This window comes from Pseudidiomarina woesei, assembly GCF_001418345.1.
Lineage (GTDB): Bacteria > Pseudomonadota > Gammaproteobacteria > Enterobacterales > Alteromonadaceae > Pseudidiomarina > Pseudidiomarina woesei.
The window spans coordinates 284,429-399,771 of sequence record NZ_LIPW01000001.1 but is presented as its reverse complement, the minus strand read 5'-3'; the positions used below and the strand labels follow the sequence as shown (position 1 = coordinate 399,771).

Here is a 115,343-nt window from a genome sequence, read left to right as displayed (position 1 = left end):
TTGTTGTTGTGGCGTCCGGTCACTGGTTTTTAGCAGCGCCCCCGTAAGTTCACTGGCATATAGTAAGCGTACTAAACTACCGCGAATATTTGCTTCTAAACTTGAAGCATCGGCTTGAATGCGCTCTTGCATGCGGCGGTGATCGTAGCTTTCTAGCAATAAGGAGGCGAGGGCGGTTAAACCCAAGCCAACTATCGCGGTAAATACAATCGAGCGCCAAAACTTCATGGCTAAGCTAACTCCGGTCGGTTACGGAAATATTCAAGAGCCTCAGGGTTAGCCAGCGCGTCTGTATTTTTAACGGTTTCACCGTGAACGACTTGGCGTACCGCTAACTCAACAATTTTGCCGCTTATCGTTCGTGGAATATCACTCACTTGCGCAATAATTGCCGGAACATGCCGAGGTGTTGCGTTGGCACGAATGACTTGGCGTATTTGCTGTTGCAGCTCGTCGGTTAATTGGACGCCTTCGCGCAAGCGTACAAACAACACAACTCGTTCGTCATCTTGCCAGCGCTGGCCAATGGCAATGCTTTCTAATACCGCATCTATTTTTTCAACTTGGCGATAAATTTCTGCGGTACCAATGCGTACCCCACCTGGGTTGAGGACAGCGTCAGAGCGGCCATAAATAATAACGCCGTTGTGCGCTGTTATTTCTGCATAGTCGCCATGGGCCCAGGTGTTTTCAAAACGGGCGAAGTACGCATTGAAGTAACGCTCGCCAGAGTCGTCATTCCAAAAGCCAATGGGCATACAAGGGAAACTGTTGCGGCATACTAGCTCGCCTTTTTGCTGCGTGACAGTTTGGCCTTCGTCATTAAACACTTGCACATCTAAGCCTAGCCCACGGCATTGCAGTTCGCCGCGATATACCGGAAGCGCTGGGTTACCCAGCGCAAAGCATGAGACGATGTCGGTGCCACCGGAAATAGACGACAAACAGAGGTTTGCCTTGATATCTCGGTAGACATAATCAAAGCTCTCAGGTGCAAGCACTGAGCCGGTGGTTAAAATACTGCGTAGCATTGGCAACTGATTCGACTCAGCTGGTTTGTAGTCAGCTTTTTCCAGTGCGGATAAATATTTGGCACTAGTGCCAAATACGCTGATTTTTTCTTGCTCGGCGATATCCCATAGTGCCTCAGGGCCGGGATAAAATGGCGAGCCGTCAAACAGCAACAAGGTTGCGCCTTGGGCTAAGCCGGAAACAAGCCAGTTCCACATCATCCAGCCGCAGGTAGTGAAATAGAAAAGAACGTCGTCACGGTCTATGTCGGTGTGCAAGCCATGTTCTTTTAAGTGCTGTAATAAGGTTCCGCCAATACCATGCACAATACATTTTGGCACCCCAGTAGTACCCGAACTGAACATGATATATAGCGGTGCGTTGAACGGCATCCGGGTAAAGGTTAATTCGGTCGAGCTGCGGTCTAAATACTCATTCCAGTGCGCCCAACCTGCACTTAATTGCGGTTTAAAACCTGCAAAATCAACCACAAGCGTACGCTCAACGGTTGTTAGCTGCTGGCGAATAGCGGCAGTTTTTTCACTGATATCAAGCTGTTTGCCGTTGTAATAATAGCCGTCAACGGTAATGAACAGCTTAGGTTCAATTTGGCCAAAGCGGTCAACCACGCCTTGCACACCGAAGTCAGGGGAACATGACGACCAAATTGCTCCTAAGCTGGTGGTTGCGAGCATACCGATAATAGTCTCAATGCAGTTTGGCATCATGGCGGCTACGCGGTCACCAGGCTCGATACCATCGGCCTTCATGGCGGCAGCGAGTGCGGCAACTTCATGGCGTAATTCGGCGTAAGTGAGTTGCTGGCGCGTGCCATTTTCACCACGAAATACGAGAGCCATGTGGTCGTCGTTAAAACGCAGCAAATTCTCAGCAAAATTTAACGTTGCGTCAGGAAACCACTGCGCGCCTGGCAACTTATTTGCATCGACAACCGTGCGCTCACCGCGCTCGCCGATAACGTCAAAGTAACGCCAAATTTGCGACCAAAACTGGTCACTGTGCGCGACCGACCACTGGTGTAAATCGTCGTACGTGGTTAATTGCTGATTCGCCTGAGCATTAACCGTGTTCATAAAGTCGGTCATACGCGTTGCAGCGACTTGGTTTGCATCAGGCTGCCACATTATTTTTTGCGTCATTATTCTAGCGTTCCTGTTGTGCGTTTGTGTCTTACGTTTGTGTCTTACGTTAAGGTTCAGGTGACTATTGGGCCAGCATGGCGTGTGCGACGTTTGAGCGCGGGCCATGGGCAAGGTGGCGACATATATCTGCGCCAGCCTGAACAAGGTTATTCAAGTTGATACCGGTTTCAATACCCATGCCGTGCAACATGTACACCACGTCTTCGGTGGCCACATTGCCACTGGCACCTTTCGCGTAAGGGCAGCCGCCCAAACCAGCCACAGCACTGTCAATGGTTGCCACGCCCATCGGCAAACAGCTGGCAATATTCGCAAGCGCTTGGCCGTAGGTATTATGAAAGTGCAAAGCAAGGTGCTGCATCGGTACGCGCTCGGCAACGGCACCTAACATGCGTTGTGCGTGCAGCGGGGTGCCAACACCGATGGTGTCACCAAGCGATACTTCATAGCAGCCCATAGTCCACAGCGTTTCAGCGACATAAGCCACGTCGCTTAGGCTGACGTCACCTTGATAAGGGCAACCAAGCACACAGCTGACATAACCGCGAACTTTAATATTTTGTGCTTTTGCGGCTTCAATTACGGGTGCGAAGCGTTCAAGGCTTTCGGCAATACTGCAATTAATGTTTTTTTGGCTGAAGGCTTCAGAGGCCGCGCCAAAAATAGCCACTTCGGTGGCCTGTGCTTGCATTGCTGCTTCGAAGCCTTTTAGGTTAGGCGTTAGGGCCGCATAGGTAATACCCGCTTGGCGGTCAATGCCGGCAAACACTTCAGCGCTATCGGCCATTTGTGGCACCCATTTGGGACTAACAAAGGCGCCGGTTTCAATGTAGCTTAAGCCTGCCTTGGCTAATGCATTAACCAAGGCAATTTTAGCTTCTACCGGCACAGCGGTTTCGTTTTGCAACCCGTCACGAGGGCCGACTTCTACAATTTTTACCTGTTGCGGTAAGGTCATAGCAAATTAGCCTATTCGTCTTTGAGGCTGATTAGCTCAGCACCATCACTAACTAGATCACCAGCTTGGTAATACACCTGTGCAATTTCACCGTCACGCGGTGCGCGAATAGTGTATTCCATTTTCATGGCTTCCATAATTACCAAAGCTTGGTCGGCTTTTACCGTGTCATTGGCGCTAACCAACACTTGCACCACGGTACCATTCATTGGCGCCGTTAAGCTACCAGCGGCGGTTTCTTGTTCCAGGGTGTCAGCCACATTGTGGCGCGTGAAACGTAAGCTCGCTTGTTCAGTCATGACGATAATGTCGTGTTCAGTACGCAAAATATGCGCGTTAAAACGACGGCCGTTTTGGGTAAATGTGAATTGCTCGCCGTGCTTATCAACTTGCCACAAGGCTTTTTCACCCGCTTGCTGCCAACCGTTGTCGGTTGCCGTTAACTGAATATCAAGTAACTGTTCGCCAAACTGTAAGTTTAGGCTAAATTGACGTGGTTGATTTACGCGAAAGCTGTGCTGGGTATGCCAAGGGTTTTGTGACGCGTTATGTTTCTCGTCAAAACGCTCAGCAAGCGTTGCCATTACCGCATAATCGTTGGCCAATACGCTGGTGTCGGTAAACAAGTCGTCGTGGTATTTTTCAATAAAACGAGTCGTCAGCTCTGCTTGACCAAATTTTTTATGCCCAGCAATACGACGTAAAAAGTCGATATTGGTTCTTACTCCCGCCACGCGATAGTCGTTCAATGCTTGAATTAAGCGGCGCAGAGCAATGGTGCGATTTTCGCCCCAAACCACTAACTTAGCGATCATTGGGTCGTAGTATGAACTTACCTCATCGCCTTCAACAACGCCGCTGTCAATACGAACATGCTCAGAGCTAGCCGGCGGACGCAACACGTGCAAGGTGCCGGTGCTTGGCAAGAATTCATGTTCAGGGTCTTCTGCGTAAATGCGTGCTTCAAATGAATGCCCGTTCACTTCAATTTGGTCTTGCGCAAGTGGCAGAGGCTCGCCACTAGCGACCAGTAACTGCCAAGCAACTAAGTCTTGGCCGGTGACCATTTCGGTCACTGGGTGTTCGACTTGCAGGCGGGTGTTCATTTCCATGAAGTAGAATTTGTTGTCGGTATCGAGCAAGAACTCAACGGTACCGGCACCGACATAATCAATCGCTTGGGCCGCACGCACAGCAGCTTCGCCCATAGCCACACGAGTGGAGGTGCTAATAGACGGTGCAGGGGCTTCTTCAATGACTTTTTGGTGACGGCGTTGCACGGAACAGTCGCGCTCAGCAAGGTATACTGCGTTGCCGTGTTCGTCACAAAACACCTGAATTTCGACGTGCCGTGGGTTGCCGATGTATTTTTCCACTAGCATTTTGTCGTTACCAAATGAAGCTTGCGCCTCACGCTTGGCCGAGTTGAATGCTTCTTCAAATTGCTTGGCACTTTCTACAATACGCATGCCTTTGCCACCGCCGCCATAGGCTGCTTTTAGCAACACCGGGAAGCCGATTTTTTCGGCTTCATCGCGCAAGGTATCAAGGCTTTGATCGCTACCATGGTAGCCCGGCACTAATGGCACGCCGGCCTCACTCATAATGGCTTTAGCTGCACTTTTTGAACCCATAGCCGCAATCGCGCTAGTGGGTGGGCCAACAAAAATAATGTTGTTGCTGGCGCAGGCATCGGCGAAGTCTTCGTTTTCTGACAAAAAGCCATAGCCCGGGTGAATGGCGTCAGCGCCAGTTTGTTTGGCTGCAGCAATAATCTTATTAATCACCAAGTAGCTTTCGGCACTGGGTGCTGGGCCTAAATGAATGCTTTCGTCAGCCATTTGTACATGTTGTGCGTTGGCGTCAGCATCGGAATAGACGGCGACCGTGCGAATACCAAGATCGCGAGCGGTGCGGATAATGCGGCAAGCAATTTCGCCGCGGTTAGCAATTAGCAGTTTGCGCAACATTGCTGGTCCTTATTCGTTGGTGGTTTTCCAGTTCGGTGCACGTTTTTCTAAAAACGCGCTAAGGCCTTCTTGGCCTTCTGCCGAAACCCGAATTTCTGCGATACGTTCAATGGTTAACTGCCGCGTGTTGGCATTTAGTGGCTGCTGATCAACCGCCATGGCCAAACTTTTCGCCGCGGTAACTGCCGCAGGGCTATTATTAATTAGAGCCTCAATAAGCGGCTGTGCGGCTTGTTGTAAGTCTTCCGCGATATCATGAACCAAGCCAATACGCAGCGCTTCTTCGGCGCTGAAACGCTCGGCGGTGAGCATGTAACGGCGCGCTTGTCGAGTGCCCATGGCGCGCATTACATACGGGCTGATCACAGCCGGAATTAAACCGATTTTTACTTCGCTTAAGCAAAAGCTTGAGGCTGGTGTTGCCAACGCAATATCGCAGCACGCGGCTAAACCAACAGCACCACCAAATGCAGCGCCCTGTACTAAAGCGATGGTCGGTTGTGGTAGCTCATCAAGTTCTTGCATTAAGCGCGATAACTCTGCGGCATCGGCAATATTTTCGTCATAGTCTTTTGCAGCCATGGAGCGCATCCAACCTAAGTCGGCGCCGGCGGAAAAGTTTTTGCCTTCTGAACGCAACACCAGCACACGTACTTGATTGTTGTTGCGAACCGCTGCAAGCGCATCAAGCAGCTCAGCGATCATGCGATCGTCAAATGCGTTATGCACTTCAGGGCGGTTCAGGGTTAACCAAGCAACGTGGTCGGCAACTGACAAAGTTATAGTGTGGTAATTCATGTCTGCCCCTTACATGCGGAATACGCCGAACTTGGTGTCGGCAATCGGTGCATTGTTTGCAGCGGCAAGGCTCAAGCCTAATACGGTGCGCGTTTGTGCTGGATCAATAATACCGTCGTCCCACAAGCGCGCCGAAGCGTAGTAGGGGTGCCCCTGTTTTTCGTAGGTTTCAATAATTGGCTGCTTTAATTTTTGCTCAGCGTCGGCACTCATGCTTTCGCCTTTGCGCGCTAGATTGTCTTTGGTGACTTGCGCCATAACACCTGCGGCTTGTTCGCCACCCATCACGGAAATACGTGCATTGGGCCACATGAACATCAACGTTGGGTCATAAGCACGACCACACATGCCATAGTTACCTGCGCCGTAGCTGCCACCAATAAGTACCGTAAACTTAGGTACTTGCGCGCAACTTACCGCGGTCACCATTTTAGCGCCGTGCTTGGCAATGCCTTCCGCTTCGTATTTTTTACCTACCATAAAGCCGGTAATGTTCTGCAAAAACACCAATGGAATTTTGCGCTGAGCACACAGCTCAATAAAGTGTGCGCCTTTTTGCGCAGATTCGGAGAATAAAATACCGTTATTGGCGACAATACCTACCGGGTAGCCGTGAATACGAGCAAAACCTGTCACCAGTGTATTACCGTAGTTTTGTTTGAACTCGTCAAAGTCTGAGTCATCGACAACCCGGGCAATCACTTCACGCACGTCATAAGGCTTGCGCAAATCGGTGCCGACAATGCCGTATATTTCTTTGGCGTCGAAGCGTGGCTCTTTCACCTCGTGTTGTGGCACCGGCTTAGCGCCTTGATAATTTAGTCGTGCGACCGAGCGGCGAGCAAGGGCAAGCGCGTGCTCATCGTTCATGGCAAAGTGGTCAGCCACACCGGAAATACGAGTGTGCACATCGGCGCCACCAAGCTCTTCAGCGCTCACTTCTTCGCCTGTTGCCGCCTTAACCAACGGCGGGCCCGCTAAGAAAATAGTGCCTTGTTCTTTCACAATAATGCTTTCGTCGGCCATGGCCGGCACATAAGCACCACCGGCGGTACACAAACCCATCACCACGGCAATTTGCGGAATACCTTGGGCTGACATGTTGGCTTGATTAAAGAAAATACGGCCAAAATGATCGCGGTCGGGGAACACTTCGTCTTGGCGTGGCAAGTTTGCACCGCCAGAGTCAACCAAATAAATGCATGGCAAATGGCAACGTGCGGCAATTTCTTGAGCGCGCAAATGTTTTTTTACCGTCAGTGGGTAATAGGTACCGCCTTTTACTGTGGCGTCATTGGCCACAATCATGCATTGCACGCCTTCAACCATGCCAATACCGGCCACAACACCGGCAGCAGGTACATAATCTTCGTAACAATCCCACGCCGCAAATTGGCCGATTTCCAAAAATGGCGAGCCACTGTCGAGTAGCTTTTCAATGCGCTGACGCGCCAGTAATTTGCCGCGCGCTAAATGGCGTTCTTGATACTTCGGGCCACCGCCTTGCTTAATCTGCTCAGCTTTAGCGTACAAATCGTTGAGTACTTCTTGCATGGCTTGTTGATTGGCCACAAAAGTTTCGTCTTTTGGGTTCACTGTGCTGGTTAATACCGTCACGGTTATAACTCCTAATGCGTTAGCAAGTTAAGCAGATTCACTGAACAGCTCGCGGCCGATCAGCATGCGACGAATTTCTGAAGTCCCGGCGCCAATTTCATACAGCTTGGCGTCGCGCAGTAGGCGTCCAGTAGGGTACTCGTTAATATAGCCGTTACCGCCTAACAACTGAATAGCGTCGAGTGCTAATTGCGTGGCTAACTCTGCGGCATACAAAATAGCGCCGGCGGCATCTTTGCGGGTGGTTTCGCCACGGTCACATGACTGCGCTACCGCGTAAACATAGGCGCGAGCGGCGTTTGTACGGGTATACATGTCGGCAACTTTGCCTTGTACCAATTGAAATTCGCCGATGGCTTTACCGAATTGCTTGCGGTCATGCACGTACGGAATAACCACGTCTAAACAAGCTTGCATAATGCCGCAAGGGCCCGCTGCTAATACGGCGCGCTCGTAATCTAAGCCGCTCATGAGTACTTCAACACCGCGGTCAAGCTCGCCAAGAATATTTTCAGCCGGAACTTGGCAGTCTTCAAACACCAGTTCACAAGTGTTTGAACCACGCATGCCGAGTTTGTCGAGTTTCTGCGCAGTACGAAAACCAGGGAAGTCTTTCTCAATAATAAATGCGGTAATGCCTCGCGAGTTCTTGTCTGGGCTAGTTTTTGCGTACACTACAAGCACATCAGCATCGGGACCATTGGTGATCCACATTTTGTTGCCGTTTAATACGTAGTGGTCGCCTTTTAATTCAGCCTTCAGCTTCATGCTTACCACATCTGAGCCGGCATTGGGCTCACTCATTGCCAACGCACCCACGTGTTCACCGCTACAGAGCTTTGGCAAGTATTTTTCTTTTTGCGCTTGAGTACCATTGCGAGCAATTTGATTCACACACAAATTTGAATGCGCGCCATAGCTCAACCCGACAGACGCAGAAGCACGGCTAATTTCTTCCATGGCGACAACGTGCTCAAGGTAACCTAAGCCAGACCCACCGAATTCCTCAGGAACCGTCATGCCAAGCAAGCCTAGGTCGCCCATTTTGCGCCATAAGTCCGCTGGAAACTCATTTTTTTCGTCAATTTCCGCAGCGCGAGGCGCAATTTCATCACGCGCAAACGCATTCACGGTTTCGCGGATCATCTCGGCCGTTTCGCCAAGGCCAAAATTAAAGGTGGTGTACTGACTAATCATAATGTCTCCTGGTTTGGTGCTGCAGAGTTTATAGATGCCTTGCTGTTTTCTATTTCCGCAAGTTCATCGCGACAACGCTCTTCAAGGTTGCCAAGCTCTACCAATAGTACTTTGATATCTTCAAGCTGCTGTTTTAATGACATTTTTTTGTCATCAATCAGCGCTAAAACGGTGTGTAGCTGACGCGCGCTACTGTTTTCCATGTCGTACAAATCGAACAGGTTTTTCGTTTCGGATAACGAAAACCCTAAACGTTTGCCACGCAAAATAAGTTTCAAGCGCACGCGATCTTTATTGGTGTATAGCCGAGTTTGCCCTTGTCGCTGGGGCGCCAACAGGCCTTGGTCTTCGTAAAAACGAATACTGCGCGTGGTGATGTCGAACTCTTTCGCAAGTTCGCCGATGCTGTATATGGTTGGTCGGTTCATTTGTGCTTGCTTGTCTTTATTGAGAGGGTTAAGCTTAATGCAAGTTGACGTTAACGTAAAGGTAAGAAAAGGCGAAAACGATACTAGCTATTGGATATTAGATATTAGATCTGATGTTTCGGGTTTTTTCTAATATCTAATATCCAATAGCTGGTATCGCCTTTGCTCTTGAGGAGAGATTATGTCTGATGCAGTAGTTATTGTTGCCGCGAAACGCACACCAATGGGTGGTTTTCAAGGTAGTTTGAGTGATGTAAGCGCGCCTAACCTTGGCGCCATCGCGATAAAAGCAGCGCTAGTTGAAAGCGGTCTGCAAGGCAACGATGTGCAGGAAGTAATTATGGGTAACGTGTTGCCTGCGGGCCTAGGCCAAGCGCCGGCACGCCAAGCGACGTTGTTTGCTGAGTTGCCACGCAGCGCTGGCGCTACCACCATTAATAAAGTGTGTGGCTCTGGTTTGAAAGCGGTGATGTTTGCTCATGATCTGATTCATGCGGGTTCGGCCGATGTGGTTGTTGCCGGCGGTATGGAAAGTATGTCAAACGCGCCGTATTTATTGAAAAAAGCGCGTGCGGGTTTCCGTATGGGGCACGATGCAATTTATGATCACATGATGCTTGACGGCCTTGAAGATGCATACGAAGGCAAAGCGATGGGCTGCTATGCGCAAAGCACCGCTGATGAATATGGTTTGGGCCGCGAAGCCATGGACAACTTTGCCTTGGCATCGCTTAGCCGCGCGCAAACAGCCATTAAAGAAGGCTGGTTTGTGAATGAAATTACCCCGGTAACTTACAGCACGCGCAAAGGTGACGTGACGGTAGACATTGACGAACAGCCAGGCAAAGCCATGCCAGAGAAAATTCCTGGGTTGCGCCCTGCGTTTGCTAAAGACGGCACCATTACGGCGGCGAACTCGAGTTCAATTTCTGACGGTGCGGCGGCGTTAATTTTAATGCGCGAAAGCGAGGCGAAAGCTCGTGGCTTGAAACCTTTGGCGCGCGTAGTGGGGCATGCGACGCATTCGCAAGCGCCGGCGGAATTTACCGTGGCGCCTATTGGTGCCATGAACAAATTGCTCGACAAAGTACAGTGGAGCAAAGACGACGTTGATTTGTGGGAAATTAACGAAGCCTTTGCCATGGTGACCATGTTGGCGATGCAACAAATGAACTTAGACCATGACAAAGTGAACGTGAATGGCGGCGCTTGTGCGCTAGGTCACCCTATTGGTGCAAGCGGAGCACGGCTGTTGGTTACCTTGCTGCATGCCTTGAAAAACCGTGGCAAGCAGCGCGGTGTTACCTCGTTGTGTATCGGCGGTGGTGAAGCCGTTGCCGTTGCTGTTGAAATGCTTTAACGGCGGCGCGACGCAAGCCATACTGAAGCCAGTAATATGCCACCGCCAAGGGCAAGCCGAAGCCAGTCAACGGCTTGCCCCCAAAAGGCAAAGTTAATAAGTAAGCCAGCCGGTATTAGCATGTTATTCATGGTCGCCAGTTGAGCCACATTGACGCGCTTGGCGCCGAGGTTCCAAGCGAGGTAGCCAAGCCCCGAAGCGCCAAGGCCAAGCCAAACCAAGATACCCCACTGCAAAGTGGTGCTGGGCCATTTTTCGAAATTGGCAAAGGCTGCCATGGCTAGGCTTGAAACGATGGTGGCACCTAGAAAGAACAACGCGAACACATGCACTTGATTGCGTTCGGAACCAAGCTCTAAGCGTTTATAAAAAACTTGGCCGGCAGCAAAACAAATATTGGCTGCTTGAATAAGCAAAAAACCGATAACGAAGTCATCGCTAAGCGTATTGAACCGAATAACAGCAGCGCCGACAACAGCTAGCGCTGCGGCCAACCACCACTGTGCTGGAAGGTGCTTGCGCTCGAATAGCACGTCGTCGATTAAGGTGACATAAAGTGGTGTGAAAATGGTGAATAGCAGCACTTCAGGCACTGTTAAATACAAAAATGCGTGATACAAAAACAAGTACATCACGCCAATTTGCAGGGCACCAATGGCTGCAAGCCGCCATTGTTGGGCAAAAGCGAGACGCTTGGGCCGCCATAGCGGTAAAAATAGCAATAACGCCAGCAGCATTCGAATGTAGACTGCAATATAACCGTCTACTTGGCCGGCAAGAAATTCGCCGATTAACGAAAAGCTCGCCGCCCATAATGCGGTTACGGCCCATAAAATCCACATATTAACCTCGTTGGTTGGTAATGGTTTGACGATAAAACTGGGGCGACATGCCCATGGTTTTTTTAAATAAACGTGAAAAGTAATAGGGGTCTTCAAAGCCAAGTTGCTGACTTATTTGACGAATGCTGTCAGCGCTATTATCGAGCAACTGACAAGCTATTTTAACGCGAATTTGGTTGAAATAACGCATGGGGCTTGTGCCTGTAAATTGTTTGAATTTTTTGCTGAAGTAATAGCGTGATAATCCGGCAAACTCCGCAAAATCATCTAGGCTTAAGTCGCGATGCGAGTTGTCGTACATAAACCGTTCAAGCGCCGCTAAGTCAAACTCTGTCGGCACTTGCAGGGTTGATGTTAGCCGCGGTAGCTCGGCGATTATTCGTTGCAGTAGGCTGGCGGCTACCACGGCTGCAGTAAATTGATGCCGTTGGGTTTGTAAATTAAGCAAGTCGGTCACCACAGGAATAAGCTGCCGCCAACGGGTTAGAGTGAGAACAGGTTGTGCGGGCGATAGATCAAGAAAGTCCATGCATGCAGCCGCTGAGGTGCCTTGAAAATGCGCCCAGTAAATGCTCCACGGCTGTGTTGTAGAGGCGGCATAGGTATGCGCCTCGTTGCTAGGAAGCAACAACAATTGCCCGGCCTTTAGTTCGCCCTCGGCATGCGCGGTGCGAAAGTATCCGCGGCCGCGGTGGCAGAAAATAAGCAAGTGATCGGTGTGTTTCTTGCGTTCAACATGGTGGCCAACGGCATCGACATAATGGCCGTAGGCCAGCGGATACAGGTGTTTTGTGAGGGCGTGGCGAGCTAATTGGCGGGTTAATTGCAGTGGCAATACAACGCGCGAGCTGCCACTGGGTAGCGGCCATGACGATGGTTGGCTCATGTGAGGTTCTCGGTGAAAGCAATTTTGTCCATTATAGGGGCAATATCGTCGATGTTAAAGCACCACAAAAACAACGACAATGATTAAGAGCAAGAGCGATATTAGCTAAGAAAAACAAGAGCGATATTAGCTAATAGATATTAGATATTAGTCAAAAGCTCGGCATGTCAGTTTTAATATCGGATATCTGATAGCTAATATCGCATTTGAATTTAAAACGAGGTAGTGAGATGAAAAAGGTTCCTTTATATATTGATGGCGAATTTATTCAGTCGCAAAGCGACAAATGGATTGATGTCACCAACCCAGCAACACAAGAAGTGATTGCTCAAGTTCCTTGTGCGACTCAAGACGAAATGAAGCAAGCGGTTGAAAGTGCGCAGAAAGCATTTTTAACTTGGAAAGAAGTGGCGGTTTCTGAGCGCGCGCGCGTGATGATGCGCTATCAAGCATTGTTGAAAGAGCATCATGATGAAATTGCAGAAATTTTAGCGAGCGAAACTGGTAAAACCTTTGAAGACGCGAAAGGCGACGTGTGGCGCGGTATTGAAGTGGTTGAACACGCTGCAAATATTCCGTCGTTATTAATGGGCGAAACGGTTGAAAACGTGGCGCGTGGTATTGATACCTACAGCTTTACCCAGCCGTTGGGTGTGTGTGCGGGCATTACCCCATTTAACTTCCCGGCCATGATTCCATTGTGGATGTTCCCATTGGCGATTGCTTGCGGTAACACCTTTATTCTGAAGCCATCTGAGCAAGACCCATTAACGCCAACGCGTTTGGTGGAATTGTTTGAGCAAGCGGGCGCGCCAAAAGGTGTGTTGCAGGTTATTCATGGTGCTAAAGATCAAGTGGACTTCATTCTTGATGAGCCTGCAGTTAAAGCGATTTCATTCGTAGGTTCTGTCGCGGTAGGTCAATACATTTACCGTCGTGGTACGGAAAACATGAAGCGCGTACAAGCATTCGCAGGCGCGAAAAACCATTGTGTGATCATGCCTGACGCGAACAAGTCACAAGTTATCAGCAACTTGGTGGGGGCTTCTGTTGGTGCAGCTGGCCAACGTTGTATGGCGATTTCGGTTGCTGTATTTGTTGGTGCAGCGAAAGAGTGGATTCCAGAAATTGCTGCAGAACTAGCGAAAGTGAAGCCGGGTGGCTGGAACAATAAAGACGCCGCTTATGGCCCATTAATAAGCCCACAAGCAAAACAGCGCGTTGAAAACTTTATTACTCAAGGCGTGAAAGAAGGCGCTGAATTATTAGTTGATGGCCGCAACTGTCAAGTTGATGGCTTCCCGAACGGCAACTGGGTTGGCCCAACCATGTTTAGCAAAGTGACCACCGACATGGAAATCTACAAGAACGAGATTTTCGGGCCAGTGCTGTGCGCGACCGAAGTCGACAGCCTAGACGAAGCATTGGCGATGGTTAATGCCAACCCGTACGGTAATGGTACCTCCATTTTCACGGCAAGTGGCGCTGCGGCACGTAAATACCAGCACAACGTTGAAGTAGGTCAAGTGGGTATTAACATTCCAATTCCAGTACCACTTCCGTTCTTCTCTTTCACGGGTTGGAAAGGCTCGTTCTTTGGTGACTTGCATGCTTATGGTAAGCAGGGCGTGCGTTTCTATAGCGAAACCAAAACCATTACGGCGCGTTGGTTTGAAAGCGATATCGCCGATGTAACCGGCCCGAATATGACGATTAACTTACGATAATAGGACGTTGTCATGAATTTTAATTTATCTGACGACCAACAAGCGTTTGTCGATACGGCAAAAGCTTTTGCAGACAAAGAATTAGCACCGTTTGCGGCGCAGTGGGACGAAGAGTCTCATTTCCCTATTGAAGTGTTCCGTAAAGCTGGCGAAATGGGCTTTATGGGCATGTACACGCCAGAAGACGCTGGTGGTTTTGGCATGAGCCGCTTAGACGCGGCGCTGATTTTTGAGCAACTGGCTATGGGTTGTACTGCCACCACTGCCATGATGACCATCCATAACATGGTGTCGTGGATGATCGGCTCGTTTGCCAAACCTGAAGTGATTGAGCAGTGGGTTCCTGAGCTGGTTACCGGCGAAAAACTTGGTTCATATTGCTTAACTGAACCAGGCGCTGGCTCTGACGCAGCAAGCTTGCGCACTACCGCCAAAAAAGACGGCGACGAGTACGTGCTAAATGGCTCAAAAATGTTTATTTCAGGCGCAGGTAGCACCGATGTATTGGTGGTTATGGCGCGCACTGGCGAAGCTGGCCCGAAAGGTATTTCAGCATTTGTGGTACCTGCTGACGCAGCCGGTATTAGCTATGGCAAAAAAGAAGCGAAAATGGGCTGGAACGCGCAGCCAACGCGCTTGGTAACCTTTGAAGATGTGCGTATTCCGGCTGCCAACTTGTTGGGGCAAGAAGGCGAAGGCTTTAAGTTTGCCATGATGGGCCTTGATGGCGGGCGTATCAACATTGCCGTGTGTTCAGTAGGTACGGCACAGGCGGCATTAAACACTGCACGCAATTACATGCACGAACGCAGCCAATTTGGCAAAGAGCTTGCTCACTTCCAAGCCTTACAGTTTAAATTAGCTGATATGGCCACCGAGTTGGTTGCTGCACGCCAAATGGTGCGCTTAGCTGCGTTTAAAGTGGACAGCAACGATGCTGACAAAACCACTTATTGCGCCATGGCCAAACGCTTTGCGACGGACATTGGCTTTAACGTGTGTAACGAAGCGCTGCAAATTCATGGTGGTTACGGCTACATCAAAGAATACCCATTAGAGCGCCATGTGCGCGACGTGCGTGTGCACCAAATTCTTGAGGGTACCAACGAAATTATGCGGGTAATTATTGCCCGCCGATTGTTGGCCGATATGGACCAAGCCATCCTTTAAGGGTGGCTTTTCTGTCTTACAGGAGTCGAAGATGGACGCAGCAGTATTGTTTGAAGAACTGGAATGCGCGCATGGCAAAAAGCTTGGCGTGGCCACGTTAAACTCAGAAAAATCATTAAACGCGCTGAGTTTACCCATGATTCAATTGCTACAACCGCAGTTGACCGCGTGGGCAGCAGACGATGACATTGCGTGTGTGTGGCTGCAAGGCGCTGGAGACAAAGCCTTTTGTGCCGGCGGCGATATTGTTGCCATGTACAAAGCGATGCAAGCCAAGCCCGGTGTTCTCGTTGATGAAGTTGCTGACTTTTTTAGCCAAGAATATCGATTAGATTACGCTATTCACACCTTCCCGAAACCCATTGTACTTTGGGGCCACGGTATTGTTATGGGTGGCGGCATGGGCCTAATGAACGGTGCTAGCCACCGCGTGGTTACCGAGCGCTCATTGTTAGCGATGCCTGAAGTAACTATTGGTTTATACCCAGACGTAGGCGCGACGCATTTTCTCAACCAAATGCCAGACGGCTGTGGCCTGTTTCTTGGCCTAACTGGCGCGCATATGAATGCCGCTGATGCCTTGTATTTGAAATTGGCCGACCATTTTGCCGCAAGCACCAGCAAAGACGACATTGTCGCGGGTTTACGCGAAGTGAAGTGGGGTGATACTGCGGCATTAAATCATCAGAAAGTAACTGATGTGCTAAATGGTATTGGCTTACGCGACAGTAGCTTACGCCCCGCCGGCCAAGTGGAAGCGCACCAACAGCTGATTAAAAAGCTAACCAAAGGTGACGATATTAGCGTGGTGGTCAAAAATATTACCGAGCACGCAAGCGATGACAAGTGGTTGAGTCGCGCCGCACAGACACTAGCTGCAGGGTGCCCGATGACGGCGCACATTGTTTGGAACCAGTTGCAACACGGTGCTGATTTAAGCTTGGCAGACTGTTTTCGTTTAGAGCTGACTTTGTCGGTACAATGCGCCATGCGAGGCGATTTTGCCGAAGGTATTCGCGCCTTGTTGATTGATAAAGACAAACAGCCCAAATGGCAACACGCGTCAGTAGCTGATGTCCCCGCAGACGACGTTGATAGCTTTTTCAATTCACCATGGCCAGCGGCAGATCACCCGTTAGCCACATTAGGTAAATAAAAAAAACCGTTGTTCGTGCGCTTCGCGGTTCGTGCGTTCACTACGTTCTCTGTTCGTCCGTGCTACGCACTGTTCGAATAGCGATGCTTACGAATAACGAACAGCGCAGCGGACGAATAACGAACAACGAATTTGAGGTTTTTATGGCAAACGTAGGATTTATCGGGCTAGGCAATATGGGTGGCCCAATGGCGGCTAACCTTGTTAAAGGCGGCCATAGCGTTCAAGTTTTTGATTTGTCTGAAGCGGCGTTAAGCGCGGCTAAAGAAGCAGGTTGCCGCACTGCAAGTTCAGCGACTGAAGCGGCGACTAACGTCGATTTTATTATCACCATGTTGCCCGCCGATAAGCATGTAAAAAGTGTTTATTTGGCGGACGATGGGCTAATAAGTGTACTTAACAAAGACACGTTAGCTATCGATTGCAGTACGATTAGTGCCGAAACCGCGCGTTTTGTTGGCGCAGCGCTTAAAGAGCACGGCATTGATTTTATTGATGCGCCGGTTTCGGGCGGCGTCGGCGGTGCCAAAGCCGGTACATTAACATTTATTTGTGGTGGCGAGGCCGGAGCCGTAGCGCGCGCTCGTGACGTGTTGCAGCACATGGGTAAGAACATTTTTCATGCCGGTGACAGCGGTGCAGGGCAAGTCGCAAAAATCTGCAACAACATGTTGTTGTCAGTGCTCATGGTTGGCACGTCTGAGGCACTGCAATTGGGCATTGCTCATGGATTAGACCCTAAAGTACTGTCACAGATTATGGCAGCAAGTTCCGGTAGTAACTGGACTTTAGATGTATATAATCCGTGCCCTGGTGTGATGGATAATGTGCCATCAAGCAATGGCTACCAAGGTGGCTTTTTGGTTGACTTAATGAGCAAAGACTTAGGCCTAGCGCAACAAGCAGCATTAGCTAGTGGGGCAGCGACGCCAATGGGCGCATTAACGCACAATCTGTACCGTAGTTGGTCGCAGTTAGGCCACGGACGTGAAGATTTCTCAAGTATCTTCAATTACGTAAAACCAATTTTGAAGTAACGGGTAACTTATGAATATTGCACAAAGCACAATTGTTATTACCGGTGGTGCGCAAGGGTTAGGCCGCGCTATGGCTGAGCACTTTGCTGCCGATGGCGCGCAATTAGCGTTGCTTGATATGAATGCCGACACCCTAGCCGAAGCCGAAAAAATTTGTACTGAGAAAGGCGCGAAAAAAGTTAAAGGCTACGTGGTGAACGTGGTTGACGAAGCTGCTGTTGAAGCAGTGTTTAATGATATTGTCGCTGACTTTGGTGGCATTAATGTGCTGATCAATAACGCAGGTATTCTGCGTGATGGCCTAATGATTAAATGCAAAGACGGTGAAATTACCCACAAAATGCCATTGCAGCAGTTTCAGTCAGTATTGGATGTTAACTTAACCGGTACCTTCTTATGCGGTCGCGAAGCGTCTGCACACATGGCCAAAGCAGGTAACGGCGGGGTTATTATTAATATTTCTAGCGTTGCGCGTGCTGGCAACATGGGCCAAACCAACTATGCGGCAACCAAAGCCGGCGTGGTGGCCATGACAGTAACGTGGGCGCGTGAGCTGGGGCGCTTTGGTATTCGTTGTGGGGCAATTGCACCTGGGTTTATTGAAACCCCAATGACCGCACAAATGAAACCTGAAGCCATTGAACGTGCCTTAAGCATGGTGCCGCTACGCCGTTGGGGGCAGCCAGAAGAAATTGCGCACAGCGCACGTTATATCATAGAGAATGACTTCTTTAGCGGTCGTGTGGTAGAAATAGACGGTGGTGTACGACTTTAACGAGATCTAATGCGCAAATTACCCCCATTAAACGCTTTAAAAGCCTTTGAAGCTGCGGCACGGCACCTGAGTTTCACCCGTGCCGCAGATGAACTTTACGTTACTCAAGCAGCGGTAAGCCATCAAGTGAAAGGGCTGGAGGAGTTTTTGGGGGTACAGCTATTTTTGCGCCGCAACCGCTCACTGCTGCTTACCCCCGAAGGGCAAACCTACTACCTTGAATTAAAAGAAATATTTGACCACATCATGCAAGCAACCGATCGCGTGAAGTTTGCAAGCCAGCGTGGTTCATTAACTATTTCGTTGCCGCCAAGTTTTGCAATTTTATGGTTTGTGCCACGGTTGAGCCGTTTCCGTGAAGCTTACCCAGACATTGATGTGCGCATACGAGCCGTTGACGAAGTAGATGGCTCGCTAACAGACGACGTTGATGTAGCAATTTATTACGGTGCAGGCAAATGGCCGGGCCTTAAAGCTTACAAATTGCACAATGAATATTTGATCCCAGTATGCTCGCCATTACTTTTGAGTGGCACCAAGCCGCTACGTGAACCTCGAGACTTGCTGAATCAGACGTTATTGCATGACGAAACACGCAACGCATGGAAAGACTGGTTTAAGTTAGTGGGCATTGATAAAGATAAAGGCGACAACGGCCCCATATTTAGTCACTCTAATCTTGCCTTAAAAGCCGCGGTACACGGTCAAGGCATTGCGTTAGCTAACAACGTGTTGGTAAAACCTGAAATTGATGCAGGGCATTTAATTCAGATTTTCCCTGAAGCGTTACCACGGCAAAAATCTTTTTATTTAGTTTGTCGTGACTCTCAGTCAGAAGTCGGTAAAATCGCGACCTTCCGAAATTGGCTGCTACAAGTCGTTGAAGAAGAAGAGGACAGCTATGAGTAATTTGCAACGTGTTGCCATAAAGCAAGACAATGCCGATGGTGCGGTGCGAATTATTTTTGCCCACGGTGCAGGCGCCGGTTTGCAAAGCGACTTTATGCAGTATTTTGCTTTAGGCTTGGCGTTGAAAGGGTTTGATGTAGTGCGGTTTAATTTTCCGTATTGGCAAAAATTTATGGATACCGGTGTGCGCCGCCCACCAAACCCGATGGCCGAGCTGGAACATTGTATGCGTACCGTGGCGCAGCAATTCGACGACAACAAGCCACTGTATTTAATGGGAAAGTCAATGGGGGCGCGGGTGGCCTTTCGGCTTGCTGACGCGCTAAATGCGAAAGCCGCAATTGCGCTGGGGTTTCCGTTTCACCCAGTGGGTAAACCCGAAAAGTTACGGCTAAATGATTTACACAATGCTTGCCGACAAAACTTAATTCTACAGGGCACGCGCGATAGTTTTGGCCGCCCCGAAGAAGTGGAAGGTTACCCGTTGCCTGCGAATGTACGGGTCAATTGGATTGAGCATGGTGATCACAGCTTTGAGCCAACCAAGCGCAGTGGCTTGGCACGCGAGCAACTTTGGCAATTGGCCATTGAACACATAACGCATTTGGAGTTTTGAGAATGACAGGTATTGTGGCCTATTGTCGGCCCGGATTTGAAAGTGATTGTGCCGCTGAGTTACAGGATAAAACCGCAGCGCTTGGGGTGTTTGGCTATTGCCAAACCAAAGCGCAACAAGGCTATGTGGTTTACCGTTGCCAAAGCGAAGAAGCCGATCACTTAGCCAAAAAGCTTGAATTAAAAGAACTTATTTTTACCCGCCAGTTTTTTGCGTTGTTAGCGCATGTAACGGATTTACCACAATCAGACCGGGTGAGTGCGGTGCAAGTGGCGCTGTTAGATGAATCTGTACAAGAAGCCTTTACCGGTATTAAGCCCTGCGGTGACTTACGGGTTGAAACGCCAGACACTAATGACGGCAAAGAATTGTCTAAGTTCTGCCGTAAATTCACGGTGCCGTTACGCCAAGGCTTGCGCCAAATTGACTGGCTAACCGCAAAAGAAAGCGATAGACGGCCAACGTTGCATGCATTTTTCTTGAGCAATCAAGAAGTGATGATCGGTTTTTCCTACTCATTTAATCAATCACCATGGCTTATGGGTATTCCACGGCTACGCTCTCCAAGTGAGGCACCAAGCCGTTCAACCCTTAAGCTTGATGAAGCGTTTCAGGTATTTGTGCCTGAGCACGAACGTGAAGCGCGTATTTCATCAGGCATGAACGCTGTTGACTTAGGGGCTGCTCCAGGTGGTTGGACATACCAGTTAGTGCGCCGTGGCATGATGGTGCAGGCCGTTGATAATGGTCCAATGGCGGAAAGCCTTATGGAAACGGGGCAAGTTAAACATATTCGTGAAGACGGTTTTAAATACCGGCCGAAGAAAAAGAACGTGACTTGGTTGGTGTGTGACATGGTAGAGAAGCCCGCACGAGTTGGCGAATTGATGACCAGTTGGTTAATTGATGGCGACTGCCAAGAAGCCATTTTCAACCTGAAGTTACCCATGAAGCGCCGCTATGCAGCAGTGGCTGAATACCTTGAACATATAAAACAAAACTTAATTGAGCATGGGCGTGGGCGGTTTGAACTACAAGCTAAACAGCTGTATCACGACCGCGAAGAGATAACGGTTCATATTCGTTGGATGTAACTTTGAACTCCGGCCTTTGTGCTGGGTTTTTTGTTTTTAGTGCTACGATGCCAAGGGACGCTGTACCACAAACAGTATCGTCATTGTTTGCCAGTGGTAGTTACTTGAAGACCAAAAAATTCAGTAAATTACAGATTTATTTGTAGATTCTTTGTTGCGCTGGTTGTAACCTGATTGTGACTCAAGGAATAACAACACATTAGGGATATCTAATGCGCATAATTAGTATTTTAGTATTTTTACTAGTGCTCACCGGCTGTGTGGCGGCGGTTGATACCATTAAAACAGATGGCGTACAAGCAACAGCGGCTGACCGTGGTTTTGTTTTGATTGGTATTGATTCAAATCAACAACTAAATGAAGTTCACATTCGCGGCCCAAAAAACATTAAGCTAACGCAAGCTGATATGCCAGAAGGGGGTAACTACCTATTGTTTGAGTTACCTGCTGGTAGTTATCAAATTTCCTATATATCTCTTGGCTATGCTTATGGTTGGGTGCTTGATGATGACGAACTATGGGCCGTTAATATTAAGCCCAAAGCGATTAATTATATTGGCGACTTGTCGGTAAAACAGCAGTCGCAGTTTAGTCCATATGCTGATATTCAATTACGAAATCGGGCGTCAATAGCCTATAGCTACATGCGCGCACGCTTCCCTGTTACGTTAGAAAATAACTCACTGCACTACAGCGGTCCGGGCGAAGACTTTTTCTTGTCACATATTCAGCAAGGAGCAAGCGAATGAAAATTATCGCGTTAATTTTTTCGTTTTGTCTGCTGATAAGTAGCCTTGCGAATGCTCAGGAACAAGAGAGGACTGAAACGGGTCAAATTATTCCTGTCGAATCACTCTATATGAATGCGGACTCGAGCCTATTTAAAATTTCACCTAATGGTCAGTTGATTGGTTTCTCAGCAAAAATCGAAGGCGGGTTTCGTAATTTGCAGGTAATTGATGTTGAATCAAACAAAGTTGTTCGCAATATCGGATTAAAAAACTCTGGTTATATGCGTGATTTCGACTGGGTTAGTAATGATCGCGTGTTAATTACCTTAACGGATAAGAAAAGTGGCAAAGAAGTTCGTCTATTGGTTGATTTCTCCGGTGATAAATTAGTTTCACAACGATTACCTACTGATGTAACGATTCATTCGGTTCGCCATGAACAGCAAGACGGTATAGTACTTATTTCACGCTCATCTGTTTATCAAGGTAACGAGCATGCACAACTATTAACCATTAACATTGATGAGTTTGCGAAAAATCAATTTATGACAGCGAACGTGCTTGCTGGAACGGAACTTGGTGCTGATGCGTTCATTTACGATACGCTGTTTAAAAAGATAATTTCACTTACCGTAGATCGTGAAAGTAAAACCCTAGAGCTACGTTATGCAGACGTTGGTCAAGATAATTGGCAACGGGCTATTTTGTACGATTTAGAGGATGAGACAGATCCTATTATTCCTGTTGGCTTTGCTGGCGAACACAAGTTCTCTGTTATTTCCGATCGTGATACCGACACCAAAGCATTGCGTATTTACGATATTAAAACCGGCCAATTATTAGATGACATAGCCTATGAGAATCCTGACTATGATTTAATTGATGCGCAGTTTACGACCGCGGGTGAGTTACATTCTGTAACGTACATTCAAGACGGCCTGCATTACACTGAATATTTTTCAGAACAAGCGCGTGAACGTTACGCACGAATCCGCGAGGCTTTTGCTCATTCAACAGTTAGTGTGGTTTCGAGCTCAGACGACAATAGGTTCCAAATTTTATATACAAACGGCTCGACCGATTCGGGATTCTATTATTTGTTTGATTCGCATGAACAAATAATTCGGCCATTAGAAGCGCGCTTTGATGACTTACAAAACTATATACTGAGTGCGTCTGAGTTGCTTCGGGTAAAAACAGCTGATGGTACCGAGATTGAAGCTTATTTGAATCGTCCACAAGGCAGTATTGATCACAACACGTTAATCGTGATGCCACACGGAGGCCCTATAGGCGTGCGTGATTACGATTACTTTAATCCAGATGTACAATTTCTAACAAGTCGTGGTTTTTCGGTGTTGCGGGTTAACTTTCGAGGTTCATCCGGCTTTGGTAAGTCGTTCACGACGCAAGGCGTAGGGCAGTTTGGACAGCTTATTGAAGATGATATTACGGCCGCGGTTGATCAAGTATTAGCGCGTAAACAGTTTAAAAATATCTGCGCTGCTGGTAATAGCTACGGCGCTTACTCGGCAACTATGTTGGCAATGCGTCAGCCGCAACGTTATGGCTGCGTAATAGCAGGATTTGGCATCTTCGATCTGCCATTAATTTTTAACGCAAGTAATTATCGCAGCACTGATGATTATAGGAGTGCGGTCAGTGACGTAGTGGGTGAATACCACAAGTCACTGACAACTATTTCGCCGGCTTATCGCGCAAATGAACTAAAAGCACCCATTCTAATTTATGCTGGTTACTTGGATGAAATAGCTGATTATGAGCACTCGTGGCGAATGAAATTGGCTGTTGAGGCGTATGGAAATAATGTTGTCGAGTTTATTAACTATACAACAGCAAGCCACGGTCACAAAACGTGGTGGGGGGATAGACATGAAGCGGTCGCGAAGTACGATTTTCTAGTTCGTCAATTGCACTTAAGCCCATTTAGGATGCAATTGATAGAAGCTGATAAATCAACTCTGCAGAATGAGTATGAATTATTAGCCGATGGATTTGTCAACTCGCCACGCGTGCAACGAAATTTAGCACGAGGCAAAGCCACATACGATTATCTAAGCAAGCATTCGAAAAACGCCACAAATAGTTATCATTTGGGCCAGTTAACCCTAAAAGATATAACGGATGATCGTGACATTTCGCGAGGACTTGCGTTGCTTGAGGAAAGTGCGAAACAGGGCAACCAAAACGCAATTAAAGGTCTGTCCAAAATATACATTAGTCAATCTTACGGGACGAGCTCAATCGACAAAGCAAAAGCGCTGGTTAGCAAATTAACCTATGAAGGGCGAGCGAAATATGACATTGATTTGGCCAATGCGTATATCGACTGTTACCAGGCGTTTGCAAACTCAGTTTGTGTACAGCCATTAGTCGACAAATTGATTGGTGTTTTTGCGCTATATGATGACGGTGAATGGCGTAATGATTTGCTTTCACGAATAATGCTATTACCCACTATGCCAGAAGATGACTACCAGCCTTTGCGTGCTAAATTTGAAGACAAATTTGAATTGACGATGACTGCGACAAAGATCATTTCGCCGAAAGCGGGCATGTATGAGCAGCGTGATGAGGCCGATGATCAAACAGCAATGCGTATAATGAAAGCGGGCAATACGTTTAATCTGAAATCGTTTAATGATACCGCCGAACTCTTAGGAATAATGAGCTCTGCAATCGCAATTGAATTCAATGTAAATTTCGATGGTTACATTACCAAGAATGAACGTGCAAGTGTGTTCTACCAATGGGAATCGTTTGACTTGGCAACCGGTGAGGCGCTGAAAAATGACTACGGTATTTTGATTGGTTATGGCAATAGCACTTGGCGTGTTAAACGTACAGATTTAGAACCAAACACACGTTGGAAATTGACCCTTTACAACATTGCACGACAAGAAATTTATAGCGAAGAATTCACGTTATTGCCTTAGTCGGGCAATAACGTGATTAATTAACTTATAAGGACTTTACAGGCGATCAATGACTGCTTGGGTAAAATCGGTGGTGCCACCGCTGCCACCGAGGTCACGGGTGGTGCGGTCGCCAGTAGCAATAACTTCTGTAACTGCGGCTAAAATGCGTTTGGCTTGATCTTGCATACCTAAGTATTCAAGCATTTGAATGGCCGCTAGAATTACCGAAGTCGGGTTGGCAAGGTTTTGGCCGGCTATGTCTGGAGCAGAGCCGTGAACGGCTTCAAATATAGCTGATTTCTCACCAATGTTTGCACCCGGTGCCATACCTAAACCGCCAACTAAACCTGCGCAAAGATCGGACAAGATATCACCGAACAGATTCGTGGTAACAATCACGTCAAATTGCTCAGGGTTCATAACCAACTTCATGCATACTGCGTCAACAATCATTTCGTCTGACTGAATATCTGGATACTCGGCAGCTACCTCACGAGCAACTTTTAAGAACAAGCCTGAGGTTGATTTTAAGATATTTGCTTTGTGTACTGCGGTGACTTTTTTACGGCCTTCTCGGCGCGCTAGTTCGTATGCAAAGCGCACAATACGTTCAGCACCAGCGCGGGTAATTTTACTCATTGCCTGCGCTTCTGAACCATCTTCTGATACTACTTGGCCAAGGCCTGAGTACATGCCTTCGGTGTTTTCACGTACGGTAACAATGTCGATGTCTTCGTAACGTGCTTTGGTGCCTTTAAATGATTTTACTGGGCGTACGTTTGCATACAAATTAAATTGCTTGCGTAAGCTGACATTAATTGAGGTGAAACCCTCGCCAACAGGGGTGGTTAATGGGCCTTTTAACGTCGCTTTATTGCGCGCGATGGCGTCAAGTGTTGCCTGCGGCAACAATTCACCTGTTTTTTCAAGCGCTGCTAGGCCGGCATCTGCAAATTCATAGTTAAAATCGCAACCCGCCTTGTCCAAAATTTTCAGCGTTGCGTCAATAATATCTGGGCCGATACCGTCGCCAGGAATTACGGTAATTGTGGTGCTCATTTGATGTACCTTCTTACTTCTAGGTCAATTAATTGGAACAATTTGATGGTAATATTTGGTGATATTTAATGGCGCGAACTATAGCAGAAAACCACGCCTACATGCGTGTTGTGGGTCATTAAAACGATTGATATTCGCTATAAGCGTCAGCGCCCCAAGCGATTAGCTTGTCGTCTTTAAACAGCAGCGGAGTGCATTCATCACGGGTGGTAATACCGTCAGATTTCACATGGTGAGTACGGTAAAACAAAATAAGCACTTCGCCGTTATCGGTCGCTTTCGCTTCACTAATATCGGGCGAGCCAAGTAGACGAATCACGTCGCCTTTGTCTGCACCTAGGTCAAGGCGACCGATTTGTTTGAGGTTAAAGGTTTCGCGTTCTTGCCAACTCATGTTTTCCGGGTCGGCCTGATAAAAATGCAATACAAGCGCAGCGGCCGCAACGTATACGGCAAAGCCAATAATGATAACTTTTAGCATTTTTGACATGCGCTGCGCTCCTTGTCGAAGTTACTTGTCTAAATTAATCGGTAATCACACGGTAACAAGGATGATACACCGAACCTGGTAGTTTCATGCGGCTTTGCTCGACGAATGCCTGTAACAACACGTCGAGTTTCTTCATCATGTTTTTTTCACCATGAATTTCAAATACGCCATGTTTACGAATTGCACGAATGCCGTCGTCTTTTACGTTACCCGCCACAATAGCCGAGAATGCACGACGTAAGTCTGCTGCTAGGGCTTGCGGGGCTTGATTACGATGTAAGTTCAAGTTTTTCACGTTATCGTGATTTGGCACGAATGGGCGTTGAAACGCTTCTTCAATATGCAGCGTCCAGTTGAAGCAATAGGAGTCACCGGTTTCACGACGGTATTCTTTCACCGCTTGGGCGCCTTGCGTCATAGCTTTTGCCACTTCTGCAGGGTCAGCCACAATAATTTGATACAGCTTACGCGCTTCTTCACCTAAGGTGTCTGCAACAAAGGCGTCAATGGCTTCAAAATAACCACGACTGCTTTCTGGGCCAGTTAGAATAATTGGCAATACCTGACGTTGGTTTTCTGGGTGCATTAAAATACCCAAAATATATAACAGCTCTTCTGCGGTACCAGCACCACCTGGGAAAATCACAATGCCGTGGGCACAGCGTACAAAAGCTTCTAGGCGCTTTTCAATGTCTGGCAAAATAACCAGTTCGTTAACGATAGGGTTTGGCGGCTCGGCCGCAATAATGCCTGGCTCTGTGAAACCTAAGTAACGGCCATCGACAATACGTTGTTTGGCATGACCGATGGTTGCGCCTTTCATTGGGCCCTTCATAGCACCCGGACCACAACCAGTGCAGATGTTTAAGCTGCGTAAGCCTAACTGGTAACCCACTTCTTTGGTGTATTTGTATTCCACTTCATTAATAGAATGGCCACCCCAGCAAACAATGACGTTCGGATCGAGGTTTGGCTGCACAACTTGCGCGTTGCGCAAAATATCGAATACCACGTGGGTAAGGGTGTGCGTGTCCGCTGAGTCTAGCGTTTGCGCATTGTAGCGTTCGCCCGTGAACAGAATGTCACGTAGCACAGCTTCTACGAGCTCTTGCATACCGGCAATAAGCTTGCCGTCAACAAAGGCTTCTGCTGGCGGGTTTACCAGTTCTAATTGAACACCGCGTTCACATTTAATGACGTTCACGTCAAAATCTTTATATTTATCGAAAATCTCTTCACTGCTGTCGGTGTTACTACCGGCGTTTAATACCGCTAAACAACAATTACGGAATAATTTATAAAGTTGCTCGTCGCTGCTTTGTTGTAAGCGATTAATTTCTAGTTGCGACAGTAAGCTCATGCTGCCGCGAGGTGATATTTTAAAACGCATTTAGTTTCCTTATTTTTTGTTATTGGCGACTTAACCGAACAGATTCGGGTGTGGGCTCGAAGTCGGAACGAAATGGATTGATATCCAAGCCCCCGCGGCGCGTATAGCGCGCGTACACCGTTAATTGTTCAGGTTGAAGACGCTCTTTAATATCCATATAAAGCCGTTCTACGCACTGTTCATGGAACTCGTTATGGTGCCTAAATGACACGATATAACGCAGAAGGGCTGCATGGTCAACGGCTGGTCCTCGGTAGCGAATAAGTACCGAACCCCAGTCTGGTTGATTGGTGATTAAACAGTTCGACTTTAACAAATGACTGTGGAGTGTTTCTTCCACGATATCATGGCTGCTTAGTTTCAGTAATTCAGGACTGTACTCGTAGCTTGTTATTTCAATAGGCTGGTCGTCAATGCAGTGACCTGGCAAGTCGCCAAACGCTTTACGTTGGGCTTGTTGCACGGTACTTAGTTGTACCCCAACAGGGGCACCGGCGCATTGGCTTAAATCGATACTAAGCTGTTCAGACACAGCATGCCATGACGGCCAACGGCTATCATTGAAGCTATTGAGGTACAGCTTAAACGACTTTGACTCAATTAAGTTTGTTGACGTTGCAGGTACCCGAAACTCGGCAACGGCCACTTGCGGTAGCCCATTACTATTTAGCCAAGATAATTCATAGCCATGCCAAATATCGTCACCATGAAATGGCAACGGTTGGCCTTCGGCTAAACCAATTGGGGTACGATTTAACTGGCGCGGTACGCCTTGCAATAAACTGGCGTCGTACTGTGTTGGATACGCTGTGGGTTGTCCCAAGTTCAAATGGGCTAACGACTCATTCATCAAATTCAATTACCTGTTACACTACTGTTTTTTATGCAGTCGGCCATTGTAGCGCCGCTGCGCGATAGTTGCTAGTTAATTTAGGATGCTAAATATGTCAGTAGAAAGCGCACTTGACCAACTTATTGAACGTTACCAGCAGGCTTATCAGCAAGCGGGTGTGACACTTGTCACCGAAGCACACGACGAGTGGCAAGCCCCGATATACGGCGAACGCGTTGATGACGACATGGTTGAGTGGCTACCTGTGCGTCAGTCTAGCGCATTGCAGTTTACTGATTTAGCGAACGCCTTAGAGCAGCCTTTTCATACTAGCCTTGAAGCTTTGTACGGCCGTTGGTTCGCGGCAGATCTCAATGTCAGCTTTGCTAATCATCCCTTAGTTTTGTTACAGCTTCATGGCCCTGAAGATGGTGAGCGTTTGCAGGCGAATTTGGCTGGACACGTATTGATGAAACGGCGTTTACGTCAACCCATCACGTTGTTTATTGGGTTAGCGGAAGAGTCTGATGACTTGTTGATTACCTTGAACAATGAAACGGGCCAAGTGGGCCTAGAGTTTGTGGGGCGTGAGCAACATGAAATTTTGGCCGAAACATTAGAAGAGTTTTTGCAACAATTGCAGCCTCGTGTGGTGGCATAATTGATTCAGATCAAGTAATTTGGTTGGGTAAATATTCAACAATAGGTGGGACAATGACAACAATAAACCCAGCGCAGTTACAAGAAGGCCAGCTGACTTACTTGGTGGCAGAAGATTTAAAAATGGCAGCATCATTGCTGTTTCAAGCGTACCAAGATGATGCCTTACTGAAAGATATTTTTCAGGCTGACAAAGCGGATTACGAGCAACGTTTACGTGCCGCTATACGCGAAGAGTTGGCGGCATTTTGGGAAGCCAAGCAGCCTATGTTGGGCGTGTTCGACGGTGAGTCTCTGATAGGCCTGGTTTGTCTAACCCAACCCGGGAAAAGCTTTGGGCCGGGCAAATACTGGCACTGGCGCCTAAAAATGCTGCTCACGGCTGGTTATGTGAGCACCATGCAGTTGCTTGAAAAAGAACGTTTAATTCAAGAGGCCGTGCACGGTGATGACTACCATATGTTGGCTTTTATTGCGGTAAGCCCGCGCTATCAGCAACAAGGGTGGGGTGACTTATTGGTTCGAGCAGCGCATGCGGCGTTAGATGAAGAGCCACAGTCTCGTGGAATTGCAGTGTATGTAACCCAACCCGAGCATTTGAAGTTATTTGAACAGCACGGGTACCAGCATGTTCAAACATTAAAAGTAGGCCAAGTTAGCGGTGAGCTATTATTTCAACCACGCCAAAAATTGGTTGAGGTGAGCCATGCAGTTTAAGTCGTTTCGTGAATTTTACCCTTATTATTTAGCTGAGCACGCCGATGCGCGTTGTCGTGCCATGCACTATGTGGGCAGTACGTTGGTGCTGCTGGTATTGGCATATGCCATTTTTTCTCAGCAGTGGTTGTGGCTTATTGCCATACCTTTTATCGGCTACGGTTTTGCTTGGTTGGGGCATTTTGGCTTTGAAAAAAACAAGCCGGCCACGTTTAAGTATCCGGCGTATTCCCTGTTAGGTGACTGGGTTATGTACGGCGAGTTTTTATTGTCGCTGGTGGGTATTAAACCGAAGCGACCACCGAGCGCGCCACAGTAGGTTACGCTTTTTAATGTTAGTCTTGCGGTATTCGATACGGCGGCGTGGTGATGTCAACCAGCCGCATATTTAACAACGTTGCGCACCCAGTGTAACGGCTTTCTCCGTCACTACTAAAGTCAAAATCATAGCGGCTCAGCCAGCCGATATGGCGTTTGATTTTGGTAATTTTTCCGCTTTTCCACGCCATGTCGATAAATTGCAATTGTTGCTGCTGACAATAGCGTTCAACGTAATTGCGTGCTTGTTCGGCCTGGCGACGGCCTTGCCAAAACAGCATAAATGCGAAGCCAATACCAATGAGTAGTAACGCGTCGGCGAGTATCATGCAGTTTTACCCATAAATTGTTGCCACGCTTGGTACAAGGCCACGGGTAGGTCATTGCGCTGTACCAAACCAAGTGCATGAATTCGGGTGTCGGGAACGCGCAAAATATCGCGTACCACACCGGCAAAAAGCGCTGGGTTATCTAGCTCTGCAACGCGCAGCAAATACGGCAACATTAACTGCCCCTGCAATGCCGGCCATAAGCGAGCCGTTATGATCACTAACTCGTCCATGTTGGCGCTTGGCAGTAACTGGTGTAGCTGTTGTTCAACGGTAGGCGCAGCACTATGGTCTGAGGCAAAGCCAGCCAGTGCTCGCAATGCATTTACGCGAGTAGCTGCATGCTCACTGGTTAATGCACTAAGCAGCGGTTGCATGAGTTCGCTTGGTGGTGTGGTATGTTCGAGCGCTTCCGCCAACGCATTCTGTAGGCTTTCGGGGTAGCTGGTGAAGTGCTGCGCGATTGCTTGTGTTGTTTTTGGGTTAGCGGCTAAACGCACGGCAACATCGTGAATGCCTTGGATGCCGAGTTGCTGCCAGCCATCGTTGGTTGGCGAGTGCAGTTCCTGTTGTGCTGCGGCGAAATAACGTGAAGGTGCTTTCTGCCACCGTTGAGTCAGCTGTGCATGCAATGCCGCTCGCTTGGCCTCTGAAGGGGTAAACAAATATGCCGATTGTTGCAGTTGCTGTTCTTGCTCTGCATTCAATGCGCCGGTAATTTGCTGCCCGAGTAGCGCAATCACGTGCGTCATAAAGTCTTGCTGGGTGGCCTGGTTTAGCAAACCACGCTCGTCTAATGGTATTTTTAAAAACCACAAAAAGGGCTCAGGTTGTTCAGCTTTTAACTGCGGCCAAAACACCACGGCAAACCAGGCGTGATCCTGAAGTGGGTAAGGGTAGGGCCGTTGTTGCGCGCAAATTGCCTTAAACGTATCGGCCTGAATAGCCTGTACACGGCGGCCTAAATCATAAATAACGTAGTCACTATGGCTTTCGCTGAGTAGCTCAGCTAGGTTTGTTATGGTCATGAAACTTGCATCATTGTCATTTTTGCTTAAAGATGTCGCCCATTATAACTAAAATAAGTCGTGGAGGTAGTCATGGACCAACGACAACGAGCTGCTCGTTTACTTGAACGAATAGAAGCCGAACTAAATTGTTTGGGCTTATGGCAAAGTCATTATCCGTCATCGCAGGCTTTAGCTAGCACCGAGCCATTTGCGATGGATACTCTTGATTTTCATCAATGGCTGCAATTTATTATGTTGCCGCGCATGTGGGCAATGCTCGATGGTGAGCATCCGTTACCGCAAAACATTGCGGTTAGCCCTATGGCAACCCATGTGTATCGTGAAGAACTTGAGCATCATGAAGGCTTAATCGCTTCGCTACGTGAATTTGATATTTTACTCAGTGGGGCAGACCCCTTGGCTGACGATGTCTGATTTGCCCGACGCGCTTTCGGTTTTATACCATGATGATGTGTTAGTGGCGGTGGATAAGCCCAGTGGCTTATTGGTTCATCGTAGCTGGATAGCGCGCGAGGCGACCGAGTTCGCCCTTCAGCGAGTGCGCGACCAAATTGGTCAGCGCGTGTATCCAGTACACCGACTTGATCGGCCAACCTCTGGTATTTTGTTGTTTGCTAAAGACCCAGACACCGCGCGCCTGATGACTGAGCAGTTTGCCGAACGCCAGGTGCACAAGATTTATCATGCGGTGGTGCGTGGTTATTTAACCGATGGGGTACTTGATTATCCACTGAAAGAAGAGCTGGATAAAATTGTTGACAAGCTAGCCGATCAAAATAAAGAGGCGCAGTCTGCTGTCACTGCGTACCGTTGCCTACAGCAAATTGAGTTACCTTTCGCAGTCAGCAAAAAGCACGCAACGTCGCGTTATTCGTTAATGGAATTAACCCCAAAAACTGGGCGCAAACATCAATTGCGCCGGCATATGTCACACTTGCGTCACCCAATAATTGGTGACAGTAACCATGGTGATGGCCGCCACAACCGGTTTTTCAAAGAGCATTTTGGCCTTCAACGGCTTATGCTAGCGGCAACCACATTAGCGTTTGAGCACCCGCACACAAAAAAGGCAGTTCGTATAGAACTGCCTATTCCCAATGAGTTATTAAAGCCGTTTGCCGAATAGTTTATTCGGCTGCGCGTAAAAGCTCATTAATACCGACTTTGGCGCGTGTTTTGGCGTCAACTTTTTTCACAATAATTGCAGCATATAAGCTGTGTGAACCGTCTTTAGCTGGCAGGGAGCCTGGTACCACCACGGCGCCTGCCGGTACGCGGCCATAATGAATCTCACCGGTTTCACGGTCATAAATTCGTGTACTTTGGCCAATGTAAACGCCCATCGAAATAACCGCGCCTTCTTCCACAATTACGCCTTCGACAATTTCTGAGCGGGCGCCAATAAAGCAGTTATCTTCAATAATGGTCGGTGCGGCTTGCAACGGTTCAAGTACACCGCCAATACCAACACCACCTGACAAATGCACGTTTTTACCAATTTGCGCACATGAGCCAACGGTTGCCCAGGTATCAACCATGGTGCCTTCGCCCACATAGGCGCCGATATTCACGTAAGACGGCATTAACACCACGTTGCGACCAATAAATGCGCCTTTGCGCACCATGGCTGGCGGTACCACACGCATGCCTTCAGCACGGAAGCGGGCGTCGTCATAACCAATGAATTTGCTATCGACCTTGTCAAAAAAACGGGTTTCGCCGCCGTTCATCACGTGGTTGTCTTGCGTGCGAAACGACAGTAATACTGCTTTTTTAAGCCACTCGTTAACCACCCATTGGCCGTCTATTTTTTCGGCGACGCGATATTCGCCTTGGTCAATTTTTTGAATCACTTCGGTTAAGTCGCGTTGTAATTCAGCCGGTACACGGCTTGGAGAAATGTCCGCGCGCTGTTCAAATGCGGCTTCAATGCGTGCTTGTATACTGCTCATAGCGGTTCCTATTTTCTTGATGATTTGTCACCGTATTAGCGGTTTAACGCGGCAACGATTTGTTTCTTTAACTGTTGCTTTTGTTCATCGCTAAGTGCCTCGTTACGGCGAGTGGTAACAATGAATAAATCTTCGGCTTGCTCGCCAACCGTGGTGATTTTAGCGGTTAGTATATTTAAATCCAATTGTTGTAGCACTTTTGCTACCCGTGCCACTAACCCAGGGCGATCTAACGCGGTTAATTCAAAAGCGGTTCGTCGTGGGTTGCGTTCACTCACAAACTCCACTTTGGTGGGCACGGTAAAGTTACGTAATTGCCGGGGCAGTCGGCGATGTGCGCTAGGAGCGGGTTGGCGTTGGCGCAACACGTCATGCAACTGCTGCTTCAGCGACTCAATGCGGCGCACGTCGGTCAGGGGGTCACCGTCGTCTTGCAGCACCACAAAGGTATCCATAACGTAGCCGTCACGCGTGGCAAGAATTTGCGCATCGTGAATACTTAAGGCTTGGCTGTCGAGTACAGCCGCAACCGCCGCAAAAAGGTTTTCATGTTCCAAATGGTACACAAATAGCTCGGTGGTGCCTTGGTTTGACTCATCACCAACCAGTATGAGTGGCAGTTGGTCGTCGTCTTGCAGCGGCAAAATATATTGCGAGTGCCAAGCGATTTGCTCAGGCTGATGCCGCAAAAAATAATCGGCGGTAAAGCGGCTCCATAATTCGTTAACGGCTTGTGCACTAAAGCCCAAGCTTAACAATAATCCCATGGCATGGGCTTGATGCTGGTGTACCCGTTGGCGCATCTCATTGGCGGCAGAGGTTTTGCTAGTGGCTAAAAATTGCGTGGTTGCTTGGTATAAATTTTCCAGCAAAGTGGCTTTCCAGTTATTCCACAAGCTGCTGTTGGTGGCACGAATATCGGCCACGGTTAAGCAATATAAATAATCTAATCGACGTTGAGTTTGTACCGTGTCGGCAAATTGGCGCACCACTTCTGGGTCGTGAATATCACGTTTTTGTGCGGTGACAGACATGATTAAGTGATGACGAACCAACCAAGCAATCAGCTCGCCATCCGCGTCGGGCAACTCATGTTGGCGCGCGAAATTTAAAGCATCTACTTCGCCAAGCTCGGAGTGATCACCGCCACGGCCTTTCGCAATATCATGAAAAATGCCAGCCAGAAATAGCAGTTCAGGTTTGTCCATGCGCCTAACAATAGCCGCGCAAAGCGGAAACTCTTGCTCAGCGTCTTCACTTTGGTAGCGGTATAAATTGCGCACTAACCGAAAGGTGTGTTCATCAACGGTGTAAGCGTGGAATAAGTCAAACTGCATTTGCCCGACAATTTGTTGCCACTGGGGCAAGTAATTCGCCAGCAACTGGTGTTTATGCATGAGCCTAAAGGCCGCACCACAGCCTTGTGGGTGCCGCAACAACTGCATGAAAAGTTGGCGACATTGCGGATCGGAATTAAGTGGCTGACGCAGTTGCCGCCGCGCTTCACGCAGTAATCGAATGGTGTGCGCTTGCAAATGTTTAATTTGCGGGTTTTGAGCCACCAACACCATGCAATGCAGCAGGTTTTGTTGGTTTTCAAACACGCCATCGTGGCGAGCCGCAATTAAACTGCCAATAGCTTCAAAATGCTCATCAAGCAGCTGCGGGTTCGGTTCGGTGCTACGGCCTAAAATGGTTTGCTCAAAAAACTGCAACAACATGTCGTTTAGTTCGGTAACGCCGACAACCGCATTGAAATAGTCTTTCATCATGGCTTCAACCGCCCGTTTGCCGGGCTGGCCATAACCTAACCGAGCAGCGACACCCGGTTGATAGTCAAATAATAAGCGATCTTCTTTTTTGTTCGCTTCTAAGTGCAGCGCAAAGCGAATACGGCCCAGCAATTGCTGGTATTCACGCAGCTCAAGGAGCTCTTCGGCGCTGATATAGCCATGTTGCACAAGGCTTTCGTCGCTTTGCGTATGAAAATGGCGCTTGGCTATCCAACCAATGGTTTGAATGTCGCGTAGCCCACCAGGGTTGCTTTTTACGTTCGGCTCAAGATTATACGAGGTACCGTGATAACGTTGATGCCGCTGTTGTTGTTCTTCGTATTTTGCTTGGTAGAAAGCGCGGCTTGTCCATGGAAACTCACGTTGCATTTGCCATAAAAAACGCTCGGCAAGGACATTGTCGCCGCATATGTAGCGTTGCTCTAACAGGCTCGTGGCAACTGTAACGTCAGTTGCTGCCTGCTCCAAACATTGACTTGGGGTGCGTACACTGTGGCCAACGTCTAGGCGCAAGTCCCAAAGCATTTGCACCAACTGGCTTATTATTTGTTCTTGTTCGACCGAGAGCGGCTGCTGATGTAAAAATAGCAAATCAATGTCGGACTGCGGATGCAAGGTGCCGCGTCCATAACCGCCCACGGCGATGAGACTTATGCCCGAATCAGGCAGTTCAGACTGCAGCCACAGCTGTGTTAACAACTGATCAATAAATTTGCTGCGGTGGGCCAGAAGATAATCGATATCAGCTGCGATAAAGGCTTCGGCGGACCAAGCTTGATAAGCTTCAAGGCATTCGCGCCCCGTGGCTAATGTGACCGTTGTTGGCCAGTTAGGTGGAGCGCTATGTGACATGGGCTTAGTTGGTGTGACGAATAATACGCGGCAGGTCTTCGTCGCTGCGTAAAGTTAATACTTCAACACCATCTTCGGTAACCAGTAAGGTGTGCTCCCATTGAGCGCTTAAACTACGGTCTTTGGTTAACACCGTCCAACCGTCGCGCATGAGTTTTGTATGGCGTTTGCCGGCATTGACCATAGGTTCAATGGTAAAACACATGCCCGGTTTTAATAAGTCGCCTGTACCCGCGGTACCGTAGTGCAAAATTTGTGGCTCTTCATGAAACACTGCACCAATGCCGTGACCGCAATATTCACGCACAATAGAATACCCATGTTGTTCGGCATGCTTTTGAATAACGGCTGCGAAATCGCCCGTTCGCATACCCGGCTTAACCATTTTTATGGCCATGTACAGTGACTCTTGGGTAACCCGAATAAGGCGTTCTGCTAAAATACTTGGTTTACCCACCACAAACATTTTTGAGGTGTCGCCATGATAACCGTCTAGCTTCACGGTCACATCAAGGTTCAAAATGTCGCCTTCTTTAAGCGGCTTTTCGTTCGGTATTCCATGACACACCACATGATTTAACGACGTACAAACCGACTTTGGAAACCCGTGGTAGTTTAGTGGCGCAGGAATAGCACCGTGGTCGACGATATAATCGTGACAAATTTGATTAATTTCGTCGGTCGTGACACCGGCTTTTATATATGGACCAATCATTTCTAAAACGTCGGCTGCTAATTTACCTGCAGCACGCATTTTTTCGATTTCTTCAGGCGTTTTTATGGTAATGCTCATGAGGTGTTAATAATCCCTACGCAGTTTCGGTGCTTCAATGTGAAGCTAAGCCGTAAAATATTGCGTTAGTTTACCAATAAAGAGAGTGGTCGTGAAGCGCTGAAAAACTTGATTTATTGGCTTTGTTTATGGTATAAAGCGCCCGCAATTTTTAATTGCAAAAACTAACTTAAACACACACATACATCGACACATAGGTCGGGGTGCCCAAAATCTAGCGGCTATCATGGTTGCAGAGCATGGGTCGAACTATGGGATGTATGGAGGCATAACCCCTTAAAAAGGAAAAAGATCATGGCAAACGTGTCAATGCGTGACATGCTGAAAGCTGGTGTACATTTTGGTCACCAAACCCGTTTCTGGAACCCAAAAATGAAGCCGTTCATTTTTGGCGCGCGTAACAAGATTCATATCATCAACCTTGAAAAAACTGTGCCGATGTTCAACGACGCGTTGAATTTCTTGCAACACGTTGCTTCAAACAAAGGTAAAATTTTGTTTGTTGGTACTAAGCGTGCGGCGTCTCAGCCAGTTCAAGAAGCTGCAGTGAGCTGTAACCAGTTCTTTGTTAATCATCGTTGGTTAGGTGGTATGTTGACTAACTGGAAAACAGTTCGTCAGTCAATCAAGCGCTTAAAAGAACTTGAAACCATGAGCCAAGACGGTACGTTCGAAAAGCTGACCAAGAAAGAAGCGTTGGTTAACACCCGCGAAATGGAAAAGCTAGAGAAGAGCCTTGGCGGTATTAAAGATATGGCTGGCTTGCCAGACGTATTGTTTGTAATTGATGCTGATCACGAGCACATTGCAATTAAAGAAGCGAATAACTTGGGTATTCCAGTTATCTCGGTTGTTGATACCAACTCAAACCCTGATGGCGTTGATTACGTAATTCCTGGCAACGACGATGCGATTCGTGCGGTACAGTTGTACCTGAACGCTGCAGCTGCTGCTATCAACGACGCGCGTGGCGCGGTTGTTGAAGGCAAAGCTGACGATTTCGTTGAAGCTGAAGAAACTGAATAAAGTCATCTGATTAGAGGACAAATACATGGCTATTACAGCAGCTCTGGTTAAAGAACTGCGCGAGCGCACTGGCGCTGGCATGATGGATTGCAAAAAAGCATTGGAAGAGACCGGCGGCGATATCGACGCGGCGATCGAAAACATGCGTAAAAGTGGTCAAGCGAAAGCAGCTAAGAAAGCTGGTCGCGTAGCTGCTGAAGGTGTAATCCTGACTAAAACCGAAGGTAACGTAGGTACTTTGGTTGAATTGAACTGTGAAACTGACTTCGTTGCACGTGACGAAAGCTTCTTAGCTTTCGGTGACAAAGTCATTAACGCTGCATTTAGCAACAAGCACTCTGATGTTGAAGCGCTTAAAGCGACCAACATTGGCGACGGTACTGTTGAAGAAGTTCGTGAAGCTTTGGTTGCGAAAATCGGTGAGAACATGAACGTTCGCCGCGTTATCACTCTTGAGGGTGGTGACCTGGTTGAAGCTTATGTTCACGGCGGTCGTATTGGCGTGTTGGTTGCTATTACTGGCGGCGACGCTGACTTAGCAAAAGACATCGCAATGCACGTAGCTGCAAGTGCTCCACAGTTTGTGAAGCCAGAAGACGTATCAGCAGAAGTTGTTGAAAAAGAGCGTGCAATTCAACTTGATATCGCAATGCAAAGTGGCAAGCCACAAGACATCGCTGAGAAAATGGTTGAAGGTCGTATGCGTAAATTCACTGGCGAGATCAGCTTAACTGGTCAAGCATTTGTGAAAGACCCTTCAATGACTGTTGCTGACTTACTGAAGCAAAAAGGCGCTGACGTTCTTACTTTTGTTCGCTTTGAAGTGGGTGAAGGTATTGAGAAAAAGTCAGAAGACTTTGCTGCTGAAGTTCAAGCACAAATGGCTGCAGCGAAAAAGGCTTAATGCCAATGACGCTAGCCACGACGAGCTACAGTCGATAATAGAAACCGCATCTTGCTCGGCAGGATGCGGTTTTTTTTAGGGTAAAACCCAATAAAAACCTGAACATGGAGCGAACTGATGACACCAACCAAACCTGCATACCGTCGCGTGTTACTGAAATTAAGTGGCGAAGCGTTAATGGGCGATGAGCCTTTTGGCATTGATGCAAAAGTTCTGGACCGAATGGCTCAGGAAATTAAAGAACTTGTTGAACTAGGCGTGCAAGTAGGCCTAGTTATTGGTGGCGGTAACTTGTTCCGCGGTGAAGGCTTAGCGAAAGCGGGTATGAACCGTGTTGTTGGTGACCACATGGGGATGCTAGCGACAGTGATGAACGGCTTGGCCATGCGTGACGCATTGCACCGTGCATTTGTAAACGCACGCTTAATGTCAGCCATTGAGCTCAACGGTGTGTGTGACAGTTATAATTGGGCCGACGCGATTAGCTTGTTAAAGTCAGGGCGAGTTGTCATTTTTTCTGCGGGCACCGGCAATCCGTTCTTTACCACAGACTCAGCTGCATGCTTGCGCGGTATTGAAATTGAAGCCGATTTAGTTCTGAAAGGCACCAAAGTTGATGGCGTTTATTCAGCCGATCCAGTGAAAGATCCAAATGCGCAACTTTACCGCCAAATCAGTTATACTGATGTACTGCAAAAACAGTTAAAAGTAATGGATTTAGCCGCGTTTACCTTAGCGCGCGACCATAATCTGCCTATTCGGGTATTTAACATGAATAAGCCCGGCGCCTTGCGTGCAGTGATTATGGGTGAAGAAGAAGGTACACTCATTGCAAACGAAAGCGTGATTGAGCAAGCATAAAGGAAATAAAACGTGATTAACGAGATTAAGCAAGACGCTAAACAGCGTATGGAAAAGAGCGTAGAAGCGCTGCGTTCACAAATTTCTAAGGTGCGCACGGGGCGTGCTCACCCAAGTATTTTAGATGGCGTTATGGTGCCATATTATGGGGTTGATACTCCGTTGAAGCAGTTGGCTAATATTACCGTTGAAGATTCGCGCACGTTAGCTTTAACGGTTTTTGATAAATCATCAGCTGGTGCGGTTGAAAAAGCCATTATGACTTCTGACTTGGGGCTAAACCCAGCTTCAGCTGGCACCGTTATTCGCGTGCCGTTACCGCCGTTAACCGAAGAGCGTCGCCGCGACCTGGTAAAAGTTGTGCGCAATGAAGCCGAACAAGGGCGTGTAGCGGTGCGTAATATTCGTCGTGATGCGAACAGTGACTTAAAAGAGTTATTAAAAGAGAAAGAGATTACTGAAGACGAAGAACGTAAAGGTACTGAAGAAATTCAAAAGCTTACAGATACTTACATTGCGAAAATTGACGAGCTTCTGGCAGAAAAAGAAAAAGATTTGATGGAAGTTTAAGCAGTTGCTCTGAAACCACGTTGGTGGATAGCGCCGTGTCAGGTATACTCGCACGGCGTTTTTTCTTGTATGGCATGACTATGACAGCAGCGGAAGTCTCAACAATTAAAATGCCGCGACATGTGGCAATTATCATGGATGGTAACGGGCGCTGGGCCAAATTGCGCGGCAAACGCCGAACCTTCGGCCACAAAGCCGGAGCGGAGGCGGTGCGTGCGGCCGTGCAGTTTGCCCGTAAAAAAGGGATTGAGTCACTCACGTTATTTGCGTTCAGCAGTGAGAACTGGAAGCGCCCCGAGCAAGAAGTTTCTGTGCTAATGGAGCTTTTTATGACGGTGCTGAAACGTGAAGTTAAGAAGCTACACAAACATAACGTGCGGTTACGAATTGTCGGTGATAAGTCTGCATTTAGTGCTCGGCTACAAAAGCAAATGCACGAGGCTGAAACTTTAACGGCGGGAAATACCGCGTTAAATTTAAATATAGCGGCAAATTATGGTGGGCGTTGGGATATCGTTCAAGCAACCCAAAAGCTAGCAACCGAGGTGAAAGCAGGGCAGTTAGAGCCAAGTGCAATTACTGAGACCATGTTAGCTGAGCAGCTTGAACTAGCTGATCAACCCATTCCTGATTTGTTAATAAGAACAGGTGGCGAACACCGAATTAGTAATTTTCTGTTATGGCAACTGGCCTATGCAGAGTTCTATTTTAGTAAGGTACTATGGCCAGACTTTGATGACCGCGAGTTTGCCGCGGCCATTGCTGACTTTAGCTGTCGCGAACGCCGTTTTGGGCTAACCAGCGAGCAGTTACAACAAGCCATTTTAGATACCGATGTGACAACCGGGGAATAATTTGCTGAAACAACGTTTAATAACTGCGCTTATTTTAATTCCGCTAGCCCTTTATGCGGTTTTTGCTTTGCCGTTGTTTTGGTTTGCAGCGGCAGTGCTGCTGCTAATGACAGCTGGCGCGTGGGAATGGGCACCGCTGATGAACGTAACGCGTCGTAGTGGGCGCATTGCTTATACGGTATTTATTGCTGCGGTTTTAGCATTGCTAATGTGGGTGGTGCCATTACATAAAGTTTGGCAGGATGGGGAATTAGCCCCTGTTATTCATTGGCTTATTGTTGCAGGCTGTGTTTGGTGGCTAGTCGCTATCTTGTTAGTTATTAATTACCCCCGAAGCCGTCGAGTATGGTCGCGCACTCGGTCTATTGTTGGTGTGTTTGGTGTTTTAACGCTAGTACCGGCATGGGCCGGATTAATTGCTGTGCGCTCGTTAAACTATGCCGAGCAGCCTTTGTTTGGCGGCTTTGCTGTGCTTTTTGTATTACTGCTAGTATGGGCGGCCGATGTTGGTGCATATTTCGCTGGCGTTAAGTATGGCCGCAATAAACTAATGCCAGCGGTAAGTCCAGGCAAAACCATGGAAGGCCTCTGCGGCGGTGTTACCCTAGCTTTTGTGGTAATGATGGTGCTTGCACATTGGTTAAAAATTCCTGCTGAGCAGTTTTCTGGTTATTACATCACAGGTTTAGTCACTGTGATTGCCTCGGTGTTTGGCGACTTGAATGAAAGTATGTTTAAACGTTGTGCAGGAGTTAAGGACAGTGGTTCATTACTTCCGGGGCATGGCGGCATACTTGATCGCATTGACAGCTTAACCGCAGCACTACCTATTTTTACCTTGTCTTATTTGTGGTTTTTAGCCTGATATGAAGCAACGCATTACCTTACTCGGCGCAACCGGCTCTATTGGTCAGAATACACTGGCGGTAATGGCTAACACGCCTGAGCGATTTGAACTGTTTGCCGCAACTGCGAATGGTAATGTTGACGCTATGGTGGCTATATGCGAACAGCATCAGCCACAGTTTGCGGTCATGGCTGATGAAGCCGCCGCTAGTCAACTGCGTGAGCGAATTTCTTCGTTACCTAGAAAAACAGAAGTGCTTAGCGGCTCTCAAGCATTGGCTGACGTGGCAAGCGCTGCCGAAGTTGACAGCGTGATGGCTGCGATAGTTGGGGCCGCGGGCTTGCTACCGACCATGGCCGCGGTTCAAGCTGGAAAGCGCGTGTTACTCGCCAACAAAGAAGCATTGGTGATGTCAGGCCAGCTATTCATGGACGCGGTTGCCCATTATGGGGCCGAGTTATTGCCTATCGACAGTGAGCATAACGCCATTTATCAATGTTTGCCCTCTGAAGTGCAGCAGCCACTTGGGCATGCTGATTTAGCGAGCGCAGGCATTCACCAAATATTACTCACCGGTTCGGGCGGGCCATTTCGTCAATTACCGATTGCTGAGCTTGCTTTGCAGACTCCAGCAGCGGCCTGTAATCATCCTAATTGGTCCATGGGCCAGAAAATTTCCGTTGACTCGGCAACGATGCTTAATAAGGGCTTAGAGTACATTGAAGCACGCTGGTTATTCAATTGTCGGCCTGACCAGTTGCAAGTTGTGGTGCATCCGCAGAGTGTCATTCATTCTATGGTTAGTTACATTGACGGCTCTGTACTCGCGCAACTGGGGCAACCTGATATGCGTACCCCAATTGCTTATGGCTTAGGTTACCCTGAACGCATTCACAGTGGCGTGCAGCCGCTTGACTTTATGCAAATAGCTGAGTTGACATTTCTGCCCGCAGAGCCACAACGATATCCTTGTTTGCAACTGGCTATTGATGCTTGTTGGGAAGGGCAGTGGGCGACCACCACATTAAACGCCGCCAATGAAATTGCCGTGGCTGCTTTTTTAGCGGAACGCATTCCGTTCACCGCTATTGCTCAGGTTTGTGATAGGGTGTTACAACAAATAACTGCTGGGCAGCTAAGCTCCATTGAGGCATTGATAGACCTTGATCAGCAAGCGCGTCAATTGGCCCAGCAACACGTAGAGCGAATGCAGTAATGGGTAGTATTATTTGGTCATTAGGGGCCTTTGTGGTCACACTCGGTATTTTAGTGACCTTTCATGAATTTGGTCACTTTTGGGTGGCGCGGCGCTGTGGCGTCAAAGTTCTGACATTTTCGGTAGGTTTTGGTAAACCTATTTGGCAGCGCCAAGGTCAAGATGGCACCGTGTATCAAGTGGGTATTGTTCCGCTAGGCGGTTACGTACGAATGCTCGATGAGCGCGTCGATAACGTTAGTGAAAACGAACGTCAGGTTACATTTAATTCAAAAACCGTATGGCAACGAGCTGCGATTATTGCTGCCGGGCCTATTGCTAATTTTGTATTAGCTATTGCGGTGTTATGGTTAATGTTTGTTATTGGTGTGCCTTCTGTAAAACCAATTATCGGCACTGTTCAAGAGAATTCAATTGCAGCGCAAGCGGGGATTCAATCGCCCGCCGAAATTATAGCCATAGACGGCGTTGAAACAGCAGATTGGCAGCAGGTGAATTTGCGCTTTGCGGCAGCCCTCGGTAATGATTTAGTTGAAGTAAAAACCCGCGATGAAGGTAACCGTGAGCGTACTTATCAGCTGCAAATTAGCGCGTGGCGTTTAGAAGATAATAAGCAACCAACTTATACCGCGTTGGGGTTGCAACCTTTTCGACCTGAAGTGTCATTAGTGTTAAGTTATATCGCACCAGACTCGCCCGCTGCGGCGGCAAATTTGCAGGTTGGCGATAAAATAATTGCGTTTGATGGAACTCCTTTAGTTGATTGGCCTCAAACGAGAGACTTGATTTTGCAAGCTGCCGGCCAAGACGTAACAATAACGCTTGAACGCAGCGGGCAAACAATGACGCAACAGGTGCAATTAGGAAGCCGTGAAGCAAACGGTCAACGCTATGGGTTTCTTGGGGTTGAGCCAACAGTGGCAGCCTACCCAGAGCAGTACCGATTTACTCAACAATACGGTATTGTCGATGGGTTGATTCATGGCGCAGAGCGCACCTGGGAGTTGATGACGCTCAGTGTAAACATGCTTGGTAAATTATTGGTTGGCACGGTGTCTGTCAGTAATTTAAGTGGGCCGGTTGCAATAGCCGAAGGGGCAGGCGCGACGGCCAGTTACGGTTTAGTTTATTTTTTAGGGTTTCTGGCTCTTATTAGTGTCAACTTAGGGATAATTAATCTGGTACCCTTGCCGGTATTAGACGGTGGTCACCTTGCTTTTTTAGCCATTGAAGGTGTGCGAGGTAAACCGGTATCAGAGCGAGTCCAAGAAGTTTGTTACCGCATTGGCGGGATACTAATTTTTGCATTAATGGCAATTGCAATAAGTAACGATATCTTGCGATTGTCGCAATGAAACAACATGTACAACATAACAATTAAGTAGCACAGAATGACGTTGAAAAAGCTGTTTTTAAGCGCCCTAGTAGCGGCGGCTTCGCTTCCTATGCAAAGTTTTGCTGGGGGCGCCGAAGAAGAATCACAAGTATTACAAGAATCATTCGTGGTTGAAGATGTACGTGTACGCGGTTTGCAACGCGTAGCGCTGGGTGCCGCACTTACTTACATTCCCATTCGGGTTGGTGATGAAGTAGATGCGAGCACTATTCGAAACAGTATTCGCAGCCTGCACTCATCAGCAAACTTTGAAAATATCGTGGTTAAACGCGATGGTGGAACACTCATTTTTGAAGTTACTGAGCGTCCAACAATTACCGGTATCGACTTTGAAGGTAATAAAGACATTGAGACAGCCCAGCTTGAAGACAGCTTGAAAGACAGTGGAATTGTGGTTGGTGAGCAACTTGATCGCACGGTTATTTCAGGAATTGAAACTGCTTTAAAAGACTTCTTTCATGGGGTTGGTAAATACAACGCAAAGGTTAACGTAAACGTTATTGAATTGCCGCGTAATCGGGTTCGTCTGAAACTAGTGTTTCAAGAGGGTGAGTCGGCTGAAATACAGCAAATTAATGTGGTTGGCAACGCCAGTTTCAGCGATGAAGAATTAACTCGTGATTTTGAGCTAAAAGATAAACTTCCGTGGTGGAATTTTATTGGTGAAAAGCGTTATCAAAAGCAGCAGTTAAGCGGCGATTTAGAAAAGCTAGAGAGCTTTTATCGCAATCGCGGCTACTTGAATATGCAAATTGAGTCAATTCAAGTGAGTATGACTCCTGATCGTAAAGGCGTGTACATTACAATTAATGTGAACGAAGGTGAAATTTACAACATTCGTAATGTGAACGTTATTGGTGATTTAAAAGGTCGCGAAGAGCTCATTAATAAAATAGTTAATATTGAGCCGGGCACCCGTTATAACGCCGCTGAAATGACCTTTTTAGAAGAAACAATTGCAATGACCTATGGTCGTTTCGGGTACGCTTATCCAGAGGTTCGTGCAATTCCTGATATTGAAGAAGACAGTAACGAAGTCGATATCACGTTTTCTATTAACCCAGGTAAACGTATCTATGTAAACCGCATTAATTTTGTCGGTAATACTACTACCGCAGATGAGGTTCTACGACGTGAAATGCGCCAATTAGAAGGCGCGCCTTTGAATGAAGATCAAATTGAGCAAAGTAAAGTTCGACTTGAACGTTTGGGCTTTTTTGAAACGGTTGAAACCGAAACCAAACCAGCCGATGGCTATGACGACCGTGTCGATGTCGATATTTCGGTAAAAGAACAGCCTTCAGGTAGCTTCAACTTTACTATTGGTTATGGTGATTACTCAGGCTTTCAACTTGGCGCGGGTGTGTCACAAGAAAACTTTTTAGGTACTGGTAACCGAGCTGCAATTAATATTAATACCAACCGTTTTAGCCGCAGTGCTTCTGTTTCCTACACCGATCGTTATTTCACCAAAGATGGTGTGAATTTATCGGGTCAAATGTACATGAGCGAGTTTGAAGCAGGTAATCTTGATAACTTTATTCGCTATAACAAAAAACAATATGGTGTGGGTGGTTCGTTAAGTTTCCCAGTAAACGAGGTTACTAGCCTTAACTTGGGCATGACTTATCGTAATGAAGAAATTAATGACGTAGAAGGCTATGATCAGGTTACTCGTTTTTATCGCCCATACGTTAACCAGCAAGATCCCAATTCAGGTGTCGCATTTGATATTTTTGAATTGTCGACGGGTATTAGTCGCGTCACCTTAAACCGTGGGGTTTATCCAACGGCAGGTACGCAAAACTCGTTGCAACTTGAGGCTTCAACACCGAATAGCGATATAAATTATTTCCGCGTGAATTATCAATTCCGTCAATATATACCTATTACTGATAATCACGATTGGGTATTTATGACGCGTTTCAAATTTGGCTATGGTAATGGTTATGGTCAAGATGAAAACAACAACGATTACTTGTTCCCGTTCTATGAAAACTTCCGGATTGGTGGGCAGGATAATTTACGTGGTTTCGAAGCTAATACCGTGGGGCCAAGAGCGGTCTACCGTTATCCGACAGTAGTTCCTGGGCCGGGCGGATATTTCGGGGTGCCGAGCGAATTCCCAGCCGGTGCAGGTTCTGATATGTTGTCAGTAAGCCAGTACTCGGTGGGTGGTAATGCCATGTTTGTTGCTGGCTTGGAACTTATTGTGCCAACGCCGTTTATTTCCGAAGAAAACAGAAACACAATACGTACCAGTGTTTACGTTGATGTCGGTAACGTATGGGATACCGAGTTTAACTATGATGAATATAGCCAGTTGCAACTAACACCACAGTCGTATGCACTGGATGATTACAGCGATCCATCACGCTATCGAGTTTCTGCGGGCATTTCGATACAGTGGTTATCGCCGATGGGGCCATTAACAGTATCGTTGGGTCGACCGCTAAAAACAGAAGAGGGCGATCGCACGCAAACGTTCTCATTTAATATTGGAACAACATTCTAAAATAATAGTTCGAGGAGTTAATCGTGAATAAAATGGTAAAAACAAGTATTGCTGCAGCGCTGTTATCAACGGCTTTATTTGCTAACGCAGCCGAGGCACAGCAAAAAATTGGTTACGTAAACATGCAGCAAGTTCTTATCAACTTGCCGCAGGCTCGTAATCTTGAGCAACAAGTTCAAGAAGAATTTAAAGGTCGCATTTCAGAAATCGAAGAAATTGAAGGCAAAATGCAAGCCTTGCAAGATAAAGCTGAACGTGACTCTAAAATTATGTCACAACGCGAAATGCAAGATATGGGCCGCGAGCTAGAGTTGCTTGATGCCACGCGCCAAGTTAAAGCCAAAGGCTTACGCGAAGACATGCAACGTCGCGGTAACGAGTTACGTGATCAACTAATGGCGGAAGTTATGCGTAATGCGCAAGCACTTGCAAGTGAGCAAAAATATGACGTTGTGCTGAGCTCAAACTCGTTAGTTTATGCAAACGAGAATTTCGATTTGACCGATGACGTTTTGAAGAAAATGACAGGTGGAAACTAAGTTAATGCAAACACTGACATTGCAGCAGCTTGCTGAAGCAATTGGGGCAGAGGTGCACGGCGATGCATCTTTGCCTATAAAAGGTGTCGCAACGCTTGCCTCGGCTCAGCCGGGGCATATTGCGTTTTTAGCCAATGCAAAATATCGCAGTCAACTAGACACCACTCAGGCAAGCGCTGTTATATGTGCGCCGGATGTTGATTTGCCAGCAGGTATTACCGGCTTACGAATGCGTAATCCGTATGCTGGGTTTGCCAAGGCAGCACAACTGTTAGATACCACGCCTGCTGCAGCGACTGCGGGCGTGCATCCGTCAGCACAGGTGCATGCGTCAGTAAAAGTTGGGCAAAATGTCGCAATAGGTGCTAATAGCGTCATTGCTGAAGGGGTCGTGCTTGGCGATAATGTCACAATCGGGGTTGGTTGTTATGTTGGGCCACAAACGGAAATTGGTGCACATACACAGTTGTGGCAGCATGTGGTTGTTTACCATAACTGCATTATTGGCGAGCATTGCTTAATTCATGCCGGTACGGTAATCGGTGCGGATGGCTTTGGCTGGGCGAATGAAGGCGGTAAATGGATTAAAATTCCGCAACTAGGCCGCGTGGTTATTGGCGACCGTGTAGATATTGGTGCCAGCACTACTATTGACCGTGGCGCCCTTGATGATACGGTCATTAACAATGGCGTTATCATTGATAATCAATGTCAAATTGCGCATAACGCCTTTATTGACGAAGACACCGCCATTGCAGGGTGTACGGTTTTAGCCGGTAGTAGCCGAATTGGTAAACGTTGTTTAATTGGCGGTGCAAGTGCCATTAATGGCCACATTTCTATTTGCGACGATGTGCAAATAAGTGGCTTTTCTATGGTAATTAAAGAAATTACTGAGCCGGGAGCATATGCCTCAGGTATTCCGGCTGCGCCACAACGTGAATGGCGTCGCAATGGTGCGCGTTATCGTCAATTAGATGACTTATTCCAGCGCGTGAAAAAAATAGAAAAACAACTTGAACAAGAATAACTAACGAGGATGACGCTTTGTCTGATAACGGCGCATTTGATATTAAAGAAATACTGAGTTTATTGCCGCATCGGTATCCGTTTCTACTGGTCGATAAAGTTGTAGCTTGTGATCACAAGACAAGTATTCACGCAGTAAAAAACGTGTCGGTAAACGAACCGATTTTTACTGGGCATTTTCCTGAGAATCCTATTTTTCCGGGGGTGTTAATTCTTGAGGCGTTAGCGCAGGCGGCCGGCTTACTTGGCTTTAAGATTACTTCCAGCAAGCCTGGTTCAAATGACCTATACTTGTTTGCAGGTATCGACAATGCACGCTTCAAGCGCCAAGTGTTACCGGGTGACACACTTAATTTGCATGTAACCTTTGAAAAAGAACGCCGGGGTATTTGGGTGTTTAAAGGAACAGCCGATGTTGACGGTGAACTGGCGTGTAGCTGCGATATTATTTGCGCAAGAAGGGAAGTGTAAGTGATTCATCCAACCGCGATTATTGATTCATCAGCACGTATTGGCAACAACGTCGAGATTGGTCCCTACAGTATTATTGGGGCCGATGTTGAGGTGGGTGACAACTGCATTATAGGGCCACATGTGGTGTTACGTGGGCCGACGGTGTTAGGAAAAAATAACCGAATTTTCCAATTTGCGTCGGTTGGTGAAGATTGCCAAGACAAAAAATACAATGGTGAGCCAACGCGGCTGGTTATTGGCGACAATAATATTATTCGCGAATGCGTAACCATTCATCGTGGTACCGTGCAAGACCAAGGTTTAACCCAAATTGGTAATCACAACCTGCTGATGGCGTATGTGCATGTTGCCCATGACTGCATGGTGGGCGACAACGTTATTTTAGCCAATAATACAACCTTAGCTGGCCACGTTCATGTAGGCGATTGGGCTATTCTCGGTGGTTTTACTGGGGTGCATCAGTTTTGTCATATTGGCGCACATGCTTTTACTGCGGTTAATTCCGTCGTTGTGCAAGATGTTCCGCCGTATATCATGGCACAGGGGCATAATGCCGCGCCTCGTACTATCAACGCTGAAGGGTTGAAACGTCGTGGTTTTCAACCGAATCAAATTCTCAATATTAAGCGCGCTTTTAAGTTGCTTTATCGCCAAGGTTTAACCGTTGAAGAAGCTGTACAAAAAATGCGTGAGCTTGATGCCGACACTGAGTTAACGCCCTTGATTCAGTTCGTATTGAACAGCCAGCGCGGCATTATTCGATAACACCAACAATATCATGTCAAAATATGCGCCCTTAATTGCCGTTATCGCCGGAGAACACTCCGGCGATTTGCTTGGTTCTGGCATGCTACGTGAATTGCGACAAAGGTACCCTAACGCCGAATTTATTGGTGTTGGTGGGCCGTTAATGCAAGCTGAAGGGCTTACGAGCTTGGTGCCTATGGATGATTTAGCGGTAATGGGCATTGCTGAAGTGCTGGGCAGCTTGTTTAAGCTCCTTAGGCACAGAAAGTTATTAGTGAATACCTTTTTAGAGCGCCGGCCAGACATTTTTATTGGTATAGATGCGCCAGATTTTAATTTACCTATTGCGAAAAAGCTCAAAGCCGCCGGTTTAACCACCGTTCATTATGTTAGCCCTTCAGTGTGGGCGTGGCGTCAGGGCCGCATACACGGCATTAAGCAGTCAGTTGATCATGTATTTTGTTTGTTACCTTTTGAAAAAGCTTTTTATGACCAACACAACTTACCCGCGACCTTTGTTGGCCACCCATTAGCCGACAGCATTCCGTCAGTGTGGGATAAGCAACAGGCTCGTGCTGAGGTAGAACTTGATGCTGAGGCAACCTGGGTGGGTATTTTACCCGGCAGCCGCAAAGGTGAAATTGCACGCATGGCACCGCTATTTTTACAGGTAGCGCAGCAATTACTGCAGCGTCACCCGCATCTTCGCTTTGTCACACCCATGATTAGCTCGGCTCGAGCGGAACAATTTCGTACCTTACAGCAGCAATTAGCGCCGCAGTTGCCATTGACTATTGTTGATGGTGTGTCACGTACTACCATGGCGGCTTGTGATGCTCTCTTACTAACTTCGGGCACTGTTACCCTAGAAGCCATGTTAATTAAGCGTCCAATGGTGGTGGCTTATAAATTTAATTGGGCGAGTTATCAGTTAATTAAACGCTTATTCAAAGCGGCGTTTTTCAGCCTTCCGAATTTACTTGCTGGTAAGCGTTTGGTTCCAGAATTTGCCCAGCAGGATGCAACGGTTGAGAACTTAACTGACGCATTAGCATTGCAATTAACGCCCTCAGCTCAAGTAACACTGGCAGCCTTCGCTGATTTACACCAACAATTACGGCGCAATGCCGATGTATTGAGTGCCGACGTGGTTCAGCAACTTATTAACCGCTAGCATTTGTGTTTATTCGATAAAATCGAACAGAAAGCCATTTATTTTCAATAATCCATCGAAAGATTAGAGTCTATACTGTCGTTATATTCTTATTAGGAGGCGACATGGGCTTATTAGTAGATGGGCAATGGCTCGATAAATGGTATGACACTGACAGTACTGGTGGTAAGTTTGAACGTAGCGCTGCGCAATTTCGAAATTGGCTAGAAGCCGATCCAACGGCCGAATTTCCGGCTGAAAGTGGGCGTTACCATTTGTACGTAAGCTATGCTTGTCCGTGGGCGCACCGCACACTTATTTTCCGCAAGTTAAAAGGGCTTGAACAACACATAACGGTGTCTGTTGTGCACCCACTCATGCTAGAAAACGGTTGGGAATTCGCTGCAGCGCCATTAAGCGACGATTTATATCAATTAGACTTCTTGTACCAACTGTATTTAAAAGCAGACCCCAATTATAGTGGTCGTGTAACTGTACCCGTATTGTGGGATAAAAAGCGCCAAACTATTGTTAGTAATGAGTCGGCGGATATCATTCGGATGTTTAATTCGGCATTTAATGACATAACCGGAAATACCCTTGATTTTTATCCAGAAGCGTTACATAGCGATATTGAGCGTATCAATAATGATGTCTATGACCATGTTAATAATGGCGTATATAAGTGTGGTTTTGCGACCAAACAAGCCGCTTACGAAGAAGCATATCAGGCGCTCTTTGCGCAGCTTGATACATTAGAAGCTTTATTAGGTCAGCAAAAGTTTTTAGTTGGCGACACCATCACCGAGGCCGATTGGCGTTTGTTTACCACTTTGGTTCGGTTTGATGCGGTTTATTTTGGCCACTTTAAAACGAATAAGAAACGTATTGTTGATTACCCAAATTTGTGGGCGTATGTGCGCGCGCTGTACCAAGTTGAAGGCGTTGCTGAAACCACGGTCATAGACCATATTCAACAGCATTATTACGGTAGTCACAAAACCATTAACCCAACTGGCATTGTGCCGGTAGGTCCTGATATTAACTTTATGGCTCCACATAATCGCGGAGAGATTTTATGAGTGTTATTTTGAGCCGCCATCGCGGCATGCCGGCACAAGACGGTGCTGGCGTGAAACTAACTCGAATTGTGAATCAACCAAGCTTGCGCTATCAAGATCCTTTCTTGATGCTGGATGAGTTTCGCTCGGACAATCCCAACGACTATATAGCTGGGTTTCCGCCGCATCCACATCGTGGCTTTGTCACTCTAACTTATATGCTGGCAGGGCGCATGGAGCACAAAGACTCAAACGGCAATACCGGCGTAGTTGAAGCCGGCGGTGCGCAATGGATGAAAGCCGCGCGTGGTATTATTCATGCCGAAATGCCCAAGCAAGAAGACGGGTTAATGTGGGGATTTCAGTTATGGATAAATTTACCTGCGAAGCGTAAGTTGGAAGCCGCTGATTGGGCCGATCATCCGCAAGAAAAATTGCCAGTAATTCACTTTGACCAAGCTGAAATACGCTTAGTGGCCGGCAATCTAGCTGGCCAACAAGGTCCAATTGAGCAAGCCGAACAGCAATTTTTTATGGCAGACTTACGGCTACAACCAGCAGCGACGCTTGAGCTACCCTCGCAACAGCAAAAAACGCGTTTAGCTTATGTTTACCAAGGCGAGGTGAGTATTAATGGACAGTTGGTGCCACGCGGTGAATTGGTTCGCCTTAATGCGCAGGATGATCTCACATTCGTTAGCGGTAACAGCGAGGCGGGTATTATTGTCTTGGCCGGTAATCCAATTGGCGAGCCGATTGCGCAATATGGCCCCTTTGTAATGAATACCCAAGCTGAAATAGAGCAAGCTATACGTGACTATCAAGCAGGTAAGTTAGCTAGTTAAATAATTTTCAAGGACAAACACAATGACCACTCACATGCGTAGCATTGTTGCCAGTTTAAACGCTCAGCCGCAATGGGAGCACCGAGAACAGCCGCAGCCAGGCCCCAATGAGGTGCTCATTAAAGTAGCTTATAGTGGCATGAATCGTGCTGATTTGATGCAACTCGCTGGGCATTATCCGCCACCGCCCGGGGCTTCGGATATTCTGGGCTTGGAGGTAAGTGGTACTGTGGTCGCGCTTGGCAGTGCAGAGCATCAATTGCAATTAGGTGATCATGTTTGCGCGCTGTTAGATTCGGGCGGTTATGCCGAGTACGTTGCGGTGCCGGTAAATCAAGTATTGCCGATACCAAAAGGCGTTGATTTATCGGCTGCAGCGGGTATTTGTGAGGTGTTTGCTACCGCTTGGTACAACGTTTACGTTATAGCTGCAGCGCAACCTGGTGAACGCATACTCGTACACGCGGCAGCCAGCGGTGTTGGTCAGGCCCTATTACAGCTAGCAAAGCAACGTGGCAATCCGACGTTTGCCACAGCCGGTAGCGATGAGAAATTGGCGTTAGCGGCCGCATTAGGCGCCGAGCAAACATGGAACCGTCATCAAGGCTCTTTTGTTGAGGCTGTGACAAGCTGGGGCGGGGCTGACGTAATTTTAGACCCAGTAGCTGGGGACTACATTGGGTGGAACCAGCAAGTTTTGAACCAAGACGGTCGATTGGTGGTGATTGGGCTCATGGGCGGTCGTGCAGCAGAATTAGATGCGGGGCGATTATTAATCAAACGCCAACGTATTATTGGAAGTACCTTGCGTAGCCAGCCAAATACTATCAAGGCCCGAATTATGGCTGACCTGTATACCCACGTGTGGCCGTTGTTTGAACAAAAAAAGATAACCCCAAACATTGATGATGTTTTGCCAGTGGCCGACGTAGCGGAAGCTTTTGCGCGATTGCGTCATAATGCTAACGCGGGCAAGTTGCTATTGGTGTGGTAACGCTTCGGCGAGAAGAAATGGTGGAGGGGGCAGGATTCGAACCTGCGAAGGCTGAGCCGTCAGATTTACAGTCTGATCCCTTTGACCGCTCGGGAACCCCTCCACACAAGGCCGGCATAATAGCAGATTGAGAGTACCTGTAAACCGGTTTATGATGTCTGTTGATATGTCATCGAAGCAAAAACAATTATGAGCCAAAGCATTCCCGTGCACGTTGATGAAGAAATAACTCGGTTTATTGAGCGCCTTTGGCTTAAACAAGGCGTTAGTAAACATACCAGTTCTGCCTATCAAACCGATTTACGAAGTTTTCAGAAGTTTCTTACTGCGCAGCAAAAAACCACATTGCTGAACGTAGAGTCGCACGATTTGGAGCGCTATTTGTTATGGCGGCGTCAACAAGGTTTATCTCCGCGGAGTACTTCACGCGCATTGAGTGCGCTTAAAAAGTTTTATCAATATGCCATGGCTGAGCGATTGATCAATCATGATCCAACCGCGCGACTAGCACGCCCAAAGCAACCGCAGGCAATTCCGCATAGTTTGTCGGAAGCTGAAGTTGAAGCACTATTGAATGCCCCGCAGCTTGATGACCCCGTGCAATTACGCGATAGAGCAATGCTTGAAGTGCTTTATGCCACAGGGTTACGCGTAACAGAGTTGGTTAGCTTGACGGTTGATCAAATTCATTTTCAGCAAGAGCTTGTTCGTGTTGTGGGTAAGGGTAATAAAGAAAGACTCGTGCCTCTTGGTGAGGAAGCGTTAGACTGGCTGCAAAAATACTTTGCTGAGGCGCGTGAAAACCTCTATGCAAAACCCGGTAACTGGGTATTTGTGACGCGCCGTGGTGGGCCGTTAACACGACAGGCATTTTGGCACCGAATTCGTTATTATGCGCAACAAGCCGATATTCGTTCGCATTTGTCACCGCATACGTTGCGCCATGCCTTTGCAACTCATTTGCTGAATCATGGCGCCGATTTACGGGTGTTACAGATGCTTTTAGGTCATAGTGACTTGTCGACCACACAGATTTATACGCACGTGGCGCGTGAACGCTTGCAGCAATTACATGCAACGCATCACCCACGCGCTTAACAACGTAACTTTACATGATTTATAAAAGGGTAACTGCATGAAGTACTTGGGAGTTTTAGCATTAAGTTTGGTAGTAGCTAGTTGTAGCCCGAATAACCAAGACGACACCAAACAGGCCGTTCAGGCAGCTGCGCTGATAGGTGATTTTAACACGCGCCATATGGTCAACATGGGCTTCACCGTTGAATCGGCCAAACCATCAGAAATTGCTGGTTTGTACCAAGTTCTCACCGACCAAGGGCTTGTTTATGCAAGTGCAGATGGCCAATTTATTATCAGTGGTAGAATTTTTGATATTACTGGGGAAGCCCCTGTTAATGTCAGTGACAAAATATTAAATGCCATGCGTATTAGTGACTTAGCCGAATACTCCGATACCATGATTGAGTTTAAAGCCGACAATGAACAACATGTAATCCATGTATTTACTGATTCAACCTGCGGTTACTGTCGTCAATTGCATGAGCGTATGGATGGTTACTTAGAAAAAGGCATTACTGTGCGTTATTTAGCCTGGCCACGTTCAGGCATGCAAGGGCGCGCAGCAATGGAGCTTCAGTCGGTTTGGTGTGCAGATGACCCCAAAGCAGCGTTAACCGCGGTCAAGAATGACCAAGCTTTGCCACCTGCAGACTGTGATAACCCTGTTGCGGAGCACTTGGCGCTTGGGCACAAGTTTGGCGTTCGCGGTACACCGGCTATTGTGCTTGAGTCAGGCCGTATGCTGCCGGGCTATTTGCCACCAGAGCCTTTGTTAGCAGAAATTGAAAACGACCAATGAGTTTGTTAACGATTAAACGCCGACCGCAAGCCCAATTAGGTGAGTGGGCGGCGCAATTACCATCGGTTATTGCTCACGTACTTGCCAGTCGCGGTATTGCTGACGCACAGCAGCTTGATCTTGGGTTGCGCCATTTGCCGCACTTTAACCAACTAAAAGGCGCTAGCGAGGCTGCGAAGCGCCTTGCTCAAGCCATTCAAGCAGACCATGCCATTTGTATTTGCGGTGATTTCGACGCCGACGGAGCTACCTCAACAGCGTTGATGGTATCTGCGTTGCAAGCTATGGGGGCAAAACGTTTAAGTTATATTGTTCCGAACCGGTTTGCTGATGGTTATGGGTTGTCACCTGCAGTGGTGGCGCAGGCGCAGCAACAGGGTGCTGAATTAATTGTAACGGTGGACAGTGGTATATCATGCCATGCTGGTGTTCAGGCCGCAAAAGCAGCTGGTATTGATGTGATTGTTACTGATCATCATTTACCGCCCAATGAACTGCCGCCAGCAAATATCATTGTCAATCCAAATCTTGCGGATTGTCCGTTTCCTAGCCCCAATCTTGCTGGGGTGGGCGTAGCTTTTTATGTATTGCTGGCACTAAGACATGTACTGCGCGAGCAAGGACTGCAAGTACCTAATTTAGCCCAGTGGCTAGACTTAGTGGCTTTGGGTACTGTGGCTGACGTAGTGAAACTCGATGGAGTAAACCGCATTTTGGTACAGCAAGGGCTGCAGCGTATTCGGGCTGGGCACTGCCGCCCAGGTATTGCGGCGTTGCTGCAAGTAGCCAACCGCGACCCACAACAGTTACAAGCCGCCGACTTAGGTTTTGCCTTAGGCCCACGCATTAATGCGGCAGGGCGCTTAGATGACATGGCTGCAGGCATTGAGTGTTTACTTGCTAATAATTTAACCACGGCTCAGCAACTAGCTGCACAACTTGATCAACTGAATCAGGCGCGCCGTAGCATTGAAACCGAAATGCGTGAAGAAGCTGAAGCTTATGTAGCACAGTTAAACACCACCGAGCATTTGCCGGCGGCTATGGTGTTGTATCAACCGGGTTGGCACCAAGGTGTTGTGGGCATTGTCGCAGGGCGGGTAAAAGACCAATACCACAGGCCTGTTATTGCCTTTGCCGATAGTGATGACGGCTTATTAAAAGGTTCAGCACGTTCTATTCCGGGCTTGCATATTCGCGACGTACTTGAGCGTGTGCACAGCCAACATCCGCAGCTTATAGAGCGCTTTGGCGGGCATGCTATGGCTGCCGGCTTAAGCTTAACGGCTGATAACCTAGAAGCATTTCGCCACGCCTTTGTTAAACAAGTTAATGAATGGGTTGACGAGAGCACCTTAACGCAAACTATTTGGTCTGACGGTGAGCTTGACGGAAGTTGTTTACAGGAACCTTTTGTGCGTCAGTTAGAAGCCTATGGGCCATGGGGGCAGGGGTTCCCTGAGCCACTTTTTGACGGCGAGTTTCGCATTGTGCAGCAACGCCTAGTAGGCGAGCGCCATTTAAAGCTGGTTTTAGAAACAACAGATCGCACGGTGGTTGACGCGATTGCTTTTAATGTAGATTTAACGGTTTGGCCTGATGCGTCGGTGAAAGCCATTCATGCGGCCTATAAAGTACAATTAAATCATTTTCGTGGACGCACTTCTGTGCAGCTACAACTAGAGCATTTTAATGCTTTGCGGTAGAATACCCGCCCTTTACTTACAATCACTGTTATTGAGATTCCAAAACTATGTTCGAAACTAACGCCACTTATGTTGCGATAAAAGAAATGCGCAAGCGCAGCGAATTGCTTCGGGGGTATCTTTGACTACGCTCAGAAAGTAGAGCGTCTAGAGGAAGTGACGCGCGAGTTAGAAGACCCAACGGTGTGGAATGATCAAGAGCGTGCACAAGCGCTAGGTAAAGAGCGCGCAAGTTTAGAACAAGTGGTTGAAACATTAAATAATTTGGCGCAAGGGCTGGAAGACGTTGAAGGTCTTGTTGAGCTAGCTGTTGAAGCCGATGACGAAGAAACCTTTAACGATGCTGTTAGTGAGCTAGAAGGCTTAGAGCAGCAATTGGCAACATTAGAGTTTCGCCGCATGTTTTCGGGCGAACAAGACGCATCAGACTGTTATTTAGATATTCAGGCCGGCTCTGGTGGCACCGAAGCCCAAGACTGGGCCAATATGCTGTTGCGCATGTATTTGCGTTGGGCCGAGTCGCACGATTTTAAAGCCGAAATTACCGAGCTTTCTGAAGGTGAAGTCGCAGGTATTAAATCGGTTACTGTGCGTATTCAGGGTGAATATGCCTACGGTTGGTTACGTACTGAAACCGGTGTACACCGCTTGGTGCGAAAGTCACCGTTTGACTCGGGTAATCGTCGCCATACGTCGTTTGCGTCAGTATTCGTGTATCCAGAAATTGATGATTCTATCGAGATTGAGATTAATCCAGCTGACTTACGTGTAGATACTTACCGTGCTTCAGGCGCTGGTGGTCAGCACGTTAACCGAACCGACTCGGCTATTCGTATTACGCACGAACCCACGGGCGTTGTTGTGCAGTGTCAAAGTGACCGTTCACAGCATAAAAACCGCGATGCGGCGATGAAGCAATTACGCGCTAAATTGTATGAGTTAGAATTACAGAAGCAATTGGCTGAAAAGCAAGCGCTTGAAGACACCAAGTCGGACATCGGCTGGGGTAGCCAAATTCGCTCGTATGTATTAGACGATGCGCGTATTAAAGATTTACGCACTGGTGTTGAAAACCGCAATACTCAAGCGGTGTTAGACGGTGCACTTGACCCATTTATTGAAGCAAGTTTGAAATCAGGTTTATAAGGAAACGTACATGAACGATAAAACGCAAGCCCCTGAGTTGGACGTAAACGAGCAAATCGCCCAGCGCAAGGCCAAGCTTGCTGCGTTGCGCGAGCGAGGCGTGGCATTCCCGAATGATTTTCGTCGTGACAGCTTAGCCGCTGAGTTACACGCGCAGTATGACGGCCTTGAAAAAGAAGAGCTGGCGGCGAAAGGTGTGCGGGTTGCTGTTGCAGGCCGTATGATGACGCGTCGTATCATGGGTAAAGCGAGCTTTGCCACCATTCAAGATATGTCAGGGCAAATACAGCTCTACGTAGCCCGCGATAACTTACCTGAAGGCTATTACAACGAAGAGTTCAAAAAGTGGGACTTAGGTGACATTGTTGGTGCAACCGGTACCTTGTTTATTACCGGCACTGGCGAATTGAGTGTGCAGGTTGACGATGTTCGATTGTTAACCAAAGCGCTGCGCCCGTTACCAGACAAGTTTCACGGTTTGTCTGACCAAGAAATGCGCTATCGCCAGCGTTACCTTGATCTCATCACTAACGAAGAGTCGCGTAAAACCTTTGTTGTGCGCTCAAAAGTGGTGGATTACATTCGTCGCTACTTCATCGCTAAGCAATTCTTAGAAGTTGAAACGCCGATGATGCAAACTATACCTGGTGGTGCTACAGCACGCCCGTTTATGACGCACCATAATGCGTTAGACATGCAGTTGTATTTGCGCATAGCGCCAGAGCTGTACTTAAAACGTCTGGTTGTTGGTGGTTTTGAAAAAGTATTTGAAATTAACCGTAATTTCCGTAACGAAGGGCTGTCGACACGGCATAACCCTGAGTTCACCATGCTTGAGTTTTACTGGGCTTACGCAGATTACAATGACCTGATGGACCTCACCGAAGACATGCTACGCGGCATGACCAAGGAAATTTTGGGCTCAGCGCAATTTGAAAGCGAAGGCGTGCAGTACGACTTCAGCAAGCCATTTACCCGGATGACGGTTAAAGAAGCCATTTTAGAACATTTGCCAACAGCAACCGATGACCAGTTAAATAGCCTTGAGCGCGCCACCGAGTTGGCGGAGTCATTGGGTATTAAAGTGAAGTCGAATTGGGGCTTAGGCAAAGTTCAAATTGAAATATTTGAAGAAGTTGCTGAACACAAGCTTATTCAACCTACGTTTATAACCGCATACCCAGCTGAAGTATCACCGTTGGCGCGCCGTAACGACAATGACCCGTTTATTACCGACCGGTTTGAGTTCTTTGTCGGTGGTCGCGGATTAGCAAATGGCTTCTCGGAGCTAAACGACGCAGAAGACCAAGCTGAGCGCTTCCGTGAACAGGTACAGCAAAAAGAAGCGGGCGATGACGAAGCCATGTTTTTTGATGACGACTACGTCACTGCACTTGAGCATGGTTTGCCGCCAACAGCAGGCGAGGGCATAGGTATTGATCGGTTAGTGATGTTGTTGACGGACTCGCCGTCAATTCGTGATGTGTTGTTGTTTCCACACATGCGTCCGAAGAAAAGCTAAGACGATATTAGCTATTGGATATTAGATATTAGAGGCCCGGCTTTTGCCGGGCTTTTTAATAACGATTAACGAGTAACGAATAACGGTTACTGTGTGAGGGCTTGAAGAATATCGGCAAGCAATTCGTCTTTGTCTTCTATGCCTGCTGACAAGCGCAGTAAATCTGGTGGGCAGGGCGTGCCAGCGCCTTCTACGCTGGCGCGATGTTCAATGAGGCTTTCCACGCCGCCAAGAGATGTAGCGCGTTTCCACAGCTTGGTGTTGGCAGCGACGTGAACAGCTGCTTGTTCGCCACCTTGTACGCGAATGGAAAACATGCCGCCATAGCCGTTGTGCATTTGTTTTTTTGCTACTTCGTGGCCACTAAAGCTTGGCAAGCCAGGGTACAGCACTTCGATTATTTGTGGGTGCTGTTCAAGTTGTTCTGCTAAAAACATGGCGTTAACGCAGCTTTCGCGCACGCGTAAATGCATGGTCCGCATGCCACGTAATAGTTGCGCGGCATCATGTGGGCTTGGCACGGCACCGCCTTGAGCTCGCACCGCTCGAATACGTTGCCAATAATCGCTGTCTTGCTTGGTAATGAGCGCACCGGCAATGACGTCTGAGTGCCCGTTCAAGTATTTGGTGGCCGAGTGCATGACAATATCGGCGCCGATAGTTAAGGGTTGCGTGAGTAGTGGAGTGGCGCAGGTAGAGTCGACCGCAACAAATGCACCGGCTTGCTTGGCTAACGCACTAATTTCGTTAATGTCACTAATGGTCCACATTGGGTTGCCCGGGGTTTCTAACCATACCAGCTTAGTTTTGCCCGGCTGTAACGCTTTATTCACTTCGCTTAACTGGGTCATGTCGATAAATTCGATGACTAAGCCCCAATCGGTGGCAAAGTTCAGTAGCCAGTTGCGTAGTGCCCAATACATAACTTTTGGTGCTAACACATGGTCGCCCGGGCGAAGCCCTTGAAAAACCGCTGTGGCGGCGGCCATGCCAGACCCAAATAAAAGTGCCTGGTGGCCTTGTTCCAGTTGGCATAAAAGCTCTTCAACCGGTTTATAGGTTGGGTTATCTGCACGTGAATAGACATTCCCGGTTGGGTAGCTGTTGTCCTTACCGCGAATGTAGGTGGTTGCGACATGTATTGGCAACACCACCCCTTGGCTTTCTTGATCTATTTTTCCGAGGGCTTGGGCGAGTGCTGTCGCCGGGGTGTAAGGATAGGTTTTGTTGCTCATGCTAGGCTCTAAATAAGTAACGATTGCATTAGTATACGCTTATTTTAAGGTAAGAAAATGGCCATTAAAAAACGCACCCGAAGGTGCGCTTTTTCATCATTCGTCGTTATCTTTTTAGTCAGACAACGCGAGCGATTAACCGTGGTTATGGTTACCGTCAGCGTGCACATGACCGTGGTCCAATTCACTTGGATCAGCGTCACGTACTTCAACAACTTCTACGTCAAAGTTTAACGCAGTGCCGGCTAGCGGGTGGTTACCATCAACAGTTACTTCGTCGTCGTTCACATCAACGATCATCACAGATTGCTCACCTGCGTCTGTGCTGGCGCGGAACTGCATGCCAACAGCAACTTCGTTATCACCGAATAAGCTGCGTGATACAGTTTGAATTAAACCTTCATGACGCTCGCCGTACGCGTCAGCTGGTTGAATTTCAGCTTCAAATTTGTCGCCAGTGGCTTTTCCGTCAAGAGCATTCTCAAGACCTTTGATCAACATGCCGCGACCAAAGATAAACTGCAGCGGCTGACCTTCTTTTGATTGATCCAGAACTTGGCCTTCAGCAGTTTTCACGGTGTAGTGAATTCCTACAACTTTGTCCTGGCTAATAGTTTGACTCATGATTCATCCAATTTATAAGGCAGTGGGTAAATTTCCAAAAGACTCGCGTCATCATCTTTTACACGCAGTTTTGTGTCTGCTTCAATATCGTTCGGCAGCACCACTAACATGCTCAATTGATTGTCAGCACGGCTCACTGCGTTAATTACCGTGCCGGCTCGTCGCCAGTTTTCGCCAAGCTGTTGTTCTACGGTAGCGCCCGCTGCAACAGGTTTACCTTGGCCCACTAAACGAAACATAGCCCGCTTCTGCTTGCCCAGATACTTCATCCGAGCGATGGTCTCTTGGCCGATATAACACCCCTTGGTAAAACTAATGCCATTTAACGCCTGAACGTTCAGCATTTGGGGTACATACTCTAATAGTGTACCTGAAAGTAGGGTGGGTCGACCACGCTCAATTTCAAGTGCATGCCAGAGTGTTTGTTCTGAGTTGGTGGGAAAGCTATCGCGCTCGGTAACCAACAAGTACTGATCGGGGTGAACGCCCACAGTGAACACCACACCGTCGTCAAGCGCTGTAACCGCTTGCTGTGGCTCTGTATTTAAAGGTTGTTCACACCATTGCGCCATACGTTCTGGCGCTGCTGTACCAAATACCCCATACACATGGTATTTGTCACTGGCATCGACGATGTCGGTTTTGCTAAATACGCCAAATTTCTGTAACTGAGCCAAACTTGCGGCAATGGCGTCTTTATGTGACAGCAAAAGCACACTGTCACCGCAGCGACTGACAAACAAGGTACTCATGGCTTTACCTTTGTTGTCGCAGTGTGCTGCGAACAACCAGTGGTTAGCGCCGAGTTGTTTCATGTCACAGGTCAGCTGCCCCTGCAAAAATTCATCGGTTTGTGGGCCGGTTAGCTCAATAACACCGTAATCTGTTAAGGAAACGGTTACGTATTCTGGCTGAGCTTTGGTAAACTCTGTATCTAGCACAATGAACCTCGCTTTTTCATCGATACTCACCTAGATGGGGATGAAAAAGCATTATACAAGCCGTTTTAAGGACTCGCATGGAAAAGTTGCAACAAAATGCCGAATTGCTGACCAATAAAAACCGTCTGCGCTGGGCTTGCCGCCGCGGCATGCTTGAGCTTGATGTTTTATTCATGCCATTTGTAGAAGAAGCTTATGACGACCTAAATGCGCAGCAACAAGAAGCATTTCGGCGTTTATTAACCTGTGATGACCCGGATTTGTTTGCTTGGTTTATGGGCCACCAAAAGTGCCAAGACCCAGAGCTAGCCGGCATGGTTGACTACATTTTAAGCCGCGTGAAGGTTTAATATGTTGCTGCACATTAGTGTGCAGCCTTGGCGCTGGTTACGAGGCCCGGCCTCGGTGTGGGGCATTAATTGCCGCACCGGCGAATGGTTAGAATTAACCGCCGCAGAACCACACCCCTGGCAGCAACAACCGTTAAGTTGGGTCACTGCGTGGGGGGCTTTAGTTATTTTGTACGCGCCTCAGCAACCACGGCGGTGGGTGTGGTTGCCGAAAAGCTGGCTTGGGGATGCAAATTATCGTCGGTTAGCCCGATTTTTGCTGCGTTGGCGTCAAAATGCTCGGTAACGCTTCGGGTAATAACTCTGGGTAATCTAAATTATAATGCAACCCCCGGCTTTCGTGACGGGTCATGGCGCTGCGAACAATAAGCTCAGCCACTTGCACGAGGTTACGTAGCTCAAGCAAGTTATTGCTAACTTTGAAGTTACTGTAATACTCGTGAATTTCTTGCTGCAGCAGCTCGATGCGGCGCAATGCTCGTTGTAACCGCTTATCTGTACGCACAATTCCGACGTAGTCCCACATAAATAGGCGCAGCTCATGCCAGTTGTGCTGAATAATAACTTCTTCATCTGAGTTGCTTACTTGGCTTTCATCCCAGGCTGGAAGCTCTGTAGGCGCCGGGCAGCTCGCCACTTTGGCGATGATATCTTGCGCCGCTGAACGGGCAAAAACTAAGCATTCAAGTAGTGAGTTACTTGCCATGCGATTGGCGCCATGCAAACCGGTATAGGCAACTTCACCAATGGCGTACAAATTGGTGACGTCAGTGCGCGCGTGCAAATCAGTTTTCACACCGCCGCAGGTATAGTGCGCTGCAGGTACAACTGGCATGGGTTGTTGACTGATATCAATACCCAAACTGAGGCATTTCTCATAAATATTCGGGAAGTGTTCTTGAATGAAGGCTTTTGGCTTGTGCGAAATATCTAAAAACATGCAGTCGGCACCAAGGCGCTTCATTTCGAAGTCAATGGCTCGTGCCACCACGTCGCGTGGCGCTAATTCTGCGCTAGGGTGAAAGTCTGGCATAAAACGCGAGCCATCTGGACGGCGCAAAACTGCACCTTCACCACGTAATGCTTCGGTTAACAAAAATGACTGAGCATTGGGGTGAAACAAACAAGTCGGGTGAAACTGATTGAATTCCATATTGGCAACCCGACAACCCGCGCGCCAGGCCATTGCAATGCCATCGCCGCTAGCTACGTCTGGATTACTGGTGTACTGGTACACTTTGCTGGCACCACCGGTGCACAGTGCGACAAATTTTGCTGCCACAGTTTCGACGCGTTGTGTCACGCGGTTGAGAATATAAGCGCCATAACATTGTGGTGAGTCGCCACCTAAATGTTTATGGGTAATTAAGTCAATGGCATTTACACGCTCAACAATAGTGATGCTCGGATGCAATCGCGCTTGTTCTACCAATGTGGTTTGCACTGCGCGGCCGGTTGCATCTGCCGCATGTAGAATACGGCGGTGACTATGCCCGCCTTCTTGATTGAGGTGAAATTGACCATCACCGGAACGGTCAAAACCAACGCCTATATCAATAAGCCACTGTAAGCTCTCTTTGGCATGGCGTGTGGTAAACTCAACCGCTTGTTGCTCACACAACCCAGCACCTGCAATCAAGGTGTCTTCAATGTGGCTTTCAATGCTATCATTCTCGTCGAAAACGGCAGCGATACCGCCTTGTGCGTAATAAGTTGAGCCTTCTGTAAGAGGGCCTTTAGAGAGTACAATGACGTTAGCATGGTCAGCCAACTGCAAAGCTAAGGTTAAACCGGCAGCGCCGCTACCGATAATAAGTACATCACATTGATAATGAGCCATTTGTTCCATACATTATGTGGAAGTCATACAACGATTTTACTGATTTGAATTTTTTTTGCGAACTTTTTACTACAACGTCGGTCATACTTTGCAGTTGCACAGCGGGCCTGAAATCTGACGTAGCTAGGGGTTGAGGAGAATAGGCTCGGATGAGCGAACAAGAAACAGATAAAGCCCTGGTAGAACGAGTTCAACAGGGAGACCAGCGCGCCTTTGATTTGTTGGTAAAAAAGTATCAACACAAGGTCATGAGTTTAATCTCGCGTTACGTCAAACAACAGGCTGATGTGCCTGACGTGGCGCAAGAAACCTTTGTGAAAGCGTATCGTGCGTTGGCAAATTTTAGAGGCGATAGCGCCTTTTATACATGGCTCTATAGAATAGCCGTGAACACAGCAAAGAATTATTTAGTTGCACAAGGCCGCAAGCCACCAGCTAATGATGTTGATGCTGAAGAAGCGGAGTATTATGAGGGCAGTGGAGCACTGAAAGACAGTGCTTCGCCGGAAAGTTTATTGTTAACCGATGAAATTCGTAACGTCGTTATGAAAACCATCGAGGCATTACCGGAAGATTTACGACGTGCTATAACGCTGCGTGAAATTGACGGATTAGGCTACGAAGAAATAGCTATAGAAATGGATTGTCCTATTGGTACTGTACGGTCGCGAATTTTCCGCGCTCGTGAAGCTATAGACCAGCAGTTAAGACCGTTATTAGAGCGCTAAATAGAGATTGAGGATGCAATATGTCTGATCGTTTTAAACAGCAAGCTTCGGCGTTGTTAGATAACCATTTTAGGGATTCTGACGTCGATGCGGAACGTCCGTTTGATGCTGACTTGTCAGCGTTATTGGACGATCAACATGCCAAAGCAGCTTGGTCTCGTTATGCCTTAGTTGGACACATTATGCGTGGTGATGCGCAGGTGAACCAGCAGCTAGATATTAGCGTTGCAGTTGCGGCGCAAATTCAGCAGCAGGCACCTTTAACTAGCGCTACTGCAAACTCCAATGTAGTGCAGCCAAGCGCAAATCAAGGCGGGGCTCAAGCGCGCGCGGCATCGCGCTGGTTGAAGCCAGCTGGTAGCATTGCCATTGCGGCCAGTGTTGCTTTAGTCGCCGTGCTGTCAATTCAACAGCCAGTATTAGACGATACCCAGCCTACAGTTGAAACTCAGGTAGCCCCGGCGATTGTGACAAATCCATTCGGTGGTCGTAACCCGGTGAGTTATAACACTGTTATTGAACAGCAAGCACCTACGGAAGCTGAGTTAGCTCAACAGCGTCAATTATTGCAAACTTATATGATTGATCATCAGCGGCAAATTCAATTGTCTTTGCAGGCAAATGAACAAGTAACGGACGCAACTGTAGAAAAAACTGTAGAAGAGTCACCCAAGCAGAATGACTAAATATGTAGCCGCGATTGCCTTGTGGTTTGCTGCATTCGCGTCTTTTGCCGTACCGGCGCAAACCGATGAGCGTGCAGAACTTGCCGCAAATTTGGGCCAGCAATGGTTTAATCGCATGGCAGATGCGCTGCGTCACCTCGACTTCGAAGCCACCTTAGTACAAGCACAAGGGCACCGAGTGCAACCGTTGGTTTGGTTTCACGGTAGTTATGACCATGACACCGACCTTGAACTACTCATTTACTTAAACGGCGCCGATATGCGGGTGTTGCGTATAGGTGAGCAAAGTTACTATTATTCTGCTGGTGGAGCGCATGCTTACACCCTGCAATCGAATGTGACCTTTGGGCTTATTCCTCCTGCGTTCTACAATAGTTTTTCGAAGATTTCTCAGCACTATCAAATAATTGCCAGCGGCGGAATGCGCGTTACTGGGCGCAACGCACAATATTTGCGTTTAATTAGCCGCGATAATCATCGCTATCATTATGATTTGTGGGTTGACCGCGAAACCGGTATGTTATTGAAATTACAGATGATGACGCCACAAGGTGAGGTACTGGAGCAATTGCAATTAACTTCATTTTTAGTCACTAACGAGCTACCTGAACCTTTAATTGACCTTGGTAACTTTCAACAACCGCCGCGAATGTACGGCAACAATGACACCACACCGGTTAAGTTTGCCTTGCAACCAGATTGGCTTCCCGATGGCTTTAAGCAACGTATCGCCACGCACCGCGCCGTGCACGATACTCGGTTACCGACAGATTACTACCTGTATAGCGATGGTTTGACTGAAATTTCGGTTTACATTACTGAATCACAATTACAAAAATTACCGTCGTTAGCCCTACAAGGGCCAGACTCTATGGTGAATTTGCGGGTGAATGGCTACGCCGTAACTGTAGTCGGTAAGGTGCCAGCTGAAACATTACACTTAATAGCTGAGCGTACAGCTTTAAAACCGACCGTGGAAAGTGAAGAATGATTCGCGAGCTCGCTGAAATCGTGGCAGTAAATGACGATAGTCTGCAGGTTTCTACCGAATTAAAAACCGGTTGTGGTAGCTGTGCACAGCAATCAACTTGTGGTGCCGGTATTATTTCTAAAGCATTTTCTGATCGGCGCGCCGAGTTTTTAGTCAGAAAGCCCGAAGGTGAGTTTCGAGTAGGGCAAATGATTGAACTGTTGTTGCCAGAACAGGCACTGACGCAATTATCATTGATGCTTTATGGGCTGCCATTGCTGGCACTCATACTAACCGCTGTTGGTTTGGGTGAACTGGCTGGAGTTAGCGAGGGTTGGGTAATTATTACTGCCTTTATTAGCTTCGGTTTAAGCTTTTATGGGTTGAAACGTTGGTTGCATCACCGTGATGTACAAGTTAGTCAATTGTTGAGCGTGCAACAAATCGACTAATTTTGCCCGAAATTCTTTGTTCCTTTCCTCATAAATCAGTATGATCAGCGGTTAATTCTCTATTCCATTTGTTTTTGCGGGGGCATTAATGCCAGAAAAGGCGTTTAAGCAAACAAATATTCGCAATTTCTCAGTAATTGCGCACATTGATCATGGTAAATCGACCTTATCCGATCGTCTTATTCAACATTGCGGCGGCTTAACTGACCGCGAAATGGCCGAGCAGGTGCTCGACTCTATGGATCTTGAACGCGAGCGCGGTATTACCATTAAAGCGCAGAGCGTGACATTGCATTACACGGCGAAAGACGGTGAAACTTATCAGTTAAATTTTATTGATACACCAGGCCATGTCGACTTCTCTTATGAAGTATCGCGCAGCTTAGCCGGCTGTGAAGGGGCATTGTTGGTTGTTGATGCTGCTCAAGGTGTAGAAGCTCAAACCCTAGCCAACTGCTATACCGCTATTGAAATGGACTTAGAAGTAGTGCCGGTTTTGAATAAAATCGACTTACCACAAGCCGACCCAATGCGTGTGGCTGAAGAAATTGAAGACATTGTTGGTATTGAAGCCATTGATGCGGTTCAGTGTTCAGCTAAAACTGGGATTGGTATTGATGAAGTGCTTGAGCGTATTGTGCGGCAAATTCCGCCACCACAAGGTGACCCAGAAGCACCTTTGCAAGCTTTGATTATCGACTCCTGGTTTGATAACTATCAAGGCGTTGTGAGCTTGGTGCGGGTAAAGAATGGCGTCTTGCGCGCGGGCGACAAAATGAAAGTTATGTCGACAGGGCAAACATACCAAATTGATAAAGTAGGCTTTTTCTCGCCCAAACCAACGGAAACCGGCATTTTGCGTTGCGGCGAGGTAGGTTTCGTTATTGCTGGTATTAAAGAAATTCTCGGGGCGCCAGTAGGTGATACCTTAACCTTGGCCAAGCAGCCAGCACCGGCAGCGTTGCCAGGCTTTAAACGCGTGAAGCCTCAGGTATACGCAGGTATGTTCCCCATTTCGTCTGACGATTATGAGAACTTCCGTGATGCATTGGCAAAATTGTCACTCAATGATGCGTCATTATTTTATGAGCCTGAAAACTCGGCCGCACTTGGTTTTGGTTTCCGTGTCGGCTTTTTGGGTATGCTGCACATGGAAATTATTCAAGAGCGGCTTGAGCGCGAATATGACATTGACCTAATTACTACGGCACCAACGGTGGTGTACAAGGTAATCACCAAAGACGGCAAAGAGCATAAAGTTGATAACCCAGCGAACTTGCCGGCTGTAAATGACATTGAAACCATTTATGAACCGATTGTTGAAGCGAATATACTGGTTCCGCAAGAATTTTTAGGCAACGTGATCACGCTATGTGTTGATAAGCGTGGTGTACAGACCAAAATGGCTTATCACGGTAATCAAGTTGCGGTGACTTACGAGTTGCCAATGGCCGAAGTGGTGATGGACTTTTTTGATCGCTTGAAGTCGACCAGCCGTGGCTATGCGAGCTTGGATTACAACTTTAAGCGCTTCCAAGAAGCTGACATGGTGCGTGTTGACGTACTTATCAATGGCGACAAAGTTGACGCGTTGGCATTAATCACGCACCGTGATAATGCACAGGGACGGGGCCGTGAACTGGTAGATAAAATGCGCGAGTTAATTCCGCGACAGATGTTTGATATTGCGATTCAGGCCACTATCGGTACACACGTTATTGCTCGTTCAACCGTGAAACAGCTACGTAAAAACGTGACTGCTAAGTGTTACGGCGGTGACGTAAGCCGTAAGAAAAAGCTTTTGCAGAAACAAAAAGAGGGTAAGAAACGCATGAAGCAACTAGGGAATGTTGAAGTTCCTCAGGAAGCGTTTCTTGCGGTACTTAAAGTAGGAAAATAAAGACGACGTGCGCAAGGGAAAACACCGATAATGGCAAACTTTTATTCCATACTGTTAACGCTAGTGACGCTAGCGGCGGGATTAATTTGGTTGTATGACGCGAAATTTAAAAAGCCGCTTCGTACCGCCAAAATCGCAGAGGAAGAGCAGCGTTTACAGCAGCAGCTTGATGATGAAGCGCGAGAACGTCTTGCTCCTCAAGGTAGAATAGCTGAATTTGCACAGTCGGTTTTTCCAATTCTTTTTGTTATTTTAATTGTGCGCTCGTTTTTCTATGAGCCGTTTCGCATTCCGTCTGCTTCAATGATGCCGACCATGTTAGCGGGCGACTTTATTTTGGTGCAGAAATACAGTTACAGCCTACGTGATCCGTTATTCCGTCATGAGCTGTTTCGTACTGGTACCCCTGAACGTGGTGATATCGCCGTGTTCAAATATCCGTTGCAGCCAAATGTTGATTACATTAAGCGCATTATTGGCACCCCCGGTGACCGCATTATTTACCGCAACAAAACCCTGTATCTAGAACCTGCGTGTGTCGCGCAAGAAGCTGAATGCCCTAAAATGCAAGTGATTGCTCGTGATATGAAGCAGCAAGATGAAGTTTACTTTAGCCGCTCAACACCGCTAGTTCGTTATACCGAACAAATTGGCGACGTGACGCATGATATTTTAGTGGACCCAACAGTTGCTCCGCGCACCGCTTATTTTTACCAACAATCAGGAACTGCTCCCGACGAGTGGATAGTGCCACAAGGGCAATATTTCTTCATGGGCGATAACCGTGATAACTCTGAGGATAGTCGCTACTGGGGGTTTGTTCCCCATGACAACTTGGTTGGACGGGCAACATTTATTTGGATGAGTTTTGAAATGGATCGTGATGCCAACAGTTTGTTACCACAATGGGTACCAACTGGTATACGTTGGCACCGATTGGGCAGCGTGGAGTAAGTTGTGAGTTTACCCAAACCGCCGGCGCAACAACTGGAAAAAGCTTTTGGTTATACGTTTAGTAACCGCGAGTTGTTGCAACAGGCTTTAACGCATCGTAGCGCGGCTGCAGTGCATAACGAGCGCTTGGAGTTTCTGGGCGACTCGGTGCTCGGTATTATCATTAGTGAAGCACTGTTTGAGAAGTTTCCAAATATTGACGAAGGCGACTTAAGCCGTATGCGAGCTACTTTAGTTTGCGGCAAAAGCTTGGCAAAGCTAGCGCAGAAGTTTGAGCTTGGGAAATTTTTAGTGTTAGGCCCAGGAGAAATGAAAAGCGGCGGGCATCGCCGAGAGTCAATTCTAGCTGATGCGGTGGAAGCATTGCTTGGTGCCATGTATTTAGAAAGTGACTTGGTAACATGTCGTGAAGTGGTGTTAGCTTGGTACGCGAAACAACTTGATAGTATCAAGCCTGGTGCAAGCCACAAAGACCCTAAAACGCGGCTGCAGGAATATTTACAGGGCCGTCAATGTGCACTTCCGGTGTATGAAGTAGTGGCCACTCAGGGCCAAGCACACAATCAACAATTTACGGTAAGTTGCCAAGTAGAAGGTATTGCAGAACTCATTCGCGGTACCGGTACCAGTAGACGCAAAGCCGAACAGAAAGCGGCAACCGACGCACTGGCGCAGCTTCTCGAACAGGATAAAACCTCATGACCGATTTAAATATCGATGAAAATATGAGCTCAGCGTCGGCTTTTGTGGCGATAGTTGGGCGACCCAATGTGGGTAAATCAACCTTGTTGAACCGCATTTTGGGGCAAAAAATTAGTATCACTTCGAGTAAGCCACAAACTACTCGACACCGTATTCTTGGCATTGAAACTGAAGGCGATCGGCAAATTGTCTACGTTGACACGCCGGGCCTGCATAAAGATGAAAAGCGGGCCATTAACCGCTTGATGAACAGAGCCGCGTCAAGCTCACTTAGCGGTGTTGAAGTGATTTTGTTTGTGGTTGAAGCTGGCAAGTGGTCAAGCGATGACGATATGGTATTGACCAAACTGAAAAAAATGAGCAGCCCAGTTATTCTGGTGGTGAACAAAATTGATCAGTTTAAAGATAAAACCGAATTATTACCGTATTTACAAAAGTTATCCGAAAAACATACGTTTGCTGAAATTATTCCGTTGTCTGCAGAAACCGGTGCACAAGTAGATGCGCTGAGAACGTTAGTGCATAGCTATGCCAAGCCAGGCGTACACCATTTTCCAGAAGACTATGTGACAGACCGTTCACTGCGTTTTATGACCGCTGAAATTATTCGTGAAAAGCTGATGCGTTTTACCGGTGACGAGCTACCTTACAGCACGACCGTGGAGATTGAGCAGTTTAAAACGGCCGAGTCGGGCACCACTCATATTCATGCACTTATTTTGGTTGAACGAGACGGACAAAAGCGCATGGTTATTGGGGCCGGTGGTAGCAAACTAAAAACCATTGGTACTGAAGCGCGGCGTGATATTGAACCGCTCGTAGGTGGCAAAGTGCACTTACAACTCTGGGTAAAAGTGAAGTCGGGCTGGGCTGATGATGAACGCGCTTTGCGCAGCTTAGGTTACGGCGAGGACTAAGCCATGGAACCGGCGTTTGTACTGCATCGCTGGCCCTACCAAGATAGCAGCTTGTTGGTGGAACTACTGAGTGCACAGCAAGGGCGTTTTCGGGTTATTGCCAAAGGGGCTAAACGGCCGAAAAGTAAGTGGCGCAGTATTTTGCAACCTTTTACGCCACTTGTGGTGCAGGCCAAAGGGCGCGGTGATTTACTCACGCTTAGCGCCGCCGAAGCTAGCGAGCCAGCCATGAACTTACAAGGCCACGCGTTATATAGTGGCTTTTACGTGAATGAGCTTGTACAACGCCTTACCACACCTCATCAAGCAATCGACGAGCTGTTTCATGACTACCACGAAACCCTGAACATGTTGGCGAAAACAAGCCATGTGGAGCCGGTACTGCGGCGTTTTGAATGGCAACTGCTGTGTCATTTAGGGCATGGGTTTGATTGGCATGCCGATGATCAGCAACAACCTTTTTTACCGGAACAGACGTATCACTTTAAGCCCGAACGGGGTTTTATTTTGGCAGCCCAGAGTAGCTTTCAAAATAGTACGGCTGAAACGCCCTTAACCCCTTATGCAACCGGTGAATTTTTAATGACAGGCGCAGATATAACACGCATTGCAGCGTTTGAGCAGCTTGATCAGCGCCTGCTAAACTTACTTAAACGTATTATGCGATCTGCGCTGCAGCCTTATTTAGGTGATAAGCCGCTGCGTAGTCGCCAACTCTTTACCCAATTTAAGGACAAATCATGACGCATTCTGCAGATATTGGCCCCATTTTATTAGGTGTAAACATTGATCATGTGGCAACCGTGCGTAATGCCCGTGGGGTGAGCTATCCAGACCCAGTGACAGCGGCTGCAGTTGCTGAACAAGCGGGTGCTGACGGCATTACTGTGCATTTGCGTGAAGACCGTCGGCATATTGTTGACCGTGACGTTGAAATTTTGGCGCAAACGCTACAAACCCGAATGAATTTAGAAATGGCGGTGACTGACGAGATGCTAGCGATTGCGAGCCGTATCAAGCCCGCCTATTGCTGTTTGGTACCGGAAAAACGCGAAGAGCTCACCACCGAGGGGGGGCTTGATGTCGCTGGGCAGCAAGACAAAATTAAAGCAGCGGTAAGTCAGTTGGCTGAACACGATATTGCGACGAGTTTGTTTATTGATGCCGATAAACGCCAAATTGATGCTGCGGTTGCCTGTGGGGCGCCAATTATTGAGCTGCACACCGGGCATTACGCTGAACAAACCAATGAACAACAGCAGCAGTTAGCTTTGGCCCAGTTGCGAGACGCTGCCGAATATGCCCAAGCTGCCGGCTTACAAGTTAACGCTGGGCATGGTTTGCATTACTTTAACACCGCCGCTATTGCTGCTATTCCGCAGTTGGTGGAACTGAATATAGGCCATGCGATTATTGCCCGCGCAGTATTAGTGGGCCTTGAGCAAGCAATACGTGACATGAAAGCTATTATGCAGCAGGCGCGCCTACAAGTGCAGCAACAAGGTCGCTAGCCCATGGCGCAAATTTATAAACCACAGCCGCGCCAAGCAAAAAATAAACCAGTATTGGCGCAAACTGTGGTAGGGCTTGATCACCAGGGGCGTGGAGTTATTCGTACGCCACAAGGCGTGCGTTTTGTGGCCAATGCGTTACCGGGTGAAACCGTTAACGTGATGGTTGATGGTAAGTACACGGCGAGTTTGCTTAAGGTTTTAGAGCCCAGCGCGCACCGTGAGAAACCACCTTGTGACTATTATCAAAGTTGCGGTGGTTGTGATTTTCAACATCTCGAGCTCACCGCACAGGTAACTCACAAACAGCAAACCGTGCAAGAAATGCTACGTAAGTTTGCAGGTATTGAAGCGCAAGCCTGGTTAACACCGTTGCAGGCTGATGCTTGGCATTATCGCCGTAGAGCTCGTTTAGCCGTGCACTTTGATCGCAAACGTCAGCAGTTAACGCTCGGTTTTCGGGCATCGCAAAGTAAGCGAATTGTAGCTATCGACAGTTGTTTAACGTTGGCACAGCCGTTAAATAAGCTGTTAAAGCCCTTACGAGATTTAGTGGCTAACCTGGCATTAGCCAAGCACTTAGGCCATGTTGAACTGATTGAGTTTGCCCAGCAGCCAGTGGTGTTGCTGCGTATAGCAACTCGCATAGAGCAATCTGACAGAACTCAATTAGAAGTTTTTGCAGAAGCGAACAATGTTGCCGTGTGGTTGGCCTACGAACACAGTGTTGAACCGTTGGTAGCAACGCAAATTTTACCTCAATACCATACCGATGGTGCCATGCTAAGTTGCCAGCCAACCGACTTTATTCAAAGCCATCGGCAGTTAGGGCAGACCATGGTAGCGCAAGCGCTAGCATGGTTAGATGTTCAAGTTAACGAGCCGGTGATTGAGTTGTTTGCCGGTAGTGGTCATTTCACCATTCCATTGGCTCAAGCTGGTGCCAAAGTGACAGCCATTGAGGGGGTTATCTCTATGGTTGAGCAGTTGCAACACAACGCAACTGCAAATGGCGTTGCGGTTGACGCTTTTTGTGCCAACCTAGAGCAGCCGTGGCCGCAACAAAGTTGGGGCGGGAAAACATATAAAAAAGCACTGTTAGACCCTGCGCGCGCCGGAGCGGCTATGGCAGTTGAAGAAATAGCGAAACGTAATATTGCTCGTATTGTGTATGTTTCTTGTGCCCCCGACACGCTAGCTCGTGACGCAGCAACCCTGAAAGCACATGGATATGCATTAAAACGGGCTCAAGTTATTGACATGTTTCCGCAGACCCATCACATTGAGGTAATCACACTTTTCGAACGGGAGTAACACAGTGGTTTGGGTGCGAAGTACGCATGTTGATAAACCGCATCAACAAGGCGATTGGCTAGCGGAATTAAGCTCAGAAACGCGACGCGAGGAATTGCGAGCGCATGCCGAACGCCTAAAAGCGTTATGTGACAATGCCCAAAAACCACAGCTATTGGTTAAAGGCGAAGAAATGGTCGAAATTCTTATCGGCCTAAACCTTGATCAAGAGTCGTTAGTTGCCGCCTTATATAGCCCCGCCTACGAGGCTGCTCTGCTAGATAGTGAACAAGCATTATCGTGGGGTGGCAAAAGCCTACCGATTTTATTAGAAGCTGTGCAAAATATGCAGACCATTAGCGCGCTGCAGCACTTTCAACACGGCAAACCCAGCTTAGTCCAAATTGACAACGTACGGCGTATGTTACTGGCCATGGTGACTGATGTGCGTGCGGTGTTAGTGAAACTTGCTGAGCGTATTTGTTTTTTGCGTGAGGTAAAAACTCTCGACGAAGAAACACGGGTATTAGCCGCCAAAGAATGTAATGAAATTTACGCACCGCTCGCGAACCGTCTTGGTATTGGTCAGCTTAAGTGGGAATTGGAAGATCTTGCCTTTCGCTATTTACACCCAACCACTTATAAAGCCATTGCTAGCCAATTGCATGAGCGCCGTATTGACCGCGAAAACTACATTCAAAATTTTGTCGGTGGCCTGCAACAGGCGCTTGATGCAGAAGGGGTGAAAGCCACCGTTTATGGGCGCCCTAAGCATATTTATTCTATCTGGCGAAAAATGCAGAAAAAGCATTTAAATTTTGAGCAACTGTTTGATATTCGCGCGGTGCGCATTATTACTGAATCGCTGAAAGACTGTTACGGCGCATTAGGCGTGGTACATAGCTTATGGCGCCACATTGCGTCAGAATTTGATGACTACATTGCGACGCCCAAAGCCAACGGTTACCAGTCAATACACACGGTTGTGTTAGGCCCAGAAGACAAGCACGTTGAAATACAAATTCGTACCCAAGCCATGCATGACGATGCCGAGCTAGGTGTGGCCGCGCATTGGATGTACAAAGAGGGTAGCGCGACTGGCAAAGGGTCAGGGTTTGAAGAAAAAATCGCATGGCTGCGTAAACTGCTGGCTTGGCACGACGATATGGCTGGCAATGATGGTTTAGTTGAGGAAATTCGCTCACAGGTATTTGAAGACCGCGTGTATGTGTTTACCCCTAAAGGCGAAGTCATCGACCTGCCAAGTGGCGCCACGCCGTTAGATTTTGCTTATTACATTCATTCGCAAGTTGGGCATCGTTGTGTTGGGGCAAAAGTAGATGGTCATATTGTGCCATTCACCTACACGCTAAAAAACGGCGAACGGGTTGAAATTTTAACTCAGAAAAACGTACAACCACGCCGCGACTGGTTAAATCCGGCCAATGGCTATCTACAAACGCCGCGTGCACGAAGCAAGGTGGTGGCTTATTTCAAGAAACTTGATCGCGAGAAAAACGCCAAAGCCGGCCGTGAGTTACTAGAAACCGAGCTTAATAAAATTCAGGTGCCGTTAAGCCAAGCAGAGTCTGTGCTTGAACGCTTTAACATGGTGCACTTAGATGATTTGCTCGCGGCAATAGGGGCTGGTGATGTGCGGCTGCATCAGGTTGTTAACCAGTTGAAGCCAGCAGATGACAATGCTGCTGAGCGTATTGAACGACTAACCGCCAAAGCGCCTAAAGCAGGCAAAAGCCGTAGTGGCAAGCAAAGCGACGTTACCGTTGAAGGAATTGGTAACCTACTGGTGCAATTTGCCAAGTGTTGCCAACCTGTGCCCGGTGATACAATTCTTGGGTTTGTTACACAAGGTCGCGGTGTGTCTGTGCATCGACGCGACTGCGAGCAATTAATACACTTGTTAGAACAGCACCCGGAACGCGCGTTGGCGGTTAGTTGGAGCCAACAAAAACGCGGTAATTATCGCGTTAATTTACGTATAGACGCCGACGATCGTCATGGTTTGTTGCATGACATAACAAGTGTTCTGGCGAACGAAAAAGTCAATGTAGCGCAGCTTGACTCACATTCAGATGCAGCCACGCGCCAGGCCCGGCTAGCGGTGGGAATAGTGGTTGCAGACACTGAAAATTTACAACGTTTGGTGAATCGCCTTGGGCAAGTAAAAGGCGTTCATAAAGTCGAGAGAATAACGCAATGAGCCGTAGCAACTTCAGTGGAACCGAAGCTTTAATTAATGTCATGCAGCGTTTACGTGATCCCAACGGCGGTTGCCCGTGGGACCTGAAGCAGACCATGACAAGTTTAATTCCATATACCATTGAAGAAGCGTATGAAGTGGCGGCGGCAATTACCGAAGGTAACCCTGAGGAAATTAAAGACGAGTTAGGCGACTTGCTTTTTCAGGTGGTGTTTTACGGGCAATTGGCGGCTGAACAGCAACAATTTACTTTTGATCAGATTGCGCAACATACGGCCGACAAGCTTATTCGGCGCCACCCGCACGTGTTCGGGAGCAGCACTACACAAACCGATGAAGAAATAAAAACGCAATGGGAGCAGATAAAAGCCGAGGAAAGAGCGGCAAAAGACTCCTCTGGCAGTGTTTTTCACGGTATCCCGGATAATCTACCAAGTATTTTAATGGCGCAAAAATTACAAAAACGTGCCGCCAACGTTGGTTTTGATTGGCCAACTATCGCCCCTGTGATGGCAAAAATTCGGGAAGAAATTGCAGAAGTTGAAGAAGAGCTCACTAAATCAGAGCGTGATCAACAAGCTTTAGAAGCCGAAATTGGCGATGTGTTGTTTGCGGTGGTGAATTTAGCGCGCCATGCACAGGTAAACCCTGAACACGCATTGCGCCGCACCAACGTCAAATTTAAACAACGTTTTCAAGCTATAGAAAAACGCCTAGCACAAAATGACCAGCAACCGGCGCAATTATCATTAGACGAGTTAGAAGCGCATTGGCAAGCTGTAAAAGTTGAGGATTAGCGAAAATCACACGGCTTTACGTGATTTTAAATTGTCGGATTGCAGTGCTTCGGGTATACTGTTTTCCCGTCTTGAAGCAAATCCCTTTTAACCTGACGACTTAGGTTTCGCATGACAACTAATTATATTTTCGTCACCGGCGGTGTTGTATCTTCGCTGGGCAAAGGCATTGCTGCAGCTTCTTTGGCGGCAATTCTTGAAGCTCGTGGCCTTAAGGTTACGATTCTTAAACTCGACCCTTATATTAACGTCGACCCAGGCACCATGAGCCCCATTCAGCACGGTGAAGTATTCGTGACTGAAGACGGCGCTGAAACCGACCTTGATTTAGGTCATTACGAGCGCTTTATTCGCACCCGAATGACTAAAAAGAACAACTTTACTGCCGGCCGTGTGTACGAAGATATTATTCGTCGCGAGCGCCGTGGTGAATTCCTTGGTGCAACCATTCAGGTTATTCCGCACATTACCAACGAAATTAAACGCCGTATTGTTGACGGCGGTGAAGGTTACGATATTGCCATTATTGAAATTGGCGGTACCGTGGGCGATATTGAGTCGCAGCCGTTTTTGGAAGCCATTCGCCAGTTGGGCACCGAAGTAGGGCGCGATCGCACCTTGTTCATGCACCTAACCTTGGTACCGTTTTTAGGTGCGGCGGGCGAAGTGAAAACCAAGCCAACTCAGCACTCGGTAAAAGAGCTGCGCTCAATTGGTATTCAGCCAGATATTTTAGTGTGTCGCTCTGACCGCGCATTACCGGCCAATGAAAGGTCGAAAATTGCGTTATTTACCAACGTGGAAGAAAAAGCCGTAATAGGTTTGAAAGACGTTGATAGTATTTACAAAATTCCAGCCATTTTGAAGTCACAAGGCCTCGATGAAATTGTGGTACATCGTTTCCGCTTGGACTGCCCAGAAGCTGATTTGTCTGAATGGGAGCAAGTGTTGTATCAAGAATCAAATCCAAGCGGCGAAGTGACTATTGGGTTTGTCGGTAAATACATTGAGCTACCCGATGCTTATAAGTCAGTTAACGAGTCACTGGCGCATGCTGGTTTAAAAAATCGTTTAACCGTGAATATTCGCTATATTGATGCGCAAGACGTCGAAACCAAAGGCGTCGCCAAGTTGGCTGATGTGGATGCGATTATTGTTCCAGGTGGCTTTGGCGAGCGTGGCATTCAAGGTAAAATCATGGCCGCTCAGTATGCCCGCGAAAACAATATTCCGTACCTGGGAATATGTTTAGGTATGCAAATTGCGTTAATTGAATATGCCCGTAACGTGGCTGGCTTAGCCGGAGCCAATAGTACCGAGTTTAACGACAAAGCCGAGCACCCTGTGGTGGGTTTGATCACTGAGTGGATGGACGCGAAAGGGCAAAAAGAAATGCGCGACCAAAGTTCAGATCTCGGCGGTACCATGCGTTTAGGCGCACAGCCATGCAACTTGGTGAAAGGCACCAAAGCACGTGCGTTATATGGCAAAGATGTGATTCAAGAACGCCATCGTCACCGTTACGAAGTGAATGGTCATTACGTTGAGCAGCTTGAGCAAGCCGGCTTGAAAATTTCCGGTTGGTCACATGACAATCGCTTGGTCGAAATTATTGAAATTCCGAATCATCCTTGGTTTGTTGCGGCGCAATTCCACCCGGAATTCACTTCAACCCCGCGTGATGGTCATCCGTTATTCCGTGGCTTTATTGAAGCCGCTGGTATTTATCAAAAGCAGCGTCGCGCTTAAGCGCCGCGTGTATTAACAGGAGTATTTTAGTCTCATGGCAGCAATTAAGAACATTGTAGCTCGTGAAATCATGGACTCACGTGGCAACCCAACTGTTGAAGCCGATGTGTTTTTGGATAATGGCCACTGGGGCCGTGCGGCAGCACCAAGTGGCGCATCAACCGGTTCGCGCGAAGCCCTTGAGTTGCGTGACGGAGATAAATCACGTTACCTAGGTAAAGGCGTTGAGAAAGCCGTTGCCAATATTCACGACAGCATTGCACCGGCATTACAAGGCGTGGACGCAACGGATCAAGCTCGCGTTGATCACATTATGCTAGAACTTGATGGCACCGAAAATAAAGAAAAACTCGGTGCAAATGCAATTCTGGCCGTATCGCTAGCGGCCGCCAAGGCAGCAGCAAGCAGTAAAGGCATGCCATTATACGCACACATTGCTGAATTAAATGGCACCGCAGGCCAATTCAGCATGCCATTGCCTATGATGAATATTCTTAATGGTGGCGAACACGCAGACAATAACGTTGATATTCAAGAGTTTATGATTCAGCCAGTGGGTGCACCAAGCTTCCGTGAAGCGTTGCGTATGGGCGCTGAAGTATTCCACGCGTTGAAAAAAGTATTGCAAGCTCGTGGCCTTAGCACCGCGGTTGGCGACGAGGGCGGTTTTGCCCCAAATTTGGCGAGCAATGAAGAAGCTTTGGCGGTTATTGTTGAAGCGGTAGAAAAAGCTGGTTACCGCATGGGCGACGACATTACCTTAGCGCTTGATTGTGCGGCATCGGAGTTTTATCGCGATGGTCAATACAGCTTAAGCGGTGAAGGTAAATCATTTGACGCTGCAGGTTTCGCTGAATACCTTGATGGCTTGTGTCAACGTTACCCAATTATCTCTATTGAAGATGGTTTAGATGAAAGTGATTGGGACGGTTGGAAAGTGCTGACCGATCGTTTAGGCGAACGCGTTCAGTTGGTCGGTGACGATTTGTTTGTAACCAACACCAAAATTTTGAAACGTGGCATTGAGCAGGGTATCGGCAATTCAATTTTGATCAAGTTTAACCAAATCGGTAGCCTGTCAGAAACCTTAGCCGCTATTCGTATGGCCCGGGAAGCTGGCTTTACGGCAGTTATTTCGCATCGCTCTGGCGAAACTGAAGACGCGACCATTGCCGACTTGGCGGTAGGTACCGCCGCGGGTCAAATTAAAACGGGCTCACTGTGTCGTTCAGATCGTGTAGCTAAGTACAACCAGTTATTGCGTATTGAAGCCGAATTGAACGGCGAAGCGCCATATCGCGGTCGTGCTGAAGTTAATGCAAAATAAGCGCTGCGCTAACTAGGTCGCCACCATGACACAGCAAGGCGATATTTTTCAGCAGCTCACGTCTACCACGAGTGTAGGCGTGAGCTCTGCTGCATTTGCAGAGCTGTGCACTGCGTTATACGAACGCGAGTTAAGCTTGCTTGCGCACCAACCTCAGGTTTCGACAGGCTTACTGCAGCGACGGTTACAAAGCCTACCTTATCATGTCAAAAATGCCGCTCGGGGAATGCTTGAAAACGAGGCGCCATATACACTGGATATTCAAAATGCCAGTTGGCAGACACCGCAAAAGCGTCAATTAGCGATTAGTTCTACCCAACCCGCAAAATTACAGAAGTGGCTTGGCCGCCAAGCTAGACTTGGTGATACTGTGCCAATTTTTGACTTGCGAGGGCCAATTCATCTGGCTCGCTTAGACTCGATAGACCGCATTGATAGAGAACAGCAGCGCGTGCATTGTAATATGCATGGTTGGTTTGATTTTAGTGGTCGATGCATAGAGCCAGTAGGCGAACATTCAACTGGTTCATCACAAAACGACAAGTTGTGGTTGTTAAAACCAGATAGCAGCAACTTAGCGCCGGCATTTTGTGGGCATCAATGGAACCACAAAGGTAAGGTTGATCCACGAACGTTGTCGTTACGTGAAGTTCTTTTAGCTACCACAGTCGATTTTTAAACATAGGTGCTATTTGGGGTGAAGTAGTGAAAGGTTAAAACGCTCCCCAAAAGGCAATGGCACTTGCAACCATCACCAAAATCAAACTGATTTTTCGGAATAAAAGCTCTGATAAATAGCCACTAACCTTATGGCCAAGCCAAGCACCACTAATAGCGCCAACCAGTAAGCTAGCTAATAGAGTGAGCTGTTCGAGTTGATAACGCCCTTGAACGCCAAACGAAATGATGTTTGTTACTGCTAACGCCCAAAAAAATACGGTGAGGGTGGCGCGAAAGGCGAGGCGTTCAAGGCCATTGCCAGTAAGAAATAACACTACGGGTGGGCCGCCAAGGGTCAGAGCACCATTACTAAAACCTGCCAGTAGCCCAGTCATTGTTTGTAATGGTGCCCCACTTTGATGACGCCATTGCAGACCAAACCAAAATAATACGGCCACTAAAAATATCATGATAGCCATAGCCATTTGCAGCCAATCAAGCCGCATGTACGCCAGTAAATAATTGCCCATTAATGTGCCGATTATTCCACTGAGTAATAATGCGCGCCACTGCTTGAAGCGAACGTGATGGCGAAGAGCCCAAGCTAGGTAGGTTGCCATGACAAAATTAACCACTGACAAGGTTGGGGTAATAACGGTTAGCGGTAACAATAAGGTCAACAAAGGAACTGCGATTAAGCCAGAGCCAAACCCTGTAATTCCTTGTAGGCAAGCACCAAGAAACATAATGGCAATAATAATTAGGTATTCCATAACCGCTCGTGTTATTTGTCGTTGGGCTTTGTGGCAAAGGTCGATATACTAGCAGAATCGTCACGCCAATTTATAATAAACAACGACGGTCACTGAGAAAAGCTTTGGGGTACACATGCGACTTCTAAAAGTACTGTTTATTGTTGCGCTAGTTGCACTGCAATATCGCCTTTGGTTTGGTAAGAATAGCTTACCGGATTATTGGGCGCTGCAGTCTGATGTACAACGTCAGGCTGAGACAAATCAACGCCTAGAACAACGTAATTATGTATTAAAAGCCGACATTACTGATTTGCGTGACGGACAGGTGGCGCTTGAAGAGCGTGCACGTAATGAACTTGGGCTAATTAAAGAGCGCGAGACGTTTTTTCGCCTTGTTCCTGTTAAACAATCAACGAATGACTAAAGACAATGGATAAGCAATCCAGCCTAGCTGCTGTAATTCCTGCTGCAGGAATTGGCAGCCGTATGCAGCTTACGACCCCAAAACAATATTTAACCATTGCCGGACAAACCGTATTGCAACATAGTGTTGCTGCACTTGCGCGCGACCCCCGTGTTGCGCGAATTATTATAGCCATTGCCAAAGCAGATCAACATGCACAGCAACTGCATTTCTCTGTCGATGTGCCTATCACTTGGGTTACAGGCGGCGCTACACGTGCTGCGTCCGTGGCAGCGGGAGTGCACAAGGCAAGGCAATTAGGTTATGACTTTGTGGCGGTGCACGACGCTGCGCGGCCCTGTTTGCAGGCTGATGAGTTATCGGCAGTAATCAGCGCCGGTATGCGTCATGCCGATGGCGCCTTGTTAGCTGTGCCTGTAGCGGACACGTTAAAACGAGCGCAAGATCAACAGGTGCAGGAAACTTTAGTTCGAGATAACCTCTGGCGCGCCCAAACACCACAAGTATTCGCTTGCGACAAATTGCTACGCGCGTTGTTAGAAGTGGGCGTAAATAATGCAGCAATTACTGACGAGGCATCAGCCATTGAGCTTGTCGGTGGGCACCCTCAATTAGTAACAGGGCGTTCAACCAATATCAAAATCACTCAGCCAGGCGATGAAGCCCTGGCAACACTGTTTTTAACCAATAGGAATATATGATGCGAATTGGTCACGGCTACGATGTGCATAAATTTGGGGGGCAGGGGCCACTTACATTAGGTGGAATTCATGTTCCCTATGCCGAAGGTTTGATTGCACACTCTGACGGCGATGTGATTTTGCACGCTGTTGCCGATGCTTTGCTTGGCGCTGTCGCACTTGGTGATATTGGCCAGCATTTTCCGGATACAGATGATACGTATGCCGGCGCTGATAGTGGCAAGCTGTTGCAGCATGTTTACAGCTTAGTGCTTGAAAAGGGCTTTGCTATAGGAAATCTTGATATCACTGTGGTTGCCCAAGCACCCAAACTTGCTGAGCATATTCCAGCAATGCGACAACGCATTGCGCAGTTGCTTAATACTAGTGATGACTTCATTAATGTCAAAGCGACCACTACCGAGAAACTTGGGTTTGTGGGGCGCAAAGAAGGCATTGGTTGCCATGCTGTGGTACTGGTGATGCCGGTGGTGCCTCGTGACTGAAGCTTATTTACATGGAAAGCCGAGTAGCGAAGGGGTTTTCAAAGCTAGCCCTGAAGACTTTCAAGTGACCGAAATTCTTGAATTGCCGATAACAGAGCCTAGTGAACAAGTTGGTGAACATCAGTGGCTTTGGGTTGAGAAAAAAGGCGCGAATACAGCTTTTGTGGCATCGCAACTGGCGGCATTTGCTGGGGTTAAAGAGCGCGATGTTAGCTATTCTGGGTTAAAAGACCGTCACGCAGTCACGTATCAATGGTTTTCCATACAGCTGCCGGGGCAGGCATTGCTAGACTGGACACAGTTGGAGCACCCAGAGTTCAAAGTGTTAACTGCAGCATTACAGCCCCGTAAATTAAAAACAGGCACTCACAAAGGCAATCATTTTGTGTTGCGAGTTCGCCATATTAATCAGCCGGATTCATTCGAAAAGCGTTGGCAAGCGATAGTCGCTGATGGTGTCCCCAATTACTTTGGTGCGCAACGTTTTGGCCATAACGGTCAAAATATTGAGCAAGCGAAGCGCTGGTTTAATGGCGAGTTAAAACGCCGACCAAGCCGTCACCAAAGTGGGCTGTACTTGTCAGCTGCACGTTCTTTTTTGTTCAATCAAATATTACATGAACGGCTTATTGCAAATCGATTGCAGCCAGAAGTAGGCGATGCGATGATGTTGCAGGGTAGCCAATCATTCTTCGTTGTAGAGTGCATTGATGATGAGCTGCAAGCGCGTTATGCCAGTGGCGACATTCAACTGACAGCGCCATTGCCAGGCAGTGGCCGGCAGCTGACTGCAGCTGGCGTTGCTGAATTCGAAGCCGCGGTGTGTGAACGTTACCCAGAGTTACACCAAGGGCTGCGTAAACAACGTCTTGATGAGGCTCGTCGTCCGTTATTGCTTAAGCTGCAAGCACCGCAAATGCGCTGGCTTACGGATGATTGTGCTGAGCTTGAGTTTTCGCTTGGGCGCGGTGCATTTGCGACCAGCGTACTGCGTGAACTTATTAACGATATCGCACGTGAAGAATAAATAGATGATGATTTAATACAAGGTAATCAAACTCATGATGAAGTTATTAGTCAGCAATGACGATGGTGTGCATGCGCCAGGCATTGAAGCTCTGTATTTACGACTAAAAGAAATTGCCCAGGTACGGGTTATCGCACCTGATCGAAATTGTAGCGGTGCAAGTAACTCATTAACGTTGCATAATCCTCTGCGCATGCAAAAATTACCCAACGGTTTTTACTCGCTTAACGGCACGCCAACAGATTGCGTGCATTTAGGTACGAACTCGCCGTTGGCCGATGACGTTGATTTAGTGGTTTCAGGTATAAATGACGGCCCTAATATGGGCGACGATGTTTTATATTCAGGTACAGTCGCAGCCGCTATGGAAGGGCGTTTTATGGGGTTACCAGCCATTGCGGTTTCGATGGGCGCGCACAACGATGAATTTTACGATACCGCAGCGCGAGTTGTAGCCGATGTGGTGAATCGCATGGCTGACCAACCGTTACGCCTCGATACCATATTAAATATTAATGTACCCGCTGTACCTTATGAACAGCTGAAAGGTTTTAAGGTGACGCGCCTAGGTCGCCGCCACCGGGCCGAGCGAATGGTGCAAAGTAAAGACCCATTTGGTCGTGATATTTTCTGGTACGGGCCTATTGGTGGACACCAAGATGACGCCGAAGGCACCGACTTTCACGCGGTACGCGAGGGGTATGTGTCAATCACTCCAATTAGTTTGGATATGACCGCGCGTAGCCATCAAGACACTTTATCCAGTTGGTTGGCTAGCACGACATCATGATTCAAAATTTTCAAGGAATGGCACGCAAGCTGACTGCAAAACTGCGTGCCGAAGGAATTTCTAATCCAGCGGTGTTGGCGGTCATTGAGTCAACCCCAAGGCATTTGTTTATGCCTGAATCATTAGCGCATAAAGCCTATGAGAATACTGCGTTACCAATAGGACAAGGGCAAACTATCAGCCAACCATTGATGGTTGCCTCCATGACCCAGTTATTGATGCAGCATGATTGCCATAAAGTGTTAGAAATAGGTACAGGCAGTGGCTATCAAACAGCTATTTTGGCACAGTTAGTTGACCAAGTTTTTTCGGTTGAGCGCATTGCTGAGTTGCAATACCAAGCTAAGCGCCGACTTAAAAAGCTTGATTTGCACAATGTCGCAATGCGCCATGGTGACGGCTGGCAAGGCTGGAAAACTAAAGGGCCATTTGATGGCATTATTGTAACCGCTGCGGCTAGTGAAATACCCCCCGCGTTGCTACAACAGCTTACTGACGGCGGAGTTATGGTGATTCCGGTAGGCACCACGTCGCAGCGACTTATTGTGGTGCGCCGCTTTGGAGATGAATTTGAACAAAAGGAGTTGGGCCAAGTGAAATTTGTGCCATTAGTGCCAGGGGCCACCGTATGAAAATTTTTGGTTGGCTATATGACAAAGTGCTGAGTTGGTCACAACATCGCAACGCACCAACTATTTTGGCTGGTTTGAGTTTTACCGAGTCGGTTGTTTTTCCCATCCCCCCCGATGTTATGTTAGCCCCAATGGCCATGACACAACCCCAAAAAGCCTGGCGTTTCGCCTTGATCACAACTATTGCATCGGTGATAGGTGGGGTTGCAGGTTATTGGCTTGGTTACTTCCTATTTGAACCTGTGGTATTGCCATTGGTTGAATGGGCGGGGTATCAAGAAAAGTTAGCGCGTGTAACCAGTTGGTTTCAGCTTTATGGCTTTTGGATTATTTTCATTGCTGGGTTCTCTCCGCTACCTTATAAATTATTCACCGTAACCGGCGGTATGTTAAGCGTTGCGTTTATACCTTTTGTGCTGGGCTCGTTAATTAGTCGTGGGTTACGGTTCTTCCTCGTCGCGTGGTTGCTCAAAACAGGTGGCCCAACAATGGCCGTAAAATTGCGCACCTACGTTGATCGTATTGGTTGGGGGGTGGTGATACTTGCCATCGTAGCCTATGTTTGGACGCGTTAATTTTTACCTGATTTTTACAACGCTGCTAACCCTTGTTTTATCGGGGTGTGCGCAACCGACTGAGCCGGCCCCGGTTACGCGATTATATAAAGGTAAGTCTATTCATGACTTTGAGCGGGCAAGCTTGGCTAGCTCGCAATATGAGGTTGAACAAGGCGACACGCTTTATTCTATCGCTTTTCGCGCGAATGTAGATGTGCGTGATGTGGCAAAATGGAACCAAATTCCAGCGCCTTACACTATTGTTCCGGGGCAAAAAATTAGTTTGCAAGCACCTGCAACTCGCCACACAGAAACCATTGCGTCACAAGCAAAGAAAGAGTATGTTGATAAACAAAATAAAAGCAAAGCTGTAACAGTAAAGCAACAGGCTCAATCCGCACGGGTAGTAAGTTCGCCACGTAAACCACCTGTGATAAATAAAAGCAGTGAGCCTGCATTACCGGCAAGTAAAGACATTCGTTGGCAGTGGCCGACACCGGCGAAAGTAACGCGCGAATTTTCAACCGCTGAAGCAGGAAACAAAGGCATTGATTTTGCCGGAAGCGAAGGGGATCCGGTTTACGCAGCAGCGAGTGGTAAAGTAGTTTATGCCGGCAATGCTCTGAAAGGTTATGGTCAATTAATTATTTTGAAACATAACGATGATTACATTACAGCGTATGCACATAATCAAAAGTTGTTGGTCAAAGAGCAACAGTGGGTAAACAAAGGCGAAGAAATTGCCACAATGGGGGACACTGATGCAGAACGCGTTAAATTGCATTTTCAGGTGCGATTTCGTGGCAAATCAGTGAATCCAAGGCATTATTTGCCTCGGGGGACGCAATGAGTCGAGATCAAGAAGAGATTGAAGAGATTGATGAGCAAGAATTGCTATCAATGGAACAATCCGCCGCGGATGATAGTGACGAAGCGTTTGAAGAGATACTCGCCAATCGCGTCAATTATCAAAAGAAAATGGATGCCACTCAGCTTTACTTGAGTGAGATTGGCTATTCACCATTACTAACCGCTGAAGAAGAAGTGCACTTTTCACGCTTAGCGCTTAAAGGTGACGCCAAAGCGCGAGCACGGATGATTGAAAGCAACTTGCGTTTGGTCGTTAAAATTGCGCGGCGTTATACCAATCGAGGATTAGCGTTATTAGACTTGGTTGAAGAAGGTAACCTTGGTTTGATTCGTGCGGTAGAGAAGTTTGACCCGGAGCGCGGTTTTCGTTTCTCAACCTATGCCACCTGGTGGATTCGGCAAACGATAGAACGTGCGATTATGAATCAAACTCGTACGATTCGTTTACCCATTCACGTTGTAAAAGAGCTGAATAGTTATTTGCGTGCAGCTCGTGAGTTAGCCCACACCTTGGATCACGAACCAACGGCTGAAGATATTGCTGAGAAACTTGATGTTTCCGTGGCTGATGTAACCCGAATGTTACGCCTGAATGAACGGGTCACTTCGGTTGACACGCCAATGGGCGGCAGTGATAACGATAAAGCCTTGGTCGATATGCTGACTGACGATAACGACTATGGTCCTGAAGGTGAAATGCAAGAAAACGATGTGCGCGAGCACATTATGACGTGGTTAGAAAACCTCAACGAAAAACAACGAGAAGTACTAGCTCGTCGTTTCGGCTTGCTGGGTTATGAACCGGCTACGCTTGAAGATGTGGGCCGCGAAATTGGCTTAACACGTGAGCGTGTAAGGCAAATACAAGTTGAGGCGCTGCGACGCTTACGCGATATGCTAAGGCAACAAGGCCTTAGCCTTGATGCCTTATTTCACCGCGACTAAGCTTTTAAATCACTTCAGACGCCGCTGCCAAGTTGCCAACCAAGTTAAAGCTTCCAGCGGCGTAAGTTCATTGATATTCAATTCACTCAACGCCTGTTCAACTTCGCTCGTTTGGGGAGCTGGCAGCGTTTCTTCTGTTGCAGCAAATAAGTCCGCTTGATCAGCGGCAACTTCATGTTTATGGGCTTGTTCAAGCTGCACTAAGTGCCGCTTAGCCTGTGCCAATACCGGCGCCGGCAGCCCTGCTAATTGCGCAACTTGTACGCCGAAGCTACGGCTTGCTGCGCCGTCTTTAACCTTGTGTTGAAAGGCAATAGTATCACCGTGCTCGGTGGCCTCCACATGCACGTTCACTGCGCCTTGGTGGTTGCCAATGGTTTGTGTTAATTCAAAATAATGCGTTGCAAATAGTGTTAGAGCTTGGTTTTTATCAAGTAAAGCTTCAGCACAGGCCCAGGCTAACGCCAAACCATCATAAGTCGATGTGCCGCGGCCAATTTCATCCATCAATACCAGGCTTTGCTCGGTAGCATTGTGTAAAATGTTAGCGGCTTCTGTCATTTCCACCATAAAAGTAGAACGGCCGGAGGCAAGATCATCGGAAGCGCCTATACGCGTGAAAATACGGTCTACAGGGCCAAATACGGCTTTATCCGCGGGCACAAAAGCGCCACAGTGAGCCATAATGGTTAGCAGTGCTGTTTGACGCATGTAGGTTGATTTACCGCCCATATTTGGGCCGGTTATGAGCAGTAAACGTCGCTTTGGATTTAAATTCACATCGTTGGCAATAAACGGCGCTGATTGCAGGCGTTCAATGACCGGATGGCGAGCGGCAGTTAACTGTATTTGAACCTGCTTGCTAAGCTCTGGCCGATGGTACTTATATTGATCAGCTTGCGCGGCAAAACATCGCAATACATCTATTTCCGCTAATGCTTTTGCTGTGCTCTGTAAAGGCACCAAGTGTTCAGCTATTTGCTCGAGTAAATTTTCATACAGCCATTTTTCGCGCGCTAGCGCACGGCTTTGGCTTTGCAGTACCTTGTCTTCGTATGTTTTTAATTCGGGAATAATATAGCGTTCAGCATTTTTTAATGTTTGTCGGCGTTGGTAGTCTGCTGGTATTTGATGACTTGCAGCCCGGCTAGCTTCTAGGTAGTAACCGTGCACTTTGTTGTAACCGATTTTTAGGGTACTGATGCCGGTACGCTGGCGTTCACGCGTTTCAATTTGCTGCAAAAAGTCAGTGGCACCGGCGGCCAACTGGCGTTGCTCATCAAGCTCTTCATCGAAACCATCACAGATGACACCACCATCGCGAATTAATACGGGAGGCTGTTCGACAATGGCTTGATCAAGTAAATCAGCAAGTTCTGGGAAAACTTGAATGTTATCGGCCCATGGCTTAAGCGCTGTTGCCTTTATACCATTATGCAAGGCCGGAAGCGCATGAAATGCGCTGCGTAGGCGCGCTAAATCACGTGGGCGGGCAGAACGTAGCCCAATACGGGTGAGTATTCGTTCAATATCGCCGACTTCGCGCAACTGCTGATGAATGGTTTGGTAATCGGCTTGCTGCAAAGCAGCTACCGCATTATAGCGCTGCTCAAGTACATGGTGGTGGCGTAATGGGCGCTGCAACCAGCGTTGCAATAATCGGCTTCCCATGGCCGTGCTAGTGTTGTCTAACACATTAAATAGTGCCGTTTTTTGACCACTTAACGAGCGAACAATTTCGAGGTTTCGACGAGATACCGCGTCTAACACAATTGCATCGTCGTAACTTTCAGCGACAATTGAAGTGATATGTGGCAACGCTGCACGTTGGGTTGCGCGAACATAATTTAAAATGGCACCGGCAGCACCAATTGCTTGAGTCAGGTGGTGAATGCCAAAGCCTTCCAAGTGTGCCACTTGAAACTGGCGCAGTAACATTTCAGTGGCGCTACTGCTATCAAACTCCCACTCGGGACGCCGGCGGCAGCAACTGCAATTCAATTCGCGCTCGCTAAACTGCCATGTTTCTGGGTATAAAACCTCAGCCGGTTGTAAACGCTCTAATTCGGCCCGTAATTGTTCGCGGCTGTTAACTTCAAGCACACTAAAGCGGCCGCTGGCCATATCTAAGCAAGCAAGGCCAAATGTTTCTCCAGGTGCAATGGCAACCAGTAAACTTTCTTGTTCAGCCGGTAACAAGGCTTCATCGGTTAATGTGCCTGGTGTTAACACGCGCACGACTTGACGCTCAACCGGGCCTTTACTGGTGGCAGGGTCGCCAATTTGTTCGCAAATTGCGACTGACTCACCAAGCTCAAGTAAGCGCGCTAAATAATTTTCCGCGGCATGATAAGGCACACCGGCCATAGGAATCGGCTGACCATTACTGGCTCCGCGCGCGGTTAATGATATATCTAACAGTTGTGCTGCGCGTTTGGCGTCGTCATAGAACAACTCGTAAAAGTCGCCCATGCGATAGAATAAGAGGGTGTCAGCATGCTCTGCTTTTATGCGCAGATATTGCTGCATCATGGGCGTATGAGTTGCTAAAGATTGTATGTTATTTTGTGCGTTCGACATGCCTGTTATTATCCGTATAGAGTCGATATACCGCTGATCAAGGAATAGCGAAATGGTATCACAAACACGTCATGATTTAGCAGCCGTTTTCGGTAAATGGCTGCAACAAAAACAGTGGCAAATGGTTACCGCTGAGTCATGCACCGGTGGCGGAATCGGTTATGCTATGAGCGCAGTGCCAGGAAGTTCGGGGTGGTTCGCTGGTGGCTTCATCACCTATAGCAATGACATGAAACATCACTTATTAGGTGTGCCAACATTTACTTTGGCGAAACATGGAGCCGTGTCAGCAGAAACAGCTGAAGCGATGGCTCGTGGAGCATTAGCTAATAGCGGTGCTGATGTGGCGATTGCGGTGACCGGTATTGCGGGGCCCGATGGCGGAACTCAAGAAAAGCCAGTCGGATTAGTGTGGTTTGGTTTAGCCTGGGAAAACCACTGTATAACTTGGTCAAAAATTTTTGAGGGCAGTCGAACCCAGGTGCGCAAAGCCACAATTGACGAGGCTTTGCGAAGTTTTGAAAAAATAACTTGATACTGTATAAATTTACAGTACACTTACTAGCAACATGAATCACAGAGACGGACACTATCATGAGCAACGATAAGCAAAAAGCACTTGATGCAGCGTTAGGCCAAATTGAACGTCAATTTGGTAAAGGTTCCATTATGCGCTTGGGCGATAACCAAGCTATGGATATCGAATCGGTATCTACCGGTTCATTAACTTTAGATATCGCCTTAGGCATTGGTGGTCTGCCATTTGGCCGCGTGGTAGAAATTTATGGTCCAGAATCAAGCGGTAAAACAACGTTAACGTTGCAAGTTATCGCTGAAGCTCAGAAAAAAGGCAAAACTTGTGCGTTTGTGGATGCCGAGCATGCACTTGATCCTGTTTACGCAGAGAAGCTGGGTGTTAATGTTGATGAATTATTGGTATCGCAACCGGATACCGGTGAGCAGGCGCTTGAGATTTGTGACATGCTGGTGCGTTCAGGTGCCGTTGATGTCGTTGTCGTTGACTCGGTAGCAGCGTTAACACCGCGCGCTGAAATTGAAGGCGAAATGGGCGACAGCCATGTTGGTTTACAAGCTCGCTTAATGTCACAAGCTTTGCGTAAACTGACAGCTAATATTAAAAAGTCAAACAGCATGTGTATTTTCATTAACCAAATTCGAATGAAAATTGGTGTCATGTTTGGTAACCCAGAAACCACTACTGGCGGTAACGCACTCAAGTTCTATTCATCCGTTCGTCTTGATATTCGACGTACCGGCGCGGTGAAAGAGGGTGATGAAGTTGTGGGTAACGAAACGCGCGTGAAAGTAGTGAAAAATAAAGTAGCGCCACCGTTTAAACAAGCTGAATTCCAGATCATGTACGGTGCTGGCATATCGAAAGAAGGTGAGTTAATTGATCTTGGTGTGAAACAGAAGATTATCGACAAAGCCGGTGCCTGGTATAGCTACAAAGGCGACAAGATTGGTCAAGGTAAAGCCAATGCCATGAAGTATATGATTGAAAACCCGAAAGTAGCTGCAGATATTGAGCAACAAATTCGTGAACAGTTATTAGCCAAGCCTGTAAAAGCACCTAAAGGTAGCGCTACAAATGTTGCTGATGACAACGCCGATGTTATGATGGATGACGATCTTATTTAATCATTCAGGACGAACGTTAGCATGAGTCATGTTCAAGTTGCATTAGCCCTAGGTTCAGGGGCTGCCCGAGGTTGGTCACATATTGGTGTGATCAAAGCCTTAAAAGAAATGGGCATTGAAGTTAACATGGTCGCAGGCACTTCAATCGGCTCCCTTGTGGGGGCCGGTTTTGCTTCTGGCCGCCTCGAAGAGTTAGAAGAGTGGGTGCGAGACATGGGCCGTTGGCAGGTATTTAACCTGCTTGATTTTGGCTTTAGTCATGGTGGCTTAGTGCAGGGCGAAAAAGTGTTTAATCACGCCCGCGAGCGTTTCGGTGCTATTAACATTGAAGACATGCAGGTTACTTATGGCGCTGTAGCAACTGATTTGTTTACTGGCCGAGAAGTGTGGCTGCGTAAAGGCGATGTGTATGACGCCTCACGCGCATCATGCTCAATGCCGGGGCTGCTAGCACCAACTGGTATCAATGGTCGTTGGTTAGTTGATGGTGGTTTAGTTAACCCGGTTCCCGTATCGTTATGTCGTGCGCTAGGCGCAGACTTCGTTATTGCGGTGAACTTGAACTCACAGCTCACAACGACAGCGGTTGAGGCTCGTAATAAATACCTAGCGCCTGGGAAAGACCATCAAGAACGAGAGCCCCAAGCCGACGTACATGGGCACAACACGCCAACGACCACACAGCCAGCCGAAGGTAATAAGCCGAGTGATGAAGCGGAAGAAGGGTTCTTCAAAAGCTTCCTATCAACAAGCCAAAGTTATTGGGATGGCATGAAAGAAAAATTCAATGGTCCGTCGTACAAAGCTCCGGGCATGTTGGGTGTTATGGCTGGCTCAATTGATATTATGCAAGAGCGTATTACCAAAGCGCGTTTAGCGGGCGATCCGCCTGATATTCTTATTCAACCCAAGCTCGGACATATTAGCCTGATGGAATTTGAGCGTGGTAATGAGGCTATTGATGTGGGTTATGAAACCACAATGCGTATGAAAGACTTCATTCTCTCTGAGCTACAGCTCTACTCCGAACGTCGTGGCTGAGAAGAGCAAAAGCGATATTAGCTATTAGATAGCAGCTAACAACTAACAAAAAAGGCGCCACATGAGGCGCCTTTTTCCTTTCTGATATCCGATATCCAATAGCTGCTATCGTACTTATCTTTCTTCTGATATCTAATATCTACGAGCTAATATCGCAGTTGACCTTTACTGGTGCAATTGTTGCTCCATTTTGTCGAACGTTGATTGCAGCTCTGTATCGGGTTCGGCCGTTAAATGGCTTACCACAAAAACAGCAATGGTACTAAGAATAAAGCCTGGAATAATTTCATACACAGCACTGCTTAACGTCGCACCGTCAGCCAGTACTGGCGCGTATATCCAGAACAGCACGGTAGCTGCACCCACAACCATACCAGCTAAGGCACCGTGACGATTCATGCGCTTCCAGAACAAGCTAAGAATAATAACCGGGCCAAATGCTGCACCGAAACCTGCCCAAGCATTTGCGACTAGACCTAAAATGGTATTTTCTGGATCCCACGCTAATGCAATAGCCACCAGCGACACTAGCAATACCGAAATACGGCCGACAGTGACTAACTCTCTGTCGCTTGCATCACGGCGTAGAAATGCTTTGTAGAAGTCTTCGGTTAATGAGCTTGATGTGACCAATAGTTGCGATGAAATGGTACTCATAATCGCGGCTAAAATAGCGGCCAACAAGAAACCTGAAATTAACGGATGAAATAGGAATTGCGAGAAGATGATAAAAATAGTCTCAGCATCTTTTAGTTGCATTTTGGTCTCTGCAACATAAGCAATACCCACAAAACCGGTTACCATGGCACCAATAATTGAAACAAACATCCAGGTGATACCAATTCGACGTGCAGCTGGTACATCTTTCACCGAACGAATTGCCATAAATCGCACAATAATATGGGGTTGACCAAAATAACCTAAACCCCAGGCGAGCAGTGAGATAATGCCAAGAAAAGACAGCTGATTTAGCATGGGATCAGCTATATTTGCATCTCGGAAGAAGGCCAGAAAATCAGGGTTAATTGACTCAACGGTGTTGGTCACTTGGCCAATACCACCTAAGTCAAAAATAGCGACAATAGGCACTAAGACAAGGGCAAGAAACATAATGCAGCCTTGCACAAAGTCGGTCATAGAAACCGCTAAAAAGCCACCAAATAGTGTATACGCACAAACTACACCAGCAGTAACCCAAAGGCCTAGGCTGTAATCTAAGCCAAACGCTGAGCTGGCAAATAGCTTACCACCGGCAACGAGACTCGCTGACGTATACAAGGTGAAGAAAATAATAATAACCACGGATGAAAATACGCGTAAAACTCTAGCTTTGTCATCAAAGCGATTAGCAAAGTAGTCAGGAATGGTTATTGAGTCATTTGCAACCTCGGTGTACGTGCGTAAACGTGGCGCGACGATGATGTAGTTTAGATATGCACCAATTAATAAGCCGACGGCAATCCATAACTGTGAGACACCGGAGACATAAATAGCACCGGGTAACCCCATAAGCATCCAACCACTCATGTCTGATGCGCCAGCTGATAAGGCCGTAACACCAGGGCCTAACTTACGACCACCAAGCATGTAGCCTGAAACATCGTCTGTAGATTTCTTATATGCATATAGGCCAATGCCCAGCATAACGATAAAATAGAGCGCTAATGAAACGAGCGTACCTGTTTCCAAAGCCTTACTCCTGTGTTGTTGTGTGTTTAAGCGCTTTATTCAATTGTTCCGATTGCAGCAAATTTTTACTGATTTGTTCTTTCGGATTTGTTAGTAGCGCCTGTGTAGAATCAAACTCAATCATTTTACCACGATGCATTATTAAGATCTTGTCAGCAACATGTTTCACGATCTCCGGCGAATGTGAGGCGAAAATAAAGGAAATGCCCATATCTTCCTGAAGATCGAGAATTAGATTAATGATTTGAGCTCTAATCGATGGATCTAATGAGGCGAATGCCTCATCAGCTACGATAATTTGCGGTTCAAGAATAATCGCACGGGCAATACATACCCTTTGTTGCTGTCCACTGGACAACATATGCGGGTAAAAATTGAAGTGATCGGGTAGCAACCCGACTTTTTGCAAAATCACATATACCCGTTCATGTTGTTCTGCCTGACTTAAACGCGTATTAAATTTTAATGGCTCGAGCAGCTGCCGGCCAATGGTGAGCTGCGAATTAAGCGAGCTTAAGCTATCTTGAAATATCATGCGTATTTCGCGACAGCGCGTTTGATAGTCATGTGGATTAAGTAACTCGCCATTGAGATAAATTTCACCACTACTAGGTGCTTCAGCGCCAGCAATAAGGCGCGCAATTGTTGACTTACCAGAGCCGGTTTCGCCCATAATGGCAATGGTTTCACCCCGTTGAATACTGAAACTCAAGGGTTCTAAAGCACAGATGCGGCGCTGTTTTAACCAACCATTTTTTGCGCGGTAATACTTACTGATGTTGTGAACCTCAAGCAAACTAGTCATGGCTTTTCACCTCACGAATGGGAAAATGACAGGCAAATTCGCGTTGCTTGAATTTGGTTAAACGCGGTTGGTGAATACAGTCGCGGCGCGCGTTAGGGCAACGAGGGCCTAAACGACAACCAATAGGCATGTGCTGTAACGTTGGTATCGCTCCGGTTAGAGTAGGTAACCTTGTTTTTGGGGCTATTTCTTGATCAAAGAAACTCATTTGTAGCATCGCCTGCGTATACGGGTGCATTGGCGTTGAGAGAAGTTGCTCGGTGGCGCCTGACTCCATGAGTTGGCCGCAGTAAACCAAGCTCATGCGCTGACTTTCCGGCACAATGGAGGTTAAGTCTTGGGTAACCATTAAAATACTCATGCCTTGGCCGGCACTAAGTTTGGCCAATAACCGATAAATTTGGTTACGGGTGTTAGGTTCCATTGCTGTAGTCGGCTCGTCGGCAATCAGTAACTTAGGATTGTGCGCTATGGCCATGGCAATACTGACTTTTTGTGCCACACCTTCGGAAAGTTGATAGGGATAACTTTCCATAACTTTTTGATGATCTTTGATTCCCACGCGATGAAGTAACCGCTCGGCTCTAACTGTGCGCGAGGCTTTGCGCCGTAAATAAATACCCTTGAGTTCGGACTTAGGTATGGTTTCGCGAATTTGGTCGCCTATTTTGGTGTTTGGGTCAAGATAACTTCCGGGATTTTGGAAAATCATGGCCATGTCTCGCCCAGTAACAAGACGACGTTGCGTAGGATTAAGGCTAAGCAAATCGTAGTGTCGCCACCAAAGGCGGTCTGCGGTAATTTTCCAACGAGGGTTAATAAACCCCATAATTGCTTTTGCGAGAAGGCTTTTACCCGAACCAGATTCACCCACCAGCGTATGAATTTCTCCTTCAGCAAGCTGCAAGCTTACCTTGTCTAGCACTTTAACAGTGCCAGCACTGGTTTCTAATTCGATGGTTAAATTGCGAATATCTAAAATAGTACTCATGTGCCACGAACTCGCTCTTGAATGGCTGCACGTAGACTATCGCCAAGTACATTAATTGACAACACGGTTAAAAATAAGGCAACTCCGGGTAAGATCATGGTCCAGGGAGCCAAATAAACTTGGTCTAAACTGCGTGCTAACATGGTACCCCATTCGGGGGCCGGCGCTTGTACCCCTAAACCCAAAAAGCCTAACGCGGCAATATCTAAAATGGCTGTTGATAACGCGAATGTCACTTGCATGACAACCACAGTGGTTATGTTGGGGAAAATAACCCGTGTCAGAATATACCAACGGCTGCAGCCGTTTAAACGTGAGGCTGCAACATAATCTTTAGTGCGTTCTTCATAGAATGCGTTATGCACGCTATGGATAAACTGTGGAATTAACACCAAGGTAATGGCAATCATTATGTTGTGTAGAGCAGGGCCGAGAATGGCGATAATAACGAGTGCCAACAGTAATGATGGAATAGAGAGCACCACGTCTAATAAATGGTTCAAGGTTGACGATTGAACCCCATGGCTCATGCCTGCCCAGGCGCCAATGCTAATGCCGATGAGCGCAGCTACCGTGGTTGCTAACAATGGGTAGCCTAGACTGTAGACTGAACCTGCGAGTACACGTGACAATAAGTCGCGACCTAAATCATCGGTACCAAAAAGATACTGTATTTGCCCTAACTCATGCCATGCTGGTGGCTGTGAGATAGCACCAGAGAACTGTGCATCCGGGCTATATGGAGCAATAACCGGTGACAGCACCATGAGTAAAATTAAAAAACTAAATATATAAAAAGCCACCACGGCGAATGGGTTAGCGTTCATGTGTAACCACAAAAGACGCAGCGGTGAGGGCTCTCGATACTGGTAATAAATACTTTTACTCGGCATCGATTTCTTTCCTTATTTGCGGATAGCGCCACGCATGAACTACGTCAACAAACACGTTGACCATTAATATCAGCGAGGCCAAGACTAATAATCCGGCTTGAATGACGGGGAAATCACGTTCATAGATACTTTTAACCAGCCAACTGCCAACACCGGGCCAGTTAAAAATAACCTCGGTAATAATAATATTGGTCATCAATACGCTAAATTGCAGGCCTAATTGCCTAACAATGGGCTGGAGGGCATTAGGTAAGGTATGGCGAAACATAATGTGGCGGTCGGTTAAGCCGCGCGCGCGAGCGGCTTTGATGTAATTTTGCTGAAGCACGTCCAACACTGAATTGCGCATAATTCGAATGAGCATGGTTAGCGGCATAATAGCCAACACCACCACAGGTACCCACAAATGATGTAGAGCATTGTAAAACGCCGCTGTTTTATATGGCGAGTCACTTATGAGAATATCGACGAGTACCGAGCCGGTTTGTACATTTATGGCATACAGCGGATTAATTTGACCGGAAATTGGGCTCCAATTAAGTTTTAGAGCAAACAGCAAAATAAATAGCTGGGCTAGCCAAAACACCGGAATGGAATAAGCACTCAGGCTTAGGCCCATTATGACACGGTCAAGTAAGCCTCGCTGCTGAATCGCGGCATAAACACCTAAAGGAATGCCAAGGAATAGGGCCAATGCCATGGCTAATAAACCCAGTTCAAGAGTGGCGCCCATAAGCGGCTTTATTTCATCAAAAACGGGTTGTTCGGTAACTAAAGAAATACCCCAATCGCCATGGATTAAATGCTCTAAAAAGTGTACATATTGGCTTAGTAAACCGTGGTCAAAACCACGCGCTAGCTCGGCTTGCTGATAAGCAATTGTATTATTCGCGGTAATACCACTCATGTTGGTCAATGGGTCGCCTGGATACCAATAATTTAGGCTAAACAACAATAGACTTAATAGCCACAAAGTAATGACTAACAAGATTAGTCGGCGTAGGCTATAACGAATCATCGTTTACCCTCCGCGCATAGCGAAAATTGATACCGCCATAGGGAGGTAATTCCACCCCCTCAATGTCACTTCGATGTGCCTGATAACGCAACGAATTAGCAATAGGAACCAAAGGCGCCTGTTGTTTAACCATGTCCTCGATAAACTGATAGAGATGTTTGCGCTGATCAACATTGCTTTCACTAATGGCCGATACCAATAATTTATCGAACTCGGGGTTACACCACATGGCTCGGTTATTACCGCTGCGCGCGGCAGCGCAACTCAAAACAGGACGAAAGAAATTGTCGGGGTCAGCGTTATCCGCCACCCAGCCGATAAGTACACTGTCGTGCTGACCTTCTACCAGACGCTGGCGAAACGTATTCCACTCGTAACTAACAATAGTTGCGTCAATTCCAATTCGGGCAAGGTCGGCTTGCATTAATTCGGCCATGCGCTGGGCATTTGGGTTGTAGGCGCGTTGCACTGGCATTGCCCATATAGTCATACTAAAGCCATCGGGGTAGCCTGCAGCGCTTAGCAGTTCGCGCGCTTTGGCGGGGTCGAAGGGGTAGGTTTGTTCGGCACTACTGTATGCCCAGGACGTTTCAGGAAGCATGCCAGTGGCAAGCCGCGCGTTACCATCATAAATGGTTTGCACAATCGCCGGGCGATTTACCGCATGTGCCAGAGCCTGGCGCACTAAGACATTGTCAAACGGCGGGCGTTGGGTATTAAATGCCCAAAATGACACGTTTGGACTAACCGATGAACCGACTTCAATTTCTGCATTTTGGTCAAGCTTTGATAACTCATTGACGAGTGGGTAGGGTATGACGTCACACTCGCCGGTCAGTAGCTTCAACATACGTTTATTAGCATTTGGTGTGATGACATAAACCAAGCGTTTAATTTCTGGCTTCTGCCGCCAATAATTCTCATGCCGTTGGTAGCGAATAATAAAGTCTTTGCGGAATAGTTCAAATTGAAAGGGGCCTGTACCAATTGGTAAACGGTCAATTTGTTCGGGATGGTTAGCGCGTAATAACTGTTGCGCGTATTCTTCGGACAAAATAACGGCGAAATCAGTTGCTAAGTTCGCTAAAAATGAACTGTCTGGCTGGTTGAGTTTTATATCTACTGTGTATTCATCAATACGTTCAATAGAATGTATGAGCCGAATAAGACCACTTGAACGAAAAAACGGGTAACGCCCACCATTTACGTAATGATACGAGTGCTGCTGGCTTAGCCAGCGATTAAAACTAAAGACAACATCGTCGGCATTGAAATGGCGTGAAGGCTCAAACCAGTTGGTATGATGAAAAGATACATCGGTACGCAAATTAAAACGATAGCGGGTGCCGTTGTCGAGGGCTTGCCAACCACGCGCTAAAGCCGGCACAAACTGTTGTCGTTTGTCATCGTAATCTAATAAACGGTCGTAAATTTGCGCCGAGGTTGCATCGACCGTGGTGCCCGAGGTACCTAGCTGTGGGTTAAAGCTTTCCGGGTTACCCTCGGAGCAATAAATTAAGCCGTCTTGTTCAACTTGAGCGTGCTCGGAAACTGGCCCACATGCAGCAAGAACCGCAGCGCTACAAATGATGGCAATACGTTGGAGCATAGTTGGCTTACCCTTCAAGTAATTGATACTTTTTCAAATAACCACGCAATTGATGATAGGTTAAACCTAACAGCTCTGCTGTTTTCTTTTGGTTAAATTGTGCATGCTGAAGCGCGCGTTGAATCACATCAATTTCAAATTCTGCGGTAACTTCCTTGAAGTCGATATTGCCTTGTTCAAAATCAACACAAAAACCGACAGCCTTAGGCAAACTGTGGGTCTCGCTATGGTCATCGTCCGGTGTATTGATGGTGCTTGGCGCTTTGGCGGTAGTCGCGATGGTACTTGAGCTGTTGGCGCGATGTGCAGCAACCGCTGGACGGTAAGGACTAGCGAACGGGTCTAAAATAATTTCATGAACGGGTACTTGGCCACTACCGATGCGATAAACCGAGCGCTCAACGACGTTTTTTAGTTCCCGCACATTGCCTGGCCAATGGTAATCCAACAAGGTTTTGCGCGCCGATTCGGTAAAGCCGCTGAATAGTTCGTAATCCAGTTCGCGGGCCATTTGAATAGCAAACTGCTCTGCCAACAGCATGATGTCTTCGCGGCGCTCGCGTAGTGGCGGAAGGGTAATAACATCAAATGCTAAACGATCAAGTAGATCAGCCCGAAAGTCGCCAGCGTCGGCTAAACTTGGTAAGTCTTCGTTGGTCGCAGCTATGAGACGGGTATCGACACGAACCGTTTTTGTGCCCCCCACGCGTTCAAATTCACCATATTCAATAACACGTAGAATTTTTTCTTGAACAAGAGCGGATGTGTTGGCTAATTCATCAAGAAATAAGCTACCACCATCGGCACGTTCAAACCGACCCTCGTGCCGTTTCTGCGCACCGGTAAAGGCTCCAGCTTCATGTCCAAATAACTCACTTTCGAGAAGGCTCTCGCTAAGCGCGGCACAGTTGAGCTTGATATAGTTCTGCTCCCACCGCTTTGATAAAAAATGCAGTCGAGCAGCAATGAGCTCTTTACCCGTTCCGCGCTCACCTATAATCAATACTGGTTTATCAAGCGGAGCAATTTGCGAAACTTGTTCAAGAACTGAGAGAAAACTATTAGCTTGCCCGATTAAATTATCGGCTTCGCGAAAGCGACTCATGGTTGGCACCACGCTGTTATTATCGTTATTGGTGAATTTGACTAATAATTAGTGTATTTCATAACCGTAAAGCGTCAAATGTTTTTTAACTCAAATTGCAAAAAAGCTTAAAAATAAATAGCTTGCGCGACTTTTAAAAAGTTGGCACGGTACATGCAAGTCAAACCAGCGAACGTAATTAAAAATTCAATTTGACGCTTTATGAGGAAATGAACATGGGTATCTTCACACGTTTTACAGATATCGTAAATTCAAACATCAACGCATTATTGGATAAAGCGGAAGATCCAGAAAAAATGGTTCGCTTAATTATTCAAGAAATGGAAGACACTTTGGTTGAGGTGCGCTCAACATCTGCGCGCTTAATTGCCGAGAAAAAAGATACTGAGCGCCAATTGGGCCGCTTCGAAAAGGAAGTTGCTGAGTGGGAAAACAAGGCGGAGCTTGCACTAAGTAAAGATCGCGAAGACTTAGCTCGGTTGGCTTTAATTGAAAAACAAAAAGCAGCAGCTGATGCAGCAAGTTTACAAGCCGACATTACACGCATTGATGAACATTTAACGCGGTTAAATGAAGAAGTTGGTCAATTGCAAGAGAAGTTAGCCGACGCGAAAGCTCGTCAAAAGACCATCATTATGCGTCAACGGGCTGCCAGCAGCCGGCTGGAAGTTAAAAAACGCATTGATAGCGGCAAAATTGATGACGCCATGTTGCGCTTTGAACGCTTCGAGTCGAAAATTGATGATTTAGAGTCACAAGTTGAAGCATATGATATGGGTAAGAAAACCTTACGCGATGAATTTGCTGAGCTTGAAACCGACGACAAAATCAGCGACGAGTTAGCTGCACTGAAAGCTCGTGTTAATAAAGATAAAACTGATAATAAAGCTTAATTGTTGTTAACTAATTATCGGTAAACTTTCTGATAAAAAGGTGGTGTGGTGTCTGCGGACACCCCCCTATATTTGAACGACGAGAGACGAGACGAACATGGATATTTTAGTCCCAATAGTTGGCGCACCCATTATTTTATTTATGATTTTTGTCGCGCCAATTTGGATCATTATGCACTACCGCAGTAAGCGCAAAATTGGTCAGGGTTTAAACCAAGACGAATTGCTGCAGCTGCAGGAGCTTGCGCACCAGGCTGAACGCATGCGCGAGCGCATTAAAACCCTCGAATCTATTCTAGACGCCGAGTCACCGAAGTGGAGGGAACGCGCATGAGTATTGAAAGTCGCACCCGTCGCACTTTAATGCGCGACAAAGCGAACGGAAAAATTGCTGGTGTTTGTGCAGGCTTAGCTGAGTATTTTAATATTGAAGTGTGGCTAGTACGGATTATTGCAGTAACAGCCTTAATATTTAGCTCAAGTTTTGTTTTCGTTATATATGTTGCTATGTGGTTCATTCTTGACGAAAAAAAGCCCGATCCGGTGAGCCATTCCCAGCATACCGTTGGCGTTAAAACCAAAGTATGGCAAGCCGGTGAGCCACCACAACGTGCGTTTCATGACATTGCACGAGAATTTCAGGACATGGAGCAGTCGTTACAGAAAATGGAACGCTATGTGACATCGAACGCTTATAAGCTTGATCGCGAATTAGATCGCTTGTAAGACGGCGCTAGCCCCTGGTACAAGAGCACCGTGAATAGCCCGCTGTTAGGCTTGTCCTGCAGCGGGTTTTTTTATGTTTGCTTGCAGATAGAGTGGAAAAAAATCGTTACAGTAAAAACTGATCAGCATCAAAGTATCCCGTTGCTTTCAGCGCTTGCGGCATGCAATCTGTTGCCCGACAACAAGGAGATTATCTGCCAATGCGCACTAAAGACAACAACAAACCGCAATGGCAGCCAGCGACGATAACTATTCATGGCGGGAAGACCCGTGATGAACACGGCGCTTTGGTTGCACCTTTATATCAAACTGCGACGTTCTCGTTTGAGAATACGGCGCAGGGCTCTGCACGTTTTGCCGGCGAGGAAGCCGGTTACATTTATAGTCGTTTGGGTAACCCAACAGTTACCGAGCTTGAGCAGCGCGTTGCCGCGTTAGAAGGCTACCCGGCAGCAGCTGCTGCAGCCACCGGCATGGGGGCAGTATCGGCAAGTATGATGGCGTTTTTGGCTCATGGCGATCATGTGCTGGTGTCTGACGCTATTTATGGCTGTAGTTTTGCTTTATTTTCGCATTTGTTCACCCGTTTTGGTATTCAGGTCGACTTTGTTGATATGAGCGACCTAGAGAAAACCGCGAGTGCTATGCGTGACAACACCAAATTAGTTTTTTTAGAGAGCCCAGTTAATCCGCATTTAAAAGTCATTAATATAGCCGCGGTAGCCAAGATTGCACATAACAAGGGTGCGCGCTTAGTGGTCGACAACACCTTTATGACGCCATTGCTGCAGCAACCGAAATTACAAGGTGCTGACTTAGTGCTGCACAGTGCTACTAAGTACTTGAATGGGCATGGTGACGTGGTTGCCGGTATTGTTTGCGGAAGTGAAGAAGACATAGAGCTTATTAAATTAACCACTTTAAAAGACATGGGGGCAACCATGAGCCCGCATGACGCTTGGTTAATTCTGCGTGGATTGAAGACCTTAGACGTGCGTATGGAACGTCATTGCACAAATGCCGTCAAAGTAGCAGAGTATCTACGCGAACAACCGCTGGTGAAAACGATATTTTTCCCAGGTTTCGCTGATCATCCTGCGCAGCAATTAATGGGCACGCAAATGCATGGGGCAGGCGCGGTTATTGCGTTTGAATTGCATGGCGATTTAAACACCGCACGTTTATTACTCGATAGCCTGCAGTTGATAACCATTGCGGTAAGCCTAGGCGATGCCGAAACGCTTATTCAGCACCCAGCATCAATGACGCATTCACCTTATACGCCGGAAGCCCGTGCTGCGGCAGGTATTAGTGATACGCTCATTCGTATATCGGTTGGTTTAGAGGCGGTCAGCGATATTATTGCCGACCTTGAGCAAGCATTTGCTGCATGCTGCAACAGCAACACACAGAACAACGAGGAACAAGTTAAATATGGGTAAGCAAAGTAACTATGTTTCACGACAGCCAGACGCGAACGGTATTATTGCCTGGAGCGACGAAGAGAATGCCATTTGGAGCGAGCTTGTTGCTCGGCAACTTAAGCACATTCCAGGCAAAGCCTGTGATGAATACATGCACGGCTTGGAATTGCTGAAACTACCGCAGGATCGTATTCCGCAGCTACATGAAATTAACGAAGTTTTGCAGGCGACAACCGGTTGGCAGGTGGCCCAAGTGCCGGCACTGATTCCGTTTGATGAATTCTTTCGTTTGTTAGCAAACAAGCAGTTTCCGGTGGCTACATTTATTCGTACCCGTGAAGAGTTTGATTACCTGCAAGAGCCAGATATATTCCATGAAATTTTTGGCCATTGCCCGTTGTTAACAAACCCAGCGTTTGCTCACTTCACCCATCAGTACGGAAAGTTAGGTTTGGCGGCAAGCCCCAAAGAACGTGTTTATTTAGCGCGTTTATACTGGTTCACAGTTGAATTTGGTTTGTTGCAAACCGACGAAGGCTTACGTATATATGGCGGCGGTATTTTGTCGTCACCAGGCGAAACAGAATATGCTATTCATAGCGATAAACCAGAGCGTAAGCCGTTAGTACCGCTTGACGCGCTACGTACACCTTATCGCATTGATATTATGCAACCTATTTACTACACCATTAGCAAAACCGATGAATTATTCGATATTGCTGATTTAGATATTATGGCGTTGGTGCGCGAAGCGATGGAGCTTGGGTTGTTTGAGCCAAAGTTTCCACCTAAAGACAAAACTAACGCTGCTTAACATAAGCACTTTTAGCTTTTAGACAAAATGACAGAGGACAATAATGTCAGATTTGAAACAACAAAAATGTGAAGCCTGTAACGCCAATGCCCCACAAGTAACAGACGCAGAGTTGGCTGAGTTAGTTCGCGAAATTCCAGACTGGACGCCGGTAGTACGCGATGGGGTGATGCAACTTGAGCGTGAGTTTAAGTTCAAGAACTTCAAACAAGCGTTGGCATTTACTAATCGTGTGGGCGAAATTGCCGAAGAAGAGTTTCACCACCCAACGCTAACCACCGAGTGGGGTAAAGTGACGGTAACTTGGTGGACCCACGCCATTAATGGTTTGCACAAAAACGACTTTATTATGGCAGCGCGCACAGATGGCGTTTTAGACGCCTAATTCTTAGCTGCTCCGACGACTTTAAAAAAGCCCCTCAGGATGCTTATCCGGGGGGCTTTTTCTGTGTATACTTATGTTTACAAATACACACATCGATAACGGCGTTACACAGCTATGCGTTTGGAAATTACCTGCGATGATCGGCTTGGCATTGCCCAAGACGTGCTACAAATTTTGCGCGATTATGAAATTGATTTGCGTGGTATTGAAGTTGACCCCAAGGGTAAGATTTTTCTTAATTTTCCAGAACTCGAGTTTGAAGACTTTCAGCATTTAATGCCAGAAATACGCCGTATTGCGAACGTTAAAGACGTAAAAACTGTCGCTTACATGCCCTCTGAGCGTGAGCATTTTGAATTCAAATTACTGCTAAATAAACTGCCGGACCCAGTATTGTCGGTTGATAGCAAAGGTTTTATTGATATAGCGAACGACGCAGCTCAGCAGGTACTCACCGATAACCGTAGCGAGCTCAATGGCACTGCCATTAGCCACTGGTTAAGCGGCTTTGCGGTGCAGCGCTGGTTAGATAAACAGCCTACTGAACCCACCACACAGCAAGTGAGTGCAAGTGGCGCTAAATATTTCGCCGATTTGATGCCGGTTTGGGTGGCCGATGAAAATGGTCATAATAGCTTTGCTGGCGCTGTGATCACCTGCAAACCACAACCCTTGGTGAGCCAGTGGCAGCGGGGCAATCAACAAGAAGCATTCGGTCAAATACTCGGTGAACATGCCAGCATGAAACGTTTACTAAAAGAAGCGGCCCGAATGGCGCAACTCAACGTGCCCTTGCTGATACACGGTGAAACTGGCGTCGGTAAAGAGTTGTTGGCACGAGCCTGCCATCAAGCAAGTAGCCGTGCTGAACAACCTTTTTTGGCCATTAACTGTGCGGCGTTACCAGACAACGTGGCAGAAAGCGAATTATTCGGCCATGGTAAGGGTAGCTTAGGGCCTTATACGGAAGCGAAAAAAGGCATTTTTGAACAAGCTAACGGCGGTACCGTATTGCTTGATGCGGTAGGCGAAATGTCGAATGGTCTACAAGCCAAGTTGTTACGTTTTATTCAAGACGGCCGTTTTCGTCGCATAGGCGAAGAACAAGAAGTGACGGTAGACGTTCGGGTTATTTGCTCGTCACACGATGATTTAAGTGAACGTGTAGAAGCTGGGAAATTTCGAGAAGACTTATTCTATCGCTTAAACGTGTTGAGTCTACACGTGCCGCCATTGCGTGAGCGCAAGTCGGACATTCCTTTGTTAGCCGAGCATTTTACTGTGCAGGCATGCCAACGACTGGGTCGCAGTTTGGTGATGTTAACAAGGGCCGGACGAGAGCTCTTACAACGGTATCAGTGGCCGGGTAACGTTCGGCAACTGGAAAATGTCCTGTTTCGCTCAATTTCAATGGCAGAAAGCGACACTCTTGATGTACGTGATATTAACCTACCAGAAGTTGATAGTTTGCCCGAAAATTTACCTGTTGATCTTGAAGATGGAACGCTTGATGAGGCGGTCAAAAAATTTGAAGCGACTATTTTGCGCCGCTTGTACCCAAGCTATCCAAGTACCCGTCAGCTAGCGAAGAAACTTGGTTTATCGCATACGGCGGTGGCAAATAAATTACGCGACTACGGTATTGGAAAGCGTAAACGCTAGGCATTTGTATCGATTTGTTTACAGGTGGGTTGGTCGTTGTAATCTTTTCGTGACATTACAGGGCGGTTCAAGGCCTTGAATTTGATCTGTATCAATTAGTTTACAGATTGTCTGTTTTATCAGCCGGGCACTATTGTATGTGCTTCGCTAGCTTCTCTCCAATATCTCTCCCAATATGTAGAAAATCAAAAGCGATATTAGAGCAAAAGCGATATTGGATATTAGATATTGGATATTGGGGAAGAGTCGCTGATATCTGATAGCTGAATTAAAACAACGAGGAATTTATGACAGATATTAATTACAACCCATTACAAACTGACGGCTTTGAGTTCGTTGAGTACACAGCACCAAACGCAAAAGGTATTGCCGATTTAAAAGACTTGTTCACTAAATTGGGCTTTACCGAAGTAGCTAAACATAAAACCAAGGAAGCTTGGTTATTTAAGCAAAACGATATTAATTTTATTATTAACGCCGAAGCGGGTGGCCAGGCTGAAGAATTTGCCAAGGCACATGGTGCCAGCGTTTGTGGCATGGCGTGGCGCGTCAAAGATGCGAAGCACGCGGTTGAGCACGCGGTTGCAAATGGTGCGAAACCGTTCCAACGTAATACGGCAGCGGGCGAAGCAGAGTTTCCTGCGGTTTATGGCATTGGTGAAAGCGTGCTGTATTTTGTCGACAGCGATATATACCATGCTGACTTTAACTTCTATGACAATTGGGAAGCGAAGATGAAAGATCACGCTGCCGGATTATATGAAGTTGACCATTTAACGCACAACGTATTCCGCGGCAACATGGACACTTGGGCTGGGTTCTATGAGCGCATTGGTAACTTCCGCGAGATTCGCTATTTTGACATTGAAGGTAAGTTAACCGGTTTGTTAAGCCGTGCTATGACTGCACCTTGTGGCAAAATTCGTATTCCAATTAATGAGTCGCACGACGACAAGTCACAAATTGAAGAGTACTTGCGTGAGTACAATGGTGAAGGTATTCAACACATTGCCTTAACATCTGATGACATTTACAAAACCGTACGCGACTTGCGAGCGATTGGTATGGACTTTATGCCAACGCCAGATACCTACTATGCGAAGATTGATGAGCGTGTTGAAGGCCACGAAGAGAATGTGGACGAGCTGCGCGAGCTGCAAATTTTGATTGACGGCGCGCCAATGAAAGACGGTATTTTGCTGCAGATCTTTACCCAAACAGTTATCGGCCCGGTGTTCTTTGAGATTATTCAGCGCAAAGGTAACGAAGGTTTTGGTGAAGGAAACTTCAAAGCGTTGTTTGAATCTATTGAAGAAGACCAAATTCGCCGTGGAGTATTAAGCGATGCGTAAATGGATTAGCTTTCCGAAACAAGTTGGTGTGGCCTCAAAGCAGGCGCACGCTGACTTTCCGGAGCAAGCGATCTATGAACGCGAAGTAGGGCGTAGCGGCTTTTTTGGGCCGGCTACGCACTTTCATCATCGCCATGCTCCAACTGGTTGGAGTGAGTGGGAAGGCGACTTACGCCCACGCAACTTTGATTTTAATAAACTCGACAACGTGGCCACGGAATCACCATGGCAAGTGCCGATGTTATTGCACAATGCACAGTGTAAATTCCGTATTTGGCACTGCAATAAGAACATGGATTTCTTGGTGCGCAACTCAGATGGCGACGAGCTGTTGTTCATTCATGAAGGGCGCGGCGAGTTATTTTGCGATTATGGCCATATCACCTTAGAAAAAGGCGACTATTTTGCGATACCGCGTGCCACCTCATGGCGCATTGAGCCACTTGAACCCATGCAAATTGTGATGATTGAGGCGACCAACAGCGCGTACCAACTGCCTGAAAAAGGGCTAGTAGGTAATCATGCAATTTTTGACCCTGCGTGCTTGGACACACCAGATATCAACGACGCGTTTAAGGCGCAATACAGCGAAGATAGCTGGCAAGTTCAGGTTAAACGGCACGGCAAAGTGTCAGTGATTACTTATCCGTTTAACCCGTTAGATGCCATTGGTTGGCATGGCGACTTAGCCCCGGTGCGCATAAATTGGCGCGATATTCGCCCATTAATGAGCCACCGTTACCATTTGCCACCTTCGGCACACACAACCTTTGTGGCTGATGGCTTTGTGGTTTGTACCTTTGTTCCGCGGCCTATTGAGTCTGATCCTGGCGCGTTAAAAGTACCGTTTTACCATAACAATGATGATTACGATGAAGTCTTGTTCTACCATGAAGGTGACTTCTTCAGCCGTGATAACATTGATAAAGGTATGGTAACCTTCCACCCAGCTGGGTTTACCCACGGGCCACACCCGAAGGCCTTTCAGGCAGGGTTAGAGTTTCGGAAAAAGTTCACCGACGAAGTAGCGGTGATGCTCGATACCCGTAATGCATTAGAAATGGGCGAGGCGTGTGCTGGGGTAGAAAACCCTGACTACGTATACAGCTGGAAAGCGAAAGACGACAACAAGGCATAAATTTTATGAAGTTTGCGACCTATCGAAATGGAACCCGAGACGGCCAGTTGATGGTGGTTAGTCGAGATTTAACTAAAGCTGTTAAGGTACCAGCCCTAGCTGCAACCCTGCAGGAAGTTTTAGATGACTGGGACGGTGTAGCCCCAGAGCTAGAAAAAGTATATCAGGCGTTGAACAACGGCGAATTGGCCGACGCGGAAGCATTTGATGAGCGCCTTTGCGAGTCACCATTACCGCGTGCTTATCAGTGGGCTGACGGCAGTGCTTATGTCAACCACGTTGAGCTTGTTCGCAAAGCCCGTAACGCCGAAATGCCACCGAGCTTTTGGACCGATCCGCTCATGTACCAAGGCGGATCTGACGACTTTTTAGGTCCGAAAGACGATATCGAAATGGCTGACACTGCCTGGGGTATCGACTTTGAAGGTGAAATTGCGGTAATTACTGACGACGTACCCATGGGGGTTGAGCCTGACCAAGCTGGCGAGTACATTCGGTTACTCATGTTAGTGAATGACGTGTCGTTGCGCGGGTTAATTCCGAACGAATTGGGCAAAGGATTTGGCTTTTTCCAGTCCAAGCCTTCCTCAGCGTTCTCGCCAGTTGCCGTAACTCCTGATGAGTTGGGCGCAAATTGGCGTGATAACAAGGTACATTTGCCATTATTGAGCTACTATAACGGTAAGCCATTTGGTAAACCTAATGCTGGCGAAGACATGACGTTTGATTTTGCGCAGCTTGTTGCTCATGCGGCTAAGACGCGTCATTTAGGGGCCGGTGCAATTATTGGTTCAGGGACAGTGTCGAATAAGCAAGGCACTGATCATGGCAGCGCCATTGCCGAAGGCGGCGTGGGCTATAGCTGTATTGCCGAAGTACGAATGATTGAAACCATTCGCGACGGTAAACCTGCAACTGGGTTTATGCAATTTGGTGACACCATAAAAATAGAGATGACCGACGAACACGGCCACAGTATTTTTGGCGCGATAGACCAAAAAGTGGTGCAGTATTCGCCGCATGACGAATAATTGCGGAGTAATCATGGAACTCTACGGCTACTGGCGCTCGAGCGCCAGTTACCGGGCGCGTATTGCGCTCAATTATAAGCAACTAGACTACAACTATATTCCTGTTCACTTAATTAAAGAGGGCGGGGAGCAGCACAAACAAGCGTATCGCCAACTGAACCCGAATGGCTTAGTGCCAACCCTTGTGAATGGTCCAGTTATTTTGCACCAGTCGTTGGCGATTATTGAATACCTAGAAGAAACTCACCCAAAACCCTCGTTGTTACCAGGTAACGCGCAGAAGCGCGGTGCTATTCGTGCCATTGCGTTAGATATTGCCAGTGAACTACAGCCATTAATTAATTTACGCGTTCAGCAATATTTAGTGCGCGAATTAGACGCGGATGATAATGCAAAACAAGCTTGGCTTGCGCATTGGTTTAAGCAGAGCTTCACGGCGCTAGAACGAAACCTGGAAGAAGTTTCGGGCCAGTATTGTGTGGGCGACGACTTCTCGCTAGCGGATGTATGTTTAGTTCCGCAAGTTTACAGCGCGGAGCGTTTTGGAATAGCCCTAGAGGACTATCCACTCATTCGGACTATCTATCAACGCCTGCTAGAACTGCCTTGGGTTGCGGCTGCGCATCCAAGCAAACAGCCTGACGCTGAAAGCTAACCCAAGAACCGCGAATTTCATCGCATTCATGCTATGCCCAGCTCGTATATTGCTGGGCATTTTGGTTTAATGAGCCGGTACAAATAGGCTAACAAGGATCTAAAAATGAAAACAAAATTAGCAATAGCCATTGCTGCCGCGCTCATGAGCGCGTCTTGTGCTATCACTGAGCCGACAAATAACAATACAGCCGCCGTAACACCGCCGGCGGTGCTGGCGACGGCTGCGAATTCACAAGCAACTGCGAATCAATCACTGACCATAAAACAAATTATGGCTGATCAAGACTGGGTCGCTCGCTCACCAGAAAATGCCTACTGGATGCTCGATGGCAGCGGGGTGTTATACCAGCAAAAACGCGAAGGATCGATTTTGCGTGACTGGTACCATCAACCGCTGGACCAAGGCGCCCATAAAGTGCCGGTAGAAAAACTACATAATTACGCTTACAACAACGGCGTTTACAACGCTGACCGTACGCTTCTAGCGTACACCTTTGAGGGCAATGTTTTTGTTCGTGACCTCGCTCAAGGTGAGACTAAACAGCTTACCCGCGATGAAGCTCGCCAAAGTCAGCTATTATTTTTGACCAACGGGCAGTTGGCATACCGCCAAAATAACGACTTTTTTGTGGTTGACCCAGCGACTGGATTAACGCAGCAAATTGCTGCGCTAGAAACCAAAGACGCGCCAAAAGCCAATACTGACGCCAAAGACTTCGTAGCTCGCGAACAACAAGAACTGATTAAGTTTGTGCAAGTGGAGCGTCAAAACAAAGCTGATCGCTTTGCCCAGCAGCAACAGTTGCAGCAAAGCAATCGCTCACTTGCGCCTCAACCATTTTACTTGGGCCAAGGCAAGCAAGTTGTGGCCGCGAGCTTATCACCAGCTGGTGACAAATTGATTGTAGCGATTAGTGATCCGCAAAAATGGCGTGCTGACGGCGATATTATGCCGAATTATGTCACTGAAGACGGTCGTGTTGCAGCAGAGTCAGTGCGTGCCCGCGTTGCCGATGCCAAGCCTGTTGAGCATCAGGTTATGGTGCTAGATTTAACTTCTGGCGAGCAAACCCAGTTAACTTACAACACATTACCTGGTTGGAATGATGATGTGCTGGCAGATGTGCGCAAAGAAAATTACGCGGCCCAAGGTAAGACTTATACATCAGAAAAAAAACCGCGCCCAATTACTTTAATGCAAGACTGGGGTTGGCAAAGTGGTGCTATTCGCTGGTCTGACGATGGCAGCGAAGCGGCACTTATGCTTGAAGCATGGGACAACAAAGACCGCTGGATAGCCAGTGTTGATTTTGGCGGGAAACGTTTTGTGAACCATGAGCGTTTGCACGATGAGGCCTGGATTAACTATACCCACAATGAGTTTGGCTTTTTACCGAACAGCAAAACGTTGTGGTTCCAGTCAGAAGCCGATGGCTACGCACATCTGTATGTGAAACCGTTAAACGGCAAAATTAAACAACTAACGCAAGGCAACTTTGTCACTGAAGACCCGACTGTAAGCGCCAACGGCGACTACATTTATTTTAGTGGCAATAAAACGCACCCAGGTAACTACGAAGTTTACCGCGTGCATACGCAGTCTGCGCAGCTTGAACAGTTGACTAAGCTTGGCGGCATTAATAATTATGAATTGAGCCCGCAAGAAGACAAACTGTTAGTGAAGCACTCTGAAGCTTTGCAACCAGAGGAGCTTTATGTGCAAAACATTGGTGAGGACATCGCCAAGCGTTTGACACAAACTGTGACAGATGAATTCATGGCGTTTGACTGGGTAGCGCCAGAAATTGTGCCTGTTCCTTCAAGCCATGTTGAGCACCCAATTTATACGCGGGTATATTATCCGAAAGATTACGACCCGAATCGCGCGGAAAAGTACCCAGCGGTGGTATTTATTCATGGTGCTGGCTATTTGCAAAATGCCCATGCTGGCTGGTCTGGCTATCAACGTGAATTTATGTTCCATACGTTTTTAACCCAGCAAGGTTATGTGGTGTTAGACCTTGATTACCGTGGTTCAAAGGGCTATGGGCGCGATTGGCGCACGGCCATTTATCGCCAAATGGGCACTCCAGAAGTTGAAGATTTAGTTGACGTGGTTAAGTGGGCAGGCGAGAGCACCAACGTAGATACCGATCGTATGGGCACATACGGTGGCTCTTATGGCGGTTTCCTGACCTTTATGGCGCTGTTTAAAGAACCTGGCTTGTTTAAAGCCGGCTCGGCATTACGGCCGGTGAGCGACTGGGCACATTACAACACGGGTTACACGTCGAATATTTTGAATTTACCGGACGATGATCCTATTGCGTACCGTCGCAGCTCGCCAATTTACTTTACCGAAGGTTTAGAAGACGCATTGCTGATCAACTCGCCCATGGTTGACGACAATGTGTTTTTCCAAGACAGCGTTCGTTTAGTTCAGCGCTTGATTGAGCATGAGAAAGAAGACTTCGAAACGGCAATCTTCCCAGTTGAACCACACGGTTTCCGTCAGCCATCGAGTTGGTTGGATGAATACCGTCGTATTTTCAAACTGTTTGAAGAAAACTTGAAGTAATAAGCCAAAACGATAGAGCTTAGGTCATCAAGCCCAATTTCTGAAGGCCATAAAAAAGCCAAGTTGATATTCAACTTGGCTTTTTATTTGTTTGATTTTCTATTTCAAACGGCAGTGTTACTGCGTTTTAGTCATTTCAGCAACGGTGACTGAACGCGCTTCTTTAAAGCTTGCACTACGGGCATCTTTATTGAATGGCAAGCGTACGTGATTTTGCGCAACTGCTAACGGCTGGAAGGCGTCAGTGCGTACAATTGGACTCGCTTTAGTCATAGGTGCTGAAGTAACAAAACCTTTGGTCGAGCCTCGCTTCACTTCAGGTTCAGCTTTCACTTCAGGCTCAGCTTTCACTTCAGGCTCAGC

113 protein-coding genes and 1 tRNA gene (1 of these 114 cut by a window edge) are annotated in these 115,343 nt (G+C 47.4%); 80 read left to right on the top strand and 34 right to left on the bottom strand.

Going from position 1 to position 115,343, the window contains the following annotated elements:
* The 8 genes from ASC40_RS01945 to ASC40_RS01910 all read right to left on the bottom strand — a co-directional run.
* Nucleotides 1-228, bottom strand: partial view of a putative bifunctional diguanylate cyclase/phosphodiesterase gene (locus ASC40_RS01945; RefSeq protein WP_055438098.1) — the start only. The gene continues 1,977 nt to the left of window position 1, outside the view; 228 of the gene's 2,205 nt are visible here — the first part of the coding sequence; the start codon lies at nt 226-228; the stop codon falls past the left edge of the window.
* Between the two features lie 2 nt (nt 229-230).
* Nucleotides 231-2,171: an acetoacetate--CoA ligase gene (locus ASC40_RS01940; protein ID WP_055438097.1), complete on the bottom strand. Its 1,941-nt coding sequence runs from the start codon at nt 2,169-2,171 to the stop codon at nt 231-233.
* 64 nt (nt 2,172-2,235) lie between these two features.
* The gene (locus ASC40_RS01935) at nt 2,236-3,132 is read right to left on the bottom strand and encodes a hydroxymethylglutaryl-CoA lyase (RefSeq protein ID WP_055438096.1); all 897 of its coding nucleotides are present in this window, start codon (nt 3,130-3,132) and stop codon (nt 2,236-2,238) included.
* A gap of 11 nt (nt 3,133-3,143) precedes the next feature.
* Entirely contained in the window at nt 3,144-5,102 is a 1,959-nt protein-coding gene (locus ASC40_RS01930; protein WP_055438095.1) for an acetyl/propionyl/methylcrotonyl-CoA carboxylase subunit alpha, read from the bottom strand.
* Nucleotides 5,103-5,111: 9 nt separating this feature from the next.
* Nucleotides 5,112-5,900, bottom strand: coding sequence for an enoyl-CoA hydratase-related protein (locus tag ASC40_RS01925; protein WP_055438094.1), 789 nt, complete (start codon nt 5,898-5,900; stop codon nt 5,112-5,114).
* Nucleotides 5,901-5,909: 9 nt separating this feature from the next.
* Nucleotides 5,910-7,517, bottom strand: coding sequence for a carboxyl transferase domain-containing protein (locus ASC40_RS01920; protein WP_055438093.1), 1,608 nt, complete (start codon nt 7,515-7,517; stop codon nt 5,910-5,912).
* Nucleotides 7,518-7,544: 27 nt separating this feature from the next.
* On the bottom strand, nt 7,545-8,714 hold the full coding sequence (locus ASC40_RS01915; protein ID WP_055438092.1) for an isovaleryl-CoA dehydrogenase: 1,170 nt from the start codon (nt 8,712-8,714) through the stop codon (nt 7,545-7,547).
* A complete protein-coding gene (locus tag ASC40_RS01910; RefSeq protein WP_055438091.1) occupies nt 8,711-9,142 on the bottom strand; it encodes a MerR family transcriptional regulator in 432 nt (143 codons plus the stop codon). Before ASC40_RS01910 ends, ASC40_RS01915 begins: the two co-directional genes overlap by 4 nt.
* 178 nt (nt 9,143-9,320) lie before the next feature.
* Here ASC40_RS01910 and ASC40_RS01905 point away from each other — a divergent pair, with 178 nt between their 5' ends.
* Nucleotides 9,321-10,502, top strand: a complete 1,182-nt coding sequence (locus ASC40_RS01905; protein ID WP_055438090.1) for an acetyl-CoA C-acyltransferase — start codon at nt 9,321-9,323, stop codon at nt 10,500-10,502.
* Here the strand turns inward: ASC40_RS01905 and ASC40_RS01900 are convergent.
* Entirely contained in the window at nt 10,499-11,344 is an 846-nt protein-coding gene (locus ASC40_RS01900; protein ID WP_055438089.1) for an EamA family transporter, read from the bottom strand. The genes ASC40_RS01905 and ASC40_RS01900 overlap by 4 nt on opposite strands.
* A gap of 1 nt (nt 11,345) precedes the next feature.
* Entirely contained in the window at nt 11,346-12,230 is an 885-nt protein-coding gene (locus ASC40_RS01895) for a helix-turn-helix transcriptional regulator (RefSeq protein WP_055438088.1), read from the bottom strand.
* A gap of 230 nt (nt 12,231-12,460) precedes the next feature.
* Between ASC40_RS01895 and ASC40_RS01890 the strand changes: the two genes are divergently transcribed.
* The 10 genes from ASC40_RS01890 to ASC40_RS01845 all read left to right on the top strand — a co-directional run bounded on the left by ASC40_RS01890 (nt 12,461) and on the right by ASC40_RS01845 (nt 24,402).
* A complete protein-coding gene (locus ASC40_RS01890; protein ID WP_055438087.1) occupies nt 12,461-13,957 on the top strand; it encodes a CoA-acylating methylmalonate-semialdehyde dehydrogenase in 1,497 nt (498 codons plus the stop codon).
* A gap of 12 nt (nt 13,958-13,969) precedes the next feature.
* Nucleotides 13,970-15,127, top strand: coding sequence for an acyl-CoA dehydrogenase family protein (locus tag ASC40_RS01885; protein WP_055438086.1), 1,158 nt, complete (start codon nt 13,970-13,972; stop codon nt 15,125-15,127).
* Nucleotides 15,128-15,158: 31 nt separating this feature from the next.
* On the top strand, nt 15,159-16,283 hold the full coding sequence (locus tag ASC40_RS01880) for an enoyl-CoA hydratase/isomerase family protein (RefSeq protein WP_055438085.1): 1,125 nt from the start codon (nt 15,159-15,161) through the stop codon (nt 16,281-16,283).
* An 83-nt stretch (nt 16,284-16,366) separates the two neighbouring features.
* Nucleotides 16,367-17,320, top strand: coding sequence for a 3-hydroxyisobutyrate dehydrogenase (gene mmsB / locus ASC40_RS01875; RefSeq protein WP_072243349.1), 954 nt, complete (start codon nt 16,367-16,369; stop codon nt 17,318-17,320).
* 10 nt (nt 17,321-17,330) lie between these two features.
* A complete protein-coding gene (locus ASC40_RS01870) occupies nt 17,331-18,095 on the top strand; it encodes an SDR family oxidoreductase (RefSeq protein WP_055438084.1) in 765 nt (254 codons plus the stop codon).
* A 9-nt stretch (nt 18,096-18,104) separates the two neighbouring features.
* Nucleotides 18,105-19,004: a transcriptional regulator GcvA gene (locus tag ASC40_RS01865; protein WP_055438083.1), complete on the top strand. Its 900-nt coding sequence runs from the start codon at nt 18,105-18,107 to the stop codon at nt 19,002-19,004.
* Nucleotides 18,997-19,620: an alpha/beta family hydrolase gene (locus ASC40_RS01860; RefSeq protein ID WP_055438082.1), complete on the top strand. Its 624-nt coding sequence runs from the start codon at nt 18,997-18,999 to the stop codon at nt 19,618-19,620. Before ASC40_RS01865 ends, ASC40_RS01860 begins: the two co-directional genes overlap by 8 nt.
* Nucleotides 19,621-19,622: 2 nt before the next feature.
* Nucleotides 19,623-20,714 carry a 23S rRNA (cytidine(2498)-2'-O)-methyltransferase RlmM gene (gene rlmM / locus ASC40_RS01855; RefSeq protein WP_055438081.1) on the top strand — a complete coding sequence of 364 codons (1,092 nt, stop codon included), beginning with the start codon at nt 19,623-19,625 and terminating at the stop codon, nt 20,712-20,714.
* Between the two features lie 212 nt (nt 20,715-20,926).
* The gene (locus tag ASC40_RS01850) at nt 20,927-21,463 is read left to right on the top strand and encodes a hypothetical protein (RefSeq protein ID WP_055438080.1); all 537 of its coding nucleotides are present in this window, start codon (nt 20,927-20,929) and stop codon (nt 21,461-21,463) included.
* Nucleotides 21,460-24,402 carry an alpha/beta hydrolase family protein gene (locus ASC40_RS01845; RefSeq protein WP_055438079.1) on the top strand — a complete coding sequence of 981 codons (2,943 nt, stop codon included), beginning with the start codon at nt 21,460-21,462 and terminating at the stop codon, nt 24,400-24,402. The genes ASC40_RS01850 and ASC40_RS01845 overlap by 4 nt, the downstream gene beginning before the upstream one ends.
* 36 nt (nt 24,403-24,438) lie before the next feature.
* Here the strand turns inward: ASC40_RS01845 and ASC40_RS01840 are convergent, their stop codons facing one another.
* The 4 genes from ASC40_RS01840 to queF all read right to left on the bottom strand — a co-directional run bounded on the left by ASC40_RS01840 (nt 24,439) and on the right by queF (nt 28,173).
* Entirely contained in the window at nt 24,439-25,443 is a 1,005-nt protein-coding gene (locus ASC40_RS01840) for an isocitrate dehydrogenase (RefSeq protein ID WP_055438078.1), read from the bottom strand.
* Nucleotides 25,444-25,561: 118 nt separating this feature from the next.
* Complete coding sequence (locus ASC40_RS01835) at nt 25,562-25,933, bottom strand: DUF3192 domain-containing protein (protein WP_055438077.1); 372 nt, start codon at nt 25,931-25,933, stop codon at nt 25,562-25,564.
* 34 nt (nt 25,934-25,967) lie between these two features.
* Nucleotides 25,968-27,323 (bottom strand): nucleotide 5'-monophosphate nucleosidase PpnN, encoded by a 1,356-nt coding sequence (gene ppnN, locus ASC40_RS01830; protein WP_055438076.1) that lies wholly within the window; start codon nt 27,321-27,323, stop codon nt 25,968-25,970.
* Between the two features lie 19 nt (nt 27,324-27,342).
* On the bottom strand, nt 27,343-28,173 hold the full coding sequence (gene queF, locus ASC40_RS01825) for an NADPH-dependent 7-cyano-7-deazaguanine reductase QueF (protein ID WP_055438075.1): 831 nt from the start codon (nt 28,171-28,173) through the stop codon (nt 27,343-27,345).
* Between the two features lie 94 nt (nt 28,174-28,267).
* Here queF and syd point away from each other — a divergent pair, with 94 nt between their 5' ends.
* The 3 genes from syd to ASC40_RS01810 are packed head-to-tail and all read left to right on the top strand — an operon-like array spanning nt 28,268 to nt 29,851.
* Nucleotides 28,268-28,816: a SecY-interacting protein gene (gene syd / locus ASC40_RS01820; RefSeq protein ID WP_055438074.1), complete on the top strand. Its 549-nt coding sequence runs from the start codon at nt 28,268-28,270 to the stop codon at nt 28,814-28,816.
* 53 nt (nt 28,817-28,869) lie between these two features.
* Nucleotides 28,870-29,532: a GNAT family N-acetyltransferase gene (locus tag ASC40_RS01815; RefSeq protein WP_055438073.1), complete on the top strand. Its 663-nt coding sequence runs from the start codon at nt 28,870-28,872 to the stop codon at nt 29,530-29,532.
* Nucleotides 29,522-29,851, top strand: coding sequence for an Mpo1-like protein (locus ASC40_RS01810; protein ID WP_055438072.1), 330 nt, complete (start codon nt 29,522-29,524; stop codon nt 29,849-29,851). The genes ASC40_RS01815 and ASC40_RS01810 overlap by 11 nt, the downstream gene beginning before the upstream one ends.
* A gap of 16 nt (nt 29,852-29,867) precedes the next feature.
* Here ASC40_RS01810 and ASC40_RS01805 read toward each other — a convergent pair whose 3' ends face one another.
* Complete coding sequence (locus ASC40_RS01805) at nt 29,868-30,179, bottom strand: DUF3301 domain-containing protein (RefSeq protein ID WP_055438071.1); 312 nt, start codon at nt 30,177-30,179, stop codon at nt 29,868-29,870.
* Nucleotides 30,176-31,207, bottom strand: a complete 1,032-nt coding sequence (locus ASC40_RS01800) for a DUF3549 family protein (protein WP_055438070.1) — start codon at nt 31,205-31,207, stop codon at nt 30,176-30,178. The genes ASC40_RS01805 and ASC40_RS01800 overlap by 4 nt, the downstream gene beginning before the upstream one ends.
* Nucleotides 31,208-31,279: 72 nt before the next feature.
* Here ASC40_RS01800 and ASC40_RS01795 point away from each other — a divergent pair, with 72 nt between their 5' ends.
* Both ASC40_RS01795 and truC read left to right on the top strand, forming a co-directional pair.
* On the top strand, nt 31,280-31,624 hold the full coding sequence (locus tag ASC40_RS01795; protein ID WP_055438069.1) for a YqcC family protein: 345 nt from the start codon (nt 31,280-31,282) through the stop codon (nt 31,622-31,624).
* Nucleotides 31,617-32,336, top strand: coding sequence for a tRNA pseudouridine(65) synthase TruC (gene truC, locus ASC40_RS01790; protein ID WP_055438068.1), 720 nt, complete (start codon nt 31,617-31,619; stop codon nt 32,334-32,336). Before ASC40_RS01795 ends, truC begins: the two co-directional genes overlap by 8 nt.
* 1 nt (nt 32,337) lies before the next feature.
* Here the strand turns inward: truC and dapD are convergent, their stop codons facing one another.
* Genes dapD through map form a run of 3 tightly spaced genes read right to left on the bottom strand, consistent with a single transcriptional unit; the run spans nt 32,338 to nt 36,600 of the window.
* Entirely contained in the window at nt 32,338-33,162 is an 825-nt protein-coding gene (dapD, locus tag ASC40_RS01785) for a 2,3,4,5-tetrahydropyridine-2,6-dicarboxylate N-succinyltransferase (protein WP_055438067.1), read from the bottom strand.
* Nucleotides 33,163-33,197: 35 nt separating this feature from the next.
* A complete protein-coding gene (glnD, locus tag ASC40_RS01780; RefSeq protein ID WP_055438066.1) occupies nt 33,198-35,807 on the bottom strand; it encodes a [protein-PII] uridylyltransferase in 2,610 nt (869 codons plus the stop codon).
* A 4-nt stretch (nt 35,808-35,811) separates the two neighbouring features.
* Nucleotides 35,812-36,600, bottom strand: coding sequence for a type I methionyl aminopeptidase (map, locus tag ASC40_RS01775; protein ID WP_055438065.1), 789 nt, complete (start codon nt 36,598-36,600; stop codon nt 35,812-35,814).
* A gap of 294 nt (nt 36,601-36,894) precedes the next feature.
* Between map and rpsB the strand changes: the two genes are divergently transcribed.
* From rpsB to ASC40_RS01690, 17 genes are all read left to right on the top strand, one after another.
* Entirely contained in the window at nt 36,895-37,626 is a 732-nt protein-coding gene (gene rpsB, locus ASC40_RS01770) for a 30S ribosomal protein S2 (RefSeq protein WP_055438064.1), read from the top strand.
* Between the two features lie 25 nt (nt 37,627-37,651).
* Nucleotides 37,652-38,530 (top strand): translation elongation factor Ts, encoded by an 879-nt coding sequence (gene tsf / locus ASC40_RS01765; protein ID WP_055438063.1) that lies wholly within the window; start codon nt 37,652-37,654, stop codon nt 38,528-38,530.
* Between the two features lie 117 nt (nt 38,531-38,647).
* Entirely contained in the window at nt 38,648-39,391 is a 744-nt protein-coding gene (gene pyrH / locus ASC40_RS01760; protein WP_055438062.1) for a UMP kinase, read from the top strand.
* 12 nt (nt 39,392-39,403) lie between these two features.
* Nucleotides 39,404-39,961, top strand: a complete 558-nt coding sequence (frr, locus tag ASC40_RS01755) for a ribosome recycling factor (protein ID WP_055438061.1) — start codon at nt 39,404-39,406, stop codon at nt 39,959-39,961.
* Between the two features lie 74 nt (nt 39,962-40,035).
* The gene (gene uppS / locus ASC40_RS01750; protein ID WP_055438508.1) at nt 40,036-40,815 is read left to right on the top strand and encodes a polyprenyl diphosphate synthase; all 780 of its coding nucleotides are present in this window, start codon (nt 40,036-40,038) and stop codon (nt 40,813-40,815) included.
* Between the two features lies 1 nt (nt 40,816).
* Nucleotides 40,817-41,680, top strand: coding sequence for a phosphatidate cytidylyltransferase (locus tag ASC40_RS01745; RefSeq protein WP_055438060.1), 864 nt, complete (start codon nt 40,817-40,819; stop codon nt 41,678-41,680).
* 1 nt (nt 41,681) lies between these two features.
* Nucleotides 41,682-42,878, top strand: a complete 1,197-nt coding sequence (gene ispC, locus ASC40_RS01740; protein ID WP_055438059.1) for a 1-deoxy-D-xylulose-5-phosphate reductoisomerase — start codon at nt 41,682-41,684, stop codon at nt 42,876-42,878.
* Nucleotides 42,878-44,233 (top strand): sigma E protease regulator RseP, encoded by a 1,356-nt coding sequence (gene rseP / locus ASC40_RS01735; RefSeq protein ID WP_055438058.1) that lies wholly within the window; start codon nt 42,878-42,880, stop codon nt 44,231-44,233. The genes ispC and rseP overlap by 1 nt, the downstream gene beginning before the upstream one ends.
* A 36-nt stretch (nt 44,234-44,269) precedes the next feature.
* On the top strand, nt 44,270-46,789 hold the full coding sequence (gene bamA, locus ASC40_RS01730; RefSeq protein WP_055438057.1) for an outer membrane protein assembly factor BamA: 2,520 nt from the start codon (nt 44,270-44,272) through the stop codon (nt 46,787-46,789).
* 32 nt (nt 46,790-46,821) lie between these two features.
* Nucleotides 46,822-47,328: an OmpH/Skp family outer membrane protein gene (locus tag ASC40_RS01725; protein WP_245622182.1), complete on the top strand. Its 507-nt coding sequence runs from the start codon at nt 46,822-46,824 to the stop codon at nt 47,326-47,328.
* 4 nt (nt 47,329-47,332) lie between these two features.
* Nucleotides 47,333-48,358 carry a UDP-3-O-(3-hydroxymyristoyl)glucosamine N-acyltransferase gene (lpxD, locus tag ASC40_RS01720; RefSeq protein WP_055438507.1) on the top strand — a complete coding sequence of 342 codons (1,026 nt, stop codon included), beginning with the start codon at nt 47,333-47,335 and terminating at the stop codon, nt 48,356-48,358.
* A gap of 17 nt (nt 48,359-48,375) precedes the next feature.
* Nucleotides 48,376-48,828 (top strand): 3-hydroxyacyl-ACP dehydratase FabZ, encoded by a 453-nt coding sequence (gene fabZ, locus ASC40_RS01715; protein ID WP_055438055.1) that lies wholly within the window; start codon nt 48,376-48,378, stop codon nt 48,826-48,828.
* On the top strand, nt 48,829-49,596 hold the full coding sequence (gene lpxA, locus ASC40_RS01710) for an acyl-ACP--UDP-N-acetylglucosamine O-acyltransferase (RefSeq protein ID WP_055438054.1): 768 nt from the start codon (nt 48,829-48,831) through the stop codon (nt 49,594-49,596).
* 13 nt (nt 49,597-49,609) lie between these two features.
* Complete coding sequence (gene lpxB / locus ASC40_RS01705; RefSeq protein WP_055438053.1) at nt 49,610-50,752, top strand: lipid-A-disaccharide synthase; 1,143 nt, start codon at nt 49,610-49,612, stop codon at nt 50,750-50,752.
* A 104-nt stretch (nt 50,753-50,856) separates the two neighbouring features.
* On the top strand, nt 50,857-51,813 hold the full coding sequence (locus ASC40_RS01700; RefSeq protein WP_055438052.1) for a glutathione S-transferase family protein: 957 nt from the start codon (nt 50,857-50,859) through the stop codon (nt 51,811-51,813).
* Nucleotides 51,810-52,637 carry a pirin family protein gene (locus ASC40_RS01695; protein WP_055438051.1) on the top strand — a complete coding sequence of 276 codons (828 nt, stop codon included), beginning with the start codon at nt 51,810-51,812 and terminating at the stop codon, nt 52,635-52,637. Before ASC40_RS01700 ends, ASC40_RS01695 begins: the two co-directional genes overlap by 4 nt.
* A 22-nt stretch (nt 52,638-52,659) precedes the next feature.
* Nucleotides 52,660-53,631 (top strand): NAD(P)H-quinone oxidoreductase, encoded by a 972-nt coding sequence (locus tag ASC40_RS01690; protein ID WP_245622153.1) that lies wholly within the window; start codon nt 52,660-52,662, stop codon nt 53,629-53,631.
* A gap of 18 nt (nt 53,632-53,649) precedes the next feature.
* Here ASC40_RS01690 and ASC40_RS01685 read toward each other — a convergent pair.
* Nucleotides 53,650-53,734: transfer RNA gene (locus ASC40_RS01685), tRNA-Tyr, on the bottom strand.
* A gap of 86 nt (nt 53,735-53,820) precedes the next feature.
* Here ASC40_RS01685 and xerD point away from each other — a divergent pair.
* From xerD to lysS, 5 genes are all read left to right on the top strand, one after another.
* Nucleotides 53,821-54,729, top strand: coding sequence for a site-specific tyrosine recombinase XerD (gene xerD, locus ASC40_RS01680; RefSeq protein ID WP_055438050.1), 909 nt, complete (start codon nt 53,821-53,823; stop codon nt 54,727-54,729).
* 37 nt (nt 54,730-54,766) lie between these two features.
* A complete protein-coding gene (gene dsbC, locus ASC40_RS01675; RefSeq protein WP_055438049.1) occupies nt 54,767-55,510 on the top strand; it encodes a bifunctional protein-disulfide isomerase/oxidoreductase DsbC in 744 nt (247 codons plus the stop codon).
* On the top strand, nt 55,507-57,216 hold the full coding sequence (recJ, locus tag ASC40_RS01670) for a single-stranded-DNA-specific exonuclease RecJ (RefSeq protein ID WP_055438048.1): 1,710 nt from the start codon (nt 55,507-55,509) through the stop codon (nt 57,214-57,216). Before dsbC ends, recJ begins: the two co-directional genes overlap by 4 nt.
* 47 nt (nt 57,217-57,263) lie before the next feature.
* A protein-coding gene (gene prfB, locus ASC40_RS01665) for a peptide chain release factor 2 (protein ID WP_095522733.1) occupies nt 57,264-58,362 on the top strand; the annotation gives its coding sequence in 2 pieces (ribosomal slippage) (nt 57,264-57,338 and nt 57,340-58,362; 1,098 coding nt in all).
* 10 nt (nt 58,363-58,372) lie between these two features.
* Nucleotides 58,373-59,884, top strand: coding sequence for a lysine--tRNA ligase (gene lysS / locus ASC40_RS01660; RefSeq protein WP_055438047.1), 1,512 nt, complete (start codon nt 58,373-58,375; stop codon nt 59,882-59,884).
* Between the two features lie 86 nt (nt 59,885-59,970).
* On the opposite strand, the gene ASC40_RS01655 is transcribed toward lysS, so the two are convergent.
* From ASC40_RS01655 to ygfZ, 3 genes are all read right to left on the bottom strand, one after another.
* The gene (locus tag ASC40_RS01655) at nt 59,971-61,119 is read right to left on the bottom strand and encodes a trans-sulfuration enzyme family protein (protein ID WP_055438046.1); all 1,149 of its coding nucleotides are present in this window, start codon (nt 61,117-61,119) and stop codon (nt 59,971-59,973) included.
* Between the two features lie 135 nt (nt 61,120-61,254).
* The gene (locus ASC40_RS01650; protein WP_055438045.1) at nt 61,255-61,743 is read right to left on the bottom strand and encodes an FKBP-type peptidyl-prolyl cis-trans isomerase; all 489 of its coding nucleotides are present in this window, start codon (nt 61,741-61,743) and stop codon (nt 61,255-61,257) included.
* Nucleotides 61,740-62,684 carry a tRNA-modifying protein YgfZ gene (gene ygfZ / locus ASC40_RS01645; protein WP_245622152.1) on the bottom strand — a complete coding sequence of 315 codons (945 nt, stop codon included), beginning with the start codon at nt 62,682-62,684 and terminating at the stop codon, nt 61,740-61,742. Before ygfZ ends, ASC40_RS01650 begins: the two co-directional genes overlap by 4 nt.
* Nucleotides 62,685-62,761: 77 nt before the next feature.
* On the opposite strand from ygfZ, the gene ASC40_RS01640 reads away from it, so the two are divergent.
* Both ASC40_RS01640 and ASC40_RS01635 read left to right on the top strand, forming a co-directional pair.
* The gene (locus ASC40_RS01640; RefSeq protein WP_055438044.1) at nt 62,762-63,034 is read left to right on the top strand and encodes an FAD assembly factor SdhE; all 273 of its coding nucleotides are present in this window, start codon (nt 62,762-62,764) and stop codon (nt 63,032-63,034) included.
* A gap of 1 nt (nt 63,035) precedes the next feature.
* The gene (locus tag ASC40_RS01635; RefSeq protein ID WP_055438043.1) at nt 63,036-63,320 is read left to right on the top strand and encodes a hypothetical protein; all 285 of its coding nucleotides are present in this window, start codon (nt 63,036-63,038) and stop codon (nt 63,318-63,320) included.
* On the opposite strand, the gene nadB is transcribed toward ASC40_RS01635, so the two are convergent.
* Nucleotides 63,279-64,883: an L-aspartate oxidase gene (gene nadB / locus ASC40_RS01630; protein WP_055438042.1), complete on the bottom strand. Its 1,605-nt coding sequence runs from the start codon at nt 64,881-64,883 to the stop codon at nt 63,279-63,281. The two genes, ASC40_RS01635 and nadB, sit on opposite strands and share 42 nt — an antisense overlap.
* Nucleotides 64,884-65,023: 140 nt before the next feature.
* Between nadB and rpoE the strand changes: the two genes are divergently transcribed.
* The 16 genes from rpoE to ASC40_RS01550 all read left to right on the top strand — a co-directional run bounded on the left by rpoE (nt 65,024) and on the right by ASC40_RS01550 (nt 81,760).
* Nucleotides 65,024-65,602, top strand: coding sequence for an RNA polymerase sigma factor RpoE (gene rpoE, locus ASC40_RS01625; RefSeq protein WP_055438041.1), 579 nt, complete (start codon nt 65,024-65,026; stop codon nt 65,600-65,602).
* Between the two features lie 20 nt (nt 65,603-65,622).
* Nucleotides 65,623-66,288, top strand: a complete 666-nt coding sequence (locus ASC40_RS01620; RefSeq protein ID WP_055438040.1) for a sigma-E factor negative regulatory protein — start codon at nt 65,623-65,625, stop codon at nt 66,286-66,288.
* Complete coding sequence (locus ASC40_RS01615) at nt 66,281-67,279, top strand: MucB/RseB C-terminal domain-containing protein (protein WP_055438039.1); 999 nt, start codon at nt 66,281-66,283, stop codon at nt 67,277-67,279. The genes ASC40_RS01620 and ASC40_RS01615 overlap by 8 nt, the downstream gene beginning before the upstream one ends.
* Nucleotides 67,276-67,710, top strand: coding sequence for a SoxR reducing system RseC family protein (locus ASC40_RS01610; protein WP_055438038.1), 435 nt, complete (start codon nt 67,276-67,278; stop codon nt 67,708-67,710). Before ASC40_RS01615 ends, ASC40_RS01610 begins: the two co-directional genes overlap by 4 nt.
* 88 nt (nt 67,711-67,798) lie before the next feature.
* Nucleotides 67,799-69,610: a translation elongation factor 4 gene (gene lepA, locus ASC40_RS01605; protein WP_055438037.1), complete on the top strand. Its 1,812-nt coding sequence runs from the start codon at nt 67,799-67,801 to the stop codon at nt 69,608-69,610.
* A gap of 30 nt (nt 69,611-69,640) precedes the next feature.
* Nucleotides 69,641-70,564 carry a signal peptidase I gene (gene lepB, locus ASC40_RS01600; RefSeq protein WP_055438036.1) on the top strand — a complete coding sequence of 308 codons (924 nt, stop codon included), beginning with the start codon at nt 69,641-69,643 and terminating at the stop codon, nt 70,562-70,564.
* Nucleotides 70,565-70,567: 3 nt separating this feature from the next.
* Nucleotides 70,568-71,266 carry a ribonuclease III gene (gene rnc, locus ASC40_RS01595; RefSeq protein WP_055438035.1) on the top strand — a complete coding sequence of 233 codons (699 nt, stop codon included), beginning with the start codon at nt 70,568-70,570 and terminating at the stop codon, nt 71,264-71,266.
* On the top strand, nt 71,263-72,183 hold the full coding sequence (era, locus tag ASC40_RS01590; protein ID WP_425415047.1) for a GTPase Era: 921 nt from the start codon (nt 71,263-71,265) through the stop codon (nt 72,181-72,183). Before rnc ends, era begins: the two co-directional genes overlap by 4 nt.
* 3 nt (nt 72,184-72,186) lie before the next feature.
* Nucleotides 72,187-72,927 carry a DNA repair protein RecO gene (recO, locus tag ASC40_RS01585; RefSeq protein ID WP_055438034.1) on the top strand — a complete coding sequence of 247 codons (741 nt, stop codon included), beginning with the start codon at nt 72,187-72,189 and terminating at the stop codon, nt 72,925-72,927.
* 14 nt (nt 72,928-72,941) lie between these two features.
* Nucleotides 72,942-73,694 (top strand): pyridoxine 5'-phosphate synthase, encoded by a 753-nt coding sequence (pdxJ, locus tag ASC40_RS01580; RefSeq protein WP_141656102.1) that lies wholly within the window; start codon nt 72,942-72,944, stop codon nt 73,692-73,694.
* A gap of 3 nt (nt 73,695-73,697) precedes the next feature.
* Nucleotides 73,698-75,008: a 23S rRNA (uracil(1939)-C(5))-methyltransferase RlmD gene (gene rlmD / locus ASC40_RS01575; RefSeq protein WP_055438032.1), complete on the top strand. Its 1,311-nt coding sequence runs from the start codon at nt 73,698-73,700 to the stop codon at nt 75,006-75,008.
* Nucleotides 75,009-75,012: 4 nt separating this feature from the next.
* Nucleotides 75,013-77,208: a GTP diphosphokinase gene (relA, locus tag ASC40_RS01570; RefSeq protein WP_055438031.1), complete on the top strand. Its 2,196-nt coding sequence runs from the start codon at nt 75,013-75,015 to the stop codon at nt 77,206-77,208.
* Complete coding sequence (mazG, locus tag ASC40_RS01565) at nt 77,205-78,005, top strand: nucleoside triphosphate pyrophosphohydrolase (protein ID WP_055438030.1); 801 nt, start codon at nt 77,205-77,207, stop codon at nt 78,003-78,005. Before relA ends, mazG begins: the two co-directional genes overlap by 4 nt.
* Nucleotides 78,006-78,116: 111 nt before the next feature.
* Nucleotides 78,117-79,754, top strand: a complete 1,638-nt coding sequence (locus ASC40_RS01560) for a CTP synthase (protein ID WP_055438029.1) — start codon at nt 78,117-78,119, stop codon at nt 79,752-79,754.
* 34 nt (nt 79,755-79,788) lie between these two features.
* Complete coding sequence (eno, locus tag ASC40_RS01555; protein WP_055438028.1) at nt 79,789-81,081, top strand: phosphopyruvate hydratase; 1,293 nt, start codon at nt 79,789-79,791, stop codon at nt 81,079-81,081.
* A gap of 25 nt (nt 81,082-81,106) precedes the next feature.
* A complete protein-coding gene (locus tag ASC40_RS01550) occupies nt 81,107-81,760 on the top strand; it encodes a hypothetical protein (protein ID WP_055438027.1) in 654 nt (217 codons plus the stop codon).
* A 34-nt stretch (nt 81,761-81,794) separates the two neighbouring features.
* Here the strand turns inward: ASC40_RS01550 and ASC40_RS01545 are convergent, their stop codons facing one another.
* Nucleotides 81,795-82,514 carry a sulfite exporter TauE/SafE family protein gene (locus ASC40_RS01545; protein WP_055438026.1) on the bottom strand — a complete coding sequence of 240 codons (720 nt, stop codon included), beginning with the start codon at nt 82,512-82,514 and terminating at the stop codon, nt 81,795-81,797.
* Between the two features lie 115 nt (nt 82,515-82,629).
* Between ASC40_RS01545 and ftsB the strand changes: the two genes are divergently transcribed.
* From ftsB to rpoS, 9 genes are read left to right on the top strand one after another with little or no spacing between them, the layout of a single operon-like run.
* On the top strand, nt 82,630-82,920 hold the full coding sequence (gene ftsB, locus ASC40_RS01540; protein WP_055438025.1) for a cell division protein FtsB: 291 nt from the start codon (nt 82,630-82,632) through the stop codon (nt 82,918-82,920).
* A gap of 5 nt (nt 82,921-82,925) precedes the next feature.
* The gene (gene ispD, locus ASC40_RS01535) at nt 82,926-83,621 is read left to right on the top strand and encodes a 2-C-methyl-D-erythritol 4-phosphate cytidylyltransferase (RefSeq protein WP_055438024.1); all 696 of its coding nucleotides are present in this window, start codon (nt 82,926-82,928) and stop codon (nt 83,619-83,621) included.
* The gene (gene ispF / locus ASC40_RS01530; RefSeq protein WP_055438023.1) at nt 83,621-84,106 is read left to right on the top strand and encodes a 2-C-methyl-D-erythritol 2,4-cyclodiphosphate synthase; all 486 of its coding nucleotides are present in this window, start codon (nt 83,621-83,623) and stop codon (nt 84,104-84,106) included. The genes ispD and ispF overlap by 1 nt, the downstream gene beginning before the upstream one ends.
* Complete coding sequence (truD, locus tag ASC40_RS01525) at nt 84,099-85,133, top strand: tRNA pseudouridine(13) synthase TruD (protein ID WP_055438022.1); 1,035 nt, start codon at nt 84,099-84,101, stop codon at nt 85,131-85,133. Before ispF ends, truD begins: the two co-directional genes overlap by 8 nt.
* Before the next feature lie 34 nt (nt 85,134-85,167).
* Nucleotides 85,168-85,923, top strand: a complete 756-nt coding sequence (surE, locus tag ASC40_RS01520) for a 5'/3'-nucleotidase SurE (protein ID WP_055438021.1) — start codon at nt 85,168-85,170, stop codon at nt 85,921-85,923.
* On the top strand, nt 85,920-86,555 hold the full coding sequence (locus ASC40_RS01515) for a protein-L-isoaspartate(D-aspartate) O-methyltransferase (protein ID WP_055438020.1): 636 nt from the start codon (nt 85,920-85,922) through the stop codon (nt 86,553-86,555). Before surE ends, ASC40_RS01515 begins: the two co-directional genes overlap by 4 nt.
* Nucleotides 86,552-87,130, top strand: a complete 579-nt coding sequence (locus tag ASC40_RS01510; protein ID WP_055438019.1) for a YqaA family protein — start codon at nt 86,552-86,554, stop codon at nt 87,128-87,130. The genes ASC40_RS01515 and ASC40_RS01510 overlap by 4 nt, the downstream gene beginning before the upstream one ends.
* The gene (locus ASC40_RS01505; protein ID WP_055438018.1) at nt 87,114-87,962 is read left to right on the top strand and encodes a peptidoglycan DD-metalloendopeptidase family protein; all 849 of its coding nucleotides are present in this window, start codon (nt 87,114-87,116) and stop codon (nt 87,960-87,962) included. The genes ASC40_RS01510 and ASC40_RS01505 overlap by 17 nt, the downstream gene beginning before the upstream one ends.
* A complete protein-coding gene (rpoS, locus tag ASC40_RS01500; protein WP_055438017.1) occupies nt 87,959-88,927 on the top strand; it encodes an RNA polymerase sigma factor RpoS in 969 nt (322 codons plus the stop codon). Before ASC40_RS01505 ends, rpoS begins: the two co-directional genes overlap by 4 nt.
* A gap of 9 nt (nt 88,928-88,936) precedes the next feature.
* Here rpoS and mutS read toward each other — a convergent pair whose 3' ends face one another.
* Nucleotides 88,937-91,507, bottom strand: a complete 2,571-nt coding sequence (mutS, locus tag ASC40_RS01495; protein ID WP_055438016.1) for a DNA mismatch repair protein MutS — start codon at nt 91,505-91,507, stop codon at nt 88,937-88,939.
* A 52-nt stretch (nt 91,508-91,559) separates the two neighbouring features.
* Here mutS and ASC40_RS01490 point away from each other — a divergent pair, with 52 nt between their 5' ends.
* From ASC40_RS01490 to ASC40_RS01480, 3 genes are read left to right on the top strand one after another with little or no spacing between them, the layout of a single operon-like run.
* The gene (locus tag ASC40_RS01490) at nt 91,560-92,042 is read left to right on the top strand and encodes a CinA family protein (protein ID WP_055438015.1); all 483 of its coding nucleotides are present in this window, start codon (nt 91,560-91,562) and stop codon (nt 92,040-92,042) included.
* A 59-nt stretch (nt 92,043-92,101) separates the two neighbouring features.
* Entirely contained in the window at nt 92,102-93,169 is a 1,068-nt protein-coding gene (gene recA, locus ASC40_RS01485; protein WP_055438014.1) for a recombinase RecA, read from the top strand.
* 21 nt (nt 93,170-93,190) lie between these two features.
* The gene (locus ASC40_RS01480) at nt 93,191-94,210 is read left to right on the top strand and encodes a patatin-like phospholipase family protein (RefSeq protein ID WP_055438013.1); all 1,020 of its coding nucleotides are present in this window, start codon (nt 93,191-93,193) and stop codon (nt 94,208-94,210) included.
* Between the two features lie 165 nt (nt 94,211-94,375).
* On the opposite strand, the gene putP is transcribed toward ASC40_RS01480, so the two are convergent.
* The 7 genes from putP to pspF are packed head-to-tail and all read right to left on the bottom strand — an operon-like array spanning nt 94,376 to nt 102,320.
* Nucleotides 94,376-95,899, bottom strand: coding sequence for a sodium/proline symporter PutP (putP, locus tag ASC40_RS01475; RefSeq protein WP_055438012.1), 1,524 nt, complete (start codon nt 95,897-95,899; stop codon nt 94,376-94,378).
* A 4-nt stretch (nt 95,900-95,903) separates the two neighbouring features.
* A complete protein-coding gene (locus ASC40_RS01470; protein ID WP_055438011.1) occupies nt 95,904-96,704 on the bottom strand; it encodes an ATP-binding cassette domain-containing protein in 801 nt (266 codons plus the stop codon).
* Entirely contained in the window at nt 96,697-97,695 is a 999-nt protein-coding gene (locus tag ASC40_RS01465; protein WP_055438010.1) for an oligopeptide/dipeptide ABC transporter ATP-binding protein, read from the bottom strand. Before ASC40_RS01465 ends, ASC40_RS01470 begins: the two co-directional genes overlap by 8 nt.
* Nucleotides 97,692-98,588, bottom strand: coding sequence for an ABC transporter permease subunit (locus ASC40_RS01460; RefSeq protein ID WP_055438009.1), 897 nt, complete (start codon nt 98,586-98,588; stop codon nt 97,692-97,694). The genes ASC40_RS01465 and ASC40_RS01460 overlap by 4 nt, the downstream gene beginning before the upstream one ends.
* Complete coding sequence (locus ASC40_RS01455; protein WP_055438008.1) at nt 98,578-99,606, bottom strand: ABC transporter permease; 1,029 nt, start codon at nt 99,604-99,606, stop codon at nt 98,578-98,580. The genes ASC40_RS01460 and ASC40_RS01455 overlap by 11 nt, the downstream gene beginning before the upstream one ends.
* Nucleotides 99,593-101,215 (bottom strand): ABC transporter substrate-binding protein SapA, encoded by a 1,623-nt coding sequence (gene sapA / locus ASC40_RS01450; RefSeq protein WP_055438007.1) that lies wholly within the window; start codon nt 101,213-101,215, stop codon nt 99,593-99,595. Before sapA ends, ASC40_RS01455 begins: the two co-directional genes overlap by 14 nt.
* 7 nt (nt 101,216-101,222) lie before the next feature.
* Nucleotides 101,223-102,320: a phage shock protein operon transcriptional activator gene (gene pspF / locus ASC40_RS01445; RefSeq protein ID WP_055438006.1), complete on the bottom strand. Its 1,098-nt coding sequence runs from the start codon at nt 102,318-102,320 to the stop codon at nt 101,223-101,225.
* 215 nt (nt 102,321-102,535) lie between these two features.
* Here pspF and pspA point away from each other — a divergent pair, with 215 nt between their 5' ends.
* The 12 genes from pspA (at nt 102,536) to ASC40_RS01385 (ending at nt 114,980) form a co-directional block, all read left to right on the top strand.
* Complete coding sequence (pspA, locus tag ASC40_RS01440; RefSeq protein ID WP_055438005.1) at nt 102,536-103,213, top strand: phage shock protein PspA; 678 nt, start codon at nt 102,536-102,538, stop codon at nt 103,211-103,213.
* Nucleotides 103,214-103,310: 97 nt separating this feature from the next.
* On the top strand, nt 103,311-103,547 hold the full coding sequence (gene pspB, locus ASC40_RS01435) for an envelope stress response membrane protein PspB (RefSeq protein ID WP_055438004.1): 237 nt from the start codon (nt 103,311-103,313) through the stop codon (nt 103,545-103,547).
* A complete protein-coding gene (gene pspC / locus ASC40_RS01430) occupies nt 103,544-103,939 on the top strand; it encodes an envelope stress response membrane protein PspC (protein WP_055438003.1) in 396 nt (131 codons plus the stop codon). Before pspB ends, pspC begins: the two co-directional genes overlap by 4 nt.
* Nucleotides 103,940-104,139: 200 nt before the next feature.
* Nucleotides 104,140-105,381 carry a methionine gamma-lyase gene (gene megL, locus ASC40_RS01425; RefSeq protein ID WP_055438002.1) on the top strand — a complete coding sequence of 414 codons (1,242 nt, stop codon included), beginning with the start codon at nt 104,140-104,142 and terminating at the stop codon, nt 105,379-105,381.
* The gene (gene phhA, locus ASC40_RS01420) at nt 105,374-106,177 is read left to right on the top strand and encodes a phenylalanine 4-monooxygenase (RefSeq protein WP_055438001.1); all 804 of its coding nucleotides are present in this window, start codon (nt 105,374-105,376) and stop codon (nt 106,175-106,177) included. The genes megL and phhA overlap by 8 nt, the downstream gene beginning before the upstream one ends.
* A gap of 43 nt (nt 106,178-106,220) precedes the next feature.
* Nucleotides 106,221-106,562, top strand: coding sequence for a 4a-hydroxytetrahydrobiopterin dehydratase (locus tag ASC40_RS01415; protein WP_055438000.1), 342 nt, complete (start codon nt 106,221-106,223; stop codon nt 106,560-106,562).
* Nucleotides 106,563-106,676: 114 nt separating this feature from the next.
* Nucleotides 106,677-108,224, top strand: coding sequence for a transcriptional regulator TyrR (tyrR, locus tag ASC40_RS01410; protein ID WP_055437999.1), 1,548 nt, complete (start codon nt 106,677-106,679; stop codon nt 108,222-108,224).
* Between the two features lie 287 nt (nt 108,225-108,511).
* The gene (gene hppD, locus ASC40_RS01405) at nt 108,512-109,576 is read left to right on the top strand and encodes a 4-hydroxyphenylpyruvate dioxygenase (protein ID WP_055437998.1); all 1,065 of its coding nucleotides are present in this window, start codon (nt 108,512-108,514) and stop codon (nt 109,574-109,576) included.
* Nucleotides 109,569-110,714, top strand: a complete 1,146-nt coding sequence (locus ASC40_RS01400; RefSeq protein ID WP_055437997.1) for a homogentisate 1,2-dioxygenase — start codon at nt 109,569-109,571, stop codon at nt 110,712-110,714. The genes hppD and ASC40_RS01400 overlap by 8 nt, the downstream gene beginning before the upstream one ends.
* Nucleotides 110,715-110,719: 5 nt before the next feature.
* The gene (locus ASC40_RS01395) at nt 110,720-111,745 is read left to right on the top strand and encodes a fumarylacetoacetate hydrolase family protein (protein WP_055437996.1); all 1,026 of its coding nucleotides are present in this window, start codon (nt 110,720-110,722) and stop codon (nt 111,743-111,745) included.
* A 13-nt stretch (nt 111,746-111,758) separates the two neighbouring features.
* Nucleotides 111,759-112,400, top strand: coding sequence for a maleylacetoacetate isomerase (gene maiA, locus ASC40_RS01390; protein ID WP_055437995.1), 642 nt, complete (start codon nt 111,759-111,761; stop codon nt 112,398-112,400).
* A gap of 105 nt (nt 112,401-112,505) precedes the next feature.
* Nucleotides 112,506-114,980, top strand: coding sequence for a S9 family peptidase (locus tag ASC40_RS01385; protein WP_055437994.1), 2,475 nt, complete (start codon nt 112,506-112,508; stop codon nt 114,978-114,980).
* 117 nt (nt 114,981-115,097) lie between these two features.
* Here the strand turns inward: ASC40_RS01385 and ASC40_RS01380 are convergent.
* A partial coding sequence (locus ASC40_RS01380) for a hypothetical protein (protein ID WP_055437993.1) occupies nt 115,098-115,343 on the bottom strand: 246 nt, incomplete at its 5' end.

Excerpts from the sequence above, each read along its gene's own strand:
- ASC40_RS01940 (WP_055438097.1), bottom strand. The coding sequence starts at position 2,171 with ATGACGCAAAAAATAATGTGGCAGCCTGATGCAAACCAAGTCGCTGCA.
- ASC40_RS01935 (WP_055438096.1), bottom strand. The coding sequence starts at position 3,132 with ATGACCTTACCGCAACAGGTAAAAATTGTAGAAGTCGGCCCTCGTGAC.
- ASC40_RS01930 (WP_055438095.1), bottom strand. The coding sequence starts at position 5,102 with ATGTTGCGCAAACTGCTAATTGCTAACCGCGGCGAAATTGCTTGCCGC.
- ASC40_RS01925 (WP_055438094.1), bottom strand. The coding sequence starts at position 5,900 with ATGAATTACCACACTATAACTTTGTCAGTTGCCGACCACGTTGCTTGG.
- ASC40_RS01915 (WP_055438092.1), bottom strand. The coding sequence starts at position 8,714 with ATGATTAGTCAGTACACCACCTTTAATTTTGGCCTTGGCGAAACGGCC.
- ASC40_RS01910 (WP_055438091.1), bottom strand. The coding sequence starts at position 9,142 with ATGAACCGACCAACCATATACAGCATCGGCGAACTTGCGAAAGAGTTC.
- ASC40_RS01900 (WP_055438089.1), bottom strand. The coding sequence starts at position 11,344 with ATGTGGATTTTATGGGCCGTAACCGCATTATGGGCGGCGAGCTTTTCG.
- ASC40_RS01895 (WP_055438088.1), bottom strand. The coding sequence starts at position 12,230 with ATGAGCCAACCATCGTCATGGCCGCTACCCAGTGGCAGCTCGCGCGTT.
- ASC40_RS01890 (WP_055438087.1), top strand. The coding sequence starts at position 12,461 with ATGAAAAAGGTTCCTTTATATATTGATGGCGAATTTATTCAGTCGCAA.
- ASC40_RS01885 (WP_055438086.1), top strand. The coding sequence starts at position 13,970 with ATGAATTTTAATTTATCTGACGACCAACAAGCGTTTGTCGATACGGCA.
- ASC40_RS01880 (WP_055438085.1), top strand. The coding sequence starts at position 15,159 with ATGGACGCAGCAGTATTGTTTGAAGAACTGGAATGCGCGCATGGCAAA.
- mmsB (WP_072243349.1), top strand. The coding sequence starts at position 16,367 with ATGCTTACGAATAACGAACAGCGCAGCGGACGAATAACGAACAACGAA.
- ASC40_RS01870 (WP_055438084.1), top strand. The coding sequence starts at position 17,331 with ATGAATATTGCACAAAGCACAATTGTTATTACCGGTGGTGCGCAAGGG.
- ASC40_RS01865 (WP_055438083.1), top strand. The coding sequence starts at position 18,105 with ATGCGCAAATTACCCCCATTAAACGCTTTAAAAGCCTTTGAAGCTGCG.
- ASC40_RS01860 (WP_055438082.1), top strand. The coding sequence starts at position 18,997 with ATGAGTAATTTGCAACGTGTTGCCATAAAGCAAGACAATGCCGATGGT.
- rlmM (WP_055438081.1), top strand. The coding sequence starts at position 19,623 with ATGACAGGTATTGTGGCCTATTGTCGGCCCGGATTTGAAAGTGATTGT.
- ASC40_RS01850 (WP_055438080.1), top strand. The coding sequence starts at position 20,927 with ATGCGCATAATTAGTATTTTAGTATTTTTACTAGTGCTCACCGGCTGT.
- ASC40_RS01845 (WP_055438079.1), top strand. The coding sequence starts at position 21,460 with ATGAAAATTATCGCGTTAATTTTTTCGTTTTGTCTGCTGATAAGTAGC.
- ASC40_RS01840 (WP_055438078.1), bottom strand. The coding sequence starts at position 25,443 with ATGAGCACCACAATTACCGTAATTCCTGGCGACGGTATCGGCCCAGAT.
- ASC40_RS01835 (WP_055438077.1), bottom strand. The coding sequence starts at position 25,933 with ATGTCAAAAATGCTAAAAGTTATCATTATTGGCTTTGCCGTATACGTT.
- ppnN (WP_055438076.1), bottom strand. The coding sequence starts at position 27,323 with ATGCGTTTTAAAATATCACCTCGCGGCAGCATGAGCTTACTGTCGCAA.
- queF (WP_055438075.1), bottom strand. The coding sequence starts at position 28,173 with ATGAATGAGTCGTTAGCCCATTTGAACTTGGGACAACCCACAGCGTAT.
- syd (WP_055438074.1), top strand. The coding sequence starts at position 28,268 with ATGTCAGTAGAAAGCGCACTTGACCAACTTATTGAACGTTACCAGCAG.
- ASC40_RS01815 (WP_055438073.1), top strand. The coding sequence starts at position 28,870 with ATGACAACAATAAACCCAGCGCAGTTACAAGAAGGCCAGCTGACTTAC.
- ASC40_RS01810 (WP_055438072.1), top strand. The coding sequence starts at position 29,522 with ATGCAGTTTAAGTCGTTTCGTGAATTTTACCCTTATTATTTAGCTGAG.
- ASC40_RS01805 (WP_055438071.1), bottom strand. The coding sequence starts at position 30,179 with ATGATACTCGCCGACGCGTTACTACTCATTGGTATTGGCTTCGCATTT.
- ASC40_RS01800 (WP_055438070.1), bottom strand. The coding sequence starts at position 31,207 with ATGACCATAACAAACCTAGCTGAGCTACTCAGCGAAAGCCATAGTGAC.
- ASC40_RS01795 (WP_055438069.1), top strand. The coding sequence starts at position 31,280 with ATGGACCAACGACAACGAGCTGCTCGTTTACTTGAACGAATAGAAGCC.
- truC (WP_055438068.1), top strand. The coding sequence starts at position 31,617 with ATGTCTGATTTGCCCGACGCGCTTTCGGTTTTATACCATGATGATGTG.
- dapD (WP_055438067.1), bottom strand. The coding sequence starts at position 33,162 with ATGAGCAGTATACAAGCACGCATTGAAGCCGCATTTGAACAGCGCGCG.
- glnD (WP_055438066.1), bottom strand. The coding sequence starts at position 35,807 with ATGTCACATAGCGCTCCACCTAACTGGCCAACAACGGTCACATTAGCC.
- map (WP_055438065.1), bottom strand. The coding sequence starts at position 36,600 with ATGAGCATTACCATAAAAACGCCTGAAGAAATCGAAAAAATGCGTGCT.
- rpsB (WP_055438064.1), top strand. The coding sequence starts at position 36,895 with ATGGCAAACGTGTCAATGCGTGACATGCTGAAAGCTGGTGTACATTTT.
- tsf (WP_055438063.1), top strand. The coding sequence starts at position 37,652 with ATGGCTATTACAGCAGCTCTGGTTAAAGAACTGCGCGAGCGCACTGGC.
- pyrH (WP_055438062.1), top strand. The coding sequence starts at position 38,648 with ATGACACCAACCAAACCTGCATACCGTCGCGTGTTACTGAAATTAAGT.
- uppS (WP_055438508.1), top strand. The coding sequence starts at position 40,036 with ATGACTATGACAGCAGCGGAAGTCTCAACAATTAAAATGCCGCGACAT.
- ispC (WP_055438059.1), top strand. The coding sequence starts at position 41,682 with ATGAAGCAACGCATTACCTTACTCGGCGCAACCGGCTCTATTGGTCAG.
- rseP (WP_055438058.1), top strand. The coding sequence starts at position 42,878 with ATGGGTAGTATTATTTGGTCATTAGGGGCCTTTGTGGTCACACTCGGT.
- bamA (WP_055438057.1), top strand. The coding sequence starts at position 44,270 with ATGACGTTGAAAAAGCTGTTTTTAAGCGCCCTAGTAGCGGCGGCTTCG.
- ASC40_RS01725 (WP_245622182.1), top strand. The coding sequence starts at position 46,822 with ATGGTAAAAACAAGTATTGCTGCAGCGCTGTTATCAACGGCTTTATTT.
- lpxD (WP_055438507.1), top strand. The coding sequence starts at position 47,333 with ATGCAAACACTGACATTGCAGCAGCTTGCTGAAGCAATTGGGGCAGAG.
- lpxB (WP_055438053.1), top strand. The coding sequence starts at position 49,610 with ATGTCAAAATATGCGCCCTTAATTGCCGTTATCGCCGGAGAACACTCC.
- ASC40_RS01700 (WP_055438052.1), top strand. The coding sequence starts at position 50,857 with ATGGGCTTATTAGTAGATGGGCAATGGCTCGATAAATGGTATGACACT.
- ASC40_RS01695 (WP_055438051.1), top strand. The coding sequence starts at position 51,810 with ATGAGTGTTATTTTGAGCCGCCATCGCGGCATGCCGGCACAAGACGGT.
- ASC40_RS01690 (WP_245622153.1), top strand. The coding sequence starts at position 52,660 with ATGACCACTCACATGCGTAGCATTGTTGCCAGTTTAAACGCTCAGCCG.
- xerD (WP_055438050.1), top strand. The coding sequence starts at position 53,821 with ATGAGCCAAAGCATTCCCGTGCACGTTGATGAAGAAATAACTCGGTTT.
- dsbC (WP_055438049.1), top strand. The coding sequence starts at position 54,767 with ATGAAGTACTTGGGAGTTTTAGCATTAAGTTTGGTAGTAGCTAGTTGT.
- recJ (WP_055438048.1), top strand. The coding sequence starts at position 55,507 with ATGAGTTTGTTAACGATTAAACGCCGACCGCAAGCCCAATTAGGTGAG.
- lysS (WP_055438047.1), top strand. The coding sequence starts at position 58,373 with ATGAACGATAAAACGCAAGCCCCTGAGTTGGACGTAAACGAGCAAATC.
- ASC40_RS01655 (WP_055438046.1), bottom strand. The coding sequence starts at position 61,119 with ATGAGCAACAAAACCTATCCTTACACCCCGGCGACAGCACTCGCCCAA.
- ASC40_RS01650 (WP_055438045.1), bottom strand. The coding sequence starts at position 61,743 with ATGAGTCAAACTATTAGCCAGGACAAAGTTGTAGGAATTCACTACACC.
- ASC40_RS01640 (WP_055438044.1), top strand. The coding sequence starts at position 62,762 with ATGGAAAAGTTGCAACAAAATGCCGAATTGCTGACCAATAAAAACCGT.
- ASC40_RS01635 (WP_055438043.1), top strand. The coding sequence starts at position 63,036 with ATGTTGCTGCACATTAGTGTGCAGCCTTGGCGCTGGTTACGAGGCCCG.
- nadB (WP_055438042.1), bottom strand. The coding sequence starts at position 64,883 with ATGGAACAAATGGCTCATTATCAATGTGATGTACTTATTATCGGTAGC.
- rpoE (WP_055438041.1), top strand. The coding sequence starts at position 65,024 with ATGAGCGAACAAGAAACAGATAAAGCCCTGGTAGAACGAGTTCAACAG.
- ASC40_RS01620 (WP_055438040.1), top strand. The coding sequence starts at position 65,623 with ATGTCTGATCGTTTTAAACAGCAAGCTTCGGCGTTGTTAGATAACCAT.
- ASC40_RS01615 (WP_055438039.1), top strand. The coding sequence starts at position 66,281 with ATGACTAAATATGTAGCCGCGATTGCCTTGTGGTTTGCTGCATTCGCG.
- ASC40_RS01610 (WP_055438038.1), top strand. The coding sequence starts at position 67,276 with ATGATTCGCGAGCTCGCTGAAATCGTGGCAGTAAATGACGATAGTCTG.
- lepA (WP_055438037.1), top strand. The coding sequence starts at position 67,799 with ATGCCAGAAAAGGCGTTTAAGCAAACAAATATTCGCAATTTCTCAGTA.
- lepB (WP_055438036.1), top strand. The coding sequence starts at position 69,641 with ATGGCAAACTTTTATTCCATACTGTTAACGCTAGTGACGCTAGCGGCG.
- era (WP_425415047.1), top strand. The coding sequence starts at position 71,263 with ATGACCGATTTAAATATCGATGAAAATATGAGCTCAGCGTCGGCTTTT.
- recO (WP_055438034.1), top strand. The coding sequence starts at position 72,187 with ATGGAACCGGCGTTTGTACTGCATCGCTGGCCCTACCAAGATAGCAGC.
- rlmD (WP_055438032.1), top strand. The coding sequence starts at position 73,698 with ATGGCGCAAATTTATAAACCACAGCCGCGCCAAGCAAAAAATAAACCA.
- mazG (WP_055438030.1), top strand. The coding sequence starts at position 77,205 with ATGAGCCGTAGCAACTTCAGTGGAACCGAAGCTTTAATTAATGTCATG.
- ASC40_RS01560 (WP_055438029.1), top strand. The coding sequence starts at position 78,117 with ATGACAACTAATTATATTTTCGTCACCGGCGGTGTTGTATCTTCGCTG.
- eno (WP_055438028.1), top strand. The coding sequence starts at position 79,789 with ATGGCAGCAATTAAGAACATTGTAGCTCGTGAAATCATGGACTCACGT.
- ASC40_RS01550 (WP_055438027.1), top strand. The coding sequence starts at position 81,107 with ATGACACAGCAAGGCGATATTTTTCAGCAGCTCACGTCTACCACGAGT.
- ASC40_RS01545 (WP_055438026.1), bottom strand. The coding sequence starts at position 82,514 with ATGGAATACCTAATTATTATTGCCATTATGTTTCTTGGTGCTTGCCTA.
- ftsB (WP_055438025.1), top strand. The coding sequence starts at position 82,630 with ATGCGACTTCTAAAAGTACTGTTTATTGTTGCGCTAGTTGCACTGCAA.
- ispD (WP_055438024.1), top strand. The coding sequence starts at position 82,926 with ATGGATAAGCAATCCAGCCTAGCTGCTGTAATTCCTGCTGCAGGAATT.
- ispF (WP_055438023.1), top strand. The coding sequence starts at position 83,621 with ATGCGAATTGGTCACGGCTACGATGTGCATAAATTTGGGGGGCAGGGG.
- surE (WP_055438021.1), top strand. The coding sequence starts at position 85,168 with ATGATGAAGTTATTAGTCAGCAATGACGATGGTGTGCATGCGCCAGGC.
- ASC40_RS01515 (WP_055438020.1), top strand. The coding sequence starts at position 85,920 with ATGATTCAAAATTTTCAAGGAATGGCACGCAAGCTGACTGCAAAACTG.
- ASC40_RS01510 (WP_055438019.1), top strand. The coding sequence starts at position 86,552 with ATGAAAATTTTTGGTTGGCTATATGACAAAGTGCTGAGTTGGTCACAA.
- ASC40_RS01505 (WP_055438018.1), top strand. The coding sequence starts at position 87,114 with ATGTTTGGACGCGTTAATTTTTACCTGATTTTTACAACGCTGCTAACC.
- rpoS (WP_055438017.1), top strand. The coding sequence starts at position 87,959 with ATGAGTCGAGATCAAGAAGAGATTGAAGAGATTGATGAGCAAGAATTG.
- mutS (WP_055438016.1), bottom strand. The coding sequence starts at position 91,507 with ATGTCGAACGCACAAAATAACATACAATCTTTAGCAACTCATACGCCC.
- ASC40_RS01490 (WP_055438015.1), top strand. The coding sequence starts at position 91,560 with ATGGTATCACAAACACGTCATGATTTAGCAGCCGTTTTCGGTAAATGG.
- recA (WP_055438014.1), top strand. The coding sequence starts at position 92,102 with ATGAGCAACGATAAGCAAAAAGCACTTGATGCAGCGTTAGGCCAAATT.
- ASC40_RS01480 (WP_055438013.1), top strand. The coding sequence starts at position 93,191 with ATGAGTCATGTTCAAGTTGCATTAGCCCTAGGTTCAGGGGCTGCCCGA.
- ASC40_RS01470 (WP_055438011.1), bottom strand. The coding sequence starts at position 96,704 with ATGACTAGTTTGCTTGAGGTTCACAACATCAGTAAGTATTACCGCGCA.
- ASC40_RS01465 (WP_055438010.1), bottom strand. The coding sequence starts at position 97,695 with ATGAGTACTATTTTAGATATTCGCAATTTAACCATCGAATTAGAAACC.
- ASC40_RS01460 (WP_055438009.1), bottom strand. The coding sequence starts at position 98,588 with ATGCCGAGTAAAAGTATTTATTACCAGTATCGAGAGCCCTCACCGCTG.
- ASC40_RS01455 (WP_055438008.1), bottom strand. The coding sequence starts at position 99,606 with ATGATTCGTTATAGCCTACGCCGACTAATCTTGTTAGTCATTACTTTG.
- sapA (WP_055438007.1), bottom strand. The coding sequence starts at position 101,215 with ATGCTCCAACGTATTGCCATCATTTGTAGCGCTGCGGTTCTTGCTGCA.
- pspF (WP_055438006.1), bottom strand. The coding sequence starts at position 102,320 with ATGAGTCGCTTTCGCGAAGCCGATAATTTAATCGGGCAAGCTAATAGT.
- pspA (WP_055438005.1), top strand. The coding sequence starts at position 102,536 with ATGGGTATCTTCACACGTTTTACAGATATCGTAAATTCAAACATCAAC.
- pspB (WP_055438004.1), top strand. The coding sequence starts at position 103,311 with ATGGATATTTTAGTCCCAATAGTTGGCGCACCCATTATTTTATTTATG.
- pspC (WP_055438003.1), top strand. The coding sequence starts at position 103,544 with ATGAGTATTGAAAGTCGCACCCGTCGCACTTTAATGCGCGACAAAGCG.
- megL (WP_055438002.1), top strand. The coding sequence starts at position 104,140 with ATGCGCACTAAAGACAACAACAAACCGCAATGGCAGCCAGCGACGATA.
- phhA (WP_055438001.1), top strand. The coding sequence starts at position 105,374 with ATGGGTAAGCAAAGTAACTATGTTTCACGACAGCCAGACGCGAACGGT.
- ASC40_RS01415 (WP_055438000.1), top strand. The coding sequence starts at position 106,221 with ATGTCAGATTTGAAACAACAAAAATGTGAAGCCTGTAACGCCAATGCC.
- tyrR (WP_055437999.1), top strand. The coding sequence starts at position 106,677 with ATGCGTTTGGAAATTACCTGCGATGATCGGCTTGGCATTGCCCAAGAC.
- hppD (WP_055437998.1), top strand. The coding sequence starts at position 108,512 with ATGACAGATATTAATTACAACCCATTACAAACTGACGGCTTTGAGTTC.
- ASC40_RS01400 (WP_055437997.1), top strand. The coding sequence starts at position 109,569 with ATGCGTAAATGGATTAGCTTTCCGAAACAAGTTGGTGTGGCCTCAAAG.
- ASC40_RS01395 (WP_055437996.1), top strand. The coding sequence starts at position 110,720 with ATGAAGTTTGCGACCTATCGAAATGGAACCCGAGACGGCCAGTTGATG.
- maiA (WP_055437995.1), top strand. The coding sequence starts at position 111,759 with ATGGAACTCTACGGCTACTGGCGCTCGAGCGCCAGTTACCGGGCGCGT.
- ASC40_RS01385 (WP_055437994.1), top strand. The coding sequence starts at position 112,506 with ATGAAAACAAAATTAGCAATAGCCATTGCTGCCGCGCTCATGAGCGCG.